Source organism: Fervidobacterium gondwanense DSM 13020 (assembly GCF_900143265.1).
GTDB lineage: Bacteria > Thermotogota > Thermotogae > Thermotogales > Fervidobacteriaceae > Fervidobacterium > Fervidobacterium gondwanense.
The window spans coordinates 115,344-203,235 of sequence record NZ_FRDJ01000004.1 but is presented as its reverse complement, the minus strand read 5'-3'; the positions used below and the strand labels follow the sequence as shown (position 1 = coordinate 203,235).

Genomic DNA, 87,892 nt, shown 5'->3' with positions numbered 1-87,892 from the left:
TTCTCAACAGTCCCACTACCGATGAAATCAGAAAAGAAAGAAAGATAGTTCTTTGAGACATCAATAGCTAAAATAGCCAAAGGAATCACCTCCGGATTGAGTACAGCCTTACAACCTCGCGGTACATAAGAAAACGAGGCAAAACATTTTCCGGCAAGTAAAAAGCTGTACTCTAGTTAGGCAATCTTATTTAAGAGAACAAAGTCTCAAGGAGGGGCAACCTGAAACTATTTTACCAGAGGTGTTAAAAAATATGCATTCAATTTTCAAAGACCAATTTTAATTTTTACCGAACTTATTATACGAGGAGGGACTATTATGAATCCAGGTAAGAGTTATCCTAACTTAGTTTTTGCCATAATTCTTGGCATTTCATTTATTGTCGGCATGGCGGTGTTTGGTTATTTCTTTTATCTTTCAAAGCTGCCACAAAAGACCCTAACAGTTACTGGCAGCGCTCGGGAGATGGTGGTTTCAGACATTGCCAAATGGTCATCGAACTTTTCAGTTAAGGTTTCGGAATCAAAGCTAAACGAAGGGTTCAAGAGCATGAAAGTTTCTGAAAGGCATGTTTTGGAAATATTTAGAGAAAGTGGTATCAAAGATGATGAGATTAGTCTTTCAGCAATAAGTGTTTCCGAACTATACACAGATCCTGAGAGGATTGCCGAAAGGCAATATGTGCTTGCGCAATATATAACAGTTCAAACGAACGATGTTGAAGGAATCGCACAGAAGGCAAAGGAGATAACTCAAAAAATCCTTGATTATGGATTGGTATTTCAGTCGAACCCAGTTGAATATTATTATTCTAAACTGCCAGAAAAACGAATTCAGCTACTTTCCGAAGCCGTCAGGGATGCAAGAAGGAGAGCTGAAGAGATTGCAAGAAGCAGTAATCTGAGAGTTGGAAAAGTTATAAGTGCAAGAAGTGGCGTTGTACAGGTTCTCGCACCGAATAGTGTAGAGGTTAGTGATTATGGCACGTATGATACTTCAACGCTTGAAAAAGAAGTTATGGTAACTGTTAACGTTGTTTTTGAGGCTAAGTGAGAGTGTATTTTTGTTAATAATCTTAGTTAGAGCTTATCAAAGTTCTTAAGTATGGTAAAATAGGACGTAGACTCGAAAATGGTGAGTGAGAACACTTGGTAAAGCATGGGAAGCATAAGGAGGTATCGATATGAGAGATTACTTGGCAGAGTACAGAAAGTGGTTGGAAAGCCCGCATATAGACGAAGCGACGAAAACAGAGTTAAAAGCTATTGAGGGAAATGATGAAGAGATAAAGGAAAGGTTTTTGCTCGAGCTCGAGTTTGGAACTGCAGGTTTGAGAGGCAAGATCGGTGCTGGAACGAACAGAATGAATATCTACACAGTGGCAAGGGCTACGCAGGGACTTGCGGATTATATTAACAGCTGCGGAGAAGAATATGCGCAAAAAGGTGTGGTCATAGCCTACGATGTGCGAAGAATGTCAAAGGAATTTGCACGCATTACTGCTCAGGTGCTTGCCGGCAACGGCGTGCAGGTTTATCTGTTCGATGATATAAGACCTACGCCTGTGCTTTCCTTTGCCGTGAGGTATTTGAAGACAGCCTCTGGTATAGTTATTACTGCAAGCCACAATCCTCCGGAATACAATGGATACAAAGTATACTGGGAATACGGTTCACAGATAATGGATGACATAGCAAAGCCGATAGAAGAAAACATTAAAAAGATTGAAGATTTTGGAACGATCAAGAAGATGGATTTTGATGAGGCGATATCAAAAGGCTTGATAAAGTTAGTCGGCAAGGAAATTGATGAAGCATATTTTGAGAACGTACTATCTTTATCTCTTTGCGATGATATCGATAAGAATATTTCAATTGTTTACACACCACTCCATGGAACAGGTGGGAAGTTCGTAAGGTATGTTTTTGATAAACGTGGGTTTACGAACTATATCATCGTTCCAGAGCAAGAGATTCCAAATGGTGAATTCCCAACAGTTGAATATCCGAATCCAGAAGATTTAAAAGCGTTCAATTTGGCGCTTGATTATGCTAAAAAGCACAACGCGGACATAATCCTTGCAACTGACCCTGATGCTGACAGAAATGCCGTTATGGTGAAACACAACGGTGAGTATGTACCACTAAATGGAAACCAAACTGGTGCTCTCTTGATAGAATATTTGCTCTCTCAAAGGAAGAAGAAGGGTATACTTCCTAAGAACGGAGTCGTGATTAAGTCTATAGTAACCGGAGACCTCGGCAAGCTCATCGCTAAACAGTACGGTGTGGAAACTTTCGAGACCTTGACAGGATTCAAGAACATTTGCGGTCTTGAGAACGAACTGGAAGGCAAATACTCATTCCAATTCGGATATGAAGAGAGTATTGGGTACGTAACAGGTGATTTCGTGAGAGACAAAGACGGGGTTATGATGTCCATGTTGATCTCTGAAATGGCGGCATACTACAAAAAACAAGGTAAAACGCTTATTGACGTACTTGAATCGCTTTACAAAAATTTTGGCTATTATCTTGAAGATAATTTCTCTCTTATTTATGAAGGGCTCAAAGGTATGGAGAAGATTAGAAGAATCATGGAAGTTTTCAGAAAGAAATTCCCAAAGGTCATAGGTACTCTCGATGTAATTGAGTACATTGACTACAAAGAGAGAAAAATATACAATCAAAACGGAATTGAGATAGGCGAAGTCGAAGCGCATATACCAGCTTCGAATGTTCTGAGGTTTTTCTTGAGCGACGGTTCTTGGTATGCGATAAGGCCGTCAGGCACCGAACCGAAGTTGAAGGTTTACATTTATACTGTAGACAAGGTGAAAGACGAAGCAAAAAGAAAGTTAACTATTATCAAGGATACGATAATGAAAATTGTAAGTGAGGCTTGAGAGTAAAACGATATAAACTTGTGGTCTGAAAACACGTATGCTTGACAAATTTATTTATCTGGTGGTATAATATCTACCGGAGCCGGGGTGGCGGAATTGGCAGACGCAGCGGACTTAAAATCCGCTGGGAAGTGGATTCCCGTGTCGGTTCGACTCCGATCCCCGGCACCAGGTGGATGCAATTGAATGATTTATGAGATAAAGCTATGCGTCGCGGGGTAGAGCAGTCTGGCAGCTCGTTGGGCTCATAACCCAAAGGTCGTGGGTTCAAATCCCACCCCCGCTACCAGAAAAAACAGGGAGCTTAAAGCTCCCTGTTTTGTTTTTGACTTATGGTTTTAATTCTTATTATTGTCTGCCCGGAATATAAAGGGAGAATTTAGAAGCGATATCTTCATATGTTGGTTCAGTAAGCTGGACCACTTTTGTTGGATGGAATCTAAGACCAACGCCAAAGAAGAGAAGATATACACGTCCTGTTTTTCCAACAGATACTGTGGCATCAGGTGGTATTATGATATCGTACTTTGTTTTTATCCGGGGTTCTTTGTAGTAAAAGAATCTATAGCTCGCAAGCCCTGGTTTTAATTCTCCAGTGTAATATGTATTGTTTTTGTCTTTTACTGTGAACCAAGAGTTTTCATTCCCTACCACGAATACCATGAAGTATCCAGTTGTCGGATCGTCGTTAAGGGCTGTTAGGATTCTATCGAAATCGTACCCGAAATTTTGAAGGTAATTAGCTGCGGCAATGTACTTGTCTAACAAGGAATTTGGAGCTAACATGTTTTTCAGATTCTCGTTTTCCGACTTCATCTCAGATACTTTACTGTCAACGTATCTCTTCATCTCTTCGTACTGTTTCAAAAGTGTTGTGTAACGCACGAAGTTTCCTATCGATAAGATAACAGAGATAATGACTATTAGGAAGAACAACATTCCCAAGAAAGACGAGAAGTCTCTTGTTTTTTTCTTTTTGGTTATTGGCACTCTTATCACCCCTGAATTATTATGAAATTATCTTCGAATAAATCAAATGATCACCTGCTTTGCCCTTTTTGAAATTGCCCTCGCTTTTATGAGCAGTCCTGCAATTGCAGCAAAGATTACTGTTGAGGTTCCACCATAACTTACGAAGGGTAAAGGTATGCCGGTTACAGGTAGCATACCGAGATTCATGCCAACATTTTCGAATACATGAAAGGAGAATACAGCACAGACACCAATTGCTACGAATTCCCAAAATCTGTCTTTATACCTTCCGATATAGCTCAATCCAGCAAATATTATTGTACCATAAAGTACCAGCAAAATGATAGAACCTATTAGTCCAAATTGCTCTGCATAAGCTGAAAAGATGAAGTCGGTATACTGCATCGGGACTATGTGCATATTTGTTCCCGTGCCCAATCCGTAGCCCGTACCTGTCACTCCGCCATTTGCTATAACCGTCTTCGACATAATTGTATTGTATGCTCCGTACTGAAAGTGTTCTTGCGGATTAAATATAGCCAATATTCTTGCTCGTTGATAGTCTTTTAGCAGAAAGAAAAAAGCTAATGGCGCTATCAGCAGTCCGGCGCCAATTATTGCGAAAATGTATTTCTTATCAACATCGCTCGATAGTAGCATTGTAAACCATATGAAGAGCATCAAAATAGTCATACCTAAATCAGGTTCAAGAAAGATAAGCACGGCCGGAGAGACAGCTAACATGGATAGCAAGAACGCCTTTTCTTTTTGGTATTTTGAAAATATGTAAGCCATAAGAAGAATGATTGAAAATTTAAAAATTTCAGACGGTTGTAAATCAAATACACCAATGTCTATCCACCTTTTGGCACCGTACACAGATTTGCCTATGAACAGGACTAAAATTAGCAGTACCACTGAGGCACCGTATATGTATTTCAGATATTTTTGTATCCTTGTTTCCTTCTCGAATATTATGTAGAACATCACTACTATTGATACTAAGTCCCAAATCAACTGTTTCAGAAAGCGAGATTCTTGCGAAGTGCCAAGCACAACGCTTCTGAGTGTCAGTAAGCCTATTATCATTAATACTATGACATCTAAAATTATTATTATATCGAAAATCGAATATTCATTTTCTTTCATTTTCACTAACTTTGACTTGTACCTATGCATCTTTGCCTCCTTGTTTATGAGATTCACATAAGTTTTCGTTAACCCTTTCGACAAGCTTGCAGTATTGACACTTTTCCTCAGTTGTTGGAAATCCACAAACGGAACATTCCTTTAGCTCAACGGTATTCTCCGCTCTGAGAGTATTTCTTAGATTGTCAAAGTATCCAAAAAGTAGTCTGTGCTTAGCCCCGGGCTGCTCGTATTCAATTGCGTTTAAGTGTTTTTTATATGTTGAGCTCGTGGCTCCTTTGGAAAATGGACACTTCTGTTCCATAAATGGTATATCATTAAGGAACACATAAGCATACGTCTCTCGTTCAGAGACGTATATCAGCGGTTTCGCTTTTCTTACGAATTTATCGTGTGTTTTCTCCAACACGGGCCACTGTCTTGCCATGTATTCAACCTGCCAATTCAATATATTTCCGAAAAGAAAAGTCGCTTCGTCATCCATATTGTGTCCAGTTACAAGAACAGTAAAACCGTTTTCTACAGCATATCTGTTCATCCAATGGCGTCTAACAATGCCACATATACTGCAGACAGGCCTCTTAACGATTTGTGCCATCTCGCCTGTACCAAGCCCACCGAAGTGCTGTGTCACGTCGTATATGTTCACGCGAATTCCGGTGCGTTCTGCAAGTGCTCGGACAATTCTTTCAGCCGCATTCGTGTGTCGCCCCATTTTCAGAAATAATCCTTCTACGTTGTACCCGAGCTTATGAAGTGCATGTAATACTGCTGAGCTATCTTTTCCACTCGAGACAGCAACGAGAATTTTATCTTCCTTTGTAAACATTTTGAATTTATCTATGGCCCTTTGGACGCGTTTTTCAAAAAATTCAATGAAATGTTCTTTACACAGTCCAATGTTGTGTGCTCTAAGGTGAATAACAGCCTGATTCGAACACTTTTTACACTTCATGACCTGCCTCCTCAGTTTCGTTGTTGTAACCAAGTATAATTATACACAAAACCCCTGCTTTTGAACAGCAGGGGTTTGCCTTTTAACCAGTTATTGGAATCTTATATCAATATCTGAAGGAAAACACAGTGTTAACACCGTTGTAGTAATAGAATATCCCTATGTAATCGCCTTTCTTCACATTTTCAACAACTTTGTTCCAGTCATTTACGCTTTTCACATCGTACGAGTATCCGTTGACCGATATCCTGTAAATCACCGCGCCAACTTTTATGTAAGAATTTGTAGACTGCTTCACAATAACTCCGTCCAGACCAGCTGGAATCTTGTATGTAGACCTATCATTTGCCGTAATATCGCTGACTTTCATGTTGAAAAATTCCTTAGCGCTTTCAGACACGCCAGAACTTGTCTGTGATGGCAATTTTCCGAGCGTTACGTCGATTATCAGTTCTTTTCCTGAACGGTTTACTACAATTTTGACCTTAGTGCCTGGCGTGTAGTTTCTTGTCATTGATGTCAATTCTTCGGCGCTCTCTACAATGTTTCCGTTGAACTTTACTATTACGTCACCTTCTTTAATTCCTGCCTTTTCAGCTGGCGAACCCTTTTCAACTTGTGAGATGTAAACGCCCTTTGACACTTTTAATCCAAGGCTCTTTGCAAGTGCTTCAGTAACCGTTTGGATATACACTCCAAGATAAGCTTTCTCTACTTTTCCAGTTGCAATGATTTGATTTATGAATCTCTTAGCGGTGTTGATAGGAATCGCAAAACCTATGTTAGAAGCTTGGGTTGGGTTGATTATCGCAGTGTTGATGCCTATGACTTGTCCGTATATGTTTAGCAGAGGACCTCCACTATTGCCCGGATTTATTGCAGCGTCCGTTTGGATGAGACCAGTGTAATATCCACTTCCATCTGGTTTGGGGATTTTCCTGCCTGTTGCTGAAACAACACCAACTGTTACGGTATGTTGGAATCCGAGAGGATTTCCAATTGCTATCGCCCATTCACCGATATTAAGCTTATCAGAGTCGCCCAACTCAAGTACCGGAAGTGTCTTTGTTGGTTTTATTTTGATTACAGCTAGGTCAAGTTCTTCATCTCCTCCAATGTATTCAGCATCATACACGGAGCCGTCGAGCATCGTTACCGTTATTTTTTTCGCACCCTGAATAACGTGGAAGTTCGTCACGATGTAACCCTCTTTGCTGATTATGAATCCGGAACCAACACTGTTTGATTCTTCAAACTGTCGTGGTATATCTCCAAAGAACTGTTTATAGAACTCTCTGATGAAAGGGTCAATGTAAATCTCAGTTTGTGACACAACGTCAATCTTCACAACCGCTGGTGCTGTTGCTTTAACAACGTTGACAATCGGGCTTTGATAATCGGCGTTTACAATAGCGAATGTGCTTAGAGAAAGAATAATGAGTATACTCAAAAGTAGTTTTCTCATATAAAAACACCTCCTCTTTTGTTTTTGTTATATTGTGCAATTATATTATATCACCAGCAAGCTTAGAAAATTCTTAGAATGAAGAGTTTAAAAGAAATAGCTAAACAGTCATTTGTAAAATTTCGTAGTATTCACTTAAAATTCATTTTTGGCTATCTTATTTCAGCATGAAAGGTTTATTGCACACAGTTTTTTGCTGTTGCAACTATTTACTTTTATGAAAAAATATGATACAATGTAAATGGTACGTTACAAAACAGGAGGTGTTGTTAATGGTTATAAGACTCATCTTGGGCTCAAAAAGCGATATGTATTTCGATATTGATGAAGAAACGCCTATGCTGGTAATCTTACGTGATCTTTTCTATTCTGGTGATTGGCGTAACATGAAAAAGGATTTTGAGGATATTCAGCATCTGTACGATCAAATTCAAATGCTTGAAGCACTCGAGGAAAGGATAGCTTCTCTAAATGAAATCGTTTATGAACCGATTGTTTGGACCGAAGTTGTGGAGTTCCTTGAAAAATATGATTTGACACCTGAAAAATTACTTCATGCTACGGCTGACGGTTTGTACGAATTGGCCGTTGAATACTCTGATAAAAATTTGAACGAAGTTGCAAAAGATATTTTGAGGTTTATAATGAGATTGGACAAGAATTACGCCCCTGCGTATGAATTATACGGCAGTTTCTTACTTGAAGAAGGTGACATCGAGGGGGCTATCAAGTATTTAAATAGATCTATCGAACTGGATCCTTGGTTGATACAATCTTATTCGATAATCGGTGAAGCATACTACAACATGGGTAAATACGATAAGGCTGTGGAATACTGGGAAAAGGAGATCAAACTTTCGCCATCTAACACATTTACATATTTTATGCTCGCCGATGCTTACACAAAAATCAATGAGATTCAAAAAGCTATCGAAGTGCTCGAAAACTTCAGGAAAACATCTGAGAACAACATCATCGCTCTTTACGAACTTTCAGAGCTCTACGCAAAAGCAGGAAATGATGGAAAGGCTCGCGAATATGAAAGCTTGATACTTGAAATGGATCCAAAGAGCGATCCAAACGGTGTTGAGATTTGGGCAAAAGTGCACTTGAAGAAAGGAAATTACGAAAAAGTCATACAGACTGTTGAAACTATAATTAACGCCAACCCAGACGCAAGACATCTCAACCTGATACTCGCTGTTGCATATATAAAGATGAATCAAATCGAAAAGGCAAGAAGGATCGTCGATGAGTTGAAGAGTGATAACTTCTGGTATTTGTACGGCAAGAGAGAGTTCTTTGATGAACTACTTACTCAGTCGGAGAAAGAGCTATGTGGGATAAAATAGTGCTTTTGTTTTCATTTGTTATAGGCACGGTATTCGGTAGTTTTGCGAATGTTTTAATATATAGACCAATTGCGGGGCTCAAGATAAATGAGCCCCGTTTTTCAATGTGTCCAGTTTGCAAAAAAAGGATAGCTTGGTACGATAATATTCCGTTGCTGAGTTACATCATTCTCCGTGGGCGCTGTAGAACTTGCGGTAGCAAGATTTCTCTCAGGTACCCAATTATAGAGCTCGTCTTTGGTATAGTTTTCCTTCTTAACCATATCATCTTTCCTTTGGATATAGCTACCTGTTTTGATTTATTGTTCTTAGTAAATTTGCCAGCTGTATTTACAGATTTGAAGATGATGCTTCTTCCGGATTACACGTGGATTGTAACGCTTGGGGTTGGGATATACTTAAACATACAATATTTTCGTTCGTTCATACTTCTTGACCTTATAGGTGGTATACTTGCTCTATCCATACTTCTTTTTTTAAGATGGAGATACAAAGGAGGTATCGGAGAGGGCGATATTTTCCTTTTCCCGGTTTATTCTTTCGCTGTAGGTTTTTTGTTCATGCCATTCTTGATGTTTATTTCCTCCATAAGTGGGCTTCTTTTTTCCAAGTTCCGTAAAAGCAGAGTTGTACCATTTGGTCCTTTCATTATAGCGACCGGATACTTATTTTTGATGATAAGGTTAATAAATAATATATAGGAAATTTTTAAGCATATCTAAAATTGTCCAATGAAGTGTGATGTGTTATAATTTAAGTCAGTGGAAAGATCCGAAAAAACTTATACCAATTTTCAGGAGGCCAAGTAATGCGAGTAACAATCGCAATTTTACTTTTTGGTATTATAATTTTCTTTTCTTTTTTTGTTAGAATCATGCCCTTGAAGTATTATGACATAGTTGTTCAGTACTCTGGAAAATTGGATCCGTTACTTGTTGTAAGTGTCATAAGGACAGAAAGCAGTTTTAGACCAGATGCTGTTTCAAATATGGGAGCCTACGGTTTAATGCAGCTTATGCCGTCAACAGCAGAATGGGTGAACAAAAAGTTCAAAACAAACTATGACTACACAACCATTGAAGGAAATATTGCCTTAGGCTGTCTTTATTTGAACTACTTGCTTGAAAAAGATGGAGATTTGAAGACTGCACTTGTACATTACAACACAGGCCCGTACGCTCCGGACGATGTAAAAAGTGATGCGGGTGAGCGATATGTTTTTAAAGTGATGCGATATTACAAGCTTTACACCTTCCTTTATGGAAGGTTGGGGGGAATGAGAAGATGATTGTGCTGACAAGTGCTCAAATGAAAGAGCTTGAAAAGAAGACTATCGAAGATTTTGAAATCTCTGAAGAGATTTTAATGGAGAGAGCGGGCATATCGGTTGTCCAGTCGATATGGAATGAATACGGCGACTTAACTTCAAAGAGTTTTGTCGTTGTTTGCGGTACAGGCAATAATGGTGGAGATGGATATGTTATCGCGAGAGATTTGCTCAACTATACGGAAGCCGTCAGAGTTATTTCTTTGGGTGAGCCAAAAACTGACATAAGCAGGAAAAATCATAGCAGGTATCTTAAACATGGTGGTGTTTGCTACAACTTTAATGATATAGGAATTGAGGAAACCTCAAAAATCATATCAGAAGCTGATATCGTTATCGATGCGCTTTTCGGAACAGGTCTGAATAAAGATATCACTGACGAAAAGATAACAAGCTTAATAGAACTTATGAACATTTATTCAAAGTGCATTGTTTCGGTTGATATACCATCCGGCGTTTGTGCTGATAGCGGAAAGATAATGGGAAGTGCGATTCAAGCTGATTTGACAGTTACATTTGGCTATGCCAAACCCGGTCATTTGCTTTTCCCTGGTCGTGAACTCACAGGCAAGTTAAAGGTAGCACGCATTGGCATTCCTACCTTAGACATATTGTATACAGGTATTCAACGCCATCTTCTTACAGAAGACGAAATAAAATTGCCAGAAAGGCCAAGATGGGCGAACAAAAGCACTTTTGCCGAAGTTATAATAATAGGAGGTTCAAAGAAGTACGTTGGAGCCCCAATACTGACGGCTCTTGCCGCACAAAGAAGTGGGGCCGGAATGGTGAAGATATTATCACAAAAAGAGGTTTGCCGGTGTGCACTTAACCATGATCCCTCACTTATCTGTGTCGATATTGGTGAGAGCTTTAACGGTAAACATGTCTTGGAGTATCTTGAAAATTTGAAAAATAACACTGTTATTGTAGTGGGACCTGGATGGGACTTAGAAAATCTTGAAGAGAAGCTTAATATTCTTGATTATCTGATCAGGTTGCCGAATCCACTTATAATAGATGCTGATGGTTTGAATATCCTTTCGAACAAGACAAGCATGCTAAAAATGAAGAGTTTTGAGAAGAACATTATACTGACGCCTCACCCAGGTGAATTCTCAAGATTGACCGGAGAAACTATCAAAGAAGTGAAGCAGAATTACGAAAGGGTCGAAAGTTTTTCACGAAATTATAATGTGATCACCGTTTTGAAAGATTCAACATCGATAATTTCAGATGGAGCCAATACCTATTTCAATATAACCGGAAACACGTCCCTTTCAAAAGCAGGCAGCGGCGATATTCTTTCAGGAATCATAAGCGCTCTCTTATCGCAGCATCTTGAATCCATTGAAGCAGTTAAGACTGCTGTTTATAAGCTTGGCTTAGCTGCGGAACTCGTGCCAAACGAAGGTATGAATAGTGCGTTTCAATTACTGAACCTTATACCTAATACCATGGCGAAACATACGAAATAAGAGGTACAACATCTTGGGGGGAATGTAAATGGATTTTGGAACTTTCAACTCTCAGAATGGAAATGGTTTTTCGAATCTTTCCGAGTCAGTTGAACGGTTTATAAGAACACTTATAGCTAATAATGAACTATCTCTTGCCAGAAACATCCTTAGCGCACTCGGTAAGAATTACAATCACCTCCTTTTTGAGCTCGAAGTAAAGGCTGGAAATTACTCAAAAGCTGTTGAGATATTCAACTACCTTTCCGAACAGCATCAGCGTTCTTACTTACATATAGTTGACGCGATTGAAAAAGACTCTTCACGTATTTCGGAAGCCTTGGAGAAAATACTTAAAGAGGTACAAGCAGAGAATTATCCAATAGCGATTGCAGAATTGCAGAAGGTAAAGAAAGAATTCCCGCAAGTAACCGAGATAGTAGCAACGGAATTGCTTGCTGCAATGAGACGTGGAGATTCTAAAAAAATCCAACTCCTAAAAGATATCCTAAGACAACTTGATAAAGGGCATCCAGTTCTGTTGCAGATAAAGAAGGGCAAATCTTTTTCAAATTTGCTATTGCCATTAGCCGTGATATTGCTTTTTGTCATTGTATTTGCTAATTTTATAATCTCTTTCATAGACTTTACTCATCCTGGCGGGCTGGAGCTTTCCGGCGTTATGAAGAGGCTTGATTCTCTTAGTAAACAACTCGAAGAATACAATGGAAGAATTGACGAACAGTACAAAAAGCTCTCAGAAACTGTCGAGAGCATTAGAGCAAGTCTCGAATACCTCGATAAGAAGTTGGACATACAATTACAGACCAGTACCTCCGGAAATGTAGATCCAAGTAATTTGGTGAATGCACTATATGATCAGCTTGGCTACATAAAATCGAAGCTTGTAACTGTTGAGAGCGAGATTTCAAATCTATCAAGAAGTATTACCTCTGTCAAAGCTAATACCACAATAGAAAAGGAGCCGGAGCAGACAGTAGTTTATAATACATATAACTCGATAGATACCTCTATGATCCAGAAGTTAGTAAACCAAGTCCAATTACTGAACGGTAAAGTAGAACAAGTGGAAGCTAAAATGAACAAGATACAAGACTTCTTAGTGTCAAAAGTTCAAACACAGGCTGATTCACAAAGTGTTTCTCAAACTAATGTTGAAGACGTGAATGATGAAATCATTCTAAAGCTTGATGCAGAATTTAAGACCTTAAAAGAGAGAATATCTAATCTTGAGGTTGCCATGATTGAACTTTCAAGAAAAGTGACTGAGAATAACGTGGCTGCCTTGGAAAAGAAAATCGATGCAATCTTCCAACAGCTGAGTGACATAACCTCGGTCATCTTGAGAGGAAACTCGGCAAGTGAAAGAGGCGATACGTTACAATCGTACGATATAGTGAGCAGACTGAGTAATATTGAGTTAGAAATTGTTTCTATCACATCTGAAATGAAAGAAATCAAAAATGCAATGTCTTTACTCAGAAGTAGTGTTGAAGAGAACCAGAAAAACCTTTCTGCATCACGTAATAGCGATTCTCAGCTGTTATCTTTAGACCAAAAGGTGTCTGAACTCCTGAAGCTGACAAATTCTATGAAAGACTCTATAGATGAGCTGAGCAACCAAGATAACACGTACAAATCTGATAAGACAACACAAACTGACTTAACTGTATTGAAAAAAAAGATAGATGATATTTCTAAACAGCTCACGGAATTAAGCTCGAGCATTGCAAGAATAAGTGCATCAGCCGAGAACGGAAAGGACTCCGAGATATCTAACATAACCGATAAATTGAATAGTATTGAGTCAGGAATTCTCACAAGGGTAGAGGATATATCTAAACAGTTGGCTCAGCTGAGTACGAAAATTTCAGAGATAAGTACCGTGAAAAGTGATGAGGTTAATCCAGAAGTATCTGGTATGATCGACAGACTAAACAACATAGAATCACAAATTAACGCAATTACGTCCGAAATAAAAGAAGTTAAAGACAGTGTTGGAACACTGAGCAAAGATGTTCGAGAGAAGACTGCAACATCATTAAGTGATAGTTCTGAATTACAAGCTCTAAGTCAGAAAGTATTTGAGCTTTCGAAACAGGTAAATGAGATAAAGAATTCTTTAAATTCGCTAAGTGGGCAAAATGAGACTTACAGGTCTAACTTATCTAGTATGGATACTAAACTCTCATCTCTTTCTGAAAGTATTACAGATTTGAGAAACCAGTTATCAAAAATGTCGAGTGAATTTGATAGTTTGAAAGCCAGCCTTTCAACATTATCGTCAAAGGTAGATTCATTGTCCCAGAAAGTTATAGATAGTAATTCTTCTAACACTGTGAAAAAAGAAAATGACAGCAGCCAAACGAACAAAACTACAAGTAACGGAAGCGTAAGCGCAGATACCAACAATTCTAATGGTAGCCAACAAAATGTACAAGAAATAATAAGGCAGACAAAGGATTTAAGAGAACTGTTCTTGATTGGTCTGCGCTTCTACACAAACGGAAATTACAGCAACGCGAGTGTTATATTTGATTATCTAGAAGTTCAGCTAAAGGACATTGACGTTTATTTCAAAGAAGACGTATATTATTACAACATACTTTGTTACATAAATCAGGGTAAGGTGGACTTAGCTCGCCAGAAATACGAAACATACAAGAAAGTGTATCCCACAGGTCAGTACAGAAGCGAGCTTGCAAGTTATTTCAAATAGTTAAATAAATGCAATGTGAGGTGTTAGTCTTGAGTAGTGTTTTTGAGGGAAAATCATCTTCAAATCTTTACGTTCGCGAGATAAAGCCTGCTGATTTCGATTACCTACCGTTAGATTGGAGTAAGATATTTGGAAACAATAACAATTTGATTGTCGAAATAGGGTTCGGTGGCGGAGAATTTTTGCAACGTTATGCGTCGAAACATCCTGAGAAAAATTTCGTTGGATTTGAAGTCTCAATTACATCTATGAAAAAAGCACACAATAGAATAAAGGATCTTGAAAATGTTAGGTTAGTAATTACAGATGCGCGATTTGGAATGCGTGAATTCTTTGGACCAAAGAGTGTTGAAAAGGTGATAATGAACTTTCCAATTCCTTGGGATAAAAAATCGCACGAAAGAAGAAGGGTTATAGTTCCGGAGTTCTTTGAGACACTTTCAAATGTACTCGAAGATGACGGAACTTTCGAACTTGCGACCGATGTCGAATGGTATGCACGGCAAACTATAGAGATAGCCCAGGAAAAAGGTTTTGAATTGATGAGTTTTGTGGAGAATCCGGACAGAGAGATTAAGACAAGGTACGAGCAGAAGTGGATAAAGTACGGAAGAAATATTTATTCTGTAATCTTGAGAAAAAAGACTCATCTTGAGGTCGAAAGATTGATAGGAGGGCATCATGAAATGCCACATGCAAAATGTGCGGTCAACGAAAGCAAATTTGATGAACTGAAAGGAAAAGTGTTCAAGGACAGGTCAAAGGTAGTGGTTGTAAAGGGCTTGTACAAACAGATGGAAGGAAAGGCTTATTTGATAAAGATAATCTCAACCGATGGTGAATTTCAGCAGCACTATTATTTAGTAGCGTATCCAGAAGACCTTTCGGAAGAAAATTCAAAAGAATGGATTATAAAACTTGACAGCGCTTCAAATCCTTACAGAACACCGGCTGTTAAGTGGTCTGTACAAGTTTTGGCTGACTTTCTGTCGCAATGATGCTGCATAGTATTGTAACATTATCTTTGAATTCTTTATGGGGTGGGTATTTATGAAATACTTTGTCCTTGGTGCAGGCAGTTGGGGGTGTACTATCGCCCAACTTCTCAAAGACAACGGTCACGATGTAATGCTGTGGGCTCATACAAAGGAACATGCTGACGATTTAAATAAAAGAAAAACGATGCCACACATTCCGGATGCGAAATTGGACGTATTAGTCACGAACGATATAAATGAAGGGAAAACTGCAGATGTCATAGTCCTTGCAGTTCCTGTCCAATACATAAGAGGAGTGCTTGAAAAGATAAATTTCAAAGTTAACGTTATTCTGAACTTGTCGAAGGGTATTGAGATATCTTCGGGGAAGAGAGTTTCAGAAATTGTTGATGAAGTATTGAAATGTCCGTATGCGATCCTTTCAGGTCCTTCACACGCTGAGGAAGTAGCGTTACACCTGCCTACCGCAGTTGTAGTTGCTGGGCACATGGCTGAAGTATTCCAAAAAGAGTTCTCGAACGAGTATTTTAGAGTCTACGTGCACGATGATGTAGCAGGTGTAGAGCTGGCGGGTGCATTAAAGAACGTTATAGCGATAGCGGCTGGTATAGTTGATGGGCTGGGCGGTTGGGACAATGCAAAAGCGGCGTTAATTACGAGAGGGTTGTACGAGATTGCGAAGTTCTCAGCAGCGTTCGGAGCTAATCCACTAACGTTTATGGGACTTGCTGGAATTGGTGATCTTGTTGTCACCTGTGGAAGTAAGCACAGCCGAAATAGAAGATATGGCGAAATGGTGGCAAAAGGGTATGACCCTATACACTTGCTGGAAGCAAGTAAAGAGATTGTAGAAGGTGCTTACACTTGTAAGGCAATAATAGAGAACTACGGCGATAAATTCGATCTTCCGATAATATCGGAAGTATACCAAGTTATCTACAACAGAAAATCACCTGTTGAGTCGATAAAATCGTTGATGAACAGGAGTTTAAAAGTAGAGATGGGGGAAGTAATGAAATGGCTGGAAGAGAATTTGAAAGATTAGTGGAGATAATGGCAACACTCCGTGGCGAAAATGGATGCGATTGGGACAAAGCACAAACTCACGAAACTCTTAAACCATACTTGATTGAAGAAGCGTACGAAGTCCTAAACGCTATTGACTTAAATGACGACGAAGAATTAAAAGAAGAACTTGGCGATGTGCTTCTGCAAGTTGTTTTTCACTCGCAAATCGCTTCAGAACGCGGTGCTTTTACGATAAAGGACGTAATCGATACACTGAACGATAAACTCATTAGAAGGCATCCACATGTATTTGGAGATGCGCAAGGGTACTCTTATGCTCGTTGGGAAGAGATAAAGGCAAAAGAGAAAGGCGAAAAGAGAAGAACGAGCATAGGAGACGTGAATCACGCACTACCGGGATTGTCTCTGGCACGCAGAGTGCAAGAAAATGCAGCGGGCGTGGGATTTGATTGGACGAAAATCGAGGACGTCTGGGATAAAGTTGAAGAAGAGATAGAAGAACTACGAAGAGCAAAAAACCAAGAAGAAATAGAAGAAGAATTTGGCGACTTGCTATTTGCGATTGTGAATCTTGCGAGGTTTATGAATGTTGATCCTGAGAGTGCTATCAGAAAGGCTACAGAAAAGTTTATCCTAAGGTTTGAAAAGATGGAAAAGATGATAGAAAACGACGGGAAAAAGTTAGAGGGCATGACTTTGGAAGAGATGGACAGTTACTGGAACTCAGTCAAAAGTAAAGAAGAGAAAGAAGAGGATGAGAACGCATGATAGTTTATGGAAGGAACGTGCTTAGAGAATTGCTTCTCAGCTCACAACCTGTTAAAATGATTTACTTTTCAGATTCACACGATAAAGACCTCGACGAGCTGATTGAAAAAGTCAAAGAGAAAAGACTGCCTTTTACGATAGCGCCTAAGCAGGTTCTCAAAAGACTCTGTGGAGAAGAGAAGAATCAAGGTGTTGTTATAGATATAGGCGAATTTCAGTATTATGACGAATCATATCTTCCGGAGAATCCGTTCATCGTTTTGCTTGATCAAGTTCAAGATCCACAGAACCTTGGCTCGATAGTTAGAACATGTGTGGCTGCTGGTGTTGATATGGTCGTCTTGACGAAAGATAACAGTGCACACGTAACACCGGGTGCAATAAAAGCATCTGCAGGTACGATATTTCGTATACCGATAGTCATAGTGGTCAACTTAGCACGTTATATTGAGAAACTCAAAGAAAAAGGGGTTTGGATTTACGGAGCGCACATGCAAGGAAAACCCATCTGGGATATAGAACTTTCAAGACCACTTGGTATAGTTCTGGGTAATGAGGGAAGTGGCATTCGGCAGCTTGTGAAGGAATCTTGCGATGATTTGATAGCGATACCTATGAAGACACCAATCGATTCTCTAAACGTCTCTGTGAGTGCTGGTATAATAATTTATGAAGTCTTGAGAAGAGAGATGAGATAAGTGAAAATTTTATCTGGAAGTCACTTTATCTCGAGCGAATACGATGTTGACATACTTATAACAACAGATGTAAAAGGCTATAATTTCTCAGTACCTTATACTTTTTATTTCGATGGCAACAAAGTGTATATTTATCAATACGGAATACTCAAATACACGATCGATAAGAAAATCGATGTCAAATTTGAAGACTTCATACTAAGAGTACTAATAGGAAACGAGATAGGCATAATTGAAAATTACGATAAAGCAAAACCAGACTTGTTTGTCTGCTTCGAAAAGACTAACTATCCGTCGAAGTTCTTTTACAGAAAAGCGCAGATGTGGGTAGGTGCTCAAGTTAGTAATGTGAATGTTTTTGGGCATATAATATACAATGGTGTTGTTAACAGAATGTTATTTTCCTCAAAATCTCAAGACGGAAGGTTATTTGAAGGCACGACGTACGTGTTATTAAATAACGAAGAGCTCGTCTTCGGCAATCAGGAGTGATTATTTTGTTCGAATCGGACAATTCTAACTTAGTCACCTTAGTTGCTTTCTGTACTTCAGGGTTGGAAGGTGCGGTGGCCGTTGAGCTCAGAAAATACGGATATAAAATCGTATATTCCTCCTCAGGGAGGATATTTTTTACTGCGCCATTAAATGATATACCTTTTCTAAATATGAAAATAAAATCAGCAGACAGGATCACAATACTTGTCGCAAAATTCCATGCTGAAACGTTTGATGAGTTATTTGCCGGCGTTAGGAGTTCGAATCTGAATAAGTATGTTGAAAAAAACGCCAAAATTGTTATTGAAAAATTAAAGATAACAAATTCTAAGCTAAGCGCCACAGGTGCTGTTGCATCAGTGGCAAAAAAAGCGATGATGGAAAACATAGGTGGCAGCAACGAAAGTGGTCCGATATATGAGGTGATATTGCTCATAAAAGACAATGAAGTGCATCTGATTTTGGACACAACAGGAAGCGATTCACTTTCAAAGCGCGGATATAGAATAAAGAGTGGTAAAGCGCCACTAAGGGAAACGATCGCGGCTGGTATCATTCTTCTTTCAAGGTGGAGTGGAGGTCCACTATTTGACCTGTTCTGCGGTAGTGGAACTATACCTATTGAGGCATCAACTTTGGAACTTCCGAATGTTCGTCGAAAGTATTCATCAGAAGAATGGAAAATTCTGAAAGAGATTTGGAAGAGGACGAAAAGAGATCTTAGAGATGAATTCAAAGCGTATGATGTGAATGATGGCATAATTGTTGGAAGCGACAAAGATTGCAAGGTGATTCAAATAGCTCGAGAAAATTACAGGCGAGCGATAGAGGTTTTTGGCTCGGCGCGCAATGCTGAATTCAGATGCTCTGACTTTAAAGATTTAACAGTTTTCGAAGATAGGGCGTGGGTTATTTCCAACTTACCTTATGGAGAACGCCTCAAAGGAGAAGAAATATTATCATTCCTTCCAAAATTGAGAGAAAAATTCCCAAATTCGAACTTCTACCTTCTGCACCCGAGCGGAGAGCTCGAAAAACTCTTGGGGAAGGCAAGTAAGAAAATCAGGTTCCAGAACAGTGGTATATGGACTTACCTTTATATGTATTATTAAAGCAATGTTAAGTGGCATAGCGAAAGAGGTGGCCTGATGCTACTTATTGAGGAATTCATGGATAATTGTTATGAGCTGTCTGGCGATATAACAGAAAATAATCTTAAAGCACTCATCGAATATATAGATGATAATTTTGAACGCATTGATGATCCTTTGTTAAGTGATTTTGTGGTAAGGAAAAAGCTTGAAGAGTTTAGGGATTACATTGTCAGTGCTGAAAAATTACCTACTCAGAGAGTTTTGAACAGACTGTCGCAAGTTAGAGGTATGGTAGAGAGATTTAAGTATAATTATTTAACATATAAAATTGAGTGCCTTGATGGTTACAACCCGCTCGATGTAGCAATCAAGTATGCGAAAGGTGTTGGGCCATCGAGAGAAAGACTTCTCAGAAAGCTTGGGATTGAAACGATAAATGATTTGATCAATTATTTTCCGAGAGATTATGAAGACAGAAGAAAAATCATCCCTTTGATGTACCTGCGAGAAAATGAGAAAGTCACGACTAAGGGCATAATAAAGAGTGTTGAAAAGACAAGAAAGGATAACCTCGTTATAATCAGTGCATTACTGCAAGACGGGATAAGCCAAGTATTGTTAAAATGGTTCAATCAGGAATTCAGAGAACTTGAGATCAAACAGCTCATAGGCAGAGAAGTCTACGTCACGGGCACGACAAAGAGAGGGTTCTTCGGAGCTATGGAGATCCAGAACCCAGAAGTATCGATCAGCGATACACCCGAACGCACAATACTGCCGATATATCCATTAACCGAAAATCTTAGCCAAAAGGTTATAAGGAAAATAGTGTCGGACAATATTGGAAGTGCTTGCAACTTGAGAGAAGTTATTCCACAGGAAGTTTTAGAAGAGAGAAAGCTCGTGGATATCCACACGGCATATGCTGGGATGCACTTCCCAAAAAGCGTCTTCCACCAAAAGATCTCCAGAAGGCGATTAGCGTACGAGGAACTCTTGCTCTTTCAAATTGCGCTCTTCTTATCAAAAGCCAATATCCAGCAAATTGGAGGTATTGCTAAGGAATTTACAGGCGAGTTGAGTAAGAAATTCATTTCTCAACTTCCATTTAAATTGACAAATGCTCAAGTTAGAGCCCACGTGGAAATACAAAATGACTTGAAAAGTCAGAATCCGATGAATAGACTGCTCCAAGGTGACGTTGGAAGCGGTAAGACATTGGTTGCAGAGCTTGCGATTGTTGATAACTACGAGGCAGGGTATCAAAGTGCTTTTATGGTTCCAACATCCATACTTGCAATGCAACATTTCCAGAAAGTATTCACTCATTTAACGAACCTTGGAATAAGGGTAGCTCTTCTTATCGGATCAACATCTCAAAGAGAAAAAGAACGGATAAAGTTCGGATTGAAAAACGGGGATATAGATGTGGTGATAGGCACTCATGCGCTCATACAAGAAGATGTGCACTTTGCGAACTTAGGGCTTGTAATCATAGATGAACAACACAGATTCGGTGTTAAACAACGCGAAGAGCTTATATCCAAAGGCAAAGTAGTCGATACGCTGATCATGACAGCTACTCCGATACCGAGAACACTTTCGCTAACGTTATATGGCGACCTCGATGTTTCAGTCATCGACGAGATGCCACCTGGAAGAAAGGAAATCAAGACATTTACGATGAGGCACACACGTGCGAAAGATGTGTATAAGTTTGTCAGAGAACAGGTGACCGAAAATGGTGACCAAGCCTATATAGTTTATCCTCTCATAGAACAGTCGGATGCTATCAATGCAAAGGCGGCGGAAGAGATGTATAGAATGCTTACAAAAGACATCTTTGCCGATATTCCAACAGGATTAATTCACGGTAGAATGTCTGACGATGAAAAAAACGAAGTGATGGTAAAATTCGCAAGCGGAGAATTGAAGATTCTAATCTCAACATCGGTCATAGAAGTTGGAGTAGACGTTCCGAATGCCACCATTATGGTGATTGAAAATGCAGAAAGATTTGGGCTTGCGCAACTCCATCAATTAAGGGGAAGGGTAGGAAGGGGAGAAAAGCAAAGTTACTGCTTCCTTATAGTCAGCGAAGCTGGGGAAGAGGCTTGGGATAGGTTACAGTTCTTTGCGAGCACAAATGACGGATTCAAGATTTCAGAGTACGATTTAAAATTGAGAGGACCTGGAGAATTTTTCGGTACACGTCAGCACGGTTTACCAGAATTCAGAGTAGCTGATATAATTTCTGATACTGAATTGATGCTCTTAGCACGTGAAGATGCAAAAAGGATAGTCGAGAACTATTCAGATAGTGATATAATTAGCAAGGTTTTTGAGTTATACAGAGATAGAATAAAATTTTTAGATGTTGGATAATTACTGTCTGTGTGATATAATGAAAAATGGTTATTAATCTTGAATTTAAAAAGGGGAGGTATCTTTCAATGAAAAGGTTTGCGAAAACGCACGAATGGTATGATAACGAGACAGGATATGTTGGCGTAAGCCAGTACGCGCAAGAGCAACTCGGGGATATTGTCTACGTTGACCTTCCAGCAGTTGGAAAAGAAGTAAAGAAGGGTGATGTAATAGTTTCTTTGGAAAGTGTTAAAGCAGCTGGTGATGTTTACGCTCCAGTCAGTGGCAAAATCGTGGCAGTTAACGACAAAGTCAATACGAATCCTGAAATTATAAACCAAGACCCAGAAGGGGAAGGCTGGCTTGTGAAGATTGAAGCATCAAACCCTGCGGAATTCGATGAACTCATGAGTGAAGAAGAGTACAGAAAATCACTCTAAGGAGATGTGATACATAGATGACAAATGTCAACGCTTATTCAGTATTGATGTTTATAGCAAACATCGTTCTTGCGGTTCCCATCATACTTTCTGTTATACAGCAATCAAAGGCTTCTATGAATATTGCAAATGTAGTCTCTATGGTTTACATACTCATCTCCGTTTCCTTCTTCTCAGGAGATTTTAAGACATTCTTTACAAAGCTTGGCTTGTCGATTTCACCAGTAGCTTACGTGATATTAGCTGTTTTGACTTTCATAATAGCTCGAGATTTCGGAGAGCTCAGAGTAAGGCAAGGCATGCACAAGACAGTCTACATGAGCATTCTAATGATTGCTTTGAATGTCATAGACTTCTTCTGGGTAAAAAGTGCGGCGTTTATACCTCTGTTCTCGATTACTTGGGCGTTTGTTGTTGTTCTAATAATAGGTATTACGAAGTGGAACATCGATTAACAGACAATAGTTGCTTTTGAAACCCCTGCATGAAAAGGTGCAGGGGTTTTTCTTTATAGTTAAATACTTGAATCTACGAAGGATGTGATATAATAGCATACGGTCTAAAAGGTGAGAAATAATTAGATTGGAGGTGCAAAAATGAGAAAAACAAAAATCGTTGCCACTATTGGACCTGCAAGCGAATCGGAAGAGAATATAACCAAACTGGTGCAGTGCGGCGTTAATGTTTTCAGGCTCAATTCATCTCACGAGACTATTGAGGTTCACGGGGAGCGTATAAAAAGGCTAAAAAGAGTGAGAGAAAAAGGTTATCCTTTGGCGATACTACTTGACCTTGCAGGACCAAAGATAAGAACGGGAAAATTCGAAAGTGACTACGTGACTTTAAAAGAAGGGGAATACTGTGAAATCGTGTGTGGTGAAGAATTTGTTGGAAGTGAAAAGAGATTTTGGATTAACTACGATAAGCTTTATCAAGAGATAAAATCTGGTGAAAAGATACTTATAAACGATGGAGCTGTTGCGTTGACGGTTGACAGTGTCGATGTCGAAAAAAAGACTATAACATGTATCATCGAAAGGGGCGGTACTATAACACATAAGCGTGGCGTTAATCTTCCTGGGGTTGATGTATCCATTCCTTCGATTACGGAGCGGGATAAGGAATTCATAAAACTCGGAAATGAGGAGAGAATAGATTACTTTGCTCTCTCCTTTGTGAGGAAGGCAAAAGATATAGAAGATGCGAAAAAGCTTACTGATATCCCCATTGTAGCAAAGATAGAAACGGTTCAAGCCCTCGACAATTTGGAAGAAATAATAATAAAATCAGATGCCGTAATGGTAGCAAGGGGAGACCTTGGTGTCGAGATACCAATTTCGCAAGTACCAATTGCTCAGAAGAGAATTATTGAAATATCTAATCTTTACAAGAAACCCGTCATAACTGCGACCCAGATGCTTGAGAGTATGATAAACAACGCGACGCCTACAAGAGCGGAAGTTACCGATATCTCGAACGCAATACTTGATGGCACTGATGCGATAATGCTTTCAGCGGAAACATCTATAGGTAAATATCCTTGCGAAGCTGTTAAGGTTATGGACGAGGTAGCGCAGAATACGGAAAAATATATGGAAGAATACGAGACATTCAAATTGGACTGGTTAAAAGAGTATTCGTCCAGCTTGGATCTGCCGAGCGCCATCTCTTACTCTGCTACTACTCTGGCGAAGAATATAGACGCGAAGATGATCATAACAGCTACAAGTACCGGTTCAACGGCGATACACGTTTCTAAATTCAAACCGGCAATACCAATAATGGCAGCAACGAATTCGTATGAAACATACTGCAGGCTTTCACTTGTTTGGGGTGTTTTACCAGTTATGCTTGAAGAAAATTTGTCAACCGATGAGATGATCGAGAGCGTTACAGAAAAAGCCAAGAAACTTGGATTTGTGAATTCGGGTGATAAAGTAGTCATCGTTGCTGGAATACCGTGGGGTAAACCAGGAACGACTAATACCGTACAGGTGCAGGAAATAAAATAAGAAAATGTAATAAAAATACCACTTGAATTTACAGGGAGAATTGGTATAATATACCACGTAGCAGTCTTTTCTGTTAGCATTGTCATAACACGGGAATGCTAAAAAGCGATGAAGCAATTAATATTGGAATAAAGGAGGAAGCGGTCATGGCAAAGTGCGAAATATGCGGGAAAGAACCAAGAGCAGGAAAGAATGTCAGCCACTCGAACAGACACACGAACAGATGGTTCAAGCCAAATGTTCAGAAAGTTAGGGTTCTTCTTGACGATGGTACAGTCAAGAGAATGAGTGTTTGTACAAGCTGTCTCAAGGCCGGTAAGGTAAAGAGATACGTTAGCAGATCTCAATCAGTTGAAGTAGAAGCATAAAAAGCGGGGACATCCCCGCTTTTTTTAAAGCTGTAAAAGACTGAAAGCTTATGTGAAGTGATTATATGGTGCTAAAAGTTAAAAAATGGTACAAGATATTGAATCTATTAGTTCTATCATCGAGCACACCGTTCGTGCTCTATCTTTTTTCTCTTCCGTTATCTGATTTCGTAACTTTCGTGATTATCTTAGCTTATTTTATTTTAGTCATAATGTTTGCCGAAAGCCTGATTTTTAAAATAGAAATAAAAGGTAGCAAATTGAAATCGATGTACTTTTCAATAGACTTGAGTGATATAATTGGTGTGAAGAGTGGAATTTTAGAAACTGTCATAAGAACGAGATGGAGGATTTACAGAATACCTCCCGTGGATGGTGTTAATAAAATTGGCCGGATGACAAACATGTTAGTTGTTGAAAGAAAAGAATAATAATTGAACGATTACCAAGGGGGCAGGGCAAGTGGAGAGTAGAAGAACATACGCGGTGATAAATGTAAGGAACTATTTGAGCAATCTGAAATTTTTTCAAGAGCACTGTGCTCCTGCTAAGGTTATGCCTGTGGTGAAAGCGAATGCATACGGGCACGGAGCCGTTGCGCTTTCGAAAGCAGCGGAGCGCTTCGGAATAGACTTTCTTGCTGTTGCGTTTTTGGAAGAGGGCGTAGAACTAAGAAAGCACGGCATAAAATCCGAAATACTCGTCTTTAACTACGTTGCACCAGATATGCTCCATGTGGCCGAGCAGTACAATTTAACGATTACCCTTTACTCTTGGGAACAATTATGGAGATATACAAAATATGCTTTTAGGCCGAAATGCCATATAAAAATCGACACAGGTATGAGAAGATTAGGAGTTTTCCCATCTGAAGCGAAAGAATTTCTGTTAGCCGCAAGGAAGGCGAATTTTGTAATTGACGGTGCTTACACGCATTTTGCGGTTGCCGATAGTTCGGAAGAAGGCGATGTGGAATTTACTGAAAAGCAAGCTGAGGAATTCAGAAAATTGGACTTAGATGTAAGAATTAAACACGTATGCAACAGTGGCGCCGCACTGTCTAAGGTTGTTAATTGCTTTGATTACGTAAGAGTCGGTATAGCAAGCTATGGGCTTCAACCTAGCGATACAGTTCGGAGCGACTCACTAAAACCTGTTTTGGCCTGGAAATCGGTTGTTTCGCATGTCAAAAACATCCAGCCAGGCGACACTGTGAGTTATGGCAGAACATTCACCGCTTTCAGTGAAATGAAAATAGCCACAATTCCTGTTGGATATGCGGACGGTTATTGGAGAAGCCTTTCGAACAAAGGATACGTACTGATACACGGCGAGAGATGCCCCATAGTTGGGCGAGTGTGCATGGATCAATTCATGGTTGACGTATCACATTTGCCAGAGGTCAATATTGGTGACGAGGTTGTTTTGATAGGAAGACAAGGAGATAAAATCATAACAGCCGAAGAGATCGCACAACTTGTTGGTACTATAAATTACGAGGTAACATGCCGGATATCTGAAAGAGTTCCGAGAAAATACGAGGGGATGGAACTGTGAGTAATCTGAGAGAAGCACTGGAAAAGTTGAGACCGCCTTACGCGGAAGAGTTGAGGAATTTTGTTGATAGGGAAATCGATGGAGTGTTCAAAGTAAAAAGTAAACGACTCCAAGAGACAAAGGACGGGAAAAAGTTTCTACTACTGACCCTTGAAGACAGAACAGGAAGCGTAAGGGCAATAGATTGGTACAATGCAGAACTTAACGACCAAGTTTTGCAACCTGGCAACGTTGTCAGCGTTTCGGGAAAAGTAGTTTATTTCGAAGAGAAAGTTCAAATAAACATCTTGAATTCACAAAGCGCTGTTAGGAAATTGACCGAGAACGAGTACGATGTTGAGAGATTTGTTGGAAGTGTAAAGAACGTTGAAGAGCTCTATAAGACGCTATTGAGGCTCGTTGATAAAGTACGCGATAACGACTATAAAGAAATTCTGAAAAGGTTTTTTGTGGAAGATGTGAGTTTTGCAGAGGCGTTTAAGAACGCCCCTGCTGGTATGAAAATCCACCATGCCTACAGGGGCGGATTGTTGGAACACTCGGTTAATGTTGCAAAGATAGTTGAGAGTGTTTGCAACATCTACGATGACCTCGATAAAGACCTGCTCATAACTGGAGCACTACTTCACGATATTGGAAAAGTAAAAGAATACGTTATAAACCAAAAAGGTATAGAGGTAACCACCGATGGTGAATTGATGGGACATATCCTGATGGGCGTTGAGATGCTCTCTCAAAAAGCAAGGGGCATAAGTTACGACAAAATTCTGCGCTTAAAACACTTAATAGCTTCGCACCATGGGGAATTCGAGTGGGGTGCACCAGTGCTCCCGAAAACGCCGGAGGCATTAGTTCTTCATTTTGTAGAGAACATGGACTCCAAGATAAATAGAGTCTTTCAAATAATAGATAAGGAAGACAGAGAGAAAGAATGGAGCGAATATGACTCGAACTTGAGCAGAAGATTTTTCCTTAGGTAATTCTTTGATAATGTCTTTTCAGCAGTTTCATCTAATCGAAGAACTATGGTGAAAGTAAATTGTTAAGTGGGTGATAATATGAGCGATGCAACAAAGAACAAGAAAAGGACAAAAACACAATCTTCAGGCGAGATTGAAAACGAAACGGGCAGCGGCAAAAGAAAGGTAATAATTGTTGAATCGCCTGCGAAGGCTAAGACTATAGAGGGAATACTTGGAAAGGATTATCAGGTTATCTCTTCAAAAGGACACATAAGAGATTTGCCTCAAAAACAGTTTGGCGTTGACTTAAATTCACTTAAGTTGGATTTCGAAATTATACCAGGCAAGGAATCAGTAGTTGAGCAGATTAAAAAGACCGCTGAAGGAAAGGAAGTGTATTTGGCATCCGACCAGGACAGAGAAGGAGAAGCCATTGCTTGGCATTTGGCAACAATTCTCGGAGTGAAGGGGAAGAATAGAATTACTTTCTCCGAAATCACTCCTCGCGCAATACAGGAAGCTGTTAAAAATCCGCGAGAGATAGATATGAACAAAGTAAACGCTCAACTCGCCAGAAGAGTGTTAGACAGGATAGTGGGTTATAAGATAAGCCCACTTCTGTGGCGTATCATAAAAGACGCGCGAAGTGCTGGAAGAGTTCAGTCAGCAGCACTCAAAATTATATGCGAAAAAGAAAGAGAAAGATACAGGTTTGTTCCACAGAAGTATTATAAAGTTTGGATTGAGATAGCCGAACTGAAGGCTTATCTTACGAAAATCAACGGTAAAAAAATAAAACCAACTGATGTAACGAAAGAAATTGCTGATGACGTTTTGAAGGATGTTAAAAATGTGAAGTTAATAGACATAGAAATCAAAGAGGTCAGGAAGAATCCTCCACCCCCATTTATTACAAGTACGCTCCAACAAGATGCGGCGAGCAAACTTGGATTTCCAGTCTCCAAGACGATGAAAATCGCCCAAGAACTTTACGAAGGTATCGATATTAAGAACGGACACAGGGCGTTCATAACTTACATGAGAACAGATTCTACGAGAGTATCCGAAGAGGCTCAGGAGGCAGCAGAGGAGTTTATTTTGAATAATTTTGGCAAAGAGTACTTGGGAAATCTACAACCAAAAAAATCTTCATCAAAAACGAAGACTAAAGTTCAAGACGCTCACGAATGTATAAGACCGGTCGATATAAGTTTGACACCGGAAAAGGCTAAGGAATTACTTGATAAGGACCACTACAAGATTTACGAACTCATATGGAAAAGATTCATCGCTTTTCAGATGAGCAGTGCAGTTTACAAGCAATACAGTTATGACTTTCAATCAGACAAATACATATTCGAAGCTACTATCAGAGAAAGAATATTTGACGGATTTGAAAAGGTCTACACAATCGATAACGAAGCTAGCGAGGAGCACAAAGAACTGAGGATAGGTGAAGTATACAACGTGGAGCCGAAAACAGTTGAATCGGAAACCACGCCACCGGACAGATACAGCGAAGCATCAATTGTTAAGACGCTTGAGGCTGAAGGGATCGGACGGCCGAGTACATACGCTACCATAATTCAAACACTTTTAGATAGGAAATACGTTGTCAAAAACAAAAGAACATTAGTTCCAACGATATTAGGTTTTGTTGTCAATCATTACCTCGAGCAGAGATTTCCTGACATAGTGGATAAGAATTTTACAGCGGAAATGGAGAAACAACTCGACGAGGTGGAGAATGGAAAGAAGGACTGGAAAGAAGTTGTTAGAACGTTCTTGTCCGAATTCGGAAAGGATCTGCAGAAAGCTGAAAAGGAATTCTTCAGCATAGATTTTGATACTGATTTGAAATGTGAAGACTGCGAGGGAAACTATAAACTTAAGGTAGGGAAATTTGGACTTTATCTCCATTGTCCAAAATGCAAGACGAATAAATCTTTGAAAAACGATATTTTCGGAGTTATCGATAATGGAAAGTTGTACGTTTTGAAAGAAGCACAAGAACCTGAATCAACAGATGAAGAAGGCTCAACTGGGGAAGAGAAAAGAAAAAGATACACAAAGCCAAATAAAGCAAAAGGTTCAAAAACACCTAAAACATCGAAAGCGTCGAAATCTAAAAAGACGGCTGGAAAATAGGAATAATCTGGTGGTAAATCGACATGAGTCTATGGGCAGTGGGTGATATCCACGGTTGTCTCAGAAGTTTAGAAAGATTGATTTCTGAGATTTCACCAAAACCAGAGGATAAACTCGTGTTCCTCGGTGATTATATTGATAGAGGACCCGATTCAAAAGGCGTTGTCGATTATTTGATCTCACTTTCAAAGCAAACGCAGTGTATATTTCTTCGTGGGAATCACGAGCAGATGCTCCTTGATGTGATAGATGGAAATGACGACACATACTTGTGGTTAATAAACGGTGCGCAGGCTACGTGGAGAAGTTATGGAAATCTGAACGAACAGGCTTTAAACGAGGAGCATATGAATTTCTTTAGAAATACTAAGTATTATCACATCGAAGATAGTTTCCTTTTTGTACACGCTGGAGTTCGACCGAATGTCCCTTTGGAAAGGCAAGACTCGAGGGACTTAATTTGGATAAGGGAAGAGTTCATACTTAAAAAACACAACCTCGGTTATATAGTGGTATTCGGGCATACTCCGATGGAAGACGTATATGTAGGCGAAGATAAAATAGGAATCGATGCGGGTTGCGTATACGGTGGTATGCTGACAGCGTACGAAGTCAAGAGTAGTAGAAAAGTACAAGTGAGGTGCTGAGAATTAAATGGTGCTGAATTTCTTTAGAACGGTTATAGCAGGTTTGCTGATGGGCTGGGCAAATGTGATTCCCGGCGTAAGTGGTGGAACGATAGCCGTTATAATAGGTGTCTTTGAAAGGCTCATAGAAGTTGTGAATGACGTAATGAAGCTCAAAATATCTAAGAAGGACCTGGTTTTCATATCACTTATAGCTCTTGGGTTGTTAATAGGAATATTGAGTGGCAGCAAAATATTGTCTTGGTCTTTTGAAAACTATCCATTTTACACATACAGTTTCTTCTACGGGTTGATATTGCTCTCTCTGATTAATTTTAAAGACGAAATTCGCACGTTTAAAATAGTTGAATTCTTGGTTGGGGTATTGATAGTTATTATTCCATACGTTGTGAGTAACGCGGTGAAACTGCAAGATACTCAAGTTTCAGATTCAATTAGCTATTTTGGGTTGTTCGTTTCAGGAGTTATAGCGGGAGGCTCAATGATACTCCCAGGTTTGAGTGGCTCTCTCATGCTCATGATTCTCGGTTTTTACGAAAAAGCGATTGCCACAGTTTCAAGATTTGCATCAAGAGATTTCACCGGTTCGGACATTCTTTTCATCATTGTGCTCGGCTCAGGTGTTCTGTTTGGCATAGGTTTGATTTCCAAACTACTGAAGATATGGTTGGAAAAGGCGAAGCAGTCGATTTTGAACTTCATCTTAGGACTCGTTGCTGGTTCGCTTTATCCGATAACCCCGGCGTTCCATGGTACAGGTACACTGATTGGAATGTTCCTATGGATAGCGCTTGGTGGGTTAGTAGTATATTCTCTTGGCAAAATACAAAAGTGAGAAGAATAATTGATTTTTAAAAAATAGAGGGGGAATTCACTATGCAAGAAAGAGAAGGCAAAGTCTATGAAGAAATGAGAGGTATCCTTGAAAGTGCTAAAAGCGATATAAGCAACGCACAGGACAGCAGAACACTGAACGATTTGAGGGTTAAGTACTTAGGAAAATCCGGTATAGTGACGGGCCTCATGAAGAAGCTCAAAGACATACCTGCCGAAGAAAAGCCGATATTTGGAAAGGTAGTCAACGAACTCAAAGAAGAAATTGAAAGCTTGCTTGAAGAGCAGAAGAATAGACTTGCTGAGATAGAAAGAGAAATAATTTACAAAAAACTCTGGGTTGACCACACGATGCCTGGAGCAAAAAGAGATGTCGGGCATCTTCACATAATCAGCCGAGTCCAGATGGAATTGGAAGACATATTCATTTCGATGGGCTTTTCAGTTGTAGAAGGTCCTGAGGTTGAACAGCCGTGGTTCAATTTCGATGCACTTAACACTCCTGAGTGGCACCCTGCGAGAGATTCGCACGACTCGTTTTACATAAACGAAGAATACATGTTGAGGACGCATACCTCACCAGTTCAGATAAGAACGATGCTTTCAAGAAAACCACCACTTGCAATCGTTGCACCTGGTAGGGTATACAGAAGAGACTACGATGCAACACACCTTCCGATGTTCACACAAATGGAAGGCTTGTACGTTGACCACGACGTTACAGTTAAGCATTTAAAATATTTCCTCGAAGAATTTGCGAGAAGATTGCTGGGCGAAAACACGAAAGTGAGGCTAAGACCAAGCTTCTTCCCATTCACTGAGCCGAGCTTTGAAGTCGACATATACTTCAACAACAGGTGGTTTGAAATACTCGGTGCTGGTATGGTGCACCCGAATGTTTTCAAAAACGTTGGGTATGATCCAGAACAATGGAGAGGTCTCGCGTTTGGGCTTGGTGTGGAAAGGATAGCGATGGTTAAGTACGGTGTTAGGGATATAAGAGACTTGGTCAGGAACGATATCAGATTCTTGGAAAATTGGTGAAAATAATCTAAAATCCGAATAAATATGGAGTGGTTTTGTGACTTCGACTGTTAATGGAATACTCTTGGTAGATAAAGAAAAAGGACCAACATCGCATGACATAGTCGACAGGGTGAGAAGACTCTTTTCTGTAAAACAAGTGGGCCATTCGGGGACTTTGGACCCATTCGCAACAGGGCTTTTGGTGATAGGTGTTGGCAAAGCGACACGATTACTTGAGTATCTCCAGCACGATACAAAGGTTTACAAAGTAAAATTTAAACTCGGCGTTATAACCGATACGTTCGATATTACTGGTCAAGTTATGGAAGAAAACCCAGTCGAAGTTTCTGAAATAGAAATTTTGGAGGCTGTAAAATCCTTTGTTGGAACTTACAAACAAGTTCCGCCTGCGTATTCAGCGAAGAAATACCAGGGTAAGAAGCTTTACGAACTCGCTCGCGAAGGGAAGATCATAAACCTTCCACCGAGAGAAGTAACGATATATGATATTTATGATATAAAAATAGCGCTTCCGTACGTGGAATTTACGACAAAAGTTTCTTCGGGAACATATATCCGGAGCCTTTGCATGGACATAGGATACAAGCTTGGCTGCGGCGCAACAGCTGTCGAATTGAGAAGGATAAGCGTAGGAAAATTCTCAGTTGATGATGCGATAAACATTCCGAAAATCGATAGAAATGAGAATGTTGATGAAATCCGGGAAAAAGCCATAAGGAGTTTGATACCGATAGAACAGGTGCTTGACTTTCCAAAAGTTGAGGTCAATAACGTTGAACGCATCTTTAACGGTGTACAGCCTACTGTTAATGATATAATTGAAATTGAAGATTTCGAAAAAGACGACTTGATACAGATATACTTTCAAGGAAAATTGATTGCTTTAGCTAAAGCGGAACGCAGTTCGAGTTTTATCAATACTCTCAAGAAGCAGAGCAGAAACGAAAGAATCGCTAAACTCATCAAAGTTTTCAAGGAGGAATAAGAATGAAAGTTGGAATAGTAGGGCTATCTCAAGTTGGAAAGACAACAATCTTCTCTTTGCTTACCGGTCTTGAAGTTGACCTTTTCTCTCAACAGCACGAGAAAGGCATAGCAAAGGTGCATGATAAGAGGGTTGATATACTTGCGAAGATGTACGAGCCGAAGAAAGTTACTTATGCAACACTGGAATTCTTTGATACCCCTGCTCTCAAAATAAAAGACGCTAAAGAAAGAACAGCCGTGTTCAATTCTATCCAGAATGCCGAAGCATTGCTTATTGTAGTAAGGGCATTTAAAAACGACGCAGTTCCTTATCCTGAGGTTGAAAAGCCTGTAGACCAGTTAAAGGCCACGTTGGACGAGTTCCTTTTCAGAGACCTTGATGTTGTTACAAACAGGATAGAAAGGCTCGAAAACGCAAAAAGGAAACTTGAACCGAAAGAAGAGATAGAACTAAAATTGCTGAAGCGATTGCAGGAAGCACTTGAAAACGAACAATTCTTGTCAAAGGTAGAATTGACAGAAGAAGAGAAGAAAATGCTCGGCGGTTTTTCATTCGCCACATTAAAACCCACCGCTGTTGTTGTAAATGTTGACGAAGAGCAATTTACAGAAAAGGCATATGATACAAAAGAACAGATAGTAAATCTCTGCAAAGAAAATGGCTTTGCATATGTCGAGCTCTGCGGTAAACTCGAAATGGAATTGAATGTGCTTAGCGAAGAAGAGAAGATGGAATTCTTGAAAGAACTTGGCACAGAGGAAACAGGCATAGAGAGACTTTCAAATGCGTTGTATTCACAGTGCGGGCTTATATCATTCTTCACGGTTGGTAAAGATGAAGTTAGAGCTTGGACACTGAGAAAGAATTCGACAGCGGTGGATGCGGCAGGTGCGATACACAGCGACTTGGCGAGAGGATTTATAAAGGCGGAGATTATAAAGTACGAGGACCTAATAAGGCTTGGATCAGAAAAGGCTGTCAAAGATGCAGGGCTCATGAAACTTGTAGGAAAAGAGCACATCGTAGAAGATGGAGATATAATAACAATAAGATTCAACGTTTAAAATTCAAGAAAATTCGAGAAAATATACCGTTATGGAGGTAATAGTATGGAACCTATCGTAAGAGCGAGTGAGAACGTCTATGTTGTGAAAGGTAGAGTTGTTGCTGTAGTGCCTGTCAGCTCTACGATTTCAAGGAGAATCAGAGCAAGTAACCAGATCGGAGGAAAGATAGTAAACTTAACGTACGGAAAAGAGTGCAATTCAATCATTTTCATGGACAGTGGCCATGTGTTGTTATTAGCTGACTCGGCAGCCGATGTTAAAAAGAGAATTTGGGGTTAGAGAGCATTGAATAGTAGATTCAAAAGAATAGTATTCAGAACCACGAAACACAACAGATACAGCGTAGCTGCAATTGTTGGTGCCATACTTAGCCGTTTAGATAACATAGAAGTTCTTGAAACTAAAGATGTGAACACAATACTGCAGTATCCGGCAACGGATACTGTAGTTGCTTTTTCTTTTATGACATTCGATATAGATACGATCTTGGCTGAGGTGCGATTTTTGAAAGAGAACGGGTACACAACGATTGCGGGTGGACCTCACGCAACCGCACTCCCACAAGAAATGCTCAACATCGGTTTCGATTACGTCTTCGTCGGTGATGGTGAAGAGAATATCGTAAAGTTCCTATGTGGCGAAATCCCTGAATCAAGGATATTCGATGGTATTAAGCAGAGGGTGAATCTCGATGATTTCCCAGCTGTTTGCGAAAAAAAGAAACTATTCATGCCAATAGAGATATCCCGTGGCTGCCCATTTGACTGTGGATACTGCCAAACGCCGAGACTTGCAGGAAAAATAGTGAGGCACAGGAGCATCGAGCAGATTGTAGAATATGAACGGATATCCGTCAAACACAACAAGACGACGGCAAGGTTTATAACACCAAACGCATTTGGATACGGTAGCAAAAACGGTGTAACTCCAAGGCCTGAGATTGTCGATGAATTGCTTTACAAAGTGAAATCGACGGGTGTAAAAGAGATATACTTTGGTACATTCCCATCTGACATTAGACCTGAGAGCATTACAGATGAGATGGTTAAAGTTGTCAAAAAGTATGTCAACCACGACTACGTTGTTATAGGTGCACAGAGCGGAAGCAACAGGATTTTGAACCTGATAAGGCGTGGACACACCGTCGAGAAAGTTGAGGAAGCTCTTGAAATACTTGCACAAAACGGCTTCTATGCCAAAGTAGATTTCATATTCGGCTTTCCTTTTGAAACAAAGGAAGACGTTGAAGAGACATTTAATTTCATAAACAAGATAGTCAAGAAATACAAAGCAAAGATACACGCGCACACATTCATGCCACTTCCAGGTACTCCCCTGTGGAATGCAGGTCCTGGGGTGCTCTACGATTACCATTACAAATTCTTAGGTCAACTGGCATCTCAGGGAATCCTTGACGGATACTGGGTTAAACAAGAAGAGCTTGCAAAAAAGGCAGCTATGTATAGCCAAAAAGTTGATAAACCGTGCAATTTTTGAACGAATTTCTGCTGATAGGGGGTATTAATGTGGTTATAACAAAGGAATATTCTCATTCTTTTGATAGAAAGAAGATATTTACCATCATGGAGCGTGAAATGGAACCGTACATTAAAAAGTATGGTGTAAAACTCTTCCGAACCGACGAATATTCCTACAGTGCCAAGGTTGGCTTTTTCGGAAGCGGTAAGGTAAGGGTTCTTGAAGATAAAATCGTGATAACTATAGATTCGCCATTTCTAAATTCATCGAACAAAGCCAAGGTTGAAAGTGAAATGGACAAATACGTTCAAAAGCTTTTTCAACAGGTTTTGGAAGACTGAATCTTTAAATATAGACAATCCATTGCCAATTTTTGTGGTTTGCTCGCGTATTGCCCCTAACAGCCACTCATTTTATAGCTCGATCATGTTCTGAATTCTCTGCACTTAGCCCGCATCCTCTCTTGTCATTGCCAACTATTTTTAATTCTTAAGTAATAAAAAGAATTCCCCAATATTATTTTTGAAGAAGGATTACTGTCATGGGTATATATGGATTTGACCTTCTCATAGCAGGCTTATGCTTATTATTTAAACAAATCACACAGCTTTCGTACGTCTTCTCATTCATTCTACTCTTTCTTAGCGGAAGCGTTATTCCATTTGAAAACCTTCCTGAGATAGTTAGGAAGATAGGTTTAATGCTTCCATTAACTCAAGGCGTCTTGCTTGGTAAAAAAATTGTGTTTGAAGATTTGAGCATGTCCGCAGCTACAGGTAGTTCTGACTTTTTGTGGCTGGTTATATCAAGCTTAGTTTATCTTACCTTAGGAGTATTGGGTTACAAAAAATGCGAGAAGATTGCCAAGGAGAAGGGGATTTTAAGCCATTACTGATGATTGGTGATAATCAAAATAGTTGACATTCAAAGAGAGGATGTGGTATAATCGGAAAAAATTATAACAGTGTACGGGGTGCGGCGTTGTGGATTTATGTGGTAGCTTATCGACATATTTGACGGTTGCAAAATCAAAAGAATTAAATAGTTCAGTTAACTTCTGGTGGTGGTGGACAACCGGTGGTTGTCCACCCCTTTGCTTGTGTTCTTAAGACGATATATTCAGTGAGCAAGGGTATAGCATAGGAAACAAGTGGACAATCGCCGGGTATGAGTAAAATTCATACCCGGCTTTTTTATTTTTAATTCAATAATTGTTCCCCACATCATTACATTGGTATAAGGAGGTAGAGCGTATGGGTATTTTCAGAAGAGGTTTTGCTTTGTTATTGACGGTTGTTTTTTCGGTCTTTTCGGTTGCAACTGTGAAGATAGGTGTATTACTTCCGTTCACAGGCGGGTTGGCTGCGGCTGGTGATTTGGTGAAGAAAGGCATCGAGCTTGCGCACGAAGAGAAGAGCACAGCACTCGGTGAAAAGATCGAGCTTGTCTTCATGGACACAAGAAGCGAGAAAACAGAATCAGCTAACGGTATCGCAAGGCTTATCGACAAAGAGGGTGTTGTCGCTGTTATAGGTGAAATTATGAGCGGAAACTCTCTTGCTGCAGGTGAGATAGCAGAAAAAAGGAAGGTTCCCATGGTCAGTCCTGCCTCCACGAACCCGCTCGTGACGCAAGGCAAGAAGTTTGTTTCAAGGGTTTGTTTCATCGACCCACTCCAAGGTACAGCGCTTGCAGAATTCGCAGTTAAGACGCTGAAGATTAAGAAAGCAACAGTTCTCACGGACGTCGAACAAGACTACAGCGTCGGTCTTTCGAACTACTTTATCGAAAGGTTCAAAAAATACGGCGGACAAGTACAGCAACTCCAGTACAAATCAGGAGACAGCGAATTCAGCGCTCAGTTGTCACAAGCATTGGCATTCGGAGCAGAAGCGATAGTTGTGACAGGATACTACAACGAAATAGCGTTGGTAGCCCAGCAAGCAAGGTCACTCGGATTCAAAGGACACATCCTTGCGGGAGACGGAGCAAACGCACCTGAATTAATAAAGATAGGCGGACAGGCGGTAGAAGGAGTATACTTCTCAGACCACTACCACCCAGACGCTCCGGTGACGCAGGTATCTAAGAAGTTTGTCGAAGCATTTGTCAAGAAGTACGGAGTTAAGCCTTCTACATTGTCTGCGCTTGGATATGATGCTTACATGCTAATTGTAAGTGCTATAGAGAGAGCGAAAACAACAAAACCAGAGCTTATAGCTACGGCTATTAGGTCAATCAAGAATTTCCAGGGGGCGACTGGAGCGATATCGATAGATAAGGAAGGAAATGCCCAAAAAGAGATAGTTATACTCAAAGTAAAGAACGGCGATTTTGTTTATAGCGGGAAGTTGAATACAAACGTTTTGAAATAATAACGTTAGGGGGGATAGTTATGTTTAGAGAGTATGTGGCATTGAAACCCGAGGAACTTCCGAGAAGTTATTACAATGTACTTGCAGACATTCCTTTCAAACTCGACCCGCCACTTGATCCTGAAACTCAAGAGCCGATGAGTCCTGAGAAGTTGTTGAGGATATTCCCAGAACAATTGCTCGAACAGGAGATGAGCACGGAAAGATATATAAAGATTCCTGAACCAGTCTTGAGAGAATACGCAGTCTACAGACCAACACCGCTAATCAGGGCAAAGTTCTTGGAGGAATATCTTGGGACGAGGACAAAGATATACTACAAGTACGAAGGAACAAGTCCGACAGGGAGTCACAAAGTCAATACGGCACTTGCTCAGGCATATTACAATAAGATCAGCGGTACGAAAACATTGGTCACCGAGACAGGAGCAGGGCAATGGGGTAGTGCACTATCGTACGCTGGGGCAAAATTCGGTCTGGATGTCAAGGTCTTTATGGTAAAAGTTAGTTACAACCAAAAGCCTTTTAGAAAAACCTTGATGAACATTTTTGGCGGTTCGGTGGTGCCCAGTCCGAGTAAGTTAACGAATTTTGGCAAGAACTATTCTGATGAACACCCTGGAACACTTGGGATAGCAATATCAGAAGCGATAGAAGTTGTCCTGTCAGAGGAAGGTACGAAATACGCACTGGGAAGTGTGCTGAACCACGTTTTACTGCATCAGACCGTTATCGGCTTGGAGATAAAAGAACAGCTGAAAAAGATTGGTGTAATCCCAGACATGGTAGTAGCCTGTCATGGTGGTGGGTCAAATTTTGGTGGAACGATTCTGCCATTTATTCCAGATGTCTTGCAAGGCAGAAAGATTGACCTCGTGGCTGTTGAGCCGGAGAGCTGCCCGTCGCTTACAAAAGGAGAGTTCAGATATGATTATGGAGATACTGCTGGATTAACTCCGTTGATGAAAATGTATACACTCGGAAAAGATTTCGTACCTCCAGCAATACATGCGGGAGGTTTAAGATACCATGGTGCAGCGCCGATTGTGTCGAAGCTGTACCACGAACGTTTAATAAAGGCGGCAAGCGTAACACAAGAAGAAGTCTTTGAAGCTGCGAAGCTATTTGCAAAACTGGAAGGCATTATACCGGCACCTGAATCGGCACATGCTATAGCCTACGTTGTTAAAAAGGCAAAAGATAACGGGAAAGAAACAATTGTATTCACGCTTTCCGGACACGGTCATTTTGATCTAAATGCGTATCAAAACAACTAATGAAACAAGAAAAGCGGTCCATTCGGACCGCTTTTTTAATCATTCTATTAAAATTCTTACTCTCTTGGGAAGACGATGAACTTTAATGCGGTTCTTGTTTCATTTTCAACTGTAACGTCCGTGAAGGCCGGAACACAAACAAGGTCAAATCCGCTTGGAGCGAGGTAACCTCTTGCAATAGCGACAGCCTTAATAGCCTGATTTACCGCACCTGCGCCTATAGCCTGAATCTCTGCCTTACCTTTTTCTCTAATTACACCAGCCAAAGCACCAGCCACTTTGTTGGGGTTTGATTTTGAAGAGACCTTTAGTACTTCCATAGTTCTACCTCCTTTTTTCCGACACACGAAAGTCTTTTCCTGTGTTCCTGCTCAAAAGATGGGCTCCGTCAGTGGCAAACGTTTTGCAAACCGTGATTGTAATCTTTTGGCGCGCCCGGCAGGACTTGAACCCGCAACCATCGGATCCGAAGTCCGACGCTCTATCCAGTTGAGCTACGAGCGCGTCCTTGTGAACAATTGATGGTATTATATAAAAAACTGGGGTGGCTAGAGGGATTTGAACCCTCGACCACCTGATCCACAGTCAGGCGCTCTGCCAACTGAGCTATAGCCACCACAGATAGTTTCTATTAAATTTTTGCTGTCTCTGGCGCGGCCGGCGGGACTCGAACCCACAACCCTCGGATTAGAAGTCCGATGCTCTATCCTGTTGAGCTACGGCCGCTGCCTTGAAAAAATTTAAAAAAATAAATCTGGAGCGGGCGACGGGACTCGAACCCGCAACCCTCGGCTTGGAAGGCCGATGCTCTACCAATTGAGCTACACCCGCATGGCTGGTCGGGGCGACTGGGCTTGAACCAGCGACCTCCGGTTCCCAAGACCGGCGCGCTCGCCATCTGCGCTACGCCCCGACGCTCAAGACCGTGAGTAATTATAGCATATCACTCTTGGAGTGTCAAGTAAGTGTATGAGCTAATTATTCTATAACTCTACGTTAATTTTTTATTTCCTGAAACGCTTTTTATTCGCCACCCTCTTTTGGTATTACACATATAAAGGAAGCTTCTTTTTCTGAAGGATTATGGAACTGGTGCTCTTCATTCGGTTCTACGTATATAAACGCACCTTGTGAAACCTTAGTTCTCCCGTCTTTTTGCACAACTTCAATTTCGCCGTCAACGACAAATATTTCATGTTCCCAAGGATGTGTGTGGTACGGTGTCGATGCTCCAGGTTTGAGGGTGAATAAACGCATGACGAAGTTGGGTGCACCGTCCCTCGGACCAATCAAAACTCTTTTCAATATCTTACCGCCATCAATTTCAAGCGGTTGCATTCTTGAAATGTCGCCTATCTTCATTTTTCTTCCCCCCTCTTTTCGCTTCGATTACTACGTATCTGTAAGGTTCCAAGCCTTCTGAATAAGTGTGAACGTCTCTAAATTTCTTGGCTATCTCGTGAACGAGCTTTCTTTCGAAAGCGAACATTGGGTCCAATTTGACCTTTCCTGACTTTTTAGCTTTCTCAACAGCCATTTCCACGATTCTTTCAAGCTGTTCTTTTCTCTTTTCTCTGTAGTTACCTGCGTCGATAATTACTGTTACTTTGGTGTCCGTAATTCTGTTCAAGAATATATTCGCAAGATGCTGCAGCGCTCCCAATCCCTTTCCGTGTTTACCGATTACCTTACCTATGTCCTCGCTGTGGCATGTTGCTATGAAAGTTTTACCTCTGCTTGCAACTTCGACATAGTAATCGACACCAAATCTTTTGAATATCTCTTCCAAAAACTCTTTAAGCTTTCTTTCATAATACTTGTTGGAAATAGTTATTTCAACAACGGCGTCTCTGGAGAAAAGACCGAATATACCGTGTGTTCCTTTATCTATTATGTTCACGTCATACTCCTTATCCAAAACGTCGTACTCGCTCCTAAACTGTTCGATAATTTCATCAACGCTCTTCCCAACATAGTTCAAAGTCTTCAAGTGAATCACCTCTTCTTGCGGTTATGATTATATTATCAATAGACTGATCAGATTGTTTATTACTTTCTCTTCTGTATACCCCAAAGCTCATGTTGAGTGAGACCTTTAATTTTGTACCTCTTGTAAATGTAGTAAGTTATAGCAAGCTGGATAATGGAGTTCATTGTCCAGTAGAGGAATATACCGCTTGGCAGATTCACGAAGAAGAATGGGAATATAGCCCCCATTATAATCTGTTGCCAAGCTGTCCTGCTGTCTTGACTTGTGATAAGTGCTAAATAATAGCTTGTTATTATGGTGATAACCAAGAATAGCCAGTTATTTCCCCATCCGCCTACCGACAGGTCTTGCCAAATTAAGAATCCACCAGATGTTGAGAAGAGTTCTTGATAACTCTGGATTACACCGTACAGGAGCATGAATATTGGGAACTGGATTAACAGCATCAAACATCCGTTTGATGGATTAATCTTGTTTTCTTTATAAAGCTTCATCAATTCTTCCTGCTGTTTTTGAGGTTCCTTGTACTTTTTCTTAATCGCTTCCACAGCGGGCTGAAGTTTTCTCATTTGGATCATCTGTTTTGTCTGTGCGTGGTAGAACGGATAAAGTATAAGTCTGACGATAATTGTGAAAATGATTATTGTCAGACCAAAATTCTTCACTAAGGAATTTATCCAGTTGAAAAATTCGTTGAGACCGTCCGCAAGGAAGCTGTACCATTTACCAGCACCAGGAACAGTCTTTACCAAATCAATTATTCTTTCGTAGTCATCTTTGAATGCGTGTTTTAAAACTGTCTTTTTGTAAGGTCCCATGTAGACCTTTAATGAGATGTCAGAACCAACAATGCGCGTTTTATCGAGTTTTCCAGAGAACTTTACTATAGAAGTGTAATCTCTATCCGGTCTGAACGATATAAAAAGGTTAACTGCGGACCTAACATTTGCTGTATCCCAGACGAGAGGCAATCCAACCTTTACTTCCTCTGGAGAATTTATCAAAACCTCGAAAGCGTAGGTGAGAAGAAGACTATCGAACGAATAAGTTTTTGTAATACCGTTTTCGTATTTGAAGACAATCTTAGCAGATTCATATGAGCCATCTTTTTCGTTTTTCTTTCCGTATTCGATGTTGTAAGTTGGTGTTGCGACTTCCAATTCGTTGTCATCGATACCAAAGATATCAAATCCATCATTGTCGTTCACGTAGAAAAGATAAGCACGTCCAAGCAGATGACTTACCTTGCTTAAATTACCATCCAATCCTATCTCGATCTGAGCATACTTCGACGTTACAACAATTGAATCTACTCGTTCTTCAACGTAAAGATTCGAGACCCCCAATATCGCCAGTAACAACAAAAAAATGACGGTTAACTTCTTCAATTCTACCGCCTCCCTACAATTTTAGTATTATGTTTTCTTTTCAGATGTTTTTTCGTTTTTTTGGTGAGTGTGGAAAACATGAAAATACTCAGGTACGGGGTCATATCCGCCTTTTGAAAGGGGATTACATCTGAGAATGCGCCAGAAACCCAGGAGGAGCCCTTTAAAAACACCAAATTTCTCCACAGCTTGAAATGTGTATGTGGAACATGTTGGTTCAAATCTGCAAGTTGGTGGTTTAAGTGGTGAAATGTACCTTTGGTAAAATCTAATCGCTCCCAATATTGCTTTCTTCATTAATTAACCTCTCGAAGTTATTCAGCAGAGTCTTGCACACCGTCCAGTAGTTGCTTTTTTCAAACTTTTCAGATAAACTCTTCCTTGCGATGATAAGAAAATCGTAGCCTGCTGGTATGGAATCTTTGTTTAATCTAAAACACTCACGCACCCATCTTCGTAACTTGTTTCTTCGGTTCGCTTTTCCAAATTTTTTTCTTACCGATATAGCGATCCTGCTGTAATCAAGTCCGTTTTTCCTGTAAAGAATGACGAAATCTTCGTTTTGGACAGCACTTCCACTTTTAAAAAGAAGGGATATATCCCTCCTGAGTCTCAGGCGCTCTCTTTTTCTAAAAATGTTAATCCGCTTACTTCTTAAACTGCTAATCTCCATCTACCTGTTCTTCTTCTGTTTCTAAGGACTTTTCTTCCACCTGGTGTTGACTTTCTTGCGAGAAATCCATGTGTTCTCTTTCTTTTCCTCTGGGATGGCTGGTATGTCCTCTTCATGTCAGTTCCTCCTTTTCTCAACTTAGTCTAAAAATGATTATACCAAAAAAAATGCGAACTTCAACACTTAATTTGAATTTCTTGTACAGGTAGTAAAAAAACTGGTGGCCAGGGACGGAATCGAACCGTCGACACGTGGATTTTCAGTCCACTGCTCTACCATCTGAGCTACCTGGCCACCTTTAAATCTTTATATCATCATTTCGATTCATTTTTCTCACTTGGTGGGTGCGGCAGGACTTGAACCTACGACCTTCTGCTCGTAAGGCAGACGCTCTCCCTCTGAGCTACGCACCCAACCTGCCTTTTTTGTAATTTTAAAAACTGGCGCCCCCAACGGGATTCGAACCCGTGCCGCTGGCTTGAAAGGCCAGTGTCCTAGACCGCTAGACGATGGGGGCGTTAATATATACACATCGGTTCACATTTTTCTTCGCACATTTCCCGAAGTCAGTGACCGTATCCTATGATACCAAAGAAAAAATTTTTGTCAAGTAGGTAGAAACCACTTAGTATGAAAAGAACAGGTTAACATTTTGTATCTATTTTGTCTGAAAAAACGATTTAGAGCAAGAATGTTTTTCGCTATGCACGTGATATAATAAAATCGTATGCATCCAAACAGTGAATTCACACAAATCGGGAGGTGCTTCAGGTGTTTAGATTTTTATTTAACTACAAGAAATCAAGGCCCAAGCTTGCAAGCGAGGCATTCAGAAAAGGAGATTTCGAAACACACAAGAAACTACATAGTCCAGAACATATAGGAAACGAGCCTTGGCATAAGACAGAGCAGGGAAAGTACATCGGACAAGCTGTGTATGGTGCGAGTGATGGAATTGTCACAACTTTTGCTGCAATCTCTGGCATCGCGGGTGCGAGCTTGAATCCCAAAATTGCTGTTATAGTAGGACTTGCTAATCTCTTTGCTGACGGGCTTTCTATGGCTATAGGCGATTATCTTTCTGAGAAGTCCGAACGGGAGTACATAAGGGCTGAAAAAGAGAGAGAACTCTGGGAAGTCGAGAAAATGCCAGAAGCTGAAAAACTGGAGGTCAAAGAAATATATAAAAGAAAGGGACTGAGCGGTGAAAAGTTGGATAATCTTGTTGATGCAATCACGAGCAACAAGGAAATTTGGGTTGACACAATGTTGCACGAAGAACTTGGACTATTTGAAGACGATACGAATCCACTGAAAAGTGCGATTGTGACGTTCTTGTCTTTTGTAATTGCCGGTTTTATGCCGTTGATTGCTTACGTTTTCGCTTCTCAGGGAAGTTTCCTTGCTCAAAATCAGTTCTTACTTTCTTGTGTGATTACCGGTATGACACTTTTCTTTGTTGGGGCTCTTAGGCAGATAGTTACCGGAGTAAAGTGGTACAAGGGCGGTTTGGAGATGCTCTTAGTTGGCGGACTTTCAGCAGCGGTTGCTTACATGATTGGCTGGCTTTTGGAAAAGGTTGTTCGCATACCAACACTATAGTAGGATAAATGCTTAATTGTAAGAATGGGGGATCGAGATGAATATAAACTACGTAAATTTGCTGATCTTGTATCCATTAGTATTCTTGGCAGGTTTTGTAGACTCAATCGCAGGTGGTGGAGGGTTGATATCACTGCCAGCATATCTGTTTATTGGGTTACCAAGTCACAACGCACTTGCCACAAATAAGCTTTCCTCGACTATTGGAACGATTTTCAGCACTTTAAGATATGCAAAGGGACGAGCGATTGTGTATTCGGTTGGTGTTCCGTCTGTTGTTGGTTCACTCATTGGCTCACACCTTGGAGCAAGATTAGCTTTGGTGCTGAGTGACAATATCTTGAAAGTTGTTCTTGCAATCCTTATTCCAGTTGCTGCGATTATTGTACTGATAACAAATCCAAGAAAGAGTAAAGAAAATAGTGTTGAGGACACTGGTTCAAGTTATGGAATTACCAAAACTATATTGGTAGCTACAGCCATAGGATTTACCATAGGTATGTACGATGGATTTTTTGGACCTGGCACCGGGACGTTCTTGATTATACTCTACGTAAGTTTATTGAATATGGACCATGTCAGTGCTTCTGGCACAGCAAAAGTCGTTAACCTTGCTTCAAACATTGGCGCACTCGTCACATTCATATTCGGAAACAAGGTTTTGTACTCTATAGGTTTGCCAGCAGCGGCGTTTGGAATTGTTGGAAATTGGCTTGGATCAGGACTGGCGTTGAAGAAAGGAGCAAAAGTTATAAAACCAGTCATGCTTGGAGTATTGGTATTGTTGTTTATCAAAATACTTTCAGACATGGTTTAGGGGGGGATGAACATGGGCGATATGCTTGTGAAGCTTTACGAACTTCCAAGACTCGAACCGGTAATTGAGGAAGTCAGGAAACATGGTATTGAAATTAAAAGACCCATAGGTCCGGAAAAGTACTTCGTAGTCGAGTGGGTAAGGCAAAAGTTCGGAAATCATTGGGCAAGTGAAACGGATATGACTTTTTCAAACAAGCCAATATCTTCATTTATCGCAATCGATACCAACACCGGAAAAATCGTCGGATTTGCTTGTTATGATGCGACGGTACGCGGATTCTTCGGACCGACCGGAGTAGATGAAGCTTACAGAGGTAAGAACATAGGAACTGCTCTTCTGCTTTCTTGTTTGCACGACATGTACAACGTTGGATATGCATATGCAGTTATAGGTGACCCCGGACCAATAGAATATTATCGAAAGACCGTAAGTGCTATTGAAATAGAAAACTCGTATCCTGGAATTTATAGGAATATGGTTAGGGAAGTGTAGGAATATTTTTTTTATTTGATAGTATGACAAGCAATTTGAGAGCCCCAAGGGGGCTCTTGTTTGTTTTTCAAAAAGACGTATATTCTCATTGTTGAAAATTGGCAACGCGGTAACTGTCCTTAATGTATTGTTCTGTACGAGTTTATGATAACGTTATCATATTACATTGAGAAATAGAGAGCAAATTTTAGGTAATGAGAAGATTTTGGACGATAAATAAAAATTCTTAACTTACACTTGATTTTTCAGTTAACGATCGATTTTCTATTTTAATACTGGTATGTGGTTTAATTGTGATAACGTTACCACATTTGCTTTTAAAGTGGTAAAACTTCCAAGGGGGTGATTAGGATGAAAAGGGTATTTGTCACTATGGTAAGCTTGATGTTTCTTGCGGCTATGCTTTTTGCTGCACCGTACAACACAACTATCAAAGTATTGGCTTGGGATGATGCTCTCACTCAAGCGCTTAAGGATGGTATACCGGAATTTGAGAAACAAACAGGTATTAAGGTTGTTCTTGAGCTTGTACCATCAGGCAATTTGTTGCAGAAGATCGGTGTTAGTGTTGGTCCCGATAAGACAGATTATGACCTCGTCACGGTTGATGAACCATTTGTACCATCTCTTGCACATTTGATGTTACCATTTAACTCGTGGTTTGGCGGAAAAGTCTACAAGAAACCAAATCTGAATATCTTCGCACCAAACGCGTTTGAGGCAGCGCAATGGGCTGGGGTTTTCGTCGGAATGCCCATTAACGCTAATGTTTATATCTGGATAACAAGAAAAGACCTGGTAAATGACCCAAAATACAAGAACGAGTTCAAGTCAAAGTACGGTTACGACCTTGGTGTACCAAAGACGTTTAAAGAACTAAGAGACATGGCGGAGTTTTTCCACTCTAAAGGTATATATGGTTTCGCTCCATTTACAAAGCAAACAGAAGGCTCAACCGCTGAAGCAATTTTCATGTTTGAAGCATTTGGAACAAGTCCTTTGACAGTGCAGGGTGGAAAGGTTGTTGTGAGCTTGGATGAAAAGAAAGCTGTGGAAGCCATCAATTTCTACAAGGAACTCTTAAGATTTTCACCTCCGGGCGCTCTCGACATGGGACATGCGGAACGTATAGCTGCATTTAACCAAGGAAAAGTATTTACGATGTTCCAGTGGCCAGCATTAGTCCCACAACATGAGGATCCAAACAACTCACTTGTTGCAGGTAAGATAATCTACTCAGCTCCTCCAGTTGGACCAGCGAAAGGTTCGGCTATCAGAGGCTGTTGGGTGTTGGCGATGCCAAACGCGTCCAAGAACAAAGAAGCTGCAGCCGAGTTTGCTTACTGGTGGTCATCACTTGAAACTGGTCAGAAATTAATACCAAAAGGTTTTACGCCTGCGAGAGCTGATCTATTACTCAATCCAAACTACAACAAAGACAGGCCGTGGTTCAAAGCGATATTCGACTCAATGAAAAACGCAGTTGCAAGACCGAGGTTCACAAGGTATCCGGAAGCCTCACAAATTATCCGCGACAACTGGCTGGCAGCGATTTCCGGAAAGGTAAAGCCAGAAGAAGCAGTAAGGAAGATGATAGATGAGCTCAACGACTTACTCAAGAAATAATGCAAGAAAAGGGAAAATCGGGGGCTTTCGCCCCCATTGGTTTTTTGTCCTTCCAGCTTTAATAATAGTTTTTACTATATTGGTTTATCCAGTCTTCTATTCTTTATACATGTCACTGCACGAGTGGCATCTTTTCCATTCCACTGAGAAGAAATTTGTTTTTCTCAAGAATTACATCGAGCTTTTCAAAGACAGCGAGTTTATACATTCTCTTTTCTTGCAGCTCGGTTTTGTTGTAATAGCAATTCCTATTGAAACGGTAATAGGTTTTTTTGTCGCACTATTATTAAATCGGGAAGGACGTTTTTATTCACTTGTTAGATCTCTGCTATTACTCCCTGTCTTTATACTACCCGTGATATCAGGTTTAACTTGGAGGTTGCTCTTGCAACCAGAATACGGGATGGTCAGCTATTTTCTTGAAAGACTTGGATTTGGTGTTAAGGCGTGGCTTGCCGAGCCTTCTTTTGCATATGGTATGGTGATAGTTCAAGATGTATGGCGTATGTGGCCCTTCATGTTTATGTTCATTTACGCCGGATTGTCAGGTATACCAAAAGAAGTTCTCGAAGCAGCTGATATCGACGGGGCGAATTTCTGGAAGAAAGTTAACCGAATAATCATTCCTTATTTGAGACCTACAATCGCAACTGCATTACTGCTTAGGTTAATTGATGCGCTGAGGATATTTTCAGAAGTTTACGTAATGACGGGCGGTGGCCCTGGAAATGCAACGATGCTCTTATCTTTGTACATAAATAAGCAGGCTTTTGAATTCTTTAACATAGGTTATGCTGCATCCATGGGTATTCTGTTGCTCATTATAGCCTTAGCGATAGCTTTTGTAATTGTCAGAGGAAATATAAAATTTGAGGGTGAACGCGGATGATGAACACGAAGATGAGAAAGAGACTTGTGAACTTATTAATAATTCTGGTGACCTTTGTTGTTCTTGTTGTAGAATTGATGCCGATATTAGTGGTCATTACAAGCGGGTTCAAGCGAGATATAGACATCTGGGCACGAGGTCCGTTTTATTTCAAAGGAACATTGGATAGTTATAAAGCTGTTTTGTCGAACAGAGATATATTGGCAAGTTTGAAAAACAGCTTGATAGTTGGTATTTCTTCTACACTCATTTCGATTGTAGTTGGTGCAATGGCTTCTTATGGCCTAACAAGATACTTTTTTAAGCTGAAAGAGACGATAGCTTACATGTTTCTTACTTTCAGGATGTTACCTCAAATATCGCTCGTTATACCGCTTTTTGTAATGTTTAACCAATTGCAGTTAAGGGACACACTTACGGGCATTGTTCTGGCACACATCAGCTTCAATATTCCGTACGTCATATGGTTGCTTTTGCCATTCTTTGCTGCTGTTCCAACCGATTATGAAGAGGCAGCTCGAATAGACGGTGCAAGTGAATTCACTGTATTCTGGAGAGTCTTCTTTCCTTTAGTCTCGCCCGGTTTGGTGGTTGCAAGCGTTTTTGCGTTTCTGATGTCTTGGAATGAATTCTTGTACGCTCTCATACTTTCTTCAGTCAATGCAAAGACCGCGCCCGTAGCAGTGAACGGTTTGCTCGGACAATATGCTCCAAAGTGGGGGCAGTTAACTGCTGCAGGTACGATCATGCTGCTACCGGTGTTTGTAATCACACTGTCACTTCAAAAATATATTATCAAAGGATTAGTAGCAGGGGGGATAAAGGGATGAGCAAAAGTGAAAGAGGTAAACAAGTTAGCACTGTGGTTGGAACAGAAAAGGTGCCTTTCATAACGAAATTCTTCTTTGGCTTTGGTGATGTTTACGGTGGGGGAGTTTTCAACATAATAAATTTCTTCTACGCGATTTTTCTTACTGACGTTGTAAAGATTCCGCCGGTATTTGCTTCTGTAATATTCTTAGTCGGAAAGATATGGGATGCGGTAACAGATCCAATAATGGGTTACATCAGCGATAAGACCAAATCTAAGTGGGGACGCAGAAGACCGTATTTCTTGTTCGGTGTTCCTTTCATATTCCTATCGTTTGTTATGGTATGGTATCCTGTTAGTTTTGAAAGTATCTTTGCAAGATTTATCTATGCATTGTTTGCATATATGTTCTTGAACACTGTCGTTACGATGGTACTTATACCCTATACAGCGATGAGTGCAGAAATCACGCTTGATTACAACGAAAGGACAGCGATTAATTCAATAAGACTCACGTTTTCGCTCCTTTCTTCTTTACTCTGTGCAGTCTTGCCTATGATGATTGTAAAAAGTGCGGGCGATGTGAAGAAAGGTTATTTATTGATGTCCATAATTTTTGGTGCTTTCTTTGCTTTACCGTACCTTGGCGTTTTTGCGTTTACGAAAGAGAAGAACTTCAAACCTGCAACGACGAAACTGAATTTTAAAGATCTTATTGTTGAGCCTTTGAAAATCAAAACATTCAGACTATACCTTGGCATGTTCCTTTTTGCTTATCTTGCCATCGATACTGTCTCTGTAATATTCCCATATTACATGAAATACTACGTTGGAAAGCCGTTCTTCGTTTCTGCAGTGCTTGGTGTGTTGTTGATAACAGAGATAATTTTCGTTCCAGTTTACGCAACTATCGCAAGAAAGAAGAGCAAGAATTTTGCCTATATGCTTGGAGCTTTCGTGTGGATGTTAGGTTCTGCTGCAACGTTCTTCTTCAAACCAGAATGGTCTAATGCTGTGCTTCTTGGTATTGCTGCACTCATCGGTTCTGGGGTGTCTGCCGTTGCGGTGATGCCACACACTATCCTTGGCGATGTTACAGACGTTGCGGAACTCAAGAGCGGTGAGCGAAGAGAAGGAAATATATCTTCAATGGCAACGTTTTTGAGAAAAGTTGCGTCTGCTTTAGTCCAGGCAGTGATTTTACTGATACTCGGTGCTGTCGGATACATAAACCCGGTTGGGAACGAGATACCCCAACAGCCTGCGAATGTTATATTAGCAATACGTATGATTATCTTGTTTGGTCCTATTCTACTACTTGTAATAGGCGTGATTTCCGCCATAAAGTATCCACTGAAACCAGAAAAGCACAAGCTACTTGTCTCAATACTCGAAAAAAGGCGAAAAGGGGACAAGGTTGAGGAAAATATACTGAGTGAGTTGAAAAGGGAACTTATTTAATCAAAAGTATATTCAAAAAGGGGAGTGTAGCTTATCAAGTTAATAAATCTCTTAGCCTTGGTAATCGTATGGGGTAGTTATTATATAACCAACAAGTTTGCATTAACAACGTATAGTGTTGTTTTTACAGGGATTTTTATAAGAACTTTTGTGCTTTTTTTAATGCTTTTTGTGGGTTTCTTATCAAAGAAGAGCTATGAATTATTAAGACTTAAAAATATATTTCCCAGGTTAGTTTTGATAGGATTACTTGGATTTGCGCTCGACATAACAGCTTTTCTTGGTTTCAAATACTCATCGGCTTCGAAAGGTGCAGTGTTATTGCGAACAGACGTTCTTTTCTCGACGGTCATATCAGCATTTCTTGGACAGATGCCAGGGGTTATGGATATCTTGTCGATGGTTCTCATGCTCTTTGGCGTTGCCCTCGTTTCAGGCAGTGGTAGTATATTTAAGCTTGCTTACGGGGATGTCTTTTTCCTTCTCAGCGCGTTTTTTATAAGTCTCAATGCGTTTGTTATTAGAAGTGTCCAAGAAGATAAGAAAAACCCCGCATCAGATTTTGTGATAGCTTTTTATAATAACTTTTTCACGTTGGTTTTCTTCTCTATCTTCTCACTTAATAATCTGGTTAATGAGGTCGCACTGGGATTAAGTAATTTTGGATTGAAGGCATCTACAACAGGGTTGGTCATGGCAAGTATTCTTCAGTATCTGATTTATGTAGTTTATTACCGGAACTTGCGAATTTTTCCTGTTTGGCTTGTGAGAACTTCACTTTTATTTATGCCAGTTTATGTCTTAATTGTGATGTCACTCTTCGGTGAGGCAGTCAACACAAAGCAGATAATAGGTGTGGTTATTGTGCTCTTTGGTGCTTTTATACTCACCATGAGCAATTATTTTAGAAAATCAAAACGTGGTTAGAAGGTGGTGCTTATGATAAAAGGGCATGAGAATTTCGAGCTTTACAATCCTGTAAGGGTTGTCTACAAAAAGGGCGGTTTAGAGAATTCACGCGAGATTTCGGGTTTTTCAAACGTTTTGGTTATATGTGATCCATACGTTAGCCAAAGCGAGTATTTTAAAAGGGCGATGAGCAAGTACGATTCTTTCTTTGTATTTGACAAGATACTTCCAAACCCACCATGCGAGATGGTCGACGATATTATCAGCATCACTTGCGATTACACAAGTGGAAAATTCAATTTCGATGGTGTGATTGGAATAGGCGGTGGAAGTACGCTCGACACAGCCAAAGCTGTCAGCTCATTGATTGTCAGTCGTGGGAAGTTAAGCGAATATCTTGAAGGTAAAAAGAAACTTGAGAATAGATTACCGCTGATGCTTGTTCCAACAACCTCAGGCACGGGAAGTGAGGTAACCAACGTTGGTGTATATACTGTAAATGGCATAAAAAAGCCGATGACGAGCAAGACTTTCTGGGCTGATATAGCACTCGTTGATCCGGTTCTCACGTACTCGATGCCTCATAGAGTGGCTGGTACAACAGGCTTAGACGCGTTAACTCATGCCATAGAAAGCTACTGGGCTACAAGCACGCAACCGTACACGGAAGGACTTGCGTTAAGAGCTATGAAGATGATTTTTGAAAATTTTAAACCTTCATTGAATGGTGAAGAGTGGGCAAGGGACGAGATGGCTATCGCCGCAACGATAGCGGGTATAGCGTTCAGCCAAACACGTACAACTGCAGCACATGCGATAAGCTTTCCAATAACGAGTTTCTATAACGTAGAGCACGGGCTTGCCTGCGCATTGACTCTTCCAAGCTTGATAATGTGGACATATAAGCATGTTAAAGAAAAAATGGACGAGCTTATTCAATATTTATCCTTGAAGAATATCGATGAACTTGCAAAGAAGGTTGAAGAACTCATAGAGTTTGCAGGATTTTCTACAAGACTCCGCGATTATGGTGTTAAAGAGGAAGAGCTTGAAAATATAGCTAAGGTTTCTATGGAGGCTCGTATTATAGATTTAACCCCAGGTCAACCGAGATACGAAGACGTGTTGGAGATACTTAATCAAATATACTGATAATTGATAACTTTGATAACATTAGAAGGAGGGATTTATTTTGAATACTTTGCCAGCTCTCACCCAAGAGGAGATAAAGTTTTTGAGGAAGAAAGCCACTCAAATTAGGATTATTACATTAGAGATGATAGGACACCTCGGTGTTGGACATGTCGGTGGTTCGCTTTCTATAGCAGAAGTCCTTTCGGTACTTTACTACAAGGTGATGAGAATAGACCCGAACAATCCAAAGTGGGAAGGTAGAGATAGATTTGTTTTGTCGAAAGGTCATGCAGGTCCTGCTTTGTATTCCGTTTTGGCTGACCTTGGATATTTTCCATACGAATGGATTTACACTTTGAACAAACCAAACACGAATCTTCCGAGCCACTGTGACAGGTTGAAAACACCAGGGGTAGATATGACCGCCGGTTCTCTTGGTCAAGGTTTGTCAGCAGCTGTTGGTATGGCACTTGCAGCGAAAATAAAGAAATCTGATGTCAAAGTTTACGCACTTATAGGTGATGGCGAATCGCAAGAGGGCCAGATATGGGAGGCTGCGATGTTTGCAGCACATAACAAACTAAATAATTTAATTGCCTTCACAGACTACAATAAGATGCAGATAGACGGATACATTCACGAGGTAAATAACCTTGAACCCCTTTCCGACAAATGGAGCTCTTTCAATTGGCACACGATAGAGGTTGATGGGCATAACGTCGAGGAGATTTACAACGCAATCCGCGAAGGACTATCACAAGAAGAAAAGCCTACGATGATTATTCTCCACACAGTGAAAGGTAAAGGTGCGTTCTTCTCAGAAGGAAAAGTAACGTCACACAATATGCCGATAAAACCAGAGGAGCTAAAGATAGCACTTACAACATTGAGAAGTGAGATCGAAGGAGATGATGCAAGATGACAGATAAATTACCACTGCCAACACAAACTGACAAGGAACTTAGAGAAACATACGGTGAACTCTTATTGCAACTTGCAGAAGAAGACGAACGAATAGTTGTCTTAAATGCTGATTTAGCACGATCAGACAGCACTCTAAAGTTCAAAGAAAGATTTCCAGAAAGATTTATCGACGTAGGCGTTGCCGAGGCTAACATGATGGGAATTTCGGCAGGACTTGCCAACATGGGATTAATACCAATAGCGCACAGCTTTACCCCGTTTGCTACAAGACGCGCGTTTGACCAGATAACTATTTCTATAGCCTACGCAGGTTTACCAGTAAAGATAATGGGAACAGATCCGGGAGTCACCGCAGAACTGAACGGTGGGACTCACATGAGCTTTGAAGATGCTGGGATAATGAGGAATCTTGCAAATATGGTAATTGTTGAACCCGCTGATGCTTACCAGTTTTCTTCGCTTTTTAGAGATATTATTTATCATGAAAAACCTGTATACACGCGAATGTACAGAAGGAGAAAAGATAAATTCTTCAACGGTGATGAAAAATTCGAGATTGGAAAGATTTTTACAATGAAAGATGGAAAAGACATAACAATAATCGCTTCCGGGCTCATGGTTGGACAAGCGATTATCGCAGCAAATATGCTCGAGGAAGAAGGGATAAGCGTTAGACTTTTGAATATGTACACGCTTAAACCGGTCGATGAAGAGACAATAATCAAAGCAGCGAGAGAGACCGGAAGAATCGTTGTGGCGGAGAACCACAGCATATTGAACGGTTGGGGTAGCGCTGTCTGCGAAGTGGTATCAGAAAACTATCCCGTTCCAGTTGCAAGAATAGGAGTGAGAGATCATTTCGGCGAAGTTGGACTGACAGATTTCTTGCTCCAGAAGTACAAAATGACAGCAAAAGATATATACGATGCATCTAAGAACCTGCTGAGAACGAAATAGATTATGGAGAGCATTAATGAGGTGATAAGAATGTTCGAGATTAAAGATAAATCGTTGAGAATTAAACTTGGAGGTTTTGAGTTAATCCATGCCGAGGATTTTCCAATTCTTGCCGTTGGGTACGGTGAAAACAGCTACGAGATGTCGCACGGTAACTTTAACATATCGAAGTATTACAAAGAGAAAATCCCTCTGAAGAAATTCAGAGTTCTCACTTCTAGTAACGAAACGTGTGAGATATTATTTCTCTCCGACAATGGCGAACAGGTGAAGTGTGAATTCACCATTGAAAGCAATTCTTTAAAAATCAGAATTCTTGAACACTCACACGGGCTCAACAGATTCTGGCTTTACATACCAACATCTGAAAACGAGGAGATTTACGGTTGTGGCGAGCAATTTTCGTATTTGAATCTGCGCGGAAAGAGGGTGCCTTTGTGGGTTTCTGAGCAGGGAGTTGGACGAAACAAGAGAGATATAATAACGCACTTTGCGAATTTTAAAGACGATGCGGGTGGTGATTGGTACACGACATACTTCCCACAACCAACGTTTGTTTCTAATAGATCGTATTACGCAATTTTTGAAACCTACGCTTACAGCAAATTTGATTTCTCTCACAAGAACTTCCATGAAATAGAAATACATGAAATCCCGAAAAGCATTGAATTTGGCACTGCAGATAACCTATATGAGACTGTTTTAAATTTGACGAAAAGAATAGGACTGCCAAATCCTCTGCCTGACTGGGTGTACGATGGCGTGATTTTAGGACTCCAAGGCGGTAGGGACATTGTGATGCAGAAGATAAAAAATGCCTTGGATAAAGGTCTGAAAATATCTGGTTTGTGGATTCAGGACTGGGAAGGGAAGAGAGTCACAACTTTTGGAAAGCAACTGATGTGGAATTGGGTGTACGATGCAAACATGTACCCGAATCTTCCAGAGATGATTTCAGAGCTCAGGAACATGGGTATTAGGACGCTTGGATACATAAACACGTTCTTAGCTCTCGAGGGTTCGCTTTACAAAGAGGCGTCTGAAAAAGGATATCTCGTAAGGAAACCAAACGGTGAAGAGTACCACGTTGTTGTCACGACATTCCCAGCAGCTTTGGTTGATTTTACAAATCCGGAAGCGAGGGAATGGATAAAGAATGTGATAAAGACGAACATGATAGGTATAGGACTCTCTGGCTGGATGGCGGATTTCGGTGAGTACTTGCCAACGGATGCGGTGCTTTACGATGGTACACCCGCTGAGCTTTATCACAATAGATTCCCGGTCGACTGGGCGAAGATAAATGCTGAAGCTGTGGCAGAGGCAGGCAAAAGTGGTGAAGTTGTCTTTTTCATGAGGGCAGGTAACCTTTACAGTTCAAAATATTCCACTCTCTTCTGGCATGGTGACCAGATGGTAAACTGGTCAAAAGATGACGGGTTACCGTCTGTAATCGTTGCTGCTCTTTCGATGACAATGTCTGGAATAGGCTTGACGCATTCAGATATCGGAGGGTACACGACACTCGCCAAAAATATCCCGGACGTCGTGGTGACAAAGAGGACAAAAGAATTGTTCATGAGATGGGTGGAACAAGCTACATTTACACCGGTTATGAGAACGCATGAAGGAAACTGGCCTGATGAGAACTGGCAATTCGATTCCGACGAAGAGACGTTGCTACATTTCGCAAAGATGAGTAGAATACATGCCTTATTAAAGCCGTACATAAAAAATCTTGTGGGAAGATACTCTACGACCGGCAACCCGATAATCATGCCACTTAATCTCAAATACAAAGTTGAAGACACCGAAGGAATGAAGTACGAATATCTCTTCGGCGAAGACTTGTTAGTAGCGCCAGTTATTGAAAGTGGTCAAAGTACGAAAAAAGTATTCTTACCTGAAGATGAATGGGTGAACCTCTGGAGTGACAAAAAATACAGCGGCGGTTGGTATGAAATAGATGCTCCAATTGGCTATCCACCCGTGTTTTACAGGCAAAATTCTGAATGGGGTGCTTTGTTTGAGAAAGTTGGTGGTGCGCAATGAAAAAGAAGTTGAAAGTGGGGCTTGTCGGAGTTATTCAATTGAACTACCGTGGAAATAAGCAGGAAGTTTATCAAAGAAGTGTAGAAGGATTGAAAAAGCTTTCTCAGGAAATGGGGTTTGAATTCTACTGGCGTAAAGATTTTGTGGTTACAAAAAAAGATGCTCTTGAAGCACTCAACGAAATGGAACGAGAAAACGTCGATCTTCTCCTTGTTCAATCGACGTCGTTTTCTTCAGGATATCTGATTCAAATCCTCGGGCAGACAAAAGCTTACCTCGGACTGTGGGCTGTGCCTGAGATAACAAACTCAGGACCACTCCCGCTAAATTCGTTCTGTAATATGAATCTCAACATGAGCATACTCGATAGGTACATGCCGTATTTAGAAAAGGATGCGAAATGGTTTTACGGATTTCCTGAAGACGAATTGTTTAGAAGAAGGTTTGAGGTTACAATAAGGGCTTTAAGGAGCATTAAGAACATACAAGGTTCTAACTACGCGTTGGTCGGCGGACGCGCACCTGGTTTTGATAACTTATTCTATGATCCCCGAGAGTTTATGAAGAAATTCCGCGTTTCGGTCGATGAGATAGAATTTGGAGATTTAAAGAAGATGTTCTTAGAACAAAATGAGATTAAAGTCAAAGCAGTGGAGAATGAAATAAGAGAAAAATACAATATAGCGGACGATTTTACGAAAGGTTTCCTTGAAAAGATGGCTCGGCTTGTGAGCGCAGTCAGAGAACTCTCCGAGAAGGGGAATTACGATGGACTTGCGATAAGCTGCTGGCCCAGGTTCAGATCTGAGCTCGGCATGGTGCCATGCGGTGCGTATGCATTCCTCTCTGATGAGGGCAACACAACAGTTTGCGAAGGCGATATAATCAGTCTTTTGAGCATGAAAATGTTGGAATACGTAGCAGATTATCCTGCGATATTGATGGATTTATCAAGTTTTGATACGAATGATAACAGCATATTCTTGTGGCACTGCGGTATTGGGAGCAGGTATTATTCAAAAAACGTTCCTGTGTTGGAAAGACACTTCAATCCTGGACCGTACACCGAAGACAGAGGCTGGTTGACGATGGCACCCGTTTCGAGCATGCAATTTGCACAGATGCCAGCAACTATAGCGAGGATTGGGAACAACCTATCAGAATACTTTGTTCTCTCTGGTGAATTCTTGTCAAACGAAAACAAGCCTGATTACGACGGCAGCAGAGGTTGGTTCGGTAAACTGAGATATTTCGGCGAGGAAATAAATATCCTCGACTTAGTTAATACGCTTCTCGTTAGGAAGTTGGAACACCACTTCCCCGTGGTCAAAGGAACATGGGATAACGAAGTCATAGAGGTCATGAACTGGTTGAGTATCGATCCTGTACAGAAAGTTCCTTACAAAGACTATTATCAGAACTACAAAAAAATCTGATGCTGGAGGTGCAGTTATGTCTGAAAAAAGGCTTGTGATTGGCTCAGATAAATCTGGATTCACACTCAAAGAAGCGGTTAAAAAGCATTTAGAAGAGAAAGGATATTACGTAGAAGATGTGGGCACACTCGATTTAGAAAACTGGTTTCCTTACTACGTTGTCGCTCCAAGAGTTGCTAAGAAGATACAGTCAGGCGAATTTGAAAGAGGGATACTTATCTGCGGGACAGGTGCAGGAATGTCTATAGTTGCTAACAAATTCAAAGGCATATACGCAGTAGCGGTAGAAGGGAGTTACACAGGCAAGATGGCAAAAGTTGTGAATAACGCAAATGTCTTGACAATGGGTGGATGGGTTATTGCACCAGAGCAAGCTTGTGATATAGTTGATAAATGGCTTGAATCGTCTTTTACCGAAGGATTCCCGGAATGGAGACGGGAGTTCCTCAATAACGCATACAAAGAAGTTCAAAAGATTGAGGAGGAGAATTTTAAATAATGGTCAAGAAGAAGGACTTCGTCACAATTAAGGACGTTGCCAAGATTTCAGGCTATTCAATTAATACTGTCTCTCGAGCTCTTGGTAATCGAGGGTATGTCAAGCGAGAGACGAAAGAAAAGATTCTGAAAGTCGCATCAGAACTTGGGTATATGCGAAATTGTGCTGCAAGTGCTTTGAGGACGAAAAGGTCGCACATCGTTGGTGTTGTTGTTGTCGACAACACCAATCCTTTTTATGCGGAAGTGATAAAAGGTGTTGAACTTGAAGCAAAGAAATATGGCTATACAATAATACTCATCAATACGGATAGAAGTTATGAAAACGAAGAAAAAGCAATAGAAATACTCCTGCAGAGAAGGGTTGAAGGGTTAATAATAACGGCAGTTCAGACAAAAAATGATGATCTGAAAAGACTTGTTGATGAGAAAATTCCAAATGTTATCATCGGTAGTAAATTTGACGAACTGGTGACAAACTACGTGTGCAGTGATGATGAAAAGGGAGGGTATCTGGCCGCAAAACATTTGCTTGAAAATAACCACAAAAAGTTACTACTTGTGAACGCCGAGAAGTATAAGTACGCATCCAAAATGAGAGAACTTGGGGTAAGAAAGGCTATTTCTGAAATAAATGTTAGCGCAAAGCTTGAAGTAATATATTCGAAAGATGGTTTCGACAACGGATATGATACTTTCGTTAAGTTTATCGAGAAGAATAAAACGAAGTTTGAATATGATGGTATAATTTGCTACAATGATGTCTATGCCTTTGCTGTTATGAAAGCATTGAAAGAAAGAGGTATCAGAATTCCAGACGATGTGTCAATAGTCGGATTTGATGACATATATTTTTCCTCGATAGTAGAGCCATCTTTAACTACAGTGAGAACGGACAAACCGAAACTGGGTGCGGAGGCTTTTAGGATATTGATGAATAACATTGAAAGTGGCTCTGTGACTGAATTAACGTTGCCAGTTGAATTAGTAGTGAGAAATTCAACTATCAAGAGATAAAAAACTGTCTGAGTGTGATAAAATATTTATATGAGAAAAAATTCAGGGAGGAATGAAGATGGGAGTAAACGAAAAAATCAACGAACTTGTTGATAAGTACTTTGATGACATTTTGAAAGCTCTTGAAAGGGTTATTGCTATTCCGTCTGTGATGGGGGAGCCAAAAGAAGGCATGCCATTTGGCGAAGGACCTGCAAAGGCACTGAACGAAACGTTGAATATAGCGAAAGAGCTCGGTTTTGAAGCAGTAAATGTTGATAATTACGCAGGGCACGTCGAATATGGTCAAGGTGGAAAACTTTACGCAGTGCTTGGGCATCTGGACGTTGTTCCGGAAGGTGACAGAAGTAGATGGACTGATGATCCATTTAAAATGGTTATTAGAGAAGGAAAGATGTACGGAAGAGGCGTTTCGGATGACAAAGGACCAAGCATTGGAGCACTGTTTGCACTTAAGATCGCTTCTGAGTTGGTTGAAAAACCGAAAAATAGGGTAAGGATTATCCTTGGAACAAATGAAGAGAACGGTTCACAATGTTTGAAGTATTATTTTACAAAAGAGCCATATCCTGATGCAGCGGTAACTCCTGATGGCGATTTTCCACTTGTTTTCGCTGAGAAAGGTATAGTGACTTATTCTATAAAAAGACAAATTTCCGGAGAATACAGCACGAAAGTTTTGGAGCTCAAAGCTGGCACTGCAGCAAACGTTGTCCCAGAAGAATGTATTGCAGTTTTAGAAACTGACAAAGTTAAGGAAATACAATATCTCGTTTCAAATTACAAAGGTATGTGCAAATACGAATGTACAGTTGACGGAAACAAGATAACAATAAAGTCCTTTGGAAAATCTGCTCACGGTGCACATCCAGAAGCTGGCATCAACGCAGCAGCTGGTATGTTGGAAATCCTTTCAAGAATAGACTTTGGACCGAACAGTGAAGTATTCCAAACACTTTACGAGCGCCTTGGTAAAGACTACTATGGCATAGGCCTTGGTATTTCTGGTCAGGACGATGTGAGCAGGAAGTTAACTTGCAACCTTGGGATTTTAAAACTTGAAAATGGTATAGTGGAAGCTGTTATAAACATTCGCCATCCGATATTCTACAACGTTGACATGCTAACACTTCAAATTAAAGAAGCAATGAAAGGATTTGAAGTGGAAAGAAAAAGTTACAGTAAGCCGTTGTACGTATCAAAAGACAGTGATCTTGTACAGCAACTGCTGAGGATTTATAGGGAAGAGACAGGAGATACCACGGAACCATTAGCGATAGGCGGAGGAACGTATGCAAGGAGTGTACCGTACGGAGTAGCTTACGGCGCCGTGTTTCCAGGAGAGGACACACATATGCACCAACCAGATGAATCCTGGTCGTTAGAATCGTTCAAAAAGTACATCAAAATCTACACGAAACTTATATACGAATGGCTAATTAACGAATAAGTAATTTGACTTATATATAATAAGCGCCTCTTTTATGAGGCGCTTATTTTTATTTTTTCTCTTCCAATTCAATTTTCTTCAGCAGTTCCATCTGCTTTTTGAATTCCCTTATGCCCATGTTCTGCAATATGAATCTTGCGACAATGAATCCAAAGGGCAACCAAGTGACGTGGCCACTCGGGATTATATACCTTCTTGGTCTACCAAGTGCTTCCCACAACAACTTTCTACTTCTCAACGGAAGTGCTTTATCGAATAACGCTTCAACGAATACTATTTTGCTCTTATCCACAAACTGAGCGTAAGCGATAGGGTCAAGTTTGAGATATGGATGTATGTCACTATTCTGCATTTCTTCAACACTTCTAAATTTTTCCAGCTCTGCGAGTTGTTGGGCAAATATTTCCTTAAACTTTTTCTGATCATCGATAAAATGTTTTATCTTACCCCCTGCTTTAAGCTTCTCGACACTTCTTCTAAAATACGCCAAGGTTGGTGAATGCCACATTAATGTTGCCATTTCTCCACCAACGGTCATAAGTATGGTTCGTTTAAAATCGTTCCTAAATGCGTTGATCATGACGGAAACCATCCCACCGAGACAGAAGCCGAAAAGGTGTGAATTGTCTATCCAAAGTCCTTGGTCTTTAACGTGATCAACTATGGTAAGCACATCTACAACAGACTGTTCCCAGAATTTTGTTGCTTTCTCTACATCCGTATCAAAGAAATCCTTTCCGCTAACTGAACCGTGAGCTACACGCGTAAAATTACCCGGTAAAATTGGCATGACCACACGCACGTTGGCATTTGCTAAGTGGGTTGCCATCCATAGCAAAAACGGTATATTACTTGTACCGAGGCCATGGAGTATGAACAAAATGCCGACTGGTTCTTCCTTCGGGTCGAATAGGTAATACTCGACGATTTCTGTTCCCTTTTCAGGATTTGGATAAAGCGTGTGAAAACGGGTAAATATACCTCTAAACCTTTTTGATTTCATTATATATCCTTGAGTATAATCTTTAATCTTACCGGTATATTCAAAGCTTACCATACTTGTCCCTCCAAGAAAACGCTTGTCTTTTCAATTATATCAATAGTTCTCTTGTCTCTCAACACGAATTCGAATCCGTGCTCGCCGGAAGGGTGTAAGAGAAGCTTTGATGTTATTCCATTTTCTCTAAGCTTTTTGAACATCTTTACCGAAGAGTGAAAAGATACCACGGAATCCTTCAGTCCGTGAACGAGTAAAGTACTTGGAAACTTTTCATTCACGCTATTTAAAGGAGAATACTTTTCATATATATATCTATCCTTATTTGGTAACCTCTTTAAAGTTGTAGCAGCCGCTATACGTGCAAAAATGGAAGGTGATTTCCAGATATCCAGCAAATCGCATGGTGCATAGTATGCAACAACTCTATCCACATCCTCGGGAAACCTACTTGCTGTTAGGAGAGCTAAATGACCTCCCGCCGACAACCCCATCAAAGAAATCTTTCGGTCAACTCCCTGCTTTTTCATGATACCTTTTACGAATTGCAATGCGATCTCCAACTCATCGACCAACTGCTCTATACCTGCTTTGTAGCCTCTTTCATAATCGATTGTTGCAACGATAAAACCTTCACTTACCAGGTATCTGTACCATGAAGTGTTGTTTGGTTGTCTTCGATAACCTGTTATCCAACCGCCACCGTGTGCAAAGAGAACTATACCTTTTGCCGATCTTAAGACGTCTTCCTTCACATCTTGCGTCATTTCAGGAACGTTCTTGCGAAAATACTCTACGGGATAATATATGTCAAGTTTGAGTTTTGGCAAGTACTCATAGCTTTCGTAAAATCTCAATACACCACTTTTTCTAAGAACCTTCGTATCTGTTGGGAGACGACCGAATACCGACTTTCTGAGGAGTGGTATATTTAGGATAAAGAGTATCAACAAAAGTAGCAAAAAATTGCTAAGACCAATAACTAGTGAAATAACGTATAAGATTAATTTCAAAACAAGTATTCTCTTGATTGTCTTATCATCATTATAAATAGTGAATTTTCTCACTCAAATCGCCTCTGCACAATAATTCTGGTATTTCAATTATAGCATTCTTTCATTCACAAACGCATAAATAAAAAAGGTGGAGACACTCTTTTCTTCTCCACCCTTTGCCCATATTTGACGAACTACTTTACTACTGCTTTACAGACCCCAAAACACCTTGGACGAAGTATCTTTGCAGCGAGAAGAAGACAATCAGCATCGGTAAAGTGGCTATAACAACAGCCATCATTACAACACCAAAGTCAGGTGTATAACCAGAGGCAAGATTGGAGATTAAGAGTACCATGGTCTTCTTTTGTTCGCTCTGAATAATCACAAGTGGCCAGAGATAAGCGTTCCAGCTTGTCATGAAGGCGTAAATAGCAGCCGCAGCATATGCAGATTTCATTGATGGCAAAACGATAGAAAAGAATATTCTTAATTCATTTGCTCCATCGACTCTTGCAGCCATGACTATTTCCTTTGGATACTGACTAAAGCTCTGTCTGAAGAAGAACGTTAGAAAGACTGAAGGAATGAGAGGAAGTATAACACCCCAGTGTGAATCGATGAGGTTGAAAAAGTACATTAGCCTGAAAAGTGGAACCATCAGCGCAGCCAAAGGTATCATCAAAGTTAATAGCATCAATCCGTACAGTCTATTTCGTGCTTTCGAAACGTACATTTCAAAGCCATAACCTGCCATTGATGAGACTATAACTGAAAAGATAACGACTAAAGCTGATATCTTTGCAGAGTTGAGCAGCACTGTTCCGAGATTATAATTATCCCATAAGTTCTTGAAATTAATTAGGAATTGATTTCCGGGAGTGAGTTTCCCTTTTATAACATCAACAGACTTATTCGTGCTCCCGACGATCATCCAAAAGAATGGAAAAACCGATATGAAAGCTGACAATGTGAGAAATATGTATATGAAGAGGTATCTCAATTTCCTTCTCATTTTCTTTCACCTGCCACTTTAAACTGTATGATAGCAAGAACTGCGGCGATTAAAACTATTACGTAAGATATTGCAGATGCGTAACCAAAGTTTGGAGAGTACTTGAAACATACGTTGTAAATGTAGACTGACGGTGTGAGGAGTGAATTGCCAGGTCCAACACTCGAGCCAGTCACGACACCTGCTGCAAGGTTCATCGGTTCATCGAAAAGTTGTAGAGTTCCTATAGTTGAAGTGATAGTGGTAAAAAGTATTATAGGTCTCAGCAATGGAATTGTGATCTTAAAGAACTGAACAGTTTTTGAAGCTCCGTCTATTTCTGCTGCTTCATAAACTTCAGTTGGAATGTTCTGAAGCCCCGCCAAGTAGAACATCATATTGTAACCAGTCCAACGCCAGGTTAGAGCGATGATTAGAGTTACCTTTGCCCAGAATGGATCCAATAGCCATCTTATCGGTTCCTTTATAATCCCGACCGAAAGCAAAAAGTTGTTTATAAGTCCTTCGTTACTGAACATCATCCTGAACAATATCGTGTATGCAACAAGAGAGGTCACCGCTGGCAAAAACAGAGCGGTTCTGTAAATACCTTTAAACTTCAACCTCGGGTCGTTTAGTAGGGTTGCAAACACCAATGCAAGTAAAAGCATTATAGGCACTTGGATTACTAATATGATCAAGACATTTTTCAAAGCGAGGATAAAGTACGAATCTTGGATTAAACGTATGTAGTTTCCGAATCCAACGAAAGTTTTCAAAAAGCCGCGTGTTGAAAAGGTTGAAAGATACAAAGAATAAACAATCGGATAAAAAATGAAGAGTGCAATCCCGAACAACATCAAACTTATGAAAATCCAGCCCCATCTATTCCAAACTTTTTCAATCCCTGTCTTCTTGGTTCTAAAAGTCATGTCTTCTTTCCTCCCGATACAAGAATAAAAAGCCGGAAAGACATCTCTGTCTTCCCGGCTTGAAACAAAGTTACTTTATACTGTTGAGGAATTGTTGTTCTGCTTTCTTCAACGCCTCGTCGATTGATAGCTTTCCAGAGTACACATCAGGCATTACGCTCATTATTGCAGCATCTGCCTCGTACGTGTAAACACCGTAATCAACGCTTGGAATCTTCTTCATCCATTCTGAGAATTTAACGTATATTGCATCGTTTCCAAAGAATGGATCTTTTGCTTTATATGCTGAACCGCCTTGTGCTGGCAACCAAGTGCCAACTGCTCCCCTATCGATCAGAATCTTCTGGTAGAATTCAGAATCTCTTGCGTAGATCTTCTTTAAGAAGTCAATCGCAACATCTCTATATTTGCTGTTCTGGAGTACGTACCAACTTGAACCACCGAGGTTCGACGCGTTAACGGACTCTTTGATATTCATTCTTGGAACTGGTGCAAGCCCCCATTTTCCGCTCTGGCTCTTTTCAGCTTTTATAGAACCTACGATCCAGACACCCGTCACAACCGTCGCAACATCGCCATTATTAAATGCAGCAACCCATTCGTTCCATCCTGAAACTTCTTTTGCGATACCTGAATCCCTTATTTCCTTATAAAGTTTTACGGCTTCTTTGAGAACAGGGTTATTTGCAATGTATGGTTTTCCTTTGCTATCGAAGTACCATGAACCCGCTGATTGGAGGAGAATTCTCATTAATCCGCCGTCAAATGGATCTGCTCCTATCATGTATTTTCCAGTCTTCGCTTTGACGACCTTTCCTATCTCTATGAATCTATCCCAAGTGATATTTTCAAGGTCTGATGGTTTGAATCCTGCCTGTTCCAAGTAATCTCTTCTGTAGAAGAAACCTGCAACGCCAGAATCGAATGGAACACCGTACACTTTGTTGTTCAATGTCATCAGCTTAACCTTGTATGGTGCAAATTCAGAGTAGTTGAATTGTTTTGTTAAGTCGGCGAATGCACCCGGATATGATTGAAGGTATTTTTGTGCGTTATAGTCTTCGATCAAAACTATTTCTGGTAAACCTGTCTTCACACCAGAAGCCAATATTGTATTCAGCTTCTGTTCAACGTCTGCTTTCGCCATGCTTACGATTTCAAACTCGACATTTGGGTTGATCTTTTTGTATCGTGCAGCGGCTTCGTTCATGATTGCGATGTTGAAGTTCGGGTCCCAAGCCCAGATTGTAATTTTTGCTGTTTCAGCAAGTACAACACCTGCGAGGCTAAGCAAAAGAATCGTAGCTAACAAGAACCACACTTTTCTCATACACTCCACCCCTTTCTTCTTTTCCTGAAAGATTTACTAAGTTTTAGACCCATAAAAATACGAAAAAACGTTTTTCAACCTCCCTTCCTTCTTGAAAACTCCGTGTTTGGTGGCAATTGATTTTTTTGACTTCGCAACGGGCTGGTAGATAGATTATTGGTAACGTTACCGAAACTGTTCGACGCAATTATACCAAAACAGCACTTTATTTTTTCAATTCAAAAGTTCTTTGTCCTATAAATTTATTAGCTTGTAATTGTTCCAAACGTTCAAATACTTTCGTTTTCTCAGCCTTTCTGAATTTTATGAAAGAAAGCTTGCTGAAATAATTTGAAACCTTTATTATGCTATAATTATGTAAGAAAGATGGAGTAAAAAAAGATGAAGGCGAGGGGTTTTTTTGGAAAAGTTGTACGGAGTTGTTATTAATCCCGTTACAGATGTGAGATCTGAACCTAAGTTCAAGAGTGAAAGAGTACACCAGCTCGTTTTCGGTGAGTTTGTTGAAATACTGAAAGAGGAAAATGATTATGTCTATGCAAGTGATATTAGGTTAAACTACAGAGGGTTTATAAACAAGCATACATTATATTTGCTTACTCTTGAAGAATATCGGGAACTATCAAGATTCGAACAGGTGAAGATTTCAGCACCATTTTGCAGAACATCCGGTGTGATTTCTTATATGCTTCCGTTTGGTAGTAGACTGTATCGAGACGGTGATACCTTCTTGTTACCGGATGGGAGAAGTTATTCGCTATTAGATGCACCAACTGTCGAGACTAAAGATGTTGTAGAGATATCTTTACAGTTCTTAGGTATTCCGTATTTATGGGGTGGCACTTCCTCGTACGGTTTCGATTGTTCAGGATTCGTTAATAGACTTTACGATGTGTTAGGAATAGACATCCCAAGAGATGCCAATCAACAGGAAGAATATCTCGAGAGCGCAGAATCCCCAAAAAGTGGTGACCTATTATTTATGAAAGGACACGTGATGCTGTATATGAGTGAAAATAAGGTTATACATGCCAACGGACACCATATGTGCGTTTCGATAACCGACTTAGAAAAGGAAGAGTACGGGAGGTATCTTAAAAGCCAAGTAAGGAAGGTTGGCACGATTAAATCGATGTGATAAAATAGCAAGTAAACGTGTAGAAAATACTTTGGGGGTGGAGTATATGTCTAAATATGAAATGGATTTTGAGAAGTACAAAAAGGCGATAGAGAAAGTTATCCAGAGATTCTCTGATCGAGGTTGGGAAGAAATAAAGGTTGAGGAGATATGGTTTGAGACCTCGTTGCCGATGGATTTGATCCTTCAAGTTATCAACATGGGAGTTGCAATTCCAGCTGATGTGAAATCAATAACTCACGGAGGAAAGACGTTATGGAAAAGAGAAACAGAACAATAGTATTGGCTGTCATTACTATTTTATTTCCTATCTTAAACTTCGCTTTTCAAACCAACATCAATGTTTCTTATAACAGCGGTTCTACGCTTTTCTCTCTTTACAACGCCCAAATCAACACTTCACAGATATTATCGGCTGATATTGAACTGAAACATGAAAATGAAAACTTTGACTTCTTCGCATCGATGATTGCAAGAAACGATAACTTTTTCAATGACCATTTCTCTTCATCATACTATGCAGGGTTCTATTTCGTAGTTGATGAGAGCGGTTTTAGAGTGAGGAACGGGAATGTCACTGTTACTCTTGGAAAAATTCATCTTAGCGATGTTGTCCAATCTCCATATTCGCTATTTATAAGCTCAGTTCACGTTCCAAGAAACACCTTTGACGTTTCATTCGATAGCGAAACTTTTTTGTACACAACTCGCTGGATTCAGCTCTCTAATTTGCAAAGCGGCTCAGATATAAGAGAAAAATTGAGGAGTGCGAATTACAAACTTTACGGAGTAAAATTCGGTAATTTCAGATTTGGATATCAAGATGTGGCAGTTTACGTTGGAAAAGAGTTCGACTTTGAATACTTTGCTAACCCAGTTCCATCTTTCTTTATCCAATACGTAAACGATGCGGGAAGGCCATATTCTGAGGGACTTGGTGATGCAAATTATATCTCAGGATTTTTCTTAGACTATGATACTGAAAATCTCTATTGGTATGCTCAGATCTTAGTTGATGACATAAATGCTAACAGGTTTCTCCATCCCGAATCGTATCAGAATCCAGATAAGATAGCATGGTCGGTGGGCGCAAATTTCAAGAATATCTTTGGTAAATTTGGGTTGTTCCATGCAGGCGCGACAAAATATACTTTCCAGCCTTCGAGCGAATCGGGCAATCCTTTGTACTATGGCTATACGTACTATCCGTGTTTCACTTATACTAAAGACAGTACAACAATGGTATTACCACTCGAGTACTTGTATGCTGGATATATTTATGGAGAAAACAACCTTGCTTTTATGATAACCTACGATAGTTCGGTTGTAGATGGTTTAAGCGCGGATGCGGAGTTTATAATTTTGGGCGAGCGCTCCCCTATCAATCCATGGAACGAGAGCTCTACGTATGTACCTGGTACACATTTGCTTGATGATAATGTCTTAGAATACCGTTTGATTTCGCGTTTGAACTATCTATTTACTGTAGCTGATTGGCTGAAATTTGAATTAAAAGGTGCTCTTGGATATATTTGGAATGCTTCAGTCTTAGTCAACGTCGATTCAGACAATGTTAAAAAGCCAATTCTAAGACCGATGGAAGGAAATAATTTTCCGTATTTTTCACTTTCTCTTGGTTTGATATTCAACAAGAACTTCTAACATAGGAGGAACGAAAGTGATATCACAAGCCTTTAATGCAGTTCTGCCCTCATTTTTGATGATGTTTGTTGGATTTGTCTACGGGAGAATTTTCAGAAACAGCGATATAGATATTTTCAATAAAGTAGCGACATGGTTGATGGCCCCGCTGATTACGTTTACTTTTATGAACGACTACGTGCCAACTGCAGACGTTTTACTTAAGTATGCTTTGGGTTTTTCGATAATGTTTTTGATTTCTTTCATGCTCTCAAGGTTACACAAGATTGATAGAGAAGTCTTCTTCACAGGAAATGTCTATGTGAACTCTGGTTATCTTGGATATCCAGTACTACTAGCACTGTGGGGAGAGAAAGCATTAGCGCTTGGCGTTGTTTACTCATTTGTTAATGTATTTTTCGGCAGCACGTTCTTACCAGCACTGATAAGAGGAAAATTAGAATTGAAGAATATATTTAAATTACCATTCTTGTATGCTATTATCTTAGGTTGGGTGCTTGGCGCGTTTGGGATATCTTACAAACAACTACCAGGCGGAGTTCTTACGACGTTTAACTGGATAAAAGAGATGGCGATTCCTTTCTTGCTTTTACAAGTTGGCTTGGGGATTTCAAGGATTGAATTCGCAAGGTCTGACATCAAGAGTTATGCACAAATGGTAATTGAACGACTGATACTGATTCCGCTCGTGTTATATCCGTTAGGATTCATTTTTAAAGGACTTGAAGCGAAGGTCTTTCTTTTGGAGTGTGCGATGCCCATAGGTGTCAACAGTGTAGTTGTTCTCGGTGCATTTAAAAAGGACCTTGTTCCAAAAGCCGGTGTCAGTGTTGCTGTCACAACACTGTTTTCTTTAATAACCTTGCCATTATGGGCTTATATCTTCGAGAAAGTGTTTGGATGAGTTGAATGATAATAAATTCCCGAAGGGAGGAAAGAGCGTGTACTTACAAGATGTTATTAAAACTTTGGATGAGTTTTGGGCAAAGCAAGGTTGTTTCATTGAACAACCATACGATATGGAAATGGGAGCAGGAACGTTCCACACCTCGACATTCTTTGGAGTATTTAGAAACAGGCCGTGGAACGTTGCATTTGTCCAGCCAAGCAGAAGACCTACAGACGGAAGATATGGTGAAAACCCAAATAGAATGCAAAGATTTTACCAGTACCAAGTAATTCTGAAACCACATCCGGAAAAATCGCAAGAACTGTACCTTGAATCACTGAAGGCTCTCGGTATAAATCCAAAAGAACACGATATAAGGTTTGTTGAGGACAATTGGGAATCTCCAACGCTTGGTGCCTGGGGAATCGGCTGGGAAGTCTGGCTCGATGGTATGGAGATAACCCAGTTTACATATTTCCAGCAAGTTGGTGGGATCTCCCTAAAAGAGATACCACTTGAGATAACGTACGGTGTTGAAAGGATAGCTATGTATCTGCAAGGTGTTGACAACGTTTATGATGTCATGTGGAATAAGGACGTGAAGTATGGAGAACTTTTCAAAGAGAACGAAAGGCAGTTCTCGATATACAACTTTGAAGAAGCCGATACGGACTCGTTATTCACGTTGTACGACATCTACAGAAAGCAATTTGATAAACTCATAGAAAAAAGTTTAGTATTTCCTGCCTACGAGCAGTTGCTCAAATGCTCTCACACGTTTAACTTGCTTGATGCGAGGAACGCTATCAGCGTAGCTCAGAGGCAGACTTTCATAAGGGACATAAGGACAATGGCGAGCAAGTGTGCGAAGATGTACGTTGAGACGGAGGGTGGTTCTGATGATAAACAATGAATTCTTCTTTGAAATAGGGGTGGAAGAACTACCGACAACGGAAGTAAAAGGTATAATCCAGCAACTGAACGAGAAGGTGTCTGAATCTCTAAAGACCGAGGGGCTTGAATACAAGGAAGTAAAAGTATTCGTAGCTCCAAGAAGATTCGGGTTTGTAATTAGTGGACTTTCTGAGAGTGCATCGGATAAAACTGTTGAAAAGAAAGGACCAGCAGTTAACGTTGCTTACGATAAAGATGGGCAACCAACGAAAGCGCTTTTAGGATTCTTGAAATCGAACGAAGCGGCGCTTGAAAACGTCAAAATAGTTGATAACTATGTCTACATTACAAAAGTCCAAAAGGGTGTCTCTGCAAGAGAGGCTCTAAAAAAGATGGTGCCGAGTATAATTTACAGCCTAAGATTTAGAAAGCCAATGAAGTGGGGAAAAGGAGAATTTGAGTTTGTTCGAATACCACATCACGTAATTTCATTGTACAATGGTGAAGTGTTAGATTTAGAGATTTTCGGATTGAAAGCCGATGCTAAAACGGTTGGCCACAGGTTCGTTATGGATGAATATTTCAGTGTTAGTTCGTATGAAGATTACATGAGTAAGCTTAACAAGTATTTTGTAATTCCTGAGCTCGACAAACGAAGGGAATTCATACACCAGCAGATTTCGGAGTTCGAAAAGCAAGGGTACGAAGTAGAAAAAGATGAAGAACTTGTCGAAGAGGTTGCAATCTTAACGGAATATCCAAAACTAATACACGGTAAATTTTTGGAAAAATATCTTGCACTGCCGGAAGAACTTGTCAAAACCACAATTAAGCACCACCAGAGGTCTTTTACAGTTAGGAAGAATGGGAAGATGACCAACGACTTTATAGCATTCATAGACATGCCGAGTGACGAGTACGGAAACGCAAGAAGAGGATATGAGAGAGTTATTAACGCTAGACTTGAAGATGCAAGATACTATTATGAAAAAGATGCAAGCGTAAGGCTTGAGAGTTTTAATGAAAGACTTAAAGAAATTGTCTTTCAAAAAGAGCTTGGCACTCTATACAACAAGGTTTTGAGGATAGAAGAACTTTCTAAGCAAATAATAGAAATTTTGGATTTGAATGCTAAGAGTGATACAATATTGATGACGGCAAAGTTAAGCAAAGCGGATATTGGTTCTCACGTTGTTTACGAGTTCCCTGAGCTTCAAGGTACGATGGGAAGAATATATGCATTAAAAGACGGATATCCAAAAGATGTTGCTCTTGGGATTGAAGAACACTATTCTCCAACCCCAACGACAATCGAGGGAGCGATTGTTGGAATAGCGGACAGAGTCGATACAATAGTAGGTAACTTCATAATAGGAAATATACCAAGTGGCTCGAAAGACCCTTATGGTTTAAGAAGCAAAGTTGATGATATATACGCGATTGTTGAAAAATACGATTGGGATATAGACTTGAAAATTGTCATTGATAGAGCTTGTAAATTATTAAATAGAGAAGAACTACCGAAAGAATTATTGGAATTTTTTGAGACAAGATTTGAACTATACAATTCGAACATAAGATACGACATAGCACGTGCTGTTAGGGGTCTTTGGACGAAGCCTTTAAGAGGAATACTTTCAGCAAAGGCGATAGCTAACGTAGTTGGAGCTGAGGAATTTGAGCATTTCCTTGTTGGATTTGAAAGGGTACATAACATAAGTAAAAAACATGGCTCAGTCGAATTTGACGCAGCGAAATTTACACAGAAAGAAGAAAAAGAGTTGTTTGAGAAATACTTGGAGATAAAACCTGTGGTTTTGGATCTTATCGGTCATCTTAACTACAGAGACGCGTTGATAAGGATAACAGAACTCAGGCCATTCATTGATAATTACTTTGACAATGTATTCGTTATGGCGGAACAAGAAGATATTCGTCTTAACAGGCTCGGATTTCTAAAAACGGTGGACACGCTTTTCTCTGAATTTGGTGACTTAACGTTGGTTGAAAGAATCAAATCGTGAAAGGGGTGAAACGATGAAGAAAGTGTTGGTAAGCTTCTTGGTTTTATTTGGTATTGTAATTTTCGGGCAAACATTTACATTGAATGAACTGATGAATGTAACAAAACCATCTGGCGTAGTTGCACAGCCTTATTTAGTAAGAACTGTACTTATTCCAACGAGTTTCAGCGAATTTTATTCTTTTGAAATTGGCGTAGAGGGACACTTAGAATTGTTTGGCCTCAACTTTTCGGCTGGTACTACTTTTAATTACCCAGATTTGGAATTTAACAGACCAGTATACTTAGGTGCTGGTATAACCTTGGGCGGACTGTTTGCATCTTTGAGTTCTCAGGCTCCGAATTTTGAATCTATCACGGACATTTCCAGTTATGACACGCCTACTGTTGCATTCGGTATAGCATCTTCGAGAAAAACCAGTTTTCTTGTTTCTTCATGGTCCCGAGTTGAGATTTCTTACGAGAACAAGAATATTCTGAAGAAGGAAGATGGAAAATTCATTCTTAACAGCGAGGTCGATTGGTTAGATGCTCAAACAACCCTCAAGGTAGAAGGCTGTGACGTTGGATATTTTGCCTTCAGGCTTACCGTTTTCAATATTAAGGAAGCGATGAACGGAAATTTCAAGGCGAATTGGGAATTAGCGCTACCGTTTAGCGCACTTTACATCTATACTGGTCAACCATATGGAGGTGAATGGCTCATCGGACTTGGCATTGCTTATCCATCTTTCAATGCTTTAGGAAGGTATAATTTACAGACAGGACAAATAGATTGGTTTGTTTCGGCACAGATGTAAGGAATCAAAATAAACAATTTGACACTTTTAGTTTCTACGCTTTTGCAAACCATAACTGGGGAGGTGTGCTGGATGAAAAAGATTTTGTGGTGGCTGTTACTTGTAACGTTTGTTATGGCAACTGTTCTAAGCTTTGGTCAGAGCTTGACAGAGATTAAGAAGAGAGGGAAACTCGTCATCGGAACTGAACCAACTTTTCCACCATTCGAATTTGTTGACGAGAAGAACCAAGTCGTTGGATTCGATATAGACATTGCAAATGAACTTGCAAAAAGATTGGGCGTCAAACTTGAAGTTGTGAATTTGCCTTTTGACAGCCTTATTCCTGCTCTTCAACAAGGAAAGATAGACCTTATAATTGCAGGAATGACAATCACGGAAGAAAGGGCAAAAGTTGTTGATTTTTCGAAGCCGTATTTTGAGGCAAACCAGGCTATCGTTGTGAGGAAAGGTTCGGACTTCTTGCCAAAAGGTTTCGACGGGCTTGTCGGCAAAAAGGTTGCAGTTCAACTCGGTACAACAGGTGACCTTGTTGTCAGCGAGATAAAAGGTATAGAAGTTGTCAGATTTCAAAAATTCACAGACGCATTCTTAGAATTACAGAACGGGCGCGTCGATGCTGTTGTTCTTGATGAAGCACCGGCGAAGGCTTATGTTAAAAAATTCCCGAAATTCACAATCAGTGCAGTTGTAGATACAGGAGAGACATATGGAATAGCAGTAAGAAAGGGAAACAAAGAATTACTGAACTTTGTAAATCAAACTCTCGATATAATGAAAGGCTCAGGAACATATTCAAAATTACTACAAAAATGGTTTGAATAATTTTTTTGCGTGCCCCCTATTTTGCATTAGGGGGCACTATTGTTTTTCTTTGTATCATTTAGCATAAATAGGGAGGGAAATTTGTGGAAGCATTAAACGAACTATTCAAGAACTTTCCTTTCTTACTAATAGGAGCTTGGGAGACTTTAAAGCTAACGGCTTTTTCAGTTGGCATCGGTTTAATTCTTGGCACTTTTATAGGCATGGGAAGACTGTCGAAAATCAAGGTAATTAATTATCCATGTACAGCTTACGTAGAATTTTTAAGAGGAACACCTTTACTTGTGCAGATATCCATCATATATTTTGGATTACCTCAACTGGGTATACAACTTGCACCGTATCCTGCTGCTATCACAGCTCTGGGGCTTAATAGTGGCGCATATATAGCGGAAATCGTGAGAGCAGGAATTCAGTCTATTCCAAGAGGACAATACGAAGCCGCAAGATCGCTAGGTTTAACACACTGGCAAACGATGAGATTCATAATACTTCCTCAAGCGTTCCGTAATATCCTTCCAGCGCTCGGAAACGAATTCATAACACTTACAAAAGATAGTTCATTGGCATCGGTTATAGGCGTTGCTGAGTTGATGAGGAGCGGTCAATTTGTGATATCAAGAACGTTCCAAACGTTCTCAATATACTTTGGAATTGCGTTCATATACTTCCTCATGACGTTTGTTATTTCAAGGATCGTAAGGTACATCGAAAGGAGGATGGCAACAGCATGAACGGACATGAGAACACCCAAAATTCGAACGAAATAATTATTAAGATAGAGAATCTTGTAAAGCGATTCGGTAAACTAGAAGTACTCAAGGGAGTAAACCTTGAAGTACGAAAACAGGAGGCAATAGTAATAATAGGACCAAGTGGTGGCGGTAAGAGTACGCTTTTAAGATGTATAAATAAGCTCGAAGAATATCAGGGTGGAAAGATTTACCTTGATGGAGTTGACATCGACAGTTACGATGTAAATAAACTCAGAACAAGAATAGGCATGGTTTTCCAGCAATTCAACCTGTTCCCACACATGAATGTACTCGACAATCTAATTTTAGCCCCAACAAAAGTAAAGAATATGCCTCGAGAAGAAGCTGTCGAGAAAGCTAAACAGCTTTTGAAGCGGGTTGGATTATCAGACAAAATAGAAGCTTATCCAGAACAACTTTCCGGTGGTCAAAAACAGAGAGTTGCAATAGCTCGAGCATTGATGATGGACCCTGAAATAATGCTCTTTGACGAGCCGACATCTGCACTCGACCCAGAGCTTGTTGGGGAGGTCCTTGACGTCATGAAGGACCTTGCAAAGAGCGGAATGACGATGTTAGTTGTCACGCATGAAATGGGATTTGCGAGGGATGTTGCCGATAGAATCATCTTTATATCCGATGGGGTTGTCGAAGAAGAAGGAACCCCCGATGAAGTCTTAAAAAACCCAAAGAAACAACGAACACGTGAATTTTTAAAAAGAATACTGTAAGAAATTTAATGAAGTTCCTTTAACATTCAAAGCGCCTGAAAAGGCGCTTATTTTTTTTTGATTTATCAACTTTTATACTGTATACGAAATGTTAACTAATGTGAATTAAATGTAATATACAAATGTTTCCATACTAAATCCGCTTATTGGCATTTAGTTCGAAATATGTGTCCTTTTCACTTTCTTACAACAATTTACAACAACCACAAAAGTGGTAAAATACTCTCAAGATGCAAGGAAAATCGCACAGTCCGCTGGGGGGTGAAGATATGGTAAATATTGTTCAAGAGCTTGAGAAATGGCTGAGTGAGGAAAGAACGATTCAAGAACTTAAGGCGAAGGCTAAGGAACTGGGATTAACTGTCAAAAAACAAATGACGAAAAACGATGTACACAAGCTTATCGAAAGGTATGTAGAAAGAGTAAAAGCAGTCCAACCTGAAGATTCAACCTTTCAAAGACCATCCTCTGCAACTTCAGCTGCTCAGGTATCATCCATAGTCCACGAAAAACCTGTCAAAGAAGATATAACAGTCCCGGAAGCGTATAATAAAGATAAGCTCTTCGCTATGCCTGTCAATCCGAACTGGATACACTTGTACTGGGATTTTTCTGAAGCGAACCGGGAATTTTTGAAATCTCATCAAGTGAGAAAAGTCGTACTACGAGTTTACGATGTGACGTTTATAGAATTCGACGGAACAAACGCACACAGGACATTTGAAATTAATGTTGACATCAACAATATGAAGAATTATTACTTAAACGTACCAATGCCGGGAGCACATTACCTTGCCGAAATTGGCTATTATGATCAAGAAGGTAAATACAAGTTCATATTACGCTCCAACCTATGTAAAACACCCGTTAATTCGCCAAGTCAGTCAACGAGGGAAAGATGGATGGATTTGAGAAAGAGAAGAAGGATAGTTATGCCTTCAGGCGGTATGTTAACACCTGTTGTTGAAAGAATTAGTGGCTCCGTTCAAGGTTTGGAACATCTTTTTCGGATTTCGAGTGTTGGAAGCATCAGCTTTATTCAACTTAGTGGGAAGGGGATGTAAATATGCCACGTGGACAGATAATGTTCGTACTACATGCTCACCTGCCATATGTTCACCATCCAGAATATCCGTTCTTCTTGGAAGAGCACTGGTTGTTTGAAGCTATAACCGAGACATACATCCCGCTACTTAGGATGTTTAAAAAGCTTGAAGAAGAAAAGGTACCTACAAAACTAACAATGTCTATTACTCCACCATTGATGGAAATGTTGGCCAACCATGATCTCCAGGAGAAATATGAAAAACATCTTGAAAAGCTGATAGACCTTGCAAGAAAAGAAGTTGAGCGAACAAAGAATGAACATCCTACTAAGCACAAGATGGCACAGTACTACCTTACACATTTGCAAGAAACTTTGCATATTTTCAAAGATCAGTACAAGAGAAATATATTAAACGGCTTCAAAGAATACATGGCGAGGGGTTATCTCGATGTAATAACCTGTAACGCTACTCACGGTTATTTACCATTTATGGAACAATACCCACAAGCCATCAGAGCCCAGCTCGAACAAGCAGTTAAAACGTATGAAAGACACATGGGAGTTAAGCCGCGCGGTATCTGGCTTGCAGAATGTGCATATTTCCCAGAGCTGGATAGATATCTCGCAGAATACGGTATTGAATACTTCTTTGTAGATTCGCATGCACTTTGGTATGCTGACGAAAGACCACGATATGGAGTTTACAGACCGGTCATCACTCCAAATAATGTCTTTGCATTTGCGAGAGATCCTGAGAGTTCAGAACAAGTGTGGAGTGCGCAGATTGGTTATCCTGGGGACTCAAATTACAGAGAATTCTACAGGGACATTGGATTCGACAGAGAGTACGAATATATAAGGCCTTATATTGATCCAAGCGGTGTAAGGATGAACACTGGCATAAAATACCATAAAATTACTTCAAAAGATGTACCACTGGAGAAGAAAGATTACTATGACATAGACATTGCGAAACAAACAGCAATGAACCACGCAAAGGACTTCCTTAGAAAGAAGGAAGCACAAGTAGAATACTTATTAGATTTATTTGAAGGTCTGAAACCAATTATTGTGGCACCATTTGATGCTGAGCTTTTCGGACACTGGTGGTATGAGGGACCATTTTTTATCGAATATTTCATGCGAGAGGCAGCCAAAAGTCAGAAGCTTCGTGTTGTCAGAGCTTGCGACGTTGTCGACTGGATAGAAAAAGTTCAGATATTAACACCTGCCGCTTCGAGTTGGGGTGCAAATGGATACAATGAAGTCTGGCTCAACGGTACGAACGACTGGATTTATCCGCACCTTCACGAAATGGTAGAGAAAATGACAGAGATGGCAAAACAACACTCAGAAGAAACTGATCCAATTAAGATTAGAACTCTTAATCAAATGGCAAGAGAATTACTCTTAGCACAATCGAGCGACTGGGCATTTATAATGACAACGAGAACGAGCGTAGAGTACGCTGTTAACAGAACCAAAACGCATATTAAACGATTCTTAAACTTGTACGATATGATAAAGAGTGGTAATATAGATGTAGGGGAGTTACAGAGACTCGAATACGTCGACGATATATTCCCAGACATCGATTACAAAATGTATCTAAAATTCTGATTTTGAAATGAGTCTCTAATTCCCCCGAGGTTGTTCAACAATCTCGGGGGTATTGTTATGAAAAACCGACACATTGTGAAGAACTTATCAAATTGTCAAGTTAGTGCCAATCACGAGGTTTTATTCCATTATTTTTAAAACCCGAAAGGAGGTAAGGAAAGTGCCAGCAAACATATTTGAGATCAGATGGCATGGAAGAGCTGGACAAGGTGCAAAGAGTGCATCTCAGATGTTAGCAGAAGCCGCTCTTGACATGGGCAAGTACGTTCAAGCATTCCCAGAGTACGGTGCGGAGAGAACAGGTGCACCGATGAAAGCCTTCAACAGAATCTCTGACGAACCAATCCTTCTCCACTCATCAGTCGAAAAGCCACACCTTGTAGTCGTTATCGATGACACACTTCTTGGTAACCCCGATATACTTTCCGGAACAACAGAAGAGACGATACTCATAGTCAACACTGTTAAATCAGTGGAATGGGTAAGGAAAAAGTCGGGATTCAACGGCAAGGTATGCGTTGTGAGAGCAACGGACATTGCTGTCGAAGAACTCGGCAGGGGAACGCCAAACACGGTTATGCTTGGTGCGATAGCAAAAGTTACAGGAGTTATAGAATTGAAGTACGTTGAAGATAAGATAAGAGACATGTTCCTCAAAAAGTTCGGTGAAGAGGTTGTTCAGAAGAACATAAAGGCACTTCACAGAGGATACGAGGAGGTGACCTGCAGTGCCTGAACTCAAGGGTTGGAAGGAACTGCCAATTGGTGGTTTGATAGTTGAACCAGGTAACGCAAGACAATACAAAACTGGAACATGGAGAGTAATGAGACCCGTTTACCAAGCAGAGAACTGTATTCACTGTATGCAATGTTGGCTTTACTGTCCTGATCAGGCAATCGTAGTAGAAATAGTTGATGGAAAGCCAAAGATGAAAGGTTACAACTACTACTACTGTAAAGGTTGCGGACTTTGTGCAAACGTATGTCCAAAGAGCATTGATCCAAAGACGAAACAACCAGCTCCGGAAGACAAGAGAGCTATAGTAATGAGACCGGAAACAGAATTCGCGGATGAGTAAGGAGGTGCGAAAATGCCTTTAAAACAAGCAATTACAGGTGCAGAAGCGATAGCTTATGCAATGAAGCAAATAAATCCAGATGTCGTGGCAGCCTATCCTATCACGCCACAGACACCTGTTGTTGAGTACTTTGCAAAATATGTTGCTGATGGTGTTGTCGATACAGAGATGATCCCTGTTGAAAGTGAACACTCAGCGATGAGTGCAGTTGTTGGTGCAGCTGCAGCAGGCGCAAGATCATTTACTGCGACAGCAGCTGTTGGTCTTGCTTTAATGCATGAAATAGTTTTTATAGCAGCATCGTTGAGACTTCCAATAGTTATGGCTGTTGCAAACAGAGCACTTTCCGGGCCAATCAACATCCACTGCGACCACAGCGACTCGATGGCTGAAAGAGACAGCGGATGGATTCAACTCTGGGCAGAAAACGCACAGGAAGCATACGACTTCACAGTCATGGCTTACAGAATCGCAGAGCATCCTGACGTAAGACTCCCGGTCATGGTAAACTTCGACGGATTCATCATTTCTCACGGCGTCGAGGTTGTTGAGACACTTGACGATGAAGTTGTGAAAAACTTCGTTGGAAAACCAATAAGAATGAATTCACTGCTCGATACGTCAAAACCAGTAACATATGGTCCACTCGATCTGTACGACTACTACTTCGAACACAAACGCCAACAAATTGAAGCGATGAAGCATGTTCCTAAAGTATTCAAACAAGTTGCAGAAGAATTTGCTAAGATTTCCGGAAGAAAATACGACTTGGTTGACGAATACATGGTTGACGATGCAGAATACATAATGGTTGCGCTTGGTTCCACGGCAGGAACAATCAAGCACACAATCAACGAACTCAGAGCTCAAGGAAAGAAAGTTGGATTAGTCAAACCATGGGTATTCAGACCATTTATTAAGGCTGAATTCCAGAGAGTACTCAACGCAAGGAAAGGCGTCGTAGTGCTCGACAGAGCAGCATCGTTTGGTGCAGAAGCTCCACTTTACGAAGCAATAAAATCTGCACTTTACGAAGTCGCGGTAAGACCACAACTTGGAAGCTATGTATATGGTCTTGGTGGAAGAGACATAACACCTGATCACATAAAACAAGCATTTGAGGATGCCTTCAAAGGTAACCTCATTGCTGATGAAGAAAGATACCTTGGACTCAGAGAATAAGGAGGTGTAATGGATGCCTTTGAATGCTATAGAACTTGCGAAGATGTTTCATGATAAAAATCCTGGAATGACACAAGGTCACAGAATGTGTCCAGGATGTGCCGCTCCAAACGTAGTAAGGTTCGCACTCATGACAGCTATTGCTAAAGGATACGAACCGATCATAGGAATCGCAACGGGTTGTCTCGAAGTTTCTACAACAATTTATCCATACACAGCTTGGAATATTCCTTATATACACAACGCATTCGAGAACGTTGCAGCAACAATAAGCGGTGTTGAGACAGCATACAGGGCTCTGCTCAGAAAAGGAGAACTCGATAAAGACAAGAAATACGCATTCTTCGCATTTGGTGGAGATGGCGGTACATATGACATCGGTCTTCAATCGCTCTCCGGCGCAGTCGAAAGAGGCCACAAATTCATCTACATTGTTTACGACAACGAAGGTTACATGAACACAGGTAACCAGAGATCCGGTGCAACACCTCCAGGTTCAGACACAACAACAGCACCGGTTGGAAAGAAACTCGCAGGTAAGCTCCAGCTGAAGAAAAACCTTGTTGAAATAATGGCATCACACGAAAACGTATACGTTGCAACCGTATCAACTTCTGATCCCGTAGACTTCATGAAAAAGATAGAAAAAGCCCTTGAATTCGATGGACCATCATTCATCGCAGCTTACTCACCATGTGTCAGATTCTGGCGCGTTGCAGATGACAAAGCAGTTGACATGAGCAAACTCGCCATTGAAACACTCTACTGGCCACTCTACGAAGTCGAAAGAGGAGTTTACAGAGTGACGAAGAAGGTAAGCAATCCAAAACCAGTTGCAGAATACATCAAAGCGCAGGGAAGATTCAAACCGATGCTCTCAAGACCAGACGCTCAGGAAATCTTAGACGAACTCCAGGAATACGTCAACAGAAGATACGAAAGACTCCTTGCTCTTGAAGAAGCAACAAAAGACAAGCCAATTAGATAACATGTTGAATAAATCAAGAAGGCTTCGGTTCTTCCGAAGCCTTCTTTTTTGTTATACTTTGTTATACTTTCTGGCAAATCAGCTCATCTTTGCCATCGAATATCAAATGCGAGTAAGCCAAACATCCGGCATAGCATGAAGTGTCGTACAACTCGCAACTCGCACACACGTTAGGCAAAAGAACTGATGGATTGTAAGAATACCAAATTTCTTTAAAACTCTTTTCCCGGATATTGCCCATATAGAATTCTGGGCTGTATCTGAAATGTCCGCAAGGGACGACTGTTCCATCAACAAGGATAGAGGCATGCGTCCTTCCAGCCGTGCACTTCTCACCTATGATATTTTCCTCAATATGCAACTCAACATCGCTTGAATAAGAATTTAATCTGTCCCTGACAAATTCTACATGTGTTCTCTCTGGCATTAATAAATCCTTATTTAAAAGCCCTCTTCCAACAGGAACAAACCTATCGACATACAGAGCAGTTCCTAAATCTTGCGCTAAAGTAATCATATCTTCTACATACTTATAATTCAGCCGATTGACAACAAAAAGAATCGTCACATCGAATCCTGCCAAGATGAAATTCTTCAAACCAGCAAGTGTCTTTTCAAAAGTTCCCTTGCCTCGAATCTTCTCGTGGATTTCTGGGATAGGACCATCCAAAGAGACACCTATTGAAAGCTCCGGACATGCTCTTTTCAACTTTTCGCACACTTCAGGCGTTGCTAACGATGCGTTCGTGTTCATGAGCATTTTTAAGCCTTTGGAGTATCCGTATGAAAGAACTTCATATATATCTTGCCTTAAAAGAGGCTCACCACCGACTATATCTAAAAGCTCTGCATCAGCCTCTACAAGCTGGTCGATGACGAGCTTTATCTCTTCGGTTGACAATTCGTATCTTGACTTCTTCCCAGCGTTACAGTAACAATGCAGACAATTATAATTACAAGCTGTGGTTATCTCGAATTCGATATTCTTTGGACGAGGGCGTGATGGGTTCATCTAACAAACACCTCCAACTCGTACTCAAGAAGCTAATTGTTTTGTGAATTCTTAGTAATCTATCTGTGAAAAATTGTTCGAACTATGAGTCTGTATACAATATAAATTATAACACAACCACTAACCCTGCTATGAAAGGATTGCCATCACTTGTACCATGGAGAAAAAGCAGCTTTTGGTACACTTGCTCAGTTAGTGCTACAAAACGGTTCGATAGAGGAAATTGAAGAATTCTTAGACTTCTGCACAAAAGTTGGGCTTCCAGTAACATTAGAGCAGATGGGAGTTGTGGAAAAGGTTGAAGAAAAAATCAAATTGGTTTCAGAAGCTGCTTGTGCAGAAGGAGAAACTATTCACAACATTCCATTCAAGGTAACGCCAGATATGGTCTATGCAGCGATTCTTACAGCTGATAAGCTGGGAAAGGAGTATCTTCAAAGACAGTAAATAAAATCAATTCGGATATTCATTTTCAAACCAAAAAACCCCGATTCCTCGGGGCTTCTTTTTCAAAACTTTTATTATCTCAACTCAAACTCCACCGTCTGGACATCTTTTGAATTTGGACCTATCATGAGTTGGAATTTGCCTTTTTCCGATACATATTCCATATTCTCGTTATGGAATCTGAGCATTTCTTCCCTTATCTCAAACACGACTTCCTTTTCTTCTCCTACTTCCAAATGTATCTTTTTAAACCCTTTCAATTCTTTAACCGGCCTGACAACACTTGCTACCATGTCCCTTATGTAAAGTTGGACTATTTCATCTCCAGGATATCTTCCGACGTTCTTGACTTTTACACTTGCTTTGATTACACTGTCCTGAGTTAAGACTTTCTTGTCTAACTTAACCTTTGAGTATTTAAATTCCGTATAGCTTAGCCCAAATCCGAAAGGTAATAAAGGTGCGTTGGGTATGTCTATGTAGTGCGAGCAGAATCTTTCTGTGCTATCTTCGCTTGGTTTTGGCCTTCCTGTATTGAAATGGTTGTAATACACTGGTATCTGACCAACTGTGTATGGGAAACTCATAGTTAACTTGGCTGAAGGGTTTTTGTCGCCGAACAATATGTCTGCGATTGCATTTCCACCTTCTGTGCCCGGGAACCATGCTTCGAGGATTGCGGGTGCAATGTTGTACAGCTCTCTAATCTCTAATGGCCTTCCGTTGAAGAGTACAACAACTGTGGGCTTTCCAAGTTTTATAATTTCTCTTGCCAATTCCTCTTGCCTTCCTGGCAAAGTTATAAACGCTCTGCTCCTTGCTTCTCCGCTCATGTCATAATGCTCACCAAGTGCGAGGACTATTATATCGGCTTCGTTTGCTGCTTTCAAAGCTTGTCTGAGCGATTTCTTGAACTGCGAATCACTCTCGCCTTCGATTTCACAGCCCTTTGCAACTAAGACTTTGCTTTCGCCTATCTTGTTGGCGATTCCTTCTTTCAACGAGACGGATTCTTCCCATTTTCCCTGCCAGGACCAAGGACCTAAGATAGCGTGTTCATCGGAATAAGGACCTATTATAGCCAATTTTCTGATGTTTTTATCAAATGGTAAAACATCTTGGTTTTTCAGCAGAACAACTGATGCCGCTGCCACTTCGCGTGCAATCCTTCTATGTTCATCACATAAGACAATTTGTTTTTCCTTTTCTTTGTCTGCGCCTTTGAATGGATTTTCAAACAAGCCAAGCTCTTCCTTGAGTTTTAGTATCCTGTAGACAGCTTCATCGATGAGTTTTTCGTCTACTTTCCCTTCTTTGACTAACTTCTCCAAATTCTTAGCATAGCATCCTGTCATCATGTCTATATCAGCGCCAGCTTTTATAGCCTTCTCGGCAGCTTCCTTTTCGTCCTCTGCAACTCCGTGAGGAATAAGTTCCTTTATCGCACCCCAGTCGGATATAGTTACGCCGTCAAATCCCCATTCGCCTCTCAAAATGCCTCTCAAGAGCCACTTGTTGCCTGATGAAGGTATGCTGTTGACGGTGTTGAATGAAGTCATAACCATCTTGCACCCTTCATCGATAGCTGCCTTATATGCAGGCAGGTAAAATTCCCTAAGCATCCTTTCAGAGATATCAACGGTATTGTACTCTCTTCCACCTTCCACCGCTCCGTACGCTGCAAAGTGCTTTACACAGGATGCGATGTTTCCTTCTTTTGAAATATCATCTCCTTGGTAACCTCTCACAAATGCACGTGCCATAACGCTGTTCAAATATGGATCTTCTCCTGTCGACTCCATAACTCTTCCCCATCTTGGATCTCTGACGAGGTCAACCATAGGTGAGAACGTTACGTGCACACCACCTGCTGAAGCTTCTATCGCAGATACCCTTGCTGCTTTCTCAACTAACTTCTCATCCCAAGTACAGCCAAGCGCCAGTGGAATAGGGAATATCGTCCTGTATCCGTGGATGATGTCAGCCATGAACATAAGGGGGATTTTCTTTTGGTTTCTTTCTAAGTACATCTTCTGTATTTCTATTGTTTCTTCAGCTCCCGCTGTTCCCAACACAGAACCAGCGTTCCACACATCAGAATCCTTAATTCCGAGCCATTCCATAGGACCTGTTACTATACCTTTAGCACTATCTTTGAAAAGGAATGGTGCTAATTGCACCAACTGTCCTATTTTTTCTTTTAATGTCATAGACTGTAGCAGTTTCTTGATATCTACTTTCTTCCTTCCCACGATACCTGCCTCCTCAATCGTGTGGTCTATTGATATATTTGTAATTTTTCAATACTCAAAGAAACTTGCTTATATAATGGTATACCTTGTATTTGCGAGTTGTCAATCGATTTTGACATATAACAAAAAAGCAAAAGCCCTGAGAAATCAGGGCTTTTAGAACTATATGTAATGATTTTTATTGAGAACAGAACTCTTATTAATTAAAGAACTATCAATTATTCTAGTGAGTCACAAGTTGTATCTCGCCATTATATAGATGTCCGCATACTTTCCCTCTTTAACTGCAGCGTATTTCTTTATTCCCTCTATTTGAAATCCTAAGGATTCATAAAGTTTTATGGCTCTCTCGTTATCAACAAAAACCACAAGTTTGATTCTTAGTAGTCTCGACCAATTATCTGCCAAGTCTAAGATTTCATTTGATAATGCTCTACCTATTCCTCTACCCTTGTAATCCTTGTGAACTGCAATGCCGAGGCGTGCAGAGTGTCCTTGTCTCGGGTTTGTGTTCACATGAAGTCCAATAAATCCAACTACTTTCTTTTCTCCGTTTTCTGTTATCCTTGCCACAAACACATGGTCGTTTGGTCCCAAATCCCTTATATACTCTTCGGATTTTGTTATCATTTCACTCTTAATACCGAGTGTTGTCTCCCTTGTACCATCCATAGTCCGCAATTCACTGAGAAAGATACGTCTTCTAACCTTATAGGTCTAACAGTCACATCCATTAAAGCATCCCCATGACTAAATGATCAAAGAATATCAATGAAGAAGAAAATCATCTAATACTTTTGTAAACCAGCACAAAAAAGCAATTGTTTCACTTAGTATATAGAACCGAACTGATTACAGGTATACTACGTCACCGGATTAAAGAAAAAGCCCTGATTTCTCAGGGCTTTTCTATCTGGTGGAGGCGGCGGGAATCGAACCCGCGTCCGAAAGTAAATCCACGTTGGCATCTCCGAGCGCAGTCTGTGATTTGGATCTCGCCAGTTAGTCGCCCACAGACAGGCTACTAACTAACCAGCCTCACTGAGTAAGGTAGTTTCAGACGTGAGGCGCATCCGAACTACCTGGCCAGTTGGGTCACGCCCAACTACAGAGCACTGGCCAGACTCTGTAGCGGACGGCTACCTGTTAATTAGGCAGCGAGAGGAACGTATTCGTTGGCACTTAACTTTTTCCTGCCGTTTTTTAACGCGGACAGCAGGCAACCTCGGCTCGCTTCCAACGAAGACTTACCCCCGTCGAAACCGTTCGCCCCCAATATTAAATTGTCAATGACTTTCTTTCCAATATAATTAGACTATTTTAAAGCAAGAATCGTTTAAGACAAATGGATACAGATGTATTGAAAAAATAACGCCCTTGATAGGGCGCGTCTATTATTTTGGTGCCGAGGGCGGGATTTGAACCCGCACGGTCCCAATGACCGCATGGCCCTCAACCATGTGCGTCTGCCAATTCCGCCACCTCGGCATAGATTTGGATTTTTATCGCGATCGCTATATATTATACCACGAGATGAAAAATTCGTCAAGAAGCCTTTTTGAAGTGATTTTCGTTCAAAACATTCAAAGAATTTCGATAAAAAAAGAGCGCTTGTGCGCTCGCACGGAATTTCTAAAATCTGGAGCGGGTGACGGGTTTCGAACCCGCGACCCCTTGCTTGGCAAGCAAGTGCTCTACCGCTGAGCTACACCCGCTCGTTAACCTTCTACCTGGTGCGAGAGGAGGGATTTGAACCCTCACGGGATTATCAGTCCCACTGGATTCTAAGTCCAGCGCGTCTGCCAATTCCGCCACTCTCGCACCTCTCTGGTGACCCGGGCGGGATTCGAACCCGCGACCCCCTGATTAAAAGTCAGGTGCTCTACCTGCTGAGCTACCAGGTCACCTATTCGTCTTTGGCAAGACGTGCCGATAAGAATAATATCATATGCTCTTTAAAGTGTCAAGGGGTGAAATGTATTTCGAGAAAACATAAGAACGGCTATGTTTCGAAAGCTGGCAGAGAGTTATGCGAGATGAGCAGGTATCTCTTGGTTTAGAATTGAAGAACGAAAAACAGAATTCACTGCGTAGAAGATTATTTCGCCCTTATGTATAATTGCAATCTTGTCGGCTAGCTCTATAGCGTCTTCTTTGTCATGAGAGACAAAGATGCAGGTTTTTCCAGTTGATTTGAT

At 40.5% G+C, this 87,892-nt stretch carries 86 protein-coding genes, 14 tRNA genes and 1 other RNA gene (1 of these 101 running past the window's edge); 68 read left to right on the top strand and 33 right to left on the bottom strand.

Annotated elements, in window-relative coordinates:
* Positions 1 to 318 precede the first annotated feature (318 nt).
* The 4 genes from BUA11_RS05410 to BUA11_RS05395 all read left to right on the top strand — a co-directional run bounded on the left by BUA11_RS05410 (position 319) and on the right by BUA11_RS05395 (position 3,194).
* Entirely contained in the window at positions 319 to 1,053 is a 735-nt protein-coding gene (locus BUA11_RS05410) for an SIMPL domain-containing protein (protein WP_072759161.1), read from the top strand.
* A gap of 130 nt (positions 1,054 to 1,183) precedes the next feature.
* Positions 1,184 to 2,905 (top strand): phospho-sugar mutase, encoded by a 1,722-nt coding sequence (locus BUA11_RS05405; protein WP_072759159.1) that lies wholly within the window; start codon positions 1,184 to 1,186, stop codon positions 2,903 to 2,905.
* An 81-nt stretch (positions 2,906 to 2,986) separates the two neighbouring features.
* A tRNA-Leu gene (locus BUA11_RS05400) sits at positions 2,987 to 3,076 on the top strand.
* A 41-nt stretch (positions 3,077 to 3,117) separates the two neighbouring features.
* Positions 3,118 to 3,194, top strand: a tRNA-Met gene (locus BUA11_RS05395).
* Between the two features lie 59 nt (positions 3,195 to 3,253).
* On the opposite strand, the gene BUA11_RS05390 is transcribed toward BUA11_RS05395, so the two are convergent.
* From BUA11_RS05390 to BUA11_RS05375, 4 genes are all read right to left on the bottom strand, one after another.
* A complete protein-coding gene (locus BUA11_RS05390; protein WP_084634369.1) occupies positions 3,254 to 3,895 on the bottom strand; it encodes a hypothetical protein in 642 nt (213 codons plus the stop codon).
* A 42-nt stretch (positions 3,896 to 3,937) separates the two neighbouring features.
* Complete coding sequence (locus tag BUA11_RS05385; protein ID WP_084634368.1) at positions 3,938 to 5,056, bottom strand: FtsW/RodA/SpoVE family cell cycle protein; 1,119 nt, start codon at positions 5,054 to 5,056, stop codon at positions 3,938 to 3,940.
* Positions 5,049 to 5,981: a TIGR00269 family protein gene (locus tag BUA11_RS05380; RefSeq protein WP_072759157.1), complete on the bottom strand. Its 933-nt coding sequence runs from the start codon at positions 5,979 to 5,981 to the stop codon at positions 5,049 to 5,051. The genes BUA11_RS05385 and BUA11_RS05380 overlap by 8 nt, the downstream gene beginning before the upstream one ends.
* A gap of 106 nt (positions 5,982 to 6,087) precedes the next feature.
* Positions 6,088 to 7,446, bottom strand: coding sequence for a Do family serine endopeptidase (locus BUA11_RS05375; protein WP_072759155.1), 1,359 nt, complete (start codon positions 7,444 to 7,446; stop codon positions 6,088 to 6,090).
* A 272-nt stretch (positions 7,447 to 7,718) separates the two neighbouring features.
* On the opposite strand from BUA11_RS05375, the gene BUA11_RS05370 reads away from it, so the two are divergent.
* The 31 genes from BUA11_RS05370 to BUA11_RS05220 all read left to right on the top strand — a co-directional run bounded on the left by BUA11_RS05370 (position 7,719) and on the right by BUA11_RS05220 (position 38,972).
* Positions 7,719 to 8,798 (top strand): tetratricopeptide repeat protein, encoded by a 1,080-nt coding sequence (locus BUA11_RS05370; RefSeq protein WP_072759153.1) that lies wholly within the window; start codon positions 7,719 to 7,721, stop codon positions 8,796 to 8,798.
* A complete protein-coding gene (locus tag BUA11_RS05365; RefSeq protein WP_072759151.1) occupies positions 8,783 to 9,499 on the top strand; it encodes a prepilin peptidase in 717 nt (238 codons plus the stop codon). The genes BUA11_RS05370 and BUA11_RS05365 overlap by 16 nt, the downstream gene beginning before the upstream one ends.
* Before the next feature lie 107 nt (positions 9,500 to 9,606).
* Complete coding sequence (locus BUA11_RS05360) at positions 9,607 to 10,086, top strand: lytic transglycosylase domain-containing protein (RefSeq protein WP_072759149.1); 480 nt, start codon at positions 9,607 to 9,609, stop codon at positions 10,084 to 10,086.
* Entirely contained in the window at positions 10,083 to 11,603 is a 1,521-nt protein-coding gene (locus BUA11_RS05355) for a bifunctional ADP-dependent NAD(P)H-hydrate dehydratase/NAD(P)H-hydrate epimerase (RefSeq protein WP_072759147.1), read from the top strand. Before BUA11_RS05360 ends, BUA11_RS05355 begins: the two co-directional genes overlap by 4 nt.
* Before the next feature lie 28 nt (positions 11,604 to 11,631).
* On the top strand, positions 11,632 to 14,322 hold the full coding sequence (locus tag BUA11_RS05350; RefSeq protein ID WP_072759145.1) for a hypothetical protein: 2,691 nt from the start codon (positions 11,632 to 11,634) through the stop codon (positions 14,320 to 14,322).
* A gap of 29 nt (positions 14,323 to 14,351) precedes the next feature.
* Positions 14,352 to 15,320: a tRNA (guanosine(46)-N7)-methyltransferase TrmB gene (gene trmB / locus BUA11_RS05345; RefSeq protein ID WP_072759143.1), complete on the top strand. Its 969-nt coding sequence runs from the start codon at positions 14,352 to 14,354 to the stop codon at positions 15,318 to 15,320.
* Between the two features lie 52 nt (positions 15,321 to 15,372).
* Complete coding sequence (locus BUA11_RS05340) at positions 15,373 to 16,365, top strand: NAD(P)H-dependent glycerol-3-phosphate dehydrogenase (protein WP_072759141.1); 993 nt, start codon at positions 15,373 to 15,375, stop codon at positions 16,363 to 16,365.
* Entirely contained in the window at positions 16,338 to 17,117 is a 780-nt protein-coding gene (gene mazG, locus BUA11_RS05335) for a nucleoside triphosphate pyrophosphohydrolase (protein ID WP_072759139.1), read from the top strand. The genes BUA11_RS05340 and mazG overlap by 28 nt, the downstream gene beginning before the upstream one ends.
* Positions 17,114 to 17,815 carry a 23S rRNA (guanosine(2251)-2'-O)-methyltransferase RlmB gene (gene rlmB, locus BUA11_RS05330; protein WP_072759137.1) on the top strand — a complete coding sequence of 234 codons (702 nt, stop codon included), beginning with the start codon at positions 17,114 to 17,116 and terminating at the stop codon, positions 17,813 to 17,815. The genes mazG and rlmB overlap by 4 nt, the downstream gene beginning before the upstream one ends.
* Positions 17,816 to 18,307 (top strand): hypothetical protein, encoded by a 492-nt coding sequence (locus tag BUA11_RS05325; RefSeq protein WP_072759135.1) that lies wholly within the window; start codon positions 17,816 to 17,818, stop codon positions 18,305 to 18,307.
* Positions 18,304 to 19,422: a THUMP domain-containing class I SAM-dependent RNA methyltransferase gene (locus tag BUA11_RS05320; protein WP_084634366.1), complete on the top strand. Its 1,119-nt coding sequence runs from the start codon at positions 18,304 to 18,306 to the stop codon at positions 19,420 to 19,422. The genes BUA11_RS05325 and BUA11_RS05320 overlap by 4 nt, the downstream gene beginning before the upstream one ends.
* A gap of 36 nt (positions 19,423 to 19,458) precedes the next feature.
* Positions 19,459 to 21,789: an ATP-dependent DNA helicase RecG gene (gene recG, locus BUA11_RS05315; protein WP_072759131.1), complete on the top strand. Its 2,331-nt coding sequence runs from the start codon at positions 19,459 to 19,461 to the stop codon at positions 21,787 to 21,789.
* Between the two features lie 68 nt (positions 21,790 to 21,857).
* Complete coding sequence (gcvH, locus tag BUA11_RS05310; protein WP_072759129.1) at positions 21,858 to 22,211, top strand: glycine cleavage system protein GcvH; 354 nt, start codon at positions 21,858 to 21,860, stop codon at positions 22,209 to 22,211.
* A gap of 17 nt (positions 22,212 to 22,228) precedes the next feature.
* The gene (locus BUA11_RS05305; protein WP_072759127.1) at positions 22,229 to 22,666 is read left to right on the top strand and encodes a hypothetical protein; all 438 of its coding nucleotides are present in this window, start codon (positions 22,229 to 22,231) and stop codon (positions 22,664 to 22,666) included.
* A 141-nt stretch (positions 22,667 to 22,807) separates the two neighbouring features.
* Positions 22,808 to 24,223: a pyruvate kinase gene (gene pyk / locus BUA11_RS05300; protein WP_072759125.1), complete on the top strand. Its 1,416-nt coding sequence runs from the start codon at positions 22,808 to 22,810 to the stop codon at positions 24,221 to 24,223.
* Positions 24,224 to 24,369: 146 nt separating this feature from the next.
* On the top strand, positions 24,370 to 24,591 hold the full coding sequence (gene rpmB / locus BUA11_RS05295; protein ID WP_072759123.1) for a 50S ribosomal protein L28: 222 nt from the start codon (positions 24,370 to 24,372) through the stop codon (positions 24,589 to 24,591).
* 68 nt (positions 24,592 to 24,659) lie between these two features.
* Positions 24,660 to 25,022 carry a hypothetical protein gene (locus BUA11_RS05290; protein WP_143145284.1) on the top strand — a complete coding sequence of 121 codons (363 nt, stop codon included), beginning with the start codon at positions 24,660 to 24,662 and terminating at the stop codon, positions 25,020 to 25,022.
* A gap of 31 nt (positions 25,023 to 25,053) precedes the next feature.
* Complete coding sequence (alr, locus tag BUA11_RS05285; protein WP_072759120.1) at positions 25,054 to 26,148, top strand: alanine racemase; 1,095 nt, start codon at positions 25,054 to 25,056, stop codon at positions 26,146 to 26,148.
* Entirely contained in the window at positions 26,145 to 27,128 is a 984-nt protein-coding gene (locus BUA11_RS05280; RefSeq protein WP_072759118.1) for a 3'-5' exoribonuclease YhaM family protein, read from the top strand. Before alr ends, BUA11_RS05280 begins: the two co-directional genes overlap by 4 nt.
* A 78-nt stretch (positions 27,129 to 27,206) precedes the next feature.
* On the top strand, positions 27,207 to 29,258 hold the full coding sequence (gene topA, locus BUA11_RS05275) for a type I DNA topoisomerase (protein ID WP_072759116.1): 2,052 nt from the start codon (positions 27,207 to 27,209) through the stop codon (positions 29,256 to 29,258).
* Between the two features lie 23 nt (positions 29,259 to 29,281).
* The gene (locus BUA11_RS05270; protein ID WP_072759115.1) at positions 29,282 to 29,905 is read left to right on the top strand and encodes a metallophosphoesterase family protein; all 624 of its coding nucleotides are present in this window, start codon (positions 29,282 to 29,284) and stop codon (positions 29,903 to 29,905) included.
* 7 nt (positions 29,906 to 29,912) lie between these two features.
* Positions 29,913 to 30,740 (top strand): DUF368 domain-containing protein, encoded by an 828-nt coding sequence (locus tag BUA11_RS05265; protein ID WP_072759113.1) that lies wholly within the window; start codon positions 29,913 to 29,915, stop codon positions 30,738 to 30,740.
* 41 nt (positions 30,741 to 30,781) lie between these two features.
* Positions 30,782 to 31,783 (top strand): phenylalanine--tRNA ligase subunit alpha, encoded by a 1,002-nt coding sequence (pheS, locus tag BUA11_RS05260; RefSeq protein WP_072759111.1) that lies wholly within the window; start codon positions 30,782 to 30,784, stop codon positions 31,781 to 31,783.
* 37 nt (positions 31,784 to 31,820) lie between these two features.
* Positions 31,821 to 32,771 (top strand): tRNA pseudouridine(55) synthase TruB, encoded by a 951-nt coding sequence (truB, locus tag BUA11_RS05255; RefSeq protein ID WP_072759109.1) that lies wholly within the window; start codon positions 31,821 to 31,823, stop codon positions 32,769 to 32,771.
* Positions 32,772 to 32,773: 2 nt separating this feature from the next.
* Positions 32,774 to 33,838 carry a DUF933 domain-containing protein gene (locus BUA11_RS05250; RefSeq protein WP_072759107.1) on the top strand — a complete coding sequence of 355 codons (1,065 nt, stop codon included), beginning with the start codon at positions 32,774 to 32,776 and terminating at the stop codon, positions 33,836 to 33,838.
* Between the two features lie 45 nt (positions 33,839 to 33,883).
* A complete protein-coding gene (locus BUA11_RS05245; protein ID WP_072759105.1) occupies positions 33,884 to 34,120 on the top strand; it encodes an extracellular matrix/biofilm biosynthesis regulator RemA family protein in 237 nt (78 codons plus the stop codon).
* A gap of 6 nt (positions 34,121 to 34,126) precedes the next feature.
* Positions 34,127 to 35,338 (top strand): TIGR04013 family B12-binding domain/radical SAM domain-containing protein, encoded by a 1,212-nt coding sequence (locus BUA11_RS05240; protein ID WP_143145283.1) that lies wholly within the window; start codon positions 34,127 to 34,129, stop codon positions 35,336 to 35,338.
* 29 nt (positions 35,339 to 35,367) lie between these two features.
* Positions 35,368 to 35,661: a polyhydroxyalkanoic acid system family protein gene (locus tag BUA11_RS05235; protein WP_072759103.1), complete on the top strand. Its 294-nt coding sequence runs from the start codon at positions 35,368 to 35,370 to the stop codon at positions 35,659 to 35,661.
* A 200-nt stretch (positions 35,662 to 35,861) separates the two neighbouring features.
* Entirely contained in the window at positions 35,862 to 36,215 is a 354-nt protein-coding gene (locus BUA11_RS05230) for an ABC transporter permease (protein WP_072759101.1), read from the top strand.
* Between the two features lie 358 nt (positions 36,216 to 36,573).
* Positions 36,574 to 37,695 (top strand): ABC transporter substrate-binding protein, encoded by a 1,122-nt coding sequence (locus BUA11_RS05225; RefSeq protein ID WP_072759099.1) that lies wholly within the window; start codon positions 36,574 to 36,576, stop codon positions 37,693 to 37,695.
* 20 nt (positions 37,696 to 37,715) lie between these two features.
* Positions 37,716 to 38,972, top strand: a complete 1,257-nt coding sequence (locus tag BUA11_RS05220; RefSeq protein WP_072759097.1) for a TrpB-like pyridoxal phosphate-dependent enzyme — start codon at positions 37,716 to 37,718, stop codon at positions 38,970 to 38,972.
* Between the two features lie 56 nt (positions 38,973 to 39,028).
* On the opposite strand, the gene BUA11_RS05215 is transcribed toward BUA11_RS05220, so the two are convergent.
* The 15 genes from BUA11_RS05215 to BUA11_RS05145 form a co-directional block, all read right to left on the bottom strand.
* On the bottom strand, positions 39,029 to 39,292 hold the full coding sequence (locus BUA11_RS05215; protein ID WP_072759095.1) for a stage V sporulation protein S: 264 nt from the start codon (positions 39,290 to 39,292) through the stop codon (positions 39,029 to 39,031).
* 107 nt (positions 39,293 to 39,399) lie between these two features.
* Positions 39,400 to 39,476 (bottom strand) — tRNA-Arg (locus BUA11_RS05210).
* A 36-nt stretch (positions 39,477 to 39,512) separates the two neighbouring features.
* Positions 39,513 to 39,588: transfer RNA gene (locus BUA11_RS05205), tRNA-His, on the bottom strand.
* Between the two features lie 33 nt (positions 39,589 to 39,621).
* A tRNA-Arg gene (locus BUA11_RS05200) sits at positions 39,622 to 39,698 on the bottom strand.
* A gap of 29 nt (positions 39,699 to 39,727) precedes the next feature.
* Positions 39,728 to 39,803 (bottom strand) — tRNA-Gly (locus tag BUA11_RS05195).
* Positions 39,804 to 39,808: 5 nt separating this feature from the next.
* Positions 39,809 to 39,885: transfer RNA gene (locus BUA11_RS05190), tRNA-Pro, on the bottom strand.
* A gap of 110 nt (positions 39,886 to 39,995) precedes the next feature.
* Positions 39,996 to 40,334, bottom strand: coding sequence for a cupin domain-containing protein (locus BUA11_RS05185; RefSeq protein ID WP_072759093.1), 339 nt, complete (start codon positions 40,332 to 40,334; stop codon positions 39,996 to 39,998).
* Positions 40,297 to 40,971 carry an RNA-binding cell elongation regulator Jag/EloR gene (gene jag / locus BUA11_RS05180; RefSeq protein WP_372589797.1) on the bottom strand — a complete coding sequence of 225 codons (675 nt, stop codon included), beginning with the start codon at positions 40,969 to 40,971 and terminating at the stop codon, positions 40,297 to 40,299. The genes BUA11_RS05185 and jag overlap by 38 nt, the downstream gene beginning before the upstream one ends.
* 50 nt (positions 40,972 to 41,021) lie before the next feature.
* On the bottom strand, positions 41,022 to 42,350 hold the full coding sequence (gene yidC / locus BUA11_RS05175) for a membrane protein insertase YidC (protein ID WP_072759089.1): 1,329 nt from the start codon (positions 42,348 to 42,350) through the stop codon (positions 41,022 to 41,024).
* A gap of 27 nt (positions 42,351 to 42,377) precedes the next feature.
* Positions 42,378 to 42,647 (bottom strand): membrane protein insertion efficiency factor YidD, encoded by a 270-nt coding sequence (yidD, locus tag BUA11_RS05170; RefSeq protein ID WP_072759087.1) that lies wholly within the window; start codon positions 42,645 to 42,647, stop codon positions 42,378 to 42,380.
* Entirely contained in the window at positions 42,619 to 43,023 is a 405-nt protein-coding gene (gene rnpA, locus BUA11_RS05165; RefSeq protein WP_072759197.1) for a ribonuclease P protein component, read from the bottom strand. Before rnpA ends, yidD begins: the two co-directional genes overlap by 29 nt.
* Positions 43,005 to 43,139, bottom strand: coding sequence for a 50S ribosomal protein L34 (rpmH, locus tag BUA11_RS05160; RefSeq protein WP_072759085.1), 135 nt, complete (start codon positions 43,137 to 43,139; stop codon positions 43,005 to 43,007). Before rpmH ends, rnpA begins: the two co-directional genes overlap by 19 nt.
* A gap of 102 nt (positions 43,140 to 43,241) precedes the next feature.
* Positions 43,242 to 43,317, bottom strand: a tRNA-Phe gene (locus BUA11_RS05155).
* Between the two features lie 44 nt (positions 43,318 to 43,361).
* A tRNA-Val gene (locus BUA11_RS05150) sits at positions 43,362 to 43,436 on the bottom strand.
* A 28-nt stretch (positions 43,437 to 43,464) separates the two neighbouring features.
* Positions 43,465 to 43,540: transfer RNA gene (locus tag BUA11_RS05145), tRNA-Glu, on the bottom strand.
* Positions 43,541 to 43,794: 254 nt separating this feature from the next.
* Between BUA11_RS05145 and BUA11_RS05140 the strand changes: the two genes are divergently transcribed.
* From BUA11_RS05140 to pepV, 16 genes are all read left to right on the top strand, one after another.
* Entirely contained in the window at positions 43,795 to 44,625 is an 831-nt protein-coding gene (locus BUA11_RS05140; RefSeq protein WP_072759083.1) for a VIT1/CCC1 transporter family protein, read from the top strand.
* A 37-nt stretch (positions 44,626 to 44,662) separates the two neighbouring features.
* On the top strand, positions 44,663 to 45,442 hold the full coding sequence (locus BUA11_RS05135) for a TSUP family transporter (RefSeq protein WP_072759080.1): 780 nt from the start codon (positions 44,663 to 44,665) through the stop codon (positions 45,440 to 45,442).
* 12 nt (positions 45,443 to 45,454) lie between these two features.
* A complete protein-coding gene (locus BUA11_RS05130; RefSeq protein WP_072759079.1) occupies positions 45,455 to 45,937 on the top strand; it encodes a GNAT family N-acetyltransferase in 483 nt (160 codons plus the stop codon).
* A 351-nt stretch (positions 45,938 to 46,288) separates the two neighbouring features.
* Positions 46,289 to 47,563 (top strand): extracellular solute-binding protein, encoded by a 1,275-nt coding sequence (locus tag BUA11_RS05125; protein ID WP_072759077.1) that lies wholly within the window; start codon positions 46,289 to 46,291, stop codon positions 47,561 to 47,563.
* Positions 47,535 to 48,452 carry a carbohydrate ABC transporter permease gene (locus BUA11_RS05120; RefSeq protein ID WP_072759075.1) on the top strand — a complete coding sequence of 306 codons (918 nt, stop codon included), beginning with the start codon at positions 47,535 to 47,537 and terminating at the stop codon, positions 48,450 to 48,452. The genes BUA11_RS05125 and BUA11_RS05120 overlap by 29 nt, the downstream gene beginning before the upstream one ends.
* Positions 48,449 to 49,282, top strand: coding sequence for a carbohydrate ABC transporter permease (locus BUA11_RS05115; protein ID WP_245789532.1), 834 nt, complete (start codon positions 48,449 to 48,451; stop codon positions 49,280 to 49,282). The genes BUA11_RS05120 and BUA11_RS05115 overlap by 4 nt, the downstream gene beginning before the upstream one ends.
* Positions 49,279 to 50,724 carry an MFS transporter gene (locus BUA11_RS05110; RefSeq protein WP_072759073.1) on the top strand — a complete coding sequence of 482 codons (1,446 nt, stop codon included), beginning with the start codon at positions 49,279 to 49,281 and terminating at the stop codon, positions 50,722 to 50,724. The genes BUA11_RS05115 and BUA11_RS05110 overlap by 4 nt, the downstream gene beginning before the upstream one ends.
* 33 nt (positions 50,725 to 50,757) lie before the next feature.
* The gene (locus BUA11_RS05105) at positions 50,758 to 51,651 is read left to right on the top strand and encodes a DMT family transporter (protein WP_072759071.1); all 894 of its coding nucleotides are present in this window, start codon (positions 50,758 to 50,760) and stop codon (positions 51,649 to 51,651) included.
* Positions 51,652 to 51,663: 12 nt separating this feature from the next.
* A complete protein-coding gene (locus BUA11_RS05100; RefSeq protein WP_072759069.1) occupies positions 51,664 to 52,785 on the top strand; it encodes an iron-containing alcohol dehydrogenase in 1,122 nt (373 codons plus the stop codon).
* Positions 52,786 to 52,825: 40 nt separating this feature from the next.
* Positions 52,826 to 53,689 carry a transketolase gene (locus BUA11_RS05095; protein WP_245789530.1) on the top strand — a complete coding sequence of 288 codons (864 nt, stop codon included), beginning with the start codon at positions 52,826 to 52,828 and terminating at the stop codon, positions 53,687 to 53,689.
* Complete coding sequence (locus BUA11_RS05090; RefSeq protein WP_072759068.1) at positions 53,686 to 54,648, top strand: transketolase family protein; 963 nt, start codon at positions 53,686 to 53,688, stop codon at positions 54,646 to 54,648. Before BUA11_RS05095 ends, BUA11_RS05090 begins: the two co-directional genes overlap by 4 nt.
* 30 nt (positions 54,649 to 54,678) lie before the next feature.
* Entirely contained in the window at positions 54,679 to 56,700 is a 2,022-nt protein-coding gene (locus tag BUA11_RS05085; RefSeq protein ID WP_072759067.1) for an alpha-glucosidase, read from the top strand.
* Positions 56,697 to 58,136 (top strand): hypothetical protein, encoded by a 1,440-nt coding sequence (locus BUA11_RS05080; RefSeq protein ID WP_072759066.1) that lies wholly within the window; start codon positions 56,697 to 56,699, stop codon positions 58,134 to 58,136. The genes BUA11_RS05085 and BUA11_RS05080 overlap by 4 nt, the downstream gene beginning before the upstream one ends.
* A 16-nt stretch (positions 58,137 to 58,152) precedes the next feature.
* Positions 58,153 to 58,635 (top strand): RpiB/LacA/LacB family sugar-phosphate isomerase, encoded by a 483-nt coding sequence (locus BUA11_RS05075; RefSeq protein WP_072759065.1) that lies wholly within the window; start codon positions 58,153 to 58,155, stop codon positions 58,633 to 58,635.
* Positions 58,635 to 59,651, top strand: a complete 1,017-nt coding sequence (locus BUA11_RS05070) for a LacI family DNA-binding transcriptional regulator (RefSeq protein WP_072759063.1) — start codon at positions 58,635 to 58,637, stop codon at positions 59,649 to 59,651. Before BUA11_RS05075 ends, BUA11_RS05070 begins: the two co-directional genes overlap by 1 nt.
* Positions 59,652 to 59,709: 58 nt before the next feature.
* Positions 59,710 to 61,101 carry a dipeptidase PepV gene (gene pepV / locus BUA11_RS05065; protein ID WP_245789529.1) on the top strand — a complete coding sequence of 464 codons (1,392 nt, stop codon included), beginning with the start codon at positions 59,710 to 59,712 and terminating at the stop codon, positions 61,099 to 61,101.
* A 49-nt stretch (positions 61,102 to 61,150) separates the two neighbouring features.
* On the opposite strand, the gene BUA11_RS05060 is transcribed toward pepV, so the two are convergent.
* The 5 genes from BUA11_RS05060 to BUA11_RS05040 form a co-directional block, all read right to left on the bottom strand.
* Positions 61,151 to 62,158, bottom strand: coding sequence for an alpha/beta hydrolase (locus BUA11_RS05060; protein ID WP_072759060.1), 1,008 nt, complete (start codon positions 62,156 to 62,158; stop codon positions 61,151 to 61,153).
* Positions 62,152 to 63,165, bottom strand: coding sequence for an alpha/beta hydrolase family protein (locus BUA11_RS05055; protein ID WP_143145280.1), 1,014 nt, complete (start codon positions 63,163 to 63,165; stop codon positions 62,152 to 62,154). The genes BUA11_RS05060 and BUA11_RS05055 overlap by 7 nt, the downstream gene beginning before the upstream one ends.
* Before the next feature lie 130 nt (positions 63,166 to 63,295).
* The gene (locus BUA11_RS05050) at positions 63,296 to 64,108 is read right to left on the bottom strand and encodes a carbohydrate ABC transporter permease (protein WP_072759058.1); all 813 of its coding nucleotides are present in this window, start codon (positions 64,106 to 64,108) and stop codon (positions 63,296 to 63,298) included.
* Entirely contained in the window at positions 64,105 to 65,019 is a 915-nt protein-coding gene (locus tag BUA11_RS05045) for a carbohydrate ABC transporter permease (RefSeq protein ID WP_072759056.1), read from the bottom strand. Before BUA11_RS05045 ends, BUA11_RS05050 begins: the two co-directional genes overlap by 4 nt.
* A gap of 70 nt (positions 65,020 to 65,089) precedes the next feature.
* Positions 65,090 to 66,349 (bottom strand): ABC transporter substrate-binding protein, encoded by a 1,260-nt coding sequence (locus BUA11_RS05040; RefSeq protein WP_072759054.1) that lies wholly within the window; start codon positions 66,347 to 66,349, stop codon positions 65,090 to 65,092.
* A gap of 400 nt (positions 66,350 to 66,749) precedes the next feature.
* Between BUA11_RS05040 and BUA11_RS05035 the strand changes: the two genes are divergently transcribed.
* The 16 genes from BUA11_RS05035 (at position 66,750) to BUA11_RS04960 (ending at position 81,983) form a co-directional block, all read left to right on the top strand.
* A complete protein-coding gene (locus BUA11_RS05035) occupies positions 66,750 to 67,487 on the top strand; it encodes a C40 family peptidase (RefSeq protein ID WP_245789528.1) in 738 nt (245 codons plus the stop codon).
* Positions 67,488 to 67,533: 46 nt separating this feature from the next.
* The gene (locus tag BUA11_RS05030; protein ID WP_084634364.1) at positions 67,534 to 67,767 is read left to right on the top strand and encodes a hypothetical protein; all 234 of its coding nucleotides are present in this window, start codon (positions 67,534 to 67,536) and stop codon (positions 67,765 to 67,767) included.
* Positions 67,743 to 69,149: a hypothetical protein gene (locus BUA11_RS05025; protein ID WP_072759052.1), complete on the top strand. Its 1,407-nt coding sequence runs from the start codon at positions 67,743 to 67,745 to the stop codon at positions 69,147 to 69,149. The genes BUA11_RS05030 and BUA11_RS05025 overlap by 25 nt, the downstream gene beginning before the upstream one ends.
* A 16-nt stretch (positions 69,150 to 69,165) precedes the next feature.
* Complete coding sequence (locus BUA11_RS05020; RefSeq protein WP_072759050.1) at positions 69,166 to 70,053, top strand: AEC family transporter; 888 nt, start codon at positions 69,166 to 69,168, stop codon at positions 70,051 to 70,053.
* A 37-nt stretch (positions 70,054 to 70,090) separates the two neighbouring features.
* On the top strand, positions 70,091 to 70,951 hold the full coding sequence (locus BUA11_RS05015; RefSeq protein WP_072759048.1) for a glycine--tRNA ligase subunit alpha: 861 nt from the start codon (positions 70,091 to 70,093) through the stop codon (positions 70,949 to 70,951).
* A complete protein-coding gene (gene glyS, locus BUA11_RS05010; protein ID WP_072759046.1) occupies positions 70,938 to 72,956 on the top strand; it encodes a glycine--tRNA ligase subunit beta in 2,019 nt (672 codons plus the stop codon). The genes BUA11_RS05015 and glyS overlap by 14 nt, the downstream gene beginning before the upstream one ends.
* Before the next feature lie 13 nt (positions 72,957 to 72,969).
* On the top strand, positions 72,970 to 73,755 hold the full coding sequence (locus tag BUA11_RS05005; protein WP_072759044.1) for a hypothetical protein: 786 nt from the start codon (positions 72,970 to 72,972) through the stop codon (positions 73,753 to 73,755).
* Between the two features lie 72 nt (positions 73,756 to 73,827).
* Positions 73,828 to 74,580, top strand: coding sequence for a basic amino acid ABC transporter substrate-binding protein (locus tag BUA11_RS05000; RefSeq protein ID WP_072759042.1), 753 nt, complete (start codon positions 73,828 to 73,830; stop codon positions 74,578 to 74,580).
* A gap of 83 nt (positions 74,581 to 74,663) precedes the next feature.
* On the top strand, positions 74,664 to 75,314 hold the full coding sequence (locus BUA11_RS04995) for an amino acid ABC transporter permease (protein ID WP_072759040.1): 651 nt from the start codon (positions 74,664 to 74,666) through the stop codon (positions 75,312 to 75,314).
* On the top strand, positions 75,311 to 76,066 hold the full coding sequence (locus BUA11_RS04990) for an amino acid ABC transporter ATP-binding protein (RefSeq protein WP_084634363.1): 756 nt from the start codon (positions 75,311 to 75,313) through the stop codon (positions 76,064 to 76,066). The genes BUA11_RS04995 and BUA11_RS04990 overlap by 4 nt, the downstream gene beginning before the upstream one ends.
* Positions 76,067 to 76,335: 269 nt before the next feature.
* On the top strand, positions 76,336 to 77,130 hold the full coding sequence (locus BUA11_RS04985) for a DUF4912 domain-containing protein (protein WP_072759038.1): 795 nt from the start codon (positions 76,336 to 76,338) through the stop codon (positions 77,128 to 77,130).
* Positions 77,131 to 77,132: 2 nt separating this feature from the next.
* Positions 77,133 to 78,734 (top strand): glycoside hydrolase family 57 protein, encoded by a 1,602-nt coding sequence (locus tag BUA11_RS04980; protein ID WP_072759036.1) that lies wholly within the window; start codon positions 77,133 to 77,135, stop codon positions 78,732 to 78,734.
* Positions 78,735 to 78,894: 160 nt separating this feature from the next.
* Positions 78,895 to 79,470, top strand: coding sequence for a 2-oxoacid:acceptor oxidoreductase subunit gamma family protein (locus BUA11_RS04975; protein WP_072759035.1), 576 nt, complete (start codon positions 78,895 to 78,897; stop codon positions 79,468 to 79,470).
* A complete protein-coding gene (locus BUA11_RS04970) occupies positions 79,463 to 79,813 on the top strand; it encodes a 4Fe-4S binding protein (protein ID WP_072759033.1) in 351 nt (116 codons plus the stop codon). The genes BUA11_RS04975 and BUA11_RS04970 overlap by 8 nt, the downstream gene beginning before the upstream one ends.
* A gap of 12 nt (positions 79,814 to 79,825) precedes the next feature.
* Positions 79,826 to 80,995: a pyruvate synthase subunit PorA gene (porA, locus tag BUA11_RS04965; protein WP_072759031.1), complete on the top strand. Its 1,170-nt coding sequence runs from the start codon at positions 79,826 to 79,828 to the stop codon at positions 80,993 to 80,995.
* A gap of 13 nt (positions 80,996 to 81,008) precedes the next feature.
* Positions 81,009 to 81,983, top strand: a complete 975-nt coding sequence (locus BUA11_RS04960) for a thiamine pyrophosphate-dependent enzyme (RefSeq protein ID WP_072759029.1) — start codon at positions 81,009 to 81,011, stop codon at positions 81,981 to 81,983.
* A gap of 61 nt (positions 81,984 to 82,044) precedes the next feature.
* Here BUA11_RS04960 and BUA11_RS04955 read toward each other — a convergent pair whose 3' ends face one another.
* Positions 82,045 to 82,995, bottom strand: a complete 951-nt coding sequence (locus BUA11_RS04955; RefSeq protein WP_072759027.1) for a radical SAM protein — start codon at positions 82,993 to 82,995, stop codon at positions 82,045 to 82,047.
* Between the two features lie 150 nt (positions 82,996 to 83,145).
* On the opposite strand from BUA11_RS04955, the gene BUA11_RS04950 reads away from it, so the two are divergent.
* Complete coding sequence (locus BUA11_RS04950; RefSeq protein WP_072759024.1) at positions 83,146 to 83,442, top strand: dehydroquinate synthase/iron-containing alcohol dehydrogenase family protein; 297 nt, start codon at positions 83,146 to 83,148, stop codon at positions 83,440 to 83,442.
* A gap of 74 nt (positions 83,443 to 83,516) precedes the next feature.
* On the opposite strand, the gene bglX is transcribed toward BUA11_RS04950, so the two are convergent.
* The 8 genes from bglX to BUA11_RS04910 all read right to left on the bottom strand — a co-directional run.
* Complete coding sequence (bglX, locus tag BUA11_RS04945) at positions 83,517 to 85,694, bottom strand: beta-glucosidase BglX (protein WP_218587312.1); 2,178 nt, start codon at positions 85,692 to 85,694, stop codon at positions 83,517 to 83,519.
* 231 nt (positions 85,695 to 85,925) lie between these two features.
* Entirely contained in the window at positions 85,926 to 86,366 is a 441-nt protein-coding gene (locus BUA11_RS04940) for a GNAT family N-acetyltransferase (RefSeq protein ID WP_072759022.1), read from the bottom strand.
* Between the two features lie 242 nt (positions 86,367 to 86,608).
* Positions 86,609 to 86,968, bottom strand: a transfer-messenger RNA (tmRNA) gene (gene ssrA / locus BUA11_RS04935).
* Between the two features lie 126 nt (positions 86,969 to 87,094).
* Positions 87,095 to 87,182: transfer RNA gene (locus BUA11_RS04930), tRNA-Leu, on the bottom strand.
* 152 nt (positions 87,183 to 87,334) lie between these two features.
* Positions 87,335 to 87,409: transfer RNA gene (locus tag BUA11_RS04925), tRNA-Gly, on the bottom strand.
* Between the two features lie 16 nt (positions 87,410 to 87,425).
* Positions 87,426 to 87,515 (bottom strand) — tRNA-Leu (locus BUA11_RS04920).
* Positions 87,516 to 87,522: 7 nt separating this feature from the next.
* Positions 87,523 to 87,598 (bottom strand) — tRNA-Lys (locus BUA11_RS04915).
* Positions 87,599 to 87,721: 123 nt separating this feature from the next.
* Positions 87,722 to 87,892, bottom strand: partial view of an ABC transporter ATP-binding protein gene (locus BUA11_RS04910; RefSeq protein WP_072759021.1) — the 3' portion only. 546 nt of this gene lie beyond the right edge of the window; 171 of the gene's 717 nt are visible here — the last part of the coding sequence; its start codon lies beyond the right edge, outside the window; the stop codon is at positions 87,722 to 87,724.

Excerpts from the sequence above, each read along its gene's own strand:
- BUA11_RS05410 (WP_072759161.1), top strand. The coding sequence starts at position 319 with ATGAATCCAGGTAAGAGTTATCCTAACTTAGTTTTTGCCATAATTCTT.
- BUA11_RS05405 (WP_072759159.1), top strand. The coding sequence starts at position 1,184 with ATGAGAGATTACTTGGCAGAGTACAGAAAGTGGTTGGAAAGCCCGCAT.
- BUA11_RS05385 (WP_084634368.1), bottom strand. The coding sequence starts at position 5,056 with ATGCATAGGTACAAGTCAAAGTTAGTGAAAATGAAAGAAAATGAATAT.
- BUA11_RS05380 (WP_072759157.1), bottom strand. The coding sequence starts at position 5,981 with ATGAAGTGTAAAAAGTGTTCGAATCAGGCTGTTATTCACCTTAGAGCA.
- BUA11_RS05375 (WP_072759155.1), bottom strand. The coding sequence starts at position 7,446 with ATGAGAAAACTACTTTTGAGTATACTCATTATTCTTTCTCTAAGCACA.
- BUA11_RS05370 (WP_072759153.1), top strand. The coding sequence starts at position 7,719 with ATGGTTATAAGACTCATCTTGGGCTCAAAAAGCGATATGTATTTCGAT.
- BUA11_RS05365 (WP_072759151.1), top strand. The coding sequence starts at position 8,783 with ATGTGGGATAAAATAGTGCTTTTGTTTTCATTTGTTATAGGCACGGTA.
- BUA11_RS05360 (WP_072759149.1), top strand. The coding sequence starts at position 9,607 with ATGCGAGTAACAATCGCAATTTTACTTTTTGGTATTATAATTTTCTTT.
- BUA11_RS05355 (WP_072759147.1), top strand. The coding sequence starts at position 10,083 with ATGATTGTGCTGACAAGTGCTCAAATGAAAGAGCTTGAAAAGAAGACT.
- BUA11_RS05350 (WP_072759145.1), top strand. The coding sequence starts at position 11,632 with ATGGATTTTGGAACTTTCAACTCTCAGAATGGAAATGGTTTTTCGAAT.
- BUA11_RS05340 (WP_072759141.1), top strand. The coding sequence starts at position 15,373 with ATGAAATACTTTGTCCTTGGTGCAGGCAGTTGGGGGTGTACTATCGCC.
- mazG (WP_072759139.1), top strand. The coding sequence starts at position 16,338 with ATGGCTGGAAGAGAATTTGAAAGATTAGTGGAGATAATGGCAACACTC.
- rlmB (WP_072759137.1), top strand. The coding sequence starts at position 17,114 with ATGATAGTTTATGGAAGGAACGTGCTTAGAGAATTGCTTCTCAGCTCA.
- recG (WP_072759131.1), top strand. The coding sequence starts at position 19,459 with ATGCTACTTATTGAGGAATTCATGGATAATTGTTATGAGCTGTCTGGC.
- gcvH (WP_072759129.1), top strand. The coding sequence starts at position 21,858 with ATGAAAAGGTTTGCGAAAACGCACGAATGGTATGATAACGAGACAGGA.
- BUA11_RS05305 (WP_072759127.1), top strand. The coding sequence starts at position 22,229 with ATGACAAATGTCAACGCTTATTCAGTATTGATGTTTATAGCAAACATC.
- pyk (WP_072759125.1), top strand. The coding sequence starts at position 22,808 with ATGAGAAAAACAAAAATCGTTGCCACTATTGGACCTGCAAGCGAATCG.
- rpmB (WP_072759123.1), top strand. The coding sequence starts at position 24,370 with ATGGCAAAGTGCGAAATATGCGGGAAAGAACCAAGAGCAGGAAAGAAT.
- topA (WP_072759116.1), top strand. The coding sequence starts at position 27,207 with ATGAGCGATGCAACAAAGAACAAGAAAAGGACAAAAACACAATCTTCA.
- BUA11_RS05270 (WP_072759115.1), top strand. The coding sequence starts at position 29,282 with ATGAGTCTATGGGCAGTGGGTGATATCCACGGTTGTCTCAGAAGTTTA.
- BUA11_RS05265 (WP_072759113.1), top strand. The coding sequence starts at position 29,913 with ATGGTGCTGAATTTCTTTAGAACGGTTATAGCAGGTTTGCTGATGGGC.
- pheS (WP_072759111.1), top strand. The coding sequence starts at position 30,782 with ATGCAAGAAAGAGAAGGCAAAGTCTATGAAGAAATGAGAGGTATCCTT.
- BUA11_RS05250 (WP_072759107.1), top strand. The coding sequence starts at position 32,774 with ATGAAAGTTGGAATAGTAGGGCTATCTCAAGTTGGAAAGACAACAATC.
- BUA11_RS05245 (WP_072759105.1), top strand. The coding sequence starts at position 33,884 with ATGGAACCTATCGTAAGAGCGAGTGAGAACGTCTATGTTGTGAAAGGT.
- BUA11_RS05230 (WP_072759101.1), top strand. The coding sequence starts at position 35,862 with ATGGGTATATATGGATTTGACCTTCTCATAGCAGGCTTATGCTTATTA.
- BUA11_RS05225 (WP_072759099.1), top strand. The coding sequence starts at position 36,574 with ATGGGTATTTTCAGAAGAGGTTTTGCTTTGTTATTGACGGTTGTTTTT.
- BUA11_RS05220 (WP_072759097.1), top strand. The coding sequence starts at position 37,716 with ATGTTTAGAGAGTATGTGGCATTGAAACCCGAGGAACTTCCGAGAAGT.
- BUA11_RS05215 (WP_072759095.1), bottom strand. The coding sequence starts at position 39,292 with ATGGAAGTACTAAAGGTCTCTTCAAAATCAAACCCCAACAAAGTGGCT.
- BUA11_RS05185 (WP_072759093.1), bottom strand. The coding sequence starts at position 40,334 with ATGAAGATAGGCGACATTTCAAGAATGCAACCGCTTGAAATTGATGGC.
- yidD (WP_072759087.1), bottom strand. The coding sequence starts at position 42,647 with ATGAAGAAAGCAATATTGGGAGCGATTAGATTTTACCAAAGGTACATT.
- rnpA (WP_072759197.1), bottom strand. The coding sequence starts at position 43,023 with ATGGAGATTAGCAGTTTAAGAAGTAAGCGGATTAACATTTTTAGAAAA.
- rpmH (WP_072759085.1), bottom strand. The coding sequence starts at position 43,139 with ATGAAGAGGACATACCAGCCATCCCAGAGGAAAAGAAAGAGAACACAT.
- BUA11_RS05135 (WP_072759080.1), top strand. The coding sequence starts at position 44,663 with ATGAATATAAACTACGTAAATTTGCTGATCTTGTATCCATTAGTATTC.
- BUA11_RS05130 (WP_072759079.1), top strand. The coding sequence starts at position 45,455 with ATGGGCGATATGCTTGTGAAGCTTTACGAACTTCCAAGACTCGAACCG.
- BUA11_RS05125 (WP_072759077.1), top strand. The coding sequence starts at position 46,289 with ATGAAAAGGGTATTTGTCACTATGGTAAGCTTGATGTTTCTTGCGGCT.
- BUA11_RS05120 (WP_072759075.1), top strand. The coding sequence starts at position 47,535 with ATGAGCTCAACGACTTACTCAAGAAATAATGCAAGAAAAGGGAAAATC.
- BUA11_RS05115 (WP_245789532.1), top strand. The coding sequence starts at position 48,449 with ATGATGAACACGAAGATGAGAAAGAGACTTGTGAACTTATTAATAATT.
- BUA11_RS05110 (WP_072759073.1), top strand. The coding sequence starts at position 49,279 with ATGAGCAAAAGTGAAAGAGGTAAACAAGTTAGCACTGTGGTTGGAACA.
- BUA11_RS05100 (WP_072759069.1), top strand. The coding sequence starts at position 51,664 with ATGATAAAAGGGCATGAGAATTTCGAGCTTTACAATCCTGTAAGGGTT.
- BUA11_RS05090 (WP_072759068.1), top strand. The coding sequence starts at position 53,686 with ATGACAGATAAATTACCACTGCCAACACAAACTGACAAGGAACTTAGA.
- BUA11_RS05085 (WP_072759067.1), top strand. The coding sequence starts at position 54,679 with ATGTTCGAGATTAAAGATAAATCGTTGAGAATTAAACTTGGAGGTTTT.
- BUA11_RS05080 (WP_072759066.1), top strand. The coding sequence starts at position 56,697 with ATGAAAAAGAAGTTGAAAGTGGGGCTTGTCGGAGTTATTCAATTGAAC.
- BUA11_RS05075 (WP_072759065.1), top strand. The coding sequence starts at position 58,153 with ATGTCTGAAAAAAGGCTTGTGATTGGCTCAGATAAATCTGGATTCACA.
- BUA11_RS05070 (WP_072759063.1), top strand. The coding sequence starts at position 58,635 with ATGGTCAAGAAGAAGGACTTCGTCACAATTAAGGACGTTGCCAAGATT.
- pepV (WP_245789529.1), top strand. The coding sequence starts at position 59,710 with ATGGGAGTAAACGAAAAAATCAACGAACTTGTTGATAAGTACTTTGAT.
- BUA11_RS05060 (WP_072759060.1), bottom strand. The coding sequence starts at position 62,158 with ATGGTAAGCTTTGAATATACCGGTAAGATTAAAGATTATACTCAAGGA.
- BUA11_RS05050 (WP_072759058.1), bottom strand. The coding sequence starts at position 64,108 with ATGAGAAGGAAATTGAGATACCTCTTCATATACATATTTCTCACATTG.
- BUA11_RS05045 (WP_072759056.1), bottom strand. The coding sequence starts at position 65,019 with ATGACTTTTAGAACCAAGAAGACAGGGATTGAAAAAGTTTGGAATAGA.
- BUA11_RS05040 (WP_072759054.1), bottom strand. The coding sequence starts at position 66,349 with ATGAGAAAAGTGTGGTTCTTGTTAGCTACGATTCTTTTGCTTAGCCTC.
- BUA11_RS05030 (WP_084634364.1), top strand. The coding sequence starts at position 67,534 with ATGTCTAAATATGAAATGGATTTTGAGAAGTACAAAAAGGCGATAGAG.
- BUA11_RS05025 (WP_072759052.1), top strand. The coding sequence starts at position 67,743 with ATGGAAAAGAGAAACAGAACAATAGTATTGGCTGTCATTACTATTTTA.
- glyS (WP_072759046.1), top strand. The coding sequence starts at position 70,938 with ATGATAAACAATGAATTCTTCTTTGAAATAGGGGTGGAAGAACTACCG.
- BUA11_RS05005 (WP_072759044.1), top strand. The coding sequence starts at position 72,970 with ATGAAGAAAGTGTTGGTAAGCTTCTTGGTTTTATTTGGTATTGTAATT.
- BUA11_RS05000 (WP_072759042.1), top strand. The coding sequence starts at position 73,828 with ATGAAAAAGATTTTGTGGTGGCTGTTACTTGTAACGTTTGTTATGGCA.
- BUA11_RS04990 (WP_084634363.1), top strand. The coding sequence starts at position 75,311 with ATGAACGGACATGAGAACACCCAAAATTCGAACGAAATAATTATTAAG.
- BUA11_RS04985 (WP_072759038.1), top strand. The coding sequence starts at position 76,336 with ATGGTAAATATTGTTCAAGAGCTTGAGAAATGGCTGAGTGAGGAAAGA.
- BUA11_RS04980 (WP_072759036.1), top strand. The coding sequence starts at position 77,133 with ATGCCACGTGGACAGATAATGTTCGTACTACATGCTCACCTGCCATAT.
- porA (WP_072759031.1), top strand. The coding sequence starts at position 79,826 with ATGCCTTTAAAACAAGCAATTACAGGTGCAGAAGCGATAGCTTATGCA.
- BUA11_RS04960 (WP_072759029.1), top strand. The coding sequence starts at position 81,009 with ATGCCTTTGAATGCTATAGAACTTGCGAAGATGTTTCATGATAAAAAT.
- BUA11_RS04955 (WP_072759027.1), bottom strand. The coding sequence starts at position 82,995 with ATGAACCCATCACGCCCTCGTCCAAAGAATATCGAATTCGAGATAACC.
- BUA11_RS04940 (WP_072759022.1), bottom strand. The coding sequence starts at position 86,366 with ATGGATGGTACAAGGGAGACAACACTCGGTATTAAGAGTGAAATGATA.